Origin of the sequence: Gordonia caeni (assembly GCF_039537105.1) — a bacterium.
Classification (GTDB): Bacteria; Actinomycetota; Actinomycetes; order Mycobacteriales; family Mycobacteriaceae; genus Gordonia; species Gordonia caeni.
The window spans coordinates 56,455-171,075 of record NZ_BAAAZW010000006.1; the positions used below are offsets into that span (position 1 = coordinate 56,455).

Sequence of the window (114,621 nt, forward strand, 5' to 3'; positions counted from 1 at the left end):
GGATCGGTCGTCCCAGCAGTGGGAAGGCGCGCTGCGGGCACGCCGGGCGGGGGCACACCTTGCAGCCGGCCCCGATCGGCACCACGGTCCGCGAATCCCGCAGGTCCACCCCGGTCGCATAGACCAGTTCCTCGGCGTGCGACAGGTCGCACCCGAGGCCCACCGCGAAGTTCGACGGCGTCGCCAGGTGTCCCTGGTGCGCCGCATCGGTGGTGCGGGCGAGCCAGAAGTAAGTGCGGCCGTCGGGCATCTGCGACACCTGCGTGTGGACGCGCCCCGGCATGGCGAAGGCATCGTGCACCACCCACAGCGGGCAGCTGCCGCCCACCCGCGAGAAGTGGAATGCCGTGGCGGACTGTCGTTTCGAGATGTTCCCGGCCTTGTCGACGCGCACGAAGATGAACGGGATGCCGCGATCGCCCGGGCGCTGCAGCGTCGACAGCCGATGGCAGACGGTCTCGAAGCCCACCTCGAAGTCCCGGCTGAGCAGGTCGATGTCGTACCGGACGCGCCGGGCTGCGGCGGCGAATTGGGTGTAGGGCAGCACCAGCGCGCCGGCGAAGTAGTTGGCGAGCCCGGTCCGGGCGACGGGGATCGAACCCGCGTCGAGCCCGCCGGTCCCGAGTGACGGGTCGACGGCCTCCTCGATCAGCCGGTCGATCAGCTCACGCTGGCTCAGCAGTGCCAGCTGGGTGGCGAGCTGGAAGGCACGTTGCCCGGGGGTGAGCCGCCGCGCCAGCTCCAGCGTCGCGGTGTCGGGGCGGTACCGGCGTTTGGGCACCGCGGAGGCCGGCTCGCCCGGTGCGGTGGAGGTGATCTGCACGCGGATGCCGTAGTCGCTCTCCAGGACTCGCGCCAACTGCAGGTCCAGGCCGCCGATGCGCAGGCCGGCGCGGTCGAAGAGCTCCTCGGCCGCCGCGTCGAGTTCGGCGATGTGATTGCGGCGGTCGTAGAAGTAGTCGCGGACCTGCTCGAACGGGGTGCCCGGCGCGGTGTCCTCGCCGTTGGCCGCGCCGGTGAGTGTGCCCCGGTAGCTCTCGAGTTCGCTGGTGGCCGCCGCCAGCCGCCGGTGCAGGCTCACCAGGGTGTGGCCGACCCCGGGCAGCCGGGCGACCAGCTCGGTCACCTCGGTCTGCGACAGCGGAGCCTCGCCCTGCTCCAGGAGCACGTCGGCGAGGTCGGCGGTGAGCCGTGCGTCGCCGTCGGCGGCGAAGAAGTCGGGGGCGAGTTCGAACTCGCGGGTCAGGCGCAGCAGCACCGGGACGGTCACCGGACGCTGGTCGTTCTCCAACTGGTTGACGTAGCTGGTCGACAGTTCCAGCCGGCGGGCGAGGGCGGCCTGCGAGATGCCGCGATCCTCGCGGAGCCGGCGCAGTCGTGCGCCCACGTAGGTCTTCGCCATGGGGACAGCCTAACGTCCCCGGCGTCCGCAACATTCGCAGAATGCGCGCAGAAGATCCGCAAAGATACGCATTAGCCAGGTCTTTCGCCGCGAACCACCATCTGCGTACGGTGCGAACATGATCAATCACGAGGTCCACACTCGCCGTAGCTCCGAGCCCTTCCCGACCACCGAGCATCTCGCGTACAAGATCGCTCAGGTGGCCGTCGACCCGGTCGAGGTCCCCGCCGACACGACCGAGATGATCATCAACCGGATCATCGACAACGCGGCCGTCAGCGCCGCCTCGGTCGGCCGCCGCCCGGTCACCGTCGCCCGGCGCCAGGCACAGGCCCGCCCGCTGGACGGCGGCGCAGGCGTCTTCGGCGTCGACGGCACCTTCGCCCCCGAGTGGGCCGCCTGGGCCAACGGCGTCGCCGTGCGCGAGCTCGACTTCCACGACACCTTCCTGGCCGCCGAGTACTCCCATCCCGGCGACAACATCCCGGCGTTGGTCTCGGTGGCGCAGCGGGTGGGCGCCAGCGGCGACGATCTGATCCGCGGACTGGCCACCGCCTACGAGGTCCAGATCGACCTGGTCCGCGGAATCTGCCTGCACGAGCACAAGATCGACCACGTCGCCCACCTGGGCCCGTCGGTCGCGGCCGGGCTGGGCACCATGCTCGGACTGGAGATCGACGTGATCTACCAGGCGATCGGGCAGGCCCTGCACCTGACCACCGCCACCCGTCAGTCCCGCAAGGGCGCCATCTCCAGCTGGAAGGCCTACGCCCCCGCACACGCCGGCAAGATCGCCGTGGAGGCGGTCGACCGCGCCATGCGCGGCGAGGGCGCGCCGTCGCCCATCTGGGAGGGCGAGGACGGCGTCATCGCCTGGCTGCTCGGCGGCCCCGACGCCCGCTACACGGTGCCGCTGCCCGGACCCGGCGAGCCCAAGCGCGCCATCTGCGACAGCTACACCAAGGAGCACTCGGCCGAGTACCAGAGCCAGGCGCCGATCGACCTCGCCCGCCGGATGCGCGAGAAGATCGCCGACCTGACCGAGGTGGAGTCGATCGTGCTGCACACCAGCCACCACACCCACTACGTGATCGGGACCGGCTCGGGCGACCCGCAGAAGTTCGACCCGGACGCCAGCCGCGAGACCCTCGACCATTCGGTGATGTACATCTTCGCGGTGGCTCTGGAGGACGGCGACTGGGATCACGAACGGTCGTACGCGCCCGAGCGGGCCCACCGCCCCGAGACCATCGAACTGTGGAAGAAGATCTCCACCGTCGAAGACCCGGAGTGGACCCGCCGCTACCACTCGTCCGACCCGAACGAGAAGGCCTTCGGCGCCCGGGCGGTGATCACCCTCCGCAACGGGGAGGTGATCACCGACGAACTCGCCGTCGCCGACGCCCACCCGCTGGGTGCCCGTCCGTTCGCCCGCGAACAGTATCTGGGCAAGTTCGCCCGGATGGCCGACGGCGTCGTCGACCCGGCCGAGCAGGAACGGTTCACCGCGGCCGCGGTGAACCTGCGCCAGGCGGGTGCCGGCGAGCTCGCCGGCCTGAACGTCCGCGTGCTCGACGAGGTGCTGGCACAGGCGCCGGCGACCGGGGAGGGCATTCTCTGATGACGCTGTTCTCTGCGGGCGTCAGCGACGCCGACAAGCGCATCGCGCTGCGCGCCGGGCTCGACTCGGGGACGCTCCAGCGGTGGCCCGGAGCGTTCTCTCCGCTGGTGGCCAAGCTCGTCGCCGACATCGGCTTCGAGGGCGTGTACGTCTCCGGTGCGGCCCTGTCGGCCGACCTGGGGCTGCCCGACATCGGGCTGACGACGCTGACCGAGGTCGCCGCCCGCGGCGGGGCCATCGCTCGCGCCACCGACCTGCCGACGCTGATCGACGCCGACACCGGTTTCGGCGAGCCGATGAGCGCCGCCCGCACCATCGCCACCCTGGAGGACGCCGGCCTGGCCGGCTGCCACCTGGAGGATCAGGTGAACCCGAAGCGCTGCGGCCACCTCGACGGCAAGGAGGTGGTGCCGGCCGAGGAGATGATCAAGCGCCTGGCCGCCGCCGTCGGCGCCCGCCGGGACCCGAACTTCGTGATCTGCGCCCGCACCGACGCCCGCGGGGTGGAGGGCCTCGACTCCGCCATCGAACGGGCCAAAGCCTACGTCGACGCGGGGGCGGACCTGATCTTCACCGAGGCGCTCGCCGATCTCGGCGAGTTCGAGCGCTTCCGCGCCGAGGTCGACGCTCCGCTGCTGGCCAACATGACCGAGTTCGGCAAGTCCGAACTGCTCACCGCCGACCAGCTGGGCGCCCTCGGCTACAACGCGGTGATCTATCCGGTCACCACGCTTCGGCTGGCGATGGGGGCCGTCGAGAGGGGGCTGCGGCAGATCGACGGGCAGGGCACCCAGGCCGGGATCCTCGACGACATGCAGCACCGCGCCCGGCTCTACGAACTGCTGCGCTACGCCGACTACAACGACTTCGACGATTCGATCTTCACCTACAGCCGACCGAGGGAGCAGTCATGAGCCAGACGCAGACGATCTACAAGGGCCTGGCCGGGGGGGTGGTGGACACCACCGCCGTCTCCAAGGTGGTGCCCGAGACCAACAGCCTCACCTACCGCGGCTACGCGGTGCAGGATCTGGCGGCCGGAAAGTCGTTCGAGGAGGTGGCCTACCTGCTGTGGCACGGTGAGCTCCCGACCGATGCGCAGTTGGCGCTGTTCACCCAGCGCGAGCGCGCCAACCGGCGGCTGAACCGGTCGGCGCAGGCGGTGCTGGCCCGGATCCCGGAGACCTGCCATCCGATGGACGTGATGCGGACGATGGTCAGCTACCTGGGCAGTGAGGACCCCGAGGAGGACGTGCCGACCGTCGAGGCCGACCTCGACAAGTCGCTGCGTCTGCTTGCGGTGCTGCCGACCATCGTCGCCGCGGACTTCCGCCGGCGCCGTGGGCTGGAACCGATCGGCCCGCACCACGGGCTGGGCTACGCGGAGAACTTCCTGAACATGTGCTTCGGGGAGGTGCCCGACCGCGTCATCGTCGACGCCTTCTCGCAGTCGATGGTCCTCTACGCCGAACACAGCTTCAACGCCTCGACCTTCGCCGCGCGCGTGGTGACCTCCACGCAGTCCGATCTCTACAGTGCGGTCACCGCGGCGATCGGCGCGCTGAAGGGGTCGCTGCACGGCGGCGCCAACGAGGCCGTCATGCACGACATGATCGAGATCGGCGACGCCGCCCGGGCCCGGGACTGGCTGACGGCCAAGCTCGACGCCAAGGACAAGGTGATGGGCTTCGGCCACCGCGTCTACAAGAACGGAGACTCGCGGGTGCCGGCCATGTACGACGCGCTGGTCGCGGTCTCCGAGCACGTCGGCGAGACGCGCTGGCTCGACATCTACACCGAGCTCGCGGCCGCGATGGACGAGCGCACCGGGATCAAGCCGAATCTGGACTTCCCGACCGGACCGGCCTATCACCTGATGGGCTTCGACATCGCGATGTTCACGCCGCTGTTCGTGATGAGCCGGGTGAGCGGCTGGACGGCGCACATCGTCGAACAGGCCCGGTCCAACGCACTGATCCGTCCGCTCTCGGCCTACGACGGTCCCATTCAGCGCCCCGTACCGGCCTGACAGAATAGATTGGCAGTCACGAGAGCCGTCGTCGGCCCGGTGTGGACGATCCCGCCCGCGGCCGACGACGGATTCGTACGTCAGCACGGTGTCACGGTGACCCGCCGCGGCAACCATCCATGCAACGAACCGACGAGGCAGTGATGTTCAGCAAAGTCCTGGTGGCCAACCGCGGCGAGATCGCCGTCCGCGCATTCCGCGCCGCATACGAGCTCGGTGCGGGCACGGTGGCGGTGTACCCGGTGGAGGACCGCAACTGTATCCACCGCGGCAAGGCCGACGAGTCCTACCGCATCGGCGAACCCGGCCGTCCGGTGCAGGCGTACCTGTCGGTGGAGGAGCTGATCGGGGCCGCCGAGCTGAGCGGCGCCGACGCGATCTATCCCGGCTACGGCTTCGCCTCGGAGAACCCCGAGCTGGCGGCCGCCTGCGTCGCGGCGGGGATCACGTTCGTCGGGCCGAGCGCCCGCGTGCTGGAGCTGACCGGCGACAAGAAGCAGTCGGTGCAGGCCGCCCGCGAGGCGGGCCTGCCGGTCCTCGCTGGCAGCGAGCCGTCGTCGGACGTCGACGAACTGCTGCGGGCGGCCGAATCGATGACCTTCCCGGTGTTCGTCAAGGCGATCGCCGGCGGCGGCGGCCGCGGCATGCGGCGGGTGGCGGCCCCGGAGGAACTGGCCGAGGCGATCGCCGCGGCCTCGCGGGAGGCCGACTCGGCCTTCGGCAATCCGACGGTGTTCCTGGAGCAGGCCGTGGTGAACCCGCGGCACATCGAGGTGCAGATCCTGGCCGACGCCGACGGCAACGTCATCCACCTGTACGAGCGGGACTGCTCGCTGCAGCGCCGCCACCAGAAGGTGGTGGAGCTGGCGCCGGCCCCGAACCTGGATCCGGTTCTGCGCCAACAGATCTGCGACGATGCGGTGAAGTTCGCCCGGCACATCGGCTACACCTGCGCGGGCACCGTGGAGTTCCTGGTGGACGAGCGCGGCCACCACTACTTCATCGAGATGAATCCGCGGATCCAGGTGGAGCACACGGTCACCGAGGAGATCACCGACGTCGACCTGGTGTCGGCGCAGCTGCGGATCGCGGCGGGGGAGACGCTGCCCGATCTGAAGCTCACGCAGGAGTCGATCCAGGTGCACGGTGCGGCCCTGCAGTGCCGGATCACCACCGAGAACCCGGCCGACGAGTTCCGCCCGGACACCGGCCGGATCAACGTCTACCGCGCGCCCGGCGGCACCGGGGTGCGCCTGGACGGCGCGGCCGCGCTGGGCAGTGAGATCACCGGTCACTTCGACTCGATGCTGGTGAAGCTGACCTGCCGCGGACGTGACTTCCACACCGCGGTGATCCGTGCGCAGCGCGCGCTCGCCGAGTTCAAGATCCGCGGCGTGCACACCAACATCGACTACCTGAAGGCGGTGCTGGCCGACCCGGACTTCCAGGCCGGCGCCATCACCACGTCGTTCATCGACTCCCGTCCCGAGCTGCTCACCGCTGAGCGCTCCTCAGAACGAGGCTCGCGGCTGCTGAACTACCTGGCCGATGTGACGGTGCATCGCCCGCACGGGGAGGTGCCCACCACCGTCCACCCGCACACCAAGCTTCCCGAGCTGAGCCCAGTAGAGCTCACCGATCCGCCGGCAGGCTCCAAGCAGCGCCTCGATCAGCTGGGCCCCGAGGGCTTCGCGCGGGCCCTGCGCGAGCAGAAGGCGCTCGCGGTGACCGACACGACCTTCCGCGACGCACACCAGTCGCTGCTGGCCACGCGCGTGCGCACCAGCGGTCTGGTCTCGGTGGCGCCGTACGTCGCGGCGCTGACGCCGGAACTGCTGTCGGTGGAATGCTGGGGCGGAGCCACCTACGACGTCGCCCTGCGGTTCCTCAAAGAGGACCCCTGGGAGCGGCTGGCCCGGCTCCGCAAGGCGCTGCCCAACGTCTGCCTGCAGATGCTGCTGCGCGGGAAGAACACCGTCGGCTACACGCCGTACCCGACCCGGGTGACCACCGCCTTCGTCGACGAGGCCGCCCGCACCGGCGTGGACATCTTCCGCATCTTCGACGCCCTCAACAGCGTCGACGCCATGCGACCGGCGATCGACGCCGTGCGCGAGACCGGCACCACCGTCGCCGAGGTCGCCATGAGCTACACCGGCGACCTCGCCGACCCCGCCGAGGACCTGTACACGCTCGACTACTACCTGCGCCTGGCCGAGGAGATCGTCGAGGCCGGGGCGCACGTGCTGGCCATCAAGGACATGGCGGGGCTGCTGCGCCCGGCGGCCGCACGCACCCTGGTCGGTGCGCTCCGCGAGCGCTTCGACCTGCCGATCCACGTGCACACCCACGACACCCCCGGCGGTCAGCTGGCCACCTACATGGCGGCGTGGGAGGCCGGCGCCGACGCCGTCGACGGGGCCAGCGCACCGCTGTCGGGCACCACCAGCCAGCCGTCGCTGTCGGCGATCGTCGCCGCCGCCGCGCACACCGAGTACGACACCGGTCTGGACCTGGAGAAGGTGACCTCGCTCGAGCCGTACTGGGAGACGCTGCGCCGCATGTACGGCACCTTCGAGTCCGGCATCCCGGCGCCGACCGGCCGCGTCTACGACCACGAGATCCCCGGCGGCCAGCTGTCGAACCTGCGGCAGCAGGCCATCTCGATCGGCGTCGGCAACCGCTTCGAGGCGGTGGAGGAGGCCTACGCCGGTGCCAACCGTCTCCTCGGCCGCCCGGTCAAGGTGACCCCGTCGTCGAAGGTGGTCGGCGACCTGGCGCTGGCCTTCGTCGCGCAGGGCATCACCGCCGAGGAGTTCGCGGCCGATCCGACGGCCTACGACATCCCCGACTCGGTGGTCGGCTTCCTCAGCGGCGAACTGGGGGTGCCCGCCGGCGGCTGGCCCGAACCGCTGCGCGAGCAGATCCTGGCCGGCCGGTCGGAGCTGCAGGAGGAGGAACAGCTGAGCGACGAGGACGTCGCGGCACTGTCGGTGCCCGGCGAGGAACGTCGCGCGACGCTCAACCGCCTGCTGTTCCCTGGGCCGACCGCCGAATACCTGGCTCACCGCGAAGAGTTCGGCGACACCTCGCGCCTGCCCGCCTACCAGTTCTTCTACGGCCTGCAGCAGGGTCCGGAGCACCGGGCCCGGTTGCGCGACGGCGTCGACCTGCTGATCACCCTGGAGGCGGTCTCCGAACCCGACACCGCCGGCATCCGCACCGTCATCTGCACGCTGAACGGCGAGCTGCGGCCGGTGCCGGTGCGCGACCGCAGTGCCGACGTCTCGGTCCAGGTGCGTGAACGCGCCGACAAGGACAACCCGAACCACGTCGGTGCGCCCTTCGCGGGCGTGGTGACCGTGTCGGTGGCGGTCGGCGACGAGGTGGCCCCGGGCAGCGCGATCGGCACCATCGAGGCGATGAAGATGGAAGCCTCGATCACCGCGTCGGCCGGCGGCACCGTGCGCCGCGTCGTGGTGGGTCCGGCGACCGAGGTCGGTGCCGGGGATCTGCTGGTGGAACTGGAGTGACTGTCGGGTAGCGCCGCCGTGGGGTACAACCCGAGTATGGAACTGACCCGGGAGTTGGCGACACGGCGGCTGGCGGACTGGGACCGGCGGGTGATTTCGCCGGCTCCCGGCGCCGCGGCGCTGCGCCCGTCGGCTGTCGCGATCACCGTCGCCCCCGGTGACGCCGGGCGCGGCATCTGGGTGGCGCGGCGACCGGCCACCATGCGCAACCACGCCAGTCAGTTCGCGCTGCCCGGCGGCCGGCTGGATCCGGGGGAGACCGTCGTCGAGGCGGCGTTGCGAGAACTCGACGAGGAGCTCGGCGTCGCTCTGGGGCCCGACAGCGTGATCGGGGTGCTCGACGACTACGCCACCCGCTCGGGGTACCTGATGACCCCGGTGGTGTGCTGGGTGGACGAACCCGTCGTGCCCACGCCGAGCCCCGACGAGGTGGACGAACTCTTCTTCGTCACCCTGGACGAGCTGACGGCGCCGGCCGTCTTCGACTCCATCCCCGAATCGTCCCGGCCGGTGATCCGCATCCCGATCGCCGGCCGCTGGGTGCACGCCCCCACCGCCGCGGTGATCTACCAGTTCGCACAGGTGGTGGTGATGGGCGTGGACACCCGCGTGGACCACTTGGAGCAGCCCGTCTTCGCCTGGCGCTGACGGTAGCGCCAGACCCAGCAGTCGTGCGCAAACCCAGCAGTCGTGCGCAAACCCAGCAGTCGCGAGCGCTGGGTCTGTGGCCGGGCGCTGGGTTTGCGGACGGGAGCTGGGATCAGGCGAGGTCGGAGCAGTCGACGGTGACGACGTCGCCGGCGTGATCGCCGAGAAAGCGAATGGCACCGCCGGACTGGGCGATCAGGCCTGCGGCATCGCTGAGCAGGACGGAGCCGACGTACACCGGCTGGGCCCAGTGCCCGTGCGCCGTCGCGCGCACCATCACATCGGTGGCGCGGCGAGCGGTGTGCAGCAATCGGGCGATCCCGACGTCGCTGACGTCCTGGCTGTCGACCGTCTGGAGCATCACCCCGGCCAGGTCGTCGCGCCCGGCGGCGAAACCGAGCGCGGCGTTCACCGTCGCATCGAGGGAGTCGTACCACTCGGGAAGGTAAAAGGTGGTGGAGGTGTCCTCGGGCGCGGCCACCACCCGGCTCCCGAGCGCGACGTAGAGCTCGTCGCAGCCGCCGGCGCCGAAACTGGCCAGCAGCACGCGCAGCCGCTCGATCTGGGGGACCTCGTCGTCGCCGGGCTCGATCCGCTCGTCGCCGCGAGCGACCAGGACGATTCCGGCGACCGGACGGGACCGATCCCCGGAATTAGAATCACTCCGCGGAGCCATGATGACACCCAGTCTACTCGCGGCCTAGACTCGGAGTCGCAATCGGTTCGTCCGTAGCGCCGTCGCCCAGGAGCCCCTGTGACCGCGCGGACGTCGAGCGAATTACTGCGTCGCGCAGTGTATTTCGCGAGAGGGAATCCGGTGAGACTCCGGAGCTGACCCGCAGCGGTGTATCGGAACGACCGCCGTCACCACGCACTGGACGCACGAGAGTGCGCCTGGGAAGCGACGGCCATTAGGAGCGCCACGGCGCACGCCGATCAGCCCGAAGACCTGCCCGTTGTACCGGATGCGCCGCATCCGGTGACGTGCCGCCTCGTGGACTCGGGCGAAGTCGAAGTGCGTTCTTTCACGGGCTCTTCGTCTCTTCCGGGTAGGGCGCACGCCGTCACCCTTATGCAGGAGAAAAGAAGAACGATGGGTTTGCACACCACAGTCCCGGGCATCGCCCGGATCGGCGCCGACCGCGAGCTGAAGCGCGCCGTCGAAGGCTACTGGGCGGGCCGGATCAGCCAGGCCGAGCTGGAACAGGTCGCCGCGACGCTGCGCCGCACCGGCTGGCAGGAACTGACCGAGGCCGGACTGGATTCGATTCCGGTCGGTACCTTCTCGTACTACGACCAGATGCTCGACACCGCGGTCCTGCTGGGCGCGCTCCCGCCCCGGGTCGCCGGCATCGCCGATCCGCTCGACCGCTACTTCGCCGCGGCCCGCGGTGACGACGGCGTCACCCCGCTGGAGATGACCAAGTGGTTCGACACCAACTACCACTACCTGGTCCCGGAGATCGGCGCGGACACCGTCTTCGTGCTCGACGCGAGCAAGGTGCTCGACGAGCTCGCCGAGGCCACCGCGCAGGGCGTCCCGGCGCGCCCGGTCGTGATCGGCCCGATCACCTTCCTGGCGCTCTCGAAGGCCGCCGACGTGGACGGCCCCGCGCCGCTGACCCGGCTCGACGACCTGCTCCCGCTGTACGAGCAGCTGCTGTCGCAGCTGGCCGCCGCCGGCGCCGAGTGGGTGCAGATCGACGAGCCGGTCCTGGTGACCGACTCCCACGAGGGGCTCGCCGAGGCGGCAGAACGCGTCTACACCCGCCTGGGGGCGCTCACCGACCGGCCGAAGCTGCTGGTGCAGACCTACTTCGGCGACGCCGGGGCCTCCCTGGCCGCGCTGGGCCGCACCGGTGTCGAGGCCGTCGGCGTCGACCTGGTCTACGGCTCAGCCGACACGGTCGCCGCCGCCGGCCTGGGCGACAAGCTGGTGGTCGCCGGGGTGGTGGACGGCCGCAACATCTGGCGCACCGACCTGGACGCCGCCCTGGCCACGCTGACCGGTCTGCGTGAGCACGTCGGCGAGTTGGCCGTGTCCACCTCGTGTTCGACGCTGCACGTGCCGTACACCCTCGCCGGTGAGGACGAGCTGGACCCGGCGCTGCGCGGCTGGCTGGCCTTCGCCGCCGAGAAGTTCGACGAGGTGGCCGCGCTGTCGCGGGCACTGGTGAACGGGCGCGACGATCAGGCGGCCGCCTTCGACGCCGCCCGCGAGGCGCTGGCCTCGCGCGCCGGCGACCCGCGCACCCACGTCGCCGCCGTCCGGGAGCGCCTGCAGGCGCTCACCGAGGCGGACCGCACGCGCACCGACGCCGCCGCCCGCCGCGAGGCGCAGCGAACGGCGCTGAACCTGCCGGAACTGCCGACCACCACGATCGGCTCGTTCCCGCAGACCGGCGACATCCGCCGGGCACGACAGCAGCTGCGCACCGGGGAGATCGACCAGGAGGCCTACCGCACGCAGATGGAGGCCGAGATCGCCGCGGTGATCGCGCTGCAGGAGCAGATCGGCCTGGACGTGCTGGTGCACGGCGAGCCCGAACGCAACGACATGGTGCAGTACTTCGCCGAGCAGCTGACCGGCTTCTTCGCCACCGCGAACGGCTGGGTGCAGTCGTACGGGTCGCGCTGCGTGCGGCCGCCGATCCTGTACGGCGACGTCAGCCGTCCCACCCCGATGACCGTCGGGTGGATCACGCACGCCCAGTCGCTGACCGACAAGCAGGTCAAGGGCATGCTGACCGGGCCGGTCACCATCCTGGCGTGGTCGTTCGTGCGCGACGACCAGCCGCTCGGCGAGACCGCCGACCAGGTGGCCCTGGCGATCCGGGACGAGACCGTCGACCTGGAGCGCGCCGGCGTCGGCATCATCCAGGTGGACGAGCCCGCGCTGCGCGAGCTGCTGCCGCTGCAGTCGGCCGACCGCACCGACTACCTGACGTGGGCGGTGGGCGCGTTCCGCCTGTCCACATCGGGGATCGCCGACCAGACGCAGATCCACACGCACCTGTGCTACTCGGAGTTCGGTGACGTGATCGGCGCGATCGCCGACCTGGACGCCGACGTCACCTCCATCGAGGCGGCCCGTTCGCACATGGAGGTGCTCGACGATCTGAATGCGATCGGCTTCGCCAACGAGGTGGGCCCGGGCGTCTACGACATCCACTCGCCGCGCATCCCGGATGCGGCCGAGATGACCTCGCTGCTGCGCGAGGCGCTCGCGGCCGTCCCGGCCGAGCGAGTGTGGGTGAACCCGGACTGCGGTCTCAAGACCCGCACCACCGAGCAGGTCACCGAAGCCCTGACCGCGATGGTGGACGCGGCCAAAGCCGTGCGCGCCTGACCCGAGGCGGTCTCGACTCCGCTCGACCGGCAGCCGCCGGCCGAGCGGAGTCGAACTCGCAGATCAGCGCGGGGCGGTGATGGCCTCGATGATGCGCGGACGCAGTTCGGCGGCGCGGATGATCGCATCGGCCGAGCCGACGCGAACGGCCCGCTCGATGCTGTGCACCGCGTCGAACTCGGCGGCCACCTCGGCGAGCTTCTCGGCCCGCACCGAGGCGCGCACCTCTTCGAGCTGGGCGGCCACGTTGGCGTGATCGGTGTCCGAGGCGTTCTCCACGAGCGTCTGCAGTTCTTGCATGCGCGGGTCGTTCTCGGTGCGGGTGCGCACCTCACCGGCGAAGACGACGGCCGCCGCCGGCGCGCCGCCGAGCACCGACGCGAACGAGCCCTCGATGGCCAGCACCGTCATGTTCGGATTGAGCGCCTTGGAGAACACGACGAAGGCACCGCCGTGGTACCGGGAGATCACGCAGAAGACGATCGGGCCGTCGAAGTTGATGATCGCGCGGCCGATCTCGGCGCCGTACTCCAGCTGCAGCTTGCGCAGCGACTCCGGTGAACCGTCGAAGCCGGACAGGTTGGCCAGGACCACCACCGGCCGGTTGCCGCTGGCCGCGTTTATCGCGCGGGCCGCCTTCTTCGACGACTGCGGGAACAGGGTTCCGGCGCTGAAGGTGTCCGGGCCGTCGGTGGGCAGGAAGCCGCGGCGGGCCACCGGCGTCGACTCGATACCGATCAGCGTGACCGGGTTGCCGCCCAGGTGGGTGTCCTGCACGACGACGGTGTCGGCGTCGGCCATCCCGGCCCAGCGCTCGAGCGCCGGATGATCCTGGTCCACCACCGCGCGCATAACCGAGCGGATGTCGAACGGCTTCTTGCGGTCCGGGTTGGCGGTCGCCGAGAAGATCTCGCCCACCGTCGCGAACTCGCTGTCGGGCAGATCGTGCGGGAAATCGGAGATGTCGCGGTCGACGGGGTCGGAGGTCTGCGCCGCGCGCGGGCCGTCCTCACCGGGCTCGATGTAGGCGTGCGCGTAATGCGACATCAGGATCGCCCGGGCGGCGGTGAGGTTCGGCGCCCAGTACTGCGCCTCGCCGTTGGGGCCCATCACCCGGTCGTAGCCGCCGATGCCGTAGTTGTCTTCGGCGGAGACGCCGCCGGAGAAGTCCAGGGCCTGCTTGCCGGTCAGCACCATCGACGAGTCCGGGGTCATCACCAGGATGCCCTTGGTGTGCATCAGCATGGTGGCCTCGGCGTTCCAGTATGCCTGGCCGCCGACGTTGATGCCGCTGACGACGATGTTGATCTCGCCGCCGTCCTGGGTGAACTCGACGATGCGCTTGAGCGCGGCCGCGACCCAGTCCAGGTTCTCGGTGCCCGAGTCCATCTTCACCGCGGCACCCGAGGAGAGGGCGTACCACTCGACCGGCAGTTGCTCGCGTTCGGCGAGGTCGAGCGCGGCGATGTAGCGACGGCACTCCGGTTCGGTGAGGGCGCCGAGGGACTTGGTCGGGTCGCCCAGCATCACCACCCGGCGGATGCCCTCGGGGTACTTGTCGGTGGGCGTGGAGACCACGCCGACCACCACGGCCGCGGTGTTGCGGCCCTTGGGCCGGTCGACGGGCGCCAGCTCACCGGCGTCGTTCAGGTCGTACTCGGTGAAGTCGCCGAGCAGATCGGTCAGCTCGTACGGGTAGACGGTGTTCCGGCTGGCGGCGCGCAGCACCTTCTGGCGGTACTCGTCCACCGGCTCGATCGGGGCGTCGTCGGGTTCGCCGACGGTGATCTTGGTCTCCCCGGCCGCGTCGACGCTGACCCGGACCGAGACCTTGGTGAGGTCGCCGGTCTCCTGATCGCGATGGCGGGCGATCAGCTCGATCTCCTCCAGGCCGGCGCCGTCGGTGGAGGCCGCGGTGCCCAAGGTGTGCCGGACCACGCGGGCCACCTGCTCCTCGGAGACGTCCAGCGGCGGCCAGATGTACATCACGATCCGGTTGGTGTTGAACCGCTTCGACGACGGCCGCTTGGCCTGGGCCCGGCGGATGGAGTCCACGCAGGCCTCGAAGGCGCGCTCGGCGGTCGGCAGCGTCAGGATGTTGCCGTCCTGCTCGTACACGGCGGTCAGGTCGCGGACCTGCGCGAAGGCGATCAGCCGGTCGTCGCCGGGGTTGGCCTTGGCCACCGCGCGGTACAGGTACACCTCTTCGTCGTCCGACGACCGCAGGCGGGTGACGTCGAACTTGCGCAGACGTTCCATCTGCATGCGCTGGGCGATGTACGGGTGCAGTCCGCGGATCAGGCGGTCCTCGGCCATGCCGGTCGCCGACGGGCGGAAGGTGACGTGATGGTGCATCGCCTCGTCCCCGTGGCCGGCCACGGTGGCGGTGACCCGGTGCACCTGGTTGGGCAGCGCGCGGGCGCTGACCACCTCGTGCAGCTGGGCCGCCATCTCGTCGAGGTCCTCGGGCTGGTCGTCCCAGCGCACGTAGACGTCGGCGTCGATGGAGGCGGCGCCGTCGGACAGTTCGGCGAGCCCGCACATCGCGGTGTCGAGGTCGTCGAAGCTGGTGGCCGCGGACACCAGGACCGAGCCGCCGCGCTGGGCCATCACGAAGGTGCAGCCGCCGGCGCGGTGAGCGGTCACCCCGGACAGGCCCTTGTTGCCGTAGTAGCGGCGGGTGAGGACCTCGAGCATCACCGAGTTGTCCAACGAGTCGTCGGCCAGTCGGCGGCTCAGCACGCGCACCAGCGGTTCGGTGCTCTTGACCATCTCGGCGATCCGCTCGGCGCGGTCGGAGGCGTCCGGGTCGGCGTCCAGGTAGTTCAGGTCGCTGTCGATGGCGGCGTAGACGCGCTCGCGGGTGCGGCGCAGACGCGGCTGGCCGTACCAGGCGTACAGCACGCCTCGGGCCAGGTCGGCGATCGCCGGGAACCGGATCTGGGTGGCCGCGACCAGGCATTCGAGCACGTGCCCGACGTGCTCGCGCAGCTCGGGCGCGGGCGGCGGCTCCTTCATCCAGCGGCGCAGCAGCGCGGCCATGCCGGGCACCACGTCGTCCAGGCGCTGCAGTGCCAGGAAGATCCGGAAAACGGCGGCTTCGAGGTCGTCGGTGCGTTCCAGCTCGTCGACACCGTAGTGCGCCAGGGCCGCGGCCAGCTTGGTGCGGAACTGCTCGGGCACGCCCGCCAGTTCCACGTCCAGGCTCTGCAGGTAGGTGTGCAGGTGCTCGCGGGCGCTGTGCACGCGCTCGTGGAGGTCGTCGTCGGACGGGCGGCGGCGGGCCAGCTCGGCCAGGTCGGCGAAGACGCCGATCAGTCCGGTCTCGGCTTCCAGCGGACGGTTGCCGTCGGCGATCTCGGCCTCGCGGACGGCCAGGTAGTCGTCGAGGAGTCGGCTGCCGTCCTCGGGGTCCACGTCGAAGCCGAGCATCAGGCTGCGCAGATCCTCGCGCTCCTGCGCGGCGCGGTCGGCCGGGTCGACGTCGGTCGAGGCGAGCGGCAGATCGAGCACGGCCTCGTCGGCCGCACCCTGCTCGGCCTCGTCGTCGTCGCCGATCGGCTCCAGGCGCAGCAGCGGTGCGCCGGTCTCCACCTGGGCGCCGACGGTCACCACGCACTCCTTCAGGCGCGCGCTGAACGGCGCGCGGAGCACCGTCTCCATCTTCATCGACTCCAGCACCAGGACCGGGTCGCCGGGCTGCACCTCGGCGCCGACCTCCAGCGGGGTCGCGATCACCAGTGCGGGCGCGGGGGAGCGGACCACGCCGCCCTCGTCGCGGCTGACTCGGTGGGTGACGCCGTCGACGTCGACCAGGTGGATGGGGCCGTGGGTGTCGTTGAGGACGCGGAAGCGCTCGCCGTTGACGGTGATGCGGCCGGTGTGCTCGTCGAAGCGCTCGATCTGCACGTCGGCGGTCTGGGCGCTGCCGCCGGCCTCGATCACCACGCGGAAGCGGTTGGCTCCGATGCGGGCGACCCGGACGCGGTAGCCGACGCCGCGGAGCTTGAAGTCCAGCGGGCGGCCGCTCTCGTGCATCACCTGCGGGCGTCCGCCGCGCGCGGTGGCGAACAGGCGGTTGCGCTCGACCTGCTCCTCTTCCTCGTAGGCGTCGATCGCGGCGGCGGCCAGGGCGATGGAGGAGTGGCGGGTGGAGACCAGACGGCCCTGTTCGCGGACCCGGTCGATCCAGCCGGTGTCGGCGCTGCCGTCGATCACCTCGGGCTGGGCGAGCAGGTCGATGATGAAGCTGCTGTTGGTGGCGCCGCCCTCGATCACCACGCGGGTGCGGGACATGGCGCGGCGCAGGCGGGCCAGCGCCTGATCGCGGTCGCTGCCGTAGGCGATGATCTTGGCGATCATCGAATCGAAGTCGGCGGGGATGGTGTCGCCCTCGCTGACCCCGGTGTCCACGCGGACACCCGGGCCGCTGGGCAGTTCCAGGCGGGCGATGTAGCCGGGCGACGGCGCGAAGTCGCGGTCGGGGTCCTCGGCGTTGAGGCGGGCCTCGACGGCGTGGCCGCGTTCGGCGGGACGCTCGCCGGTCAGGGTGCCGCCGGAGGCGACGTGCAGCTGGGCGCGCACCAGATCGAAGTCGGTGGTGACCTCGGTGATCGGATGCTCCACCTGCAGCCGGGTGTTCACTTCCAGGAACGCGAAGAGCTTCTCGCCCGGGTGGTACAGGAACTCGACGGTGGCGGCGCCGCGGTAGCCGACGCGGACGGCCAGGCGCTCGGCGGAGGCCTTGACCTCCTCGATCTGCTCCGGGTTCAGCACCGGCGAGGCCGACTCCTCGATCACCTTCTGGTTGCGGCGCTGCACCGAGCAGTCGCGCACACCGAGGGCCCACGCGGTGCCCTGACCGTCCGAGATCACCTGCACCTCGACGTGGCGGGCACCGGTCACCAGGCGCTCCAGGAAGACCACGCCGCTGCCGAAGGCGCGCTGCGCCTCGTCGCGGGTGCGCTGGTAGGCGTCGACCAGTTCGGACTCGTCGGTCACCATGCGGATGCCGCGACCGCCGCCGCCGGCGGTGGCCTTGAGCATCAGCGGGTAGCCGATCCGTTCGGCGGCCGCGACGGCCTCCTCCTGGGTGGAGACCGGCCCGCGGCTCCACGGCGCCACCGGCACGCCGACCTCTTCGGCGATCAGCTTGGCGCCGATCTTGTCGCCGAGCTGACGCATGGCCTCGGCCGACGGGCCGATGAAGGTGACGCCCAGCTTCTCGCAGAGCTCGGCGAAGGCCGGGTCCTCGGCGACGAAGCCCCAGCCGACCCAGGCGGCGTCCGCCCCGGTCTCGATCAGGGCGCGCTCGAGGGCCTCGAGGTCGATGTAGGGGCGGGCCGAGGCCGGCCCGAGGTCGTAGGCGAGGTCGGCTTCGCGGACGAAGGTGGCGCCGGCGTCCACATCGGTGTGCAAGGCGACGGTCTGCACGGCCTGCCGGTCCGGGTCGGCGGAATGCGCGGTCTCGGCATTCAGGTCGCGGACGGCGTTGATCAGCCGCATGGCGGCTTCTCCCCGGTTGACAATCGCGATACGACGGAACATGCGCCCTTCTCTGCTTCGGTGCCATGGGCATGGCGGGTGACTACGGTTTCGGCGGTCTCCGCGGCCGGGTGGCGCGGGCTGCGCGGCGCACGGGGTAGTGGCCGGATCGGGAGGAGCCGGTTCGTCCACGGTAAGGCCAGGACTGCGCCATCGGTAGTACCTACTGTCACGTAACCCGTCGGGAAGCGACGAAGGACACACCTACCGGCCGGTCAACCGGCGCGTACGGGTTCTCAGGGCGGCGCGGAGATCAATTCTCCGGGAGCCAGCCCGAGTGCCTGCTGGGCGAAACGGCACACCGACGGTGCCGCTTCGGTGAGCGCGTGGGCGTACCCGGAGCGGGCCAGACCGCGCAACTGCGCGGGCCGGTCCTCGCCGTCACCGGCGGTGCCGGCGACGCCGATGAGGGCGACAAGTTCTCCCGTGGTGGGGATGCAGATCGCCCAGACGCACCGGATCCCGTCCCCGTCCCCCGCAGTCCCGTCTCCTGCAGTCCCGTCTCCCGCAGTCCCGTCGGCGCCGGCGACGTAGCCGGTCGGATCGGGCAGACCGAGATCGGTCAGCGCCGGGACGTCGGACAGCCGGTCGTCGGCGCGCAGCGCGCGGAGGTACCACGTGCCGGCATTGATTTCGACTGCGCTCAACCCAGGGATTTCGAGTGCGGCCGGGACGGCTACTTGATCTCCAGCAGGACGGTGCCCTGGGTGACGGCGGCGCCGGATTCCACGGCGAGGCCGGTCACGGTGCCGTCCTTGTGCGCGGCCACCGGGTTCTCCATCTTCATGGCCTCCAGGACCACCACCAGGTCGCCGGCGGCGACGGTGTCGCCCTCGGCGACGGCCACCTTGACCACGGTGCCCTGCATCGGGGCGGCCACGGCGTCACCGGAGGCGGCCTTGGCGCCGCCCTTGGTGCGGGTGCGCGGCTTGGGCTTGCGGCGCAGCGCACCGTTGCTCGGGCCGTTGCCGTTCAGGTTCAGATCGCCGGGCAGGGACACCTCGACGCGACGGCCGCCGACCTCCACCACCACGTTCTGGCGGGGCAACTGCTCGTCGTCGTCGGCCTGGGCGCCGGTGCCGCTGTAGGGCTCGATGGGGTTGTCCCAGTCGGTCTCGATCCACTTGGTGTAGACCTCGAACGAGCCGGTGCCGTCCTCGTCGACGGTGCCCACGAAGGCGGGGTTCTCGACGATGTGGCGGTGGAACGGGATGACTGTGGCCAGGCCGTCGACCTCGAACTCGGCGAGGGCGCGGGCACTGCGCTGCAGGGCCTGTTCGCGGGTCTCACCGGTGACGATCAGCTTGGCGAGCATGGAGTCGAACTGGCCGCCGATGGTGTCGCCCTGGCGGACGCCGGAGTCCACGCGCACGCCGGGGCCTGCGGGCTCGCGGTAGACGACGATCGGGCCCGGAGCCGGGAGGAAGCCGCGGCCGGCGTCCTCGCCGTTGATCCGGAACTCGAAGGAGTGCCCGCGCGGGATGGGATCGGAGGTGATCTCCAGTTCCTTGCCCTCGGCGATGCGGAACTGCTGGCGCACCAGGTCGATGCCGGCGGTCTCCTCGGTGACCGGGTGCTCCACCTGGAGGCGGGTGTTCACCTCGAGGAACGAGACGGTGTCGCCCTGCACCAGGTATTCGACGGTGCCGGCGCCGTAGTAGCCCGCCTCGCGGCAGATGGCCTTGGCGGAGCTGTGGATCATGTCGCGCTGCTCGTCGGTGAGGAACGGCGCGGGGGCCTCCTCGACCAGCTTCTGGAAGCGGCGCTGCAGCGAGCAGTCGCGGGTGCCGGCGACCACCACGTTGCCGTGCTGGTCGGCGATCACCTGGGCCTCGACGTGGCGGGCCTTGTCCAGGTACTGCTCCACGAAGCACTCGCCGCGGCCGAAGGCGGCGACGGCCTCGCGGGTGGCCGAGTCGAAGAGTTCGGGGATCTCGGCGATGGTGTGCGCCACCTTCATGCCGCGTCCGCCGCCGCCGAAGGCGGCCTTGATGGCGACCGGGACGCCGTACTGCTCGGCGAAGGCGACCACCTCGGCGGAGTCGGCCACCGGATCCTTGGTGCCGGCGGCCATCGGGGCGTCGGCGCGCTCGGCGATGTGGCGGGCGGTCACCTTGTCGCCCAGGGAGCGGATCGAGTCCGGCGACGGGCCGATCCAGGTGAGCCCGGCGTCGAGGACGGCCTGGGCGAAGTCGGCGTTCTCGGAGAGGAAGCCGTAGCCGGGGTGGATGGCGTCGGCGCCGGACTTGGCGGCCGCGTCGAGGATCTTGTCGAAGACGAGGTACGACTCGGCCGAAGTCTGACCGCCGAGGGCGAAGGCCTCATCGGCCAGCTCGACGAACATCGCGTTCGCATCGGGCTCGGCGTAGACGGCCACGCTGGTGATACCGGCATCTCGTGCCGCCCGGATCACGCGGACCGCGATCTCACCGCGGTTCGCGATGAGCACCTTCTCGATGGTCTTCTGGGGGATCTCGGTGTTGGGCACTGGCTCTCCTGGCTGGGGCCCGCGGGTGCGGGCCGTTGTCGGGGACAACGGAACATCTTCTCGGCATGGTCGCACTGCGCCGTGGCGGCGCGCCGACCGGCACGACATGCCGGAGGACCGGAGTCGTGACCTTGCACTCACACTAACCCACCGAGCATCTGCTCGGTTCAAGGCCTGCGGTGCGTGCGATTCGATGTCTACTCTTCGCCGGCGATACGCGCGAGTAGCATGCCCAGATCGTCGAGAAACCGCTGAATGATCGTCGAGGCGTGGCGGTCCGGGCGGTCGGCGGGGAACCGCGAATGCATGCGCAGACCGTTCGGAGTGCGGTTGATCCAGACGTACACCTCGTCGTCGGCGTAGGCGTGGCTGCGCAGTGCGCGGGCGGCCCCGGCGTCGGCGGTGTCGGCGCCGGGAACCGCCCGGGTGTCCATGAAGGAGACGACGAACTTGGGCTCCGGATCGAAGTCCAGGATCTGGGCCAGACGCAGCAGGGGGAGCGCGGCGCCCTCGCGGGCCCGGTCCAGGGAGACCATCACGCGCTCGAGCGCGGTGGGGAAGTCCGGATCGTCGGAGACGTCGACGGTGACCGGTGCCAGCCCCACGAACCAGCCGAGCGCGCCGTGGAATTCCACGTGGTTGCGGGTGTGCCGGGGCATCAGGGTCGCGAACCGGTCCGCGCCGCTGTCGCGGCGGTAGACGAGAGCGGCCGCGGCCAGGATGCCGCCGATCAGCGAGCCGCCGAGGTCGGTGCAGCGCCGGTTGAGGGCGCGGGTCGCCTCGGCGTCGAGCAGCACGGTGGTGTGCGACGGCTGCGCAGGTGCGTGATCGCGTGCGGGGGCGTCCTCGTCCGGGGCGGGGAGCAGGTCGAAGGCGGGCAACTGGCCGCCGGCGAGGAACTCGGTCCACACGGCGACCGCGGTGTGCCGCTGGTCGGCGGCGTCGGCGGCTTCGCGCTCGACGCTGGAGAAGTCGATGTAGCTGCCGGTCGGGGGCAGCTCGGGCGGGCGGCGCTCCACGGCGGCCCGGTACAGCTCGCGCAATTCCGCCTGGGCGTTGAGCAGCGAATAGCCGTCGACCAGCGAATGATCGGCGGCGAACAGCAGGGTGAAGCTGTGCGCCCGGGCCACGGTGGCGAAGCGGTACGCCGGCCAGTGCGTGGGCGCGGTGGCCCGGTCGAACGAGCCGGCGACCTGCTCGATCAGCAGGGTGGGGTCGTTGTACCAGCCGATGCGGCTCATCCGCAGATGCACCGTGCCCGGGTCGGTGGTGTACCGGTCGGTGCGGTCACCGGTGAGGGTCACGTGCGTCCGCAGCACCTCGTGCCGGTTGATCCAGGCCAGGATCGCGCCGCGCACCGCCGGCACCGAGATCTGCTCGTCGAACTCCACGGCGACGCCCAGCCAGGCCTCCCGGCCGCCCTCGCGCTGAGTGCGGACCCGGTAGTCGTGCGCCACCCGCAGGTGGTGCTCGTGGTTGTGCGACGTGCCGCGCGGATCCCGATGCCAGGCGCCGAGCCCGCCGGGGACCGCCGGAACCCACTCGACGAGGCCGCCCGGCCGGATCCTGGAGTCGAGGATCTGGATGAATTCCATTGTGCTGGAAAGGTTTCCGGACGGAAGACTAGGTCCGGCCGGCGGTCTGCTCGGCCACCTGGCGCTTGATGCGGGTGAGCATGCCGGTCATCCCGCGCAGCCGCAGCGGCGAGATGACCGAGGCCAGCTGCAGGTCGGAGACGAAGTCGACCGGGACCGCGGCGATCGCGTCCGCGGTCGCGCCGTCGAGTCCCTGGTGCAGGATCGACGCGAAACCGCGGGTGGTCGGCGCCTCCCGGGGAGCGCTGAAGTACAGGCGCACGGCCGACGGGTCGGCGGCGTCCACCGACAGGAAGATCGGCGACTGGCATTCGGGCACCGGCTCCATGGCGTCGGCGTGCAGTTCCTCCGGCAGATCCGGCAGTTCGTCGGCGAACTCCAGCAGCAGGGTGGCCCGGTCCGGATCGCCGAGCGCCGCGAAGTCGTCGACGATCTCGGTGAGGGCGGGGGTCAGAGTCATCGCGGCCAGACTAGCCCTCGACGGTGCCGGGGTCGTCACCGACGGCGATCGGGGCGCGGACCGCGTTGCCCCACTCGGTCCAGGACCCGTCGTAGTTGCGGACGGCCTCGAAGCCGAGCAGGTGCGTCAGGACGAACCACGTGTGGCTCGAGCGCTCACCGATGCGGCAGTAGGCGATGGTGGGGGTCGCCGGATCCAGGTCGCCGTAGATCTCGTCCAGTTCGGCGCGCGTGCGGAACCGGGCGTCCGGAGCGGCGGCGCGCGCCCACGGGATGGACACGGCGGTGGGGATGTGGCCGCCGCGCAGCGCGCCCTCCTCCGGGTAGTCCGGCATGTGCGTCCGGGCGCCGGTGTACTCCTCGGGGGACCGCACGTCGATCAGCGGCTCGGTGCCCAGCGCGGTGCGGACCTGGTCGGCGAAGGCCCGGATCGACTCGTCGTCGCGCTCGACCACCGGGTAGTCGCTGCGCGGGTACTCGGGCACCTCGAACGAGGTCTCGCGCTGTTCGTCCATCCAGGCGGTGCGCCCGCCGTCGAGCAGCCGCACATCGGCGTGACCGAAGAGGGTGAAGACCCACATCGCGTAAGCGGCCCACCAGTTGTTCTTGTCGCCGTAGACGACGATGGTGTCGTCGCGCTCGATGCCCTTGCTGCGCATCAGCTCGGCGAAGGCCTCACCGTCGATGTAGTCGCGGGTGACCGGGTCGTTGAGGTGCAGGTGCCAGTCCACCTTCTGCGCGGTCGGGATGTGCCCGATGTCGTACAGCAGGACGTCCTCGTCGGACTCGACGATCTTGAGCCCGGGGGCTCCCAGGTGAGCCGACAGCCATTCGGTGCTCACCAGTCGTTCGGGATGAGCGAACGAGGCGAACGCCGGATTGGGGTCGAATTCCACTGCCACGGAGTACTCCTGCTCATCTGCGCCCGCCGGATGCGGCCGCCTGCGATGCCAGCATATTACTGCCGGGGCGACGCTGCCGGACGGCCTGCCGTGCCCCGTCGGATCAGGGCTGGATCAGGGCCGGATCAGGGCCGGATCACTGACGACCAGAGCGATGTCACGTCCACGCCCACCGCCGCGAGCAGGTCCCGGGTGAGCGGGAGGCTGATGCCGATCACCGACGACGGATCGCCGTCGATGCCGTCGAGGAGCCATCCGCCGAGCCCGTCCAGCGTGAACGCGCCGGCCACCGCCAGCGGCTCCCCGGTGGCCACGTAGCGGTCGATCACCTCGTCGGAGACGTCGGAGAACGCGATGGTGGTCGACCGCGCGCCGGAGGCCGTCTGCACCACTGCGCCGCCGGACATCCGGGTGACGCAGTGCCCGGTGAGCAGGTCCCCGGTCCGGCCGCGCATCCGCCGCCAGCGCTGCACGGCCACCTCGGGGGTGCGCGGCTTGCCGGACAGCTCGCCGTCGAGCAGCAACATGGAGTCGCACGTCAGCACCACCCCGTCGGCGGCCACCGCGGCGATCTCGCGGTCGCGGGAGGCGGTGACGGCGCCGATGATCGCGTCGGCCTTGGCCTCGGCGAGTGCGGTGACGATCCGCTCGGGCGACTCGCCGGCCAGCTGTTCGGCCAGCGCGTCCTCGTCGATGTCGGAGATCAGCACCAGCGGCGCCAGGCCGGCCGCGGTGAGGACTCGCCGCCGGGCCGGCGAGGCCGAGCCGAGCAGGACGCGGGTCACGTCAGCCGCGGTGCAGGTAACTGGTGGGCATGCCCCACGACTGCCGGTGCAGATCGGTGGGCCGGCCCCACAGGTCGGCCGGTCCGCGCTCCGGTGCGCTGCCGCCGCCCGAGGCCGCCGCGGAGAGCACCACCGTCAGGGCGGCCACCTCCTCGTCGGTGGGGGCGCCGGTGACGACGGTGAGGAACGGCGGTGCGGCCGCAGCGTCCGTGGTGCCTGCGCCTTCGGGGGTCGTGTCGCCGGCGGTCACAGCGGAATGTTCCCGTGCTTCTTGGGCGGCAGCTGGACGTACTTGCGTTCCAGCAGACGCAGCGCGTTGGCGATCTGGCCGCGGGTGTGACTCGGCGGGATCACCGCGTCGACGTAGCCCCGCTCGGCGGCGACGTACGGATTCACCAGCGTGTCCTCGTACTCCTGCTGCAGTTCCAGGCGCAGCGCGTCGACGTCCTCACCGTTGGCCTCGGCCTCCTTGAGGCGGCTGCGGTACACGAAGCCCACCGCGCCGGAGGCGCCCATCACGGCGATCTGCGCGGTCGGCCAGGCCAGGTTCACGTCGGCGCCCATGTGCTTGGAGCCCATCACGTCGTACGCGCCGCCGTAGGCCTTGCGGGTGATGACGGTGATCTTGCCGACCGTCGCCTCGCCGTAGGCGTACAGCAGCTTGGCGCCGCGGCGGATGATGCCGTTGTACTCCTGTTCCGTGCCGGGCAGGAAGCCTGGCACGTCCACCAGCGTGATGATCGGGACGTTGAAGGCGTCGCAGGTCCGCACGAAGCGGGCGGCCTTCTCCGAGGCGTCGATGTCCAGGCAGCCGGCGAACTGGGTCGGCTGATTGGCGACGATGCCGACGCTGCGGCCGTCGACCCGGCCGAAGCCGACGACGATGTTCATCGCGCGCTCGGCCTGCACCTCGAGGAACTCGTCGTCGTCGAGGAGGCGGCGGATCACCTCGTGCATGTCGTACGGCTGGTTCGGCGAATCCGGGATCAGCGCATCCAGTTCGAGGTCTTCCTCGGTGAGGTTGTCCTCGATGGACCCGGCCGGCTGCGGCGCGGGCAGACGCGGCGGCTCGGCGCGGTTGTTGCTCGGGAGGTAGCCGAGTAGCTCCTTGACGTACTCGAGCGCGTCCATCTCGTCTTCGGCGACGTAGTGCGCGACGCCGGAGCGGGTCATGTGCGTGGTGGCACCGCCCAGATCCTCCATCGTCACGTCCTCGCCGGTGACCGTCTTGATCACGTCGGGGCCGGTGACGAACATCTGGCTGGTCTGGTCCACCATCACCACGAAGTCGGTGAGGGCGGGGGAGTAGACGTGCCCGCCCGCGGCGGCACCCATGATCAGCGAGATCTGCGGGATCACGCCGGAGGCCTGCACGTTGCGGTGGAAGATCTCGCCGTACAGGCCGAGCGAGACCACGCCCTCCTGGATGCGGGCGCCGGCGCCCTCGTTGATGCCGATCAGGGGCCGGCCGGTCTTGATCGCCAGGTCCATCACCTTCACGATCTTCTCGCCGTAGACCTCGCCGAGGCTGCCGCCGAAGACGGTGACGTCCTGGCTAAAGACGCAGACCTCGCGGCCGTCGACGGTGCCGTAGCCGACCACCACGCCGTCGCCGACCGGGCGGCGGTCGGCGAGGCCGAAGTTGGTGCTGCGGTGGCGGGCCAGCGCATCCAGTTCGACGAAGGAGCCTTCGTCGAGCAGGTTGGTGATGCGCTCGCGTGCGGTCAGCTTGCCCTTGTCGTGCAGCTTCTCGACCACGGCCTCACCGGCGGGGTACTCGGCATCGGCCAGCCGGAGGCGCAGGTCGGCAAGCTTGCCGGCCGTCGTGTGGATATCGGGGGCGGCGTCATCGTCGCGGCGAGCAGTCGTCATGAGACCTCATGCTAACGAGCCCGGGTCACCTCGGGTCAACCGCCACGAGTACTGGCGAGTAGGTGTCGGGTACCCGGCTGGGACCGGATCGGGGCATTAGGCTGCACAGCGTGACTGTCACACCGCTGCCCGACCTCGCCGCCCTGGTCCGGGACCTGGCCGAAACCCGTTGGCGAGAGATCGAGGTGGTCGACGCCACCGGATCGACCAACGCCGACCTGGTGGCCCGTGCGAGCGCCGGTGAAGCGGTGAACGGCACGGTGCTGATCGCCGGCCATCAGCGCAGCGGCCGGGGACGGCACACCCGCGTCTGGCAGACCCCGCCCGGACAGCTGGCGGTGTCGGCGGCGGTCGCGGTGGAGGCCGGCCAGACCGCGGCGGTCGGCTGGCTGTCGCTGCTGACCGGTCTGGCCGTGCGTACGGCCGTCAGCGAGGTGACCGGCGTCGCCGTCGATCTGAAATGGCCCAATGACGTGCTCGCCCCCGAGGACGGGAGCGGCGGCGGACGGAAGGTGTCCGGGATCCTCTGCGAGTTCGTGCCCACTCCGGGCGGCGGCGGGGTGGCGGTGATCGGCACGGGCCTGAACCTCGACCTCACCGCGGCCCAGCCGCCGATCGAGACCGCGACCTGCCTGCGCAGCCTCACCGGTGCGCCGGTGGATCCGACGGCGCTGGCCGCCGCCTACCTGCGGTCGTTGTCGGCGCTGCTGCGGCGCTGGCCGGACGCGCTGGACGGATTGGCCGCCGACTACCGGGCGGCCTCGGCCACCCTGGGCCGCCGGGTGCGGCTGGTGCTGCCCGGCGACCGGGAGGTGATCGGCCGCGCCGTGGACGTCGACGACCAGGGCCGGATCGTGGTGGACGGCCCGGACGGGCCGGTGACCGCCGCCGCCGGCGACGTCACCCACCTGCGCCCGGTGTGAATCCGGCGCGCACCGGACACCGCGGCGTACCGATCGCCGGAACCAGGGAGGACGACATGGCCGAGATCTACAGCGCTGTCGCGCTGCCCGACGACTCAGTGGCGTTGCTGCGGGACGCGGGCGCCGACTACCGCCTCTTCGAGGGGGCGGGCGACATCACCGAAGACCAGTTGGCTGCCGCGATCGGCGACGCCGAGGTCCTGATCAGCGCCGTGAACATCGGTGTGACGGAGACGGTGATCGGCGCCGCGCCGAAGCTCGCACTGATCGCCAACGTCGGTGACGGCTACAGCAACATCGACCTGGACGCGGCCCGTGCCCGCGGTATCGCCGTCACCAATGCGCCGACCATCGATTCGGTGGCCTCCACCGCCGAACAGGCGGTCGCGCTGCTGCTCGCGGTGTCCCGGCGCGTGCTGGGCGGCGATCGCCTGATGCGCTCGGGCGACTTCACGGGCTGGGAGGTGACCGGCTACGTGGGTGGTCACCAGGTGTACGGCAAGGCGCTGCTGATCATCGGGCTGGGCCGGATCGGCCGGCTGGTGGCACAGATGCTCAGCGGCTTCTCCATGACGATGTACTACGTCGACCCGGTGGCGGCCGACGCGGACTTCGTCGCCGAATACGGCCTCACCCGCGTCGAACTGGACGAGGGGCTGGGCCTGGCCGACTACGTCACCCTGCACTGCGATCTGACCGACGACAACGCCGGGATGATCGACGCGCGACGGCTGGCGCAGATGAAGACGTCCGCCTACCTGGTGAACGCCGCGCGCGGCCCGCTGGTGGTGGAGGCCGATCTGGTGGCGGCACTGCAGGCCGGCACCATCGCCGGTGCCGCACTGGACACCTACCAGCACGAGCCGTCGATCAGCGCGGCACTGGCCTCCCTGGACAACGTGGTCCTGACCCCGCACGCGGGCAACGCGACCGTGGAGGCGCGCCATGAGATGGCGCGCGATGCCGTCGGCAATGCCCTCGCCCACCTGCGCGGGGATCAGCTCGAGTACGTGGTGACCTGACCCGCGCTCGCCGTCAGCTGTTGCTGCGGTGGCTGCGGTTGCCCATCGTCGGGATCAGCGACAGCACGGGCAGACCGATGCAGACGTGCAGCACGCCGGTGGCCAGACCGCGCCAGATGTCGCCGTCGGCGGCCAGCGGCACCACGAACGCGGCGATGATCAGCAGGCCGACGATCCAGCGGTAGAAGCTGTCCGGCGTCGGCGTGACCAGTTGCAGGATGTACCAGAGCGCGCCGCCGACCAGCGCGGTGATGAACCCGGCCACCGCGAACCAGTACTCGCCGCCCGGGTCGAGCGGATTCCACACGCCGAACTGGCCGGTGGCGGTCACCGCGCGGGCGATGAGGCCGATGATCCAGGCGACCAGCCACGCTGCCAGACCGGTCACCACGCCGGTCATAAAGACGCCGCCGGAGAACAGCAGCGGATCCACGTTCGGCCCGCGACGCGGGGGACGGGCGGCGGGCTGGGCCTGACCGTACGAGGTGCCCCCGGTCGGCTCGTAGCCGTACTGCGTGTGGGGGTAGTCCGCGGCGCCGGGATCCTGGCTGTACGCGCGCGTCTGCGGCGGCTGCCGGCGTGGATCCTGCGGATCGGAGTAGGTCATCTCGCCCCTGCCTGTGTCGCACGTGTCGTCTGGCACGCTCGGAGTTGCTTCTCAGCAGTCCAGTGTACTGGCGCCGCTCCCTGCCGGGCGATACCGCGGACTACGCTGGCGACATGGCATATCCGCGGGAGAACCTGGCGCCGGGCGAAGTGGTGGTGGTCCACCGGCACCCGCACTGGAAGAGCCTGGCCGGTCCGGTCCTGCTGTTCTGGCTCGCCACGGCCGTGGCCGGACTGCTGCTGGGGTTGCTGTGGGGCGCCGACAGCCTCTTTCAGATGCGTCCCTGGGGCACCGTGGTGATCGCCGTGCTGTGGGCGGCGGCGGTGATCTGGTGGCTGGCGAGGCCGGTGACGACGTGGATCTCCACCCATTTCGTGGTGACCGATCGCCGGGTGATCTACCGCCGGGGGCTGCTGACCCGCTCGGGGATCGACATCCCGATCAGCCGGATCAACACCGTCGAGTTCGAGCACGGCCTGACCGACCGGATCCTGCGGACCGGATCGCTGCAGATCCAATCGGCGTCCGAGGAGCCGCTGACCTTCGTCGACATCCCGCGGGTGGAAGCGGTGCACGCCCTTCTCTACGAGCAACTGCTCGATGAGGCCGAGGACGACGTTCGGAGCCGGTGGTGAGCGGCGGCCGCGCCATCCTGCTGGCCGAGGACGATCCGGCGATCGCCCAGCCGCTGGCGCGCGCACTGATCCGCGAGGGCAACGACTGCACGGTCGCCGAGACCGGGCCGCAAGCGCTGGCCGAGGCGCTGTCGGGGACGTACGCGGTGGTGATTCTGGATCTGGGGCTGCCCGGCATGGACGGGCTGGAGGTGTGCCGACGGATCCGGCGGGAGCGTCCGCAGTTGGCGGTGCTGATGCTGACCGCGCGCACCGAGGAGGTGGACTTCGTGGTCGGTCTGGACGCCGGTGCCGACGACTACGTCGGCAAACCGTTCCGGCTGGCCGAGCTGCTCGCCCGCGTTCGCGCCCTCCTGCGGCGCAGTTCGGGCGCCGACGACGTGGTCCTCGACAGCGGCGACATCCAGCTGGACGCCCGGGCCCGGCGCGTCGTCGTCGACGGTGCCGAGCTGACGCTGGCCAACCGCGAGTTCGACCTGCTGCGCTACCTGATGGAGAGCCCGGGACAGGTGCTCACCCGCGACGAGATCATGACCGAGGTCTGGGGGTCGACGGATCTGCGCTCGTCCAAGACCCTGGACATGCACATCTCGTGGGTGCGCCGGAAGATCGGTGACGATCAGCCCGGCCGCCGCAAGCACATCGCCACCGTGCGCGGCGTCGGCTTCAGGTTCGATCCGTAAGCCATGCGCCAGCGCATCCTCCGCACCATGATCGCCGTGCTGCTGGCGATGGCGATCCTGCTCGGCGTCCCACTGGGCGTGGTCACCTGGTCGTGGATCTCCCGCAACGCCCACGAGGACCTCTCCGGCCGGCTCAAGTCGATGTCGGAGTTCGTCCTGGCCGAGGAGGCCGCCGGGCGGTTGGCCGGCCCCGAGTCGCTGGACCTGGACGAGTTCCGGCTGCTGCTGCCGCCGAACGGTTCGCTGGCACTGACCGGCCCGGCCGGCGATCAGGAGCTGGGGCCGGAGCCCATGGGGGCGCAGCTCACCGACTCGGTGACCCTCGGTCAGGGCTACACCCTCACGCTCTCGGTGCCGCGCAGCGAGGTGCGATCGAGTCAGTTGCTGGCGTTGCTGGTGCTCGGCCTGGTGATCGGCGGCTCGGTGGCCGGCGGCGGCCTGGTCGCCCTCATCACGGCGCGCCGGCTCACCGAGCCGCTGACGCAGGTGGCGGGCCGGGCCGCGGCGATGGCGCGCGGCGACTTGCGGTCGGCGTGGCCGTACTACGGGATCGACGAGCTCGATCGCGTCACCACGGCGCTGTCGGAGGCCAACGCCGAGATCGCGCGCCGGCTGGAGCGGGAGAGCCAGATCATCGGCAACGTCTCCCACCAGCTGCGCAGTCGGCTCACCGCGATTCAGCTTCGGCTCGACGAGCTCACGCTGCACTCCGATCCCGAGGTGGTGGCCGAGGCCCAGGAGGGAGTCGCGCAGGTGGAACGGCTGGCCGCCGAGCTCGACGAACTGGTCTCGGCCTCGCGCGCGGAGGGTGGAGCGCGGGCCGCGGTGGACGTGGTGGAGGTGGTACAGACGCTCGCCGAGGACTTCCGCGGCCCCTTCGAGGCGGCCGGGCGCCGCATCCGCGTCGAACTGCCCGACCGGCCGCGGCCGGTCTACGGGCGGCCGGGCCGGTTGCGGGAGGCGCTCAGCGCGCTGCTCGACAACGCGCTGAGCCACGGCGGCGGCTCGGTGACGGTGCGGGTGGACGATCTGGTCTCGGCCGACATCGTGCGCGTCACGGTCAGCGACACCGGCGGCGGGGTGCCCGATCACCTGGCACCGGACATCTTCCGGCGGGGCTTCTCCGGCGGTGCCAGCACAGGGGTGGGGCTGTCGCTCGCGCGGGCTCTGGTGGAGGCCGACGGCGGACGCCTGGATCTGGTGTCCCGCAGGCCGGCGGTCTTCGCGGTGGTGATCCCGGTGCGCTCGGGTGGCGACGACGGATCAGATCCGCCGCTGGTCAGGCGTGACCCAGTTCCTCATCGGTGAGCTCTTCGGGCGTCGGATCCAGGTCGGTGGACCCGCCGTGCCCGCCCGGTCGCTGCTCCTCGGGGAACGCGAACCGCCGCAGGGCCCAGAAGCGGAAGGCCATCTGCAGCAGGTTGCCCAGGACGAACGCCAGAATGAAGTCGACGACGGCCAGTTCCAGGTTGCCCAGGTTCTCACGCATGTTGAAGACGTTGTTGCCCAGCCACAGCGGGGCGGCGGCCAGCAGCACACCGACACCGCTGATGGCGAAGAACAGCAGGGCCTCGTGGTGGCGCTCGCGGCCGCCGCGGTTCTTGAACGCCCACTCCCGGTTGAGGATGTAGCTCAAGATGGTGGCGATCACGCCGGAGATGATGCGCGCGATCACCGGCTTCTCGTGCAGCACCGAGAACACGAGTCCGTAGTAGACGGCGGTGTCGACCAGGAAGGTGGTGCCGCCGACGATGGCGAACTTGATGAACTCGCTGTGCTTCAGAGCCAGCCGATGCAGAGGCTCGGGCAGCAGCGAGAGAAGCCCGTCGATGGATGGCACAAGGTGTGAGTGTACGTAAGGGGACGCTGCGACCAGAACTCCCCGGCGCGGTGTGTGGCGAATCGGCCTGCGCGGCCGATGAACCTCGCGGCACGAGGGGCGAGTCGCGCGTGTCAAGATTGATCGCGTGAGCCAGCCATCTCCTTCACTCCGCACCGGCATGCCGACCGTCACCATGATCGGCGGTGGTCAGCTCGCCCGGATGACCCATCAGGCCGCGATCGCCCTGGGACAGTGCCTGCGCGTGCTGGCCGGCTCGGCGGATGAGCCGGCCGCGTCGGTGAGCGCCGACGTGGTTCTGGGCTCCCACGACGACCTGGACGATCTGCTGCGCGCGGCCGACGGCGCCGTCGCGGTGACCTTCGATCACGAGGGGGTGCCGCTGGAGCTGCTGCGGGGCCTGCAGGACCGCGGGGTCACGGTGCGCCCGCCCGCAGAGGCGCTGCAGTACGCCCAGGACAAGCTGCTGATGCGGACCCGGCTGACCGAGCTGGGGCTGCCGGTGCCCGCCTTCGCGGACCTGTCCGGCGAGGTCTCCGCCGCCCGGGCGGCGCTGATCGCCTTCGGTGAGGTGCACGACTGGCAGATCGTCCTCAAAGCCGTGCGCGGAGGCTACGACGGCCGCGGTGTGTGGCTGATCGACGGCGACGCCGACGCCGCGCTGGCCGTCTTCGACGACCGCAGCGGCGGCGACACCGTGCTGATGGCCGAGCAGAAGGTGGCCATGGCGCGCGAACTGTCGGCAATGGTCGCGCGGTCCCCGCAGGGCCAGGGGGCGGCCTGGCCGGTGGTGGAGACGGTCCAGCGGCACGGCCAGTGCGCGGTGGTGCTGGCACCGGCGCCCGGGCTCGACGAAGAACTGGCTCAGCGCGCACAGCAGATGGCGCTGGGGCTGGCCGCCGAGCTCGGCGTCGTCGGGAACATGGCGATGGAGCTGTTCGAGACCATCGACGGCGACCTGGTGGTCAACGAGCTGGCGATGCGGCCCCACAACAGCGGGCACTGGACCATGGACGGCTGCGTCACCTCGCAGTTCGAGCAGCATCTGCGCGCGGTGCTGGACTATCCGCTCGGTGACACCGCCGCCCGAGCCGGCACCGTGGTGATGGCCAACGTCCTCGGGGCCGAGCACGAGCCCGCGATGTCCATGGACGAGCGTTTGCACCACCTGATGGCCCGCCTGCCGGAGGCCAAAGTCCACCTGTACGGCAAGTCCGAACGCCCGGACCGCAAGGTCGGGCACATCAACATCGTCGGCGCACCGGGGCAGGACGTCGAAGACGTCCGGGAACGCGCCGAACGCGCGGCACACTGGATGAGCCACGGCATCTGGACCGACGGCTGGGATCCGCACGCCGCCACCGAAGAGGAGAACTGACATGACCGATTCATCTGCTGCTGGGGCGCCCGCGCCGCGCGTCGGCCTGATCATGGGCAGCGACTCCGACTGGCCGGTGATGAAGCCGGCCGCCGAGGCGCTCGCCGAGTTCGGCGTCCCGTTCGAGGTCGGTGTGGTGTCGGCCCACCGCACCCCGCAGCGCATGCTCGACTACGCGCGCGGCGCCGCCGAACGCGGCGTGCAGACGATCATCGCCGGCGCCGGCGGGGCAGCGCACCTGCCCGGCATGGTGGCCGCGGCGACCCCGCTCCCGGTGATCGGCGTGCCGGTGCCGCTGAAATACCTCGACGGCATGGATTCGCTGCTGTCGATCGTCCAGATGCCGTCCGGGGTTCCGGTCGCGACGGTCTCCATCGGCGGGGGGCGCAACGCTGGCCTGCTGGCGATCCGGATCCTCGGTGCCTCCGATCCGCATCTGCGCGGGGAGATGTCCGAGTTCCAGGCAGACCTGGAGGCCATCGTCCTGGAGAAGGACGAGAAGCTGCGCAAGTCGATCTTCGAGGACTGACGACGGTGCCGGGCGGAGCCGATCGCGATCGGGCGCTGCAGGCCGCGTACGCGGTGGTCTCCGGCGAGATCTTCGACGCCGTCTCGTCGGTGCTGGGCCGGTGCGACGATCAGACCGTCAACGCCGTCCCCGGCGCGCCCGGCATCAACTCGGTGTTCGCCCTGGTGACGCACATGGACGGGGTGATCGCCGACTGGGGTGGCAATCTGGTTGCGGGCGAGGCGATTCCGCGAGATCGGACGGCGGAGTTCAGCGCCCTCGGCTCCGTCGCGCAGGCGCGCGCACTGCTGGAACGTATGCGGGAACGGCTGCCGCGCTACGTGCATCTGGCGCTGACCGAGGGCATCGCGAACCGCTCCGGGATCTCTTCGACCCGCGCCGACGCCGCCGCGGCGACCTCGGAGTTCGTCGTGCTGCACCTGCTCCGCGAACTCGCGCAGCACACCGGGCATCTCGAAGTCTGCGGTGACCTCGTGGCCCGGCGCACCGATCACCACATGTAGGTGCCGGTGGCTCGATCCGGGTCCACGCACACGATCACGTGATCGCCCGCCTCCCAGGTCGCCTCGTCCGGAAAGGCGTGGTTCAGCGTCTTCTGCGGGTTCGCGATTCCCTGGAGCTTGGTGCATTCGTCGACGGCGACGAAGTACATGCTCGGGAATCCCATGTAAGGGATGTCCGCGTCAGTCGCACCGTCGCCCCGGCGGATGTTGGACTTGAACGGACCGGCCACCACCACCGGCGCGCTGTCGGGAGTGTCGCAATCGACCACTGTGAGCGTCGAGACGCCGTACAACTTCCCGGCGCCGAGGTCGGCGTTGAGGACGCAGTCGCCGACCTGCACCGCGCCGAGCGGCGTCGGCTTCGGTGCGGTCGTCGTGGCCGTCGACGACGGTGCGGCCGCGGGCTTCTCCGATGGCCCGCAGCCGGTGACGGCGAGCGCGACGGCGCCGAGCAGCACGACCGCGGCACGTGAGTGCGTTTTCATGGCACGAAACTAGCAGTGCGGCAATCGGATCGGGCAGGTCAGGTGCCCGGGGTGAGCTGCGCGACCACCTCGGCGGCCGAGACCTCCCGGGCTCCGCGCCAGCCGGTGCCCGCCCAGAGATTGATCATCTGCGGATCCTCGGCCGCGGCGCGCCGCAGGGGGCCGGTCAGTGTGTTGACCTGCGGATAGACCGGGGGAGCGGTCGCGCTGAAGTCGCGAATGAAGTCGTTGACCAGCCCCCGGGCCAATCGCCCGGAGTACGCACGGGTGGTGGCGGTCTCGGTGAATCGCGGATCGGACAGGGCGTCGCGATGGGCGGGTTTGGTGCCGGCCTCGCCGGTGCGCAGGAACAGGGTGCCGACCTGGGCGGCGACCGCCCCGGCGTCGAGAATCGCGCGGACGTCGTCGACGTCACCGACACCTCCGGAACCGATCACCGGTACGCCGAGCGCGCTGACGTCGGCGACGAGTTCCCGCACGCCGATCTCGGTGTCGCTATCGAGGATTCCGAAGGTGGACCGGTGCCCGCCCGCCTCGATGCCCTGCGCGCACAGGGCGGCGGTGCCGGCGGCGACCGCGCGCTCGGCGTCGGCGCGGCTGGTCACCGTGGTGACGGTGCCGATGCCGTGGTCGGCGAAGGCGGTGTAGATCTCCGGAGCTGGAGCGCCGAAGGTGAACGACACCGCGGCGACTCCTGATTCGAGCAGCACGGCCACCTTCGCGTCGAAGGCGTCGTCGGAATACTCGACGTGCTCCGGGAGTGTGGCGCCGAACCGTTCGGCCAGGCGCAGCAGTCGTGTGCGGTAGCCGGCGAAGGCCTCGGCGTCGAACGGGATCTCTTCGGGGACGAACAGATTCACCCCGAACGGGGCGTCGGTGAGGGCGCGCACGGCGGCGATCTCCGCGCGCAACCCGTCGGCGGTGAGGTAGGCGCCGGCCAACATGCCGAAGCCGCCCGCGGCGCTGATCGCCGCCGTCAGCTCCGGGGTGGACGGGCCACCGGCCATCGGGGCGCCGACGATCGGGGCGGCGAGGGTGGACGGGTCGAACACGTCAGTGCGTCCTTTCCGGAACCCGCACGATCTCCAGAGGCACGGTGCTGCGGTGGATGAAGCCCATGTCCTCGTAGAGAGCGCACGCGGGATTGTCGGCGGTGGTGTGCAGGAACGGCAGGTCGCCGCGGCCGACGATGCCGGCGGCCACGGCGGCGATCAGGCGGCGCGCCAGGCCCCGCCCGCGGGCCGCGGGCCGGGTGCAGACGGCGCTGATCTCCGTCCAGCCGTCGGGTTTCGCCCGCTCACCGGCCATGGCCAGCAGCGTTCCGGTGGCCGGGTCGCGAAAGCCGAGGTAGTCGCCCAGCTCGATGGTGCGGGGCAGGAAGGGGCCGGGTTTGGTCTCCTCGATCAGCGCGGCCATCTCCGGCACGTCGTCCTCTCCCAGGCGGGTCAGCGCGGGGTCGGCCACCGCGGCGACGTGCTCGCCGGTGAACTGCACCAGATCGAAGACCTCCAGCACGCTCCAGCCGGCGGGCAACTCGCCGCGGCGATCGCGCAGACCCACCAGGCCGTCGGGCCCGGCGAGCGTTGCCAGATCGGTGAAGTCGGCGGCGGTCAGTTCGCGCGGATGGGCGTAGAACACCGAGACGTCGGGCTGGTAGGCCAGTGCGCTGCCGTGGGTCCGCGCGAACGCGCGATGCCGTCCGCGCAGGGCCGACCCGAACGGATCGTCGAGGGGAGACAGATCGGCGACCGTCATCCGGTGACCCCCAGCTTGCTGCGGAAGAAGTCGATCACCTGATCCAGGGTGTCGCGGGTGGGTTCGCCGGGCTCGTCGATCAGGTGCTCGGTGAGCACCGAATGCGGCGGGATCAGCGCCTCCGGGTTGGCCGCGGAGTCGGGCAGTTCGACGCCGATGAACGCATCGCCGAGTTGTTCGCGCAGAAAGTCGAAGCGGGTGCCGGGCACCAGGCGGTCGCCCTCGAAGCGGGCGCCGAGGACCTGAAGTCCGTTGGCGCAGCGCACCTTCACCGTGGCCAGGTCGTCGGGTGCGATGTCGATGTTGCGCCGCCGACCGGGGGTGAAACCGAAAGGCAGCGAGGGTTGGGAGAGGACCGGGGCCAGCATGCGGTCGTCGACGGCCATCGCCAGCGCGAACCCGCCGGTGACGCACATGCCGACCGCCCCCACGCCGGGACCGCCGCACTCCTCGTGGGCCCGGGCGGCCAGGGCCCGCAGCCAGACCACCACCGGAGAGCTCTTGCCGGTCGCGAAGATGGTGAACTCGCGGGATACACAGACCTTGGTGAGCGCTTTGGCCATGGTCGCGCCCACGCGCGGCAGATCCGTTGCGCCACTGGGCTCGGGGGAGACGCCGTCGGTGCCGAACAGCGACGGCACGTACACGGTGAGACCGGCAGCGGAGACGCGGCGGGCGAAGTCGATCACCTTCGGGGTGATTCCGGGGATCTCGGCGATCACGATCACCGCGGGCCCGGTGCCGCGGCGGTAGTAGCGGTGGGTCACGCCGTCGTGGGTGAACTCCTCGGCGGCGAAGTCCGCCAGCGGCGCCGTCATTCCGGCGTCCCGGTGATCCGCCCGAACAGGACGCCCTCGAACGGACGGCCTGCGAAGCGGGCCAGTCCGACGATGTCCGGCGAGTCCGGCGGCAGAATCCGCGCCCCGGCCACGTGCAGACGCTTGCCCTTGCGGACCAGGGTGAACTCGCCGGCAGCCAGGACATTGCGCACCCAGTCGCTGTCGGTGCCGTACACCAGCGGAATCGACACGCGGCCGTGCTCGGTCCAGCCCAGCACGGGCGTGGAGTACGCGGAGCCGGAGACGCGGCCGACGTGCTCGACGACGGCCCACGGGGCGACCTTCGCCGCCCACATCCCTTGGATCGGGTTGGTGACGTACTTGTTGAAGCGGGCGACGCTGCGGGGAACTCTCACACCTACATAGTGGCCCATCGGTGGTCGGTGCGGGAGAGTCCGTGACCGGGCCGGGGTCGGCGTGACAGCATCGAAGGGTGCTCATCAGCAAGCCGATCGCCGAACAGATCCGGGCCGGGACCGTCACCGCGCAGTACCGGCGATGGGATGCGCCGCGGGTGAAGGTCGGCGGGACACAGCTGACTCCGGCCGGGCTGGTGCGATTCACCCGCGTCGCGCGGGTGAACGACCTGTCGCGGTTGACCGACCGCGCCGCCCGCGCCGCCGGCATGAAGAACGCCGATGCTCTGCGGAAAGCGCTGACGCCCAAGCCGAACCGCAAACCCGGCGCCCGCGGCTCGGCGGGCGGCGCCCATGTCTATCGGATCAACCTGGAGTGGGCGGGAGAGGATCCGCGGCTCGCATTGCGGGAGGAGCTGCCCGACGAGGCGGCGTGCCGGCAGATCGCCGAGCGGACCGCGGTGCTCGACCGCCGGCTCGGCGGCGGGTGGACCCGCGACACGCTGGAATGGATCGGCGAGAACCCGCAGGTGGTGTCGAAGGTGCTCGCGCGCCGGCGCGGTGTGGACTTGCAGCCGATGAAGACCGACATCCGCAGGCTCAAGGCCCTCGGGCTCACCATCAGCCACGACGTCGGCTACGAGCTGTCCCCGCGCGGGGCCGTATTCCTGGACTGGCTCCGCCGCGCAGCGACGTAGTTCGCGTATCCGGCCGGCTGCCGGATCCGAGTGGATCGGGGCTCGACCAGCGTGAACGTGCCTGGATCTGCCCATAGTGGTGCGACCGACTGAATCCTCGTGCTGGGCGCGGCGTCTGGTGCGGTGCGTTGTTTGAGAATTTCGTAGTGGGCCCCGGCTCGTGTCCCGTCGGAACGGGTAGAAGCTCGCCGCCGGGACCGGTCTCCCGAGCTTTGGCGCTCGAAGCGACCTCCACGGTCGGTTGAAGCGCCGAAGTTCGCCGGGGGTGGGTGCGTAATACTGGGAACATGGCCACGACCGAGCAGACGCACGTCGATCCGGCGGAGTTCCGGCTGCACGTGGTGGCCGAATCGATCAGGTTGTTCGCCGAGCAGGGGTACGAGGCCACCACGGTCGACGACATCGCCGCCGCCGCCGGCACCTCCCGCCGCACCCTCTTCCGTCAGTTCGGATCCAAGGAGGGGCTGATCTTCGCCGACCACGAGTCGCTGCTGGATCAGGTCGCCGGGCTGCTCGAGAACGCGGCAGACGCCGACGACCCGTGGTGGGTGGTCTGCGAGGGCGCCGAACTGGTCTTCGCGCACTTCGCCGCCAACCGCGAACTGGCCGCCCGCCGATACGCCGTGGTCTCACAGGTGGCCACCCTGCGTGACCGCGAACTGGTGATGGTGCTGCGCTACCAGCGCCTCTTCGAGGACTATCTGCGCCGGGTGCAGCCGGCGGCGCCACGCACCCGCATCGTCGCCTACGCCGCAGCGGTCACGGCCGTGCACAACTATCTGCTGCGCCGGATGAGCCGCGGCGACCGCGAGGCCACCGAGGCCGCCCTCGATGCGGAACTGCGGCGCCTGCGCGCGACCCTCGCCGTCGACACCGGTTGACCCGATCCCGGCGGCCCGTGTTCAATGGGCCCCAGACCCGATGGTGGCACGCAGTGCCAAGAGGAGTAGACAATGGCTTTCGGAAACCCTGATTTCGACCTGTTCCAGCTGCCCGAGGAGCATCAGGCGCTGCGCGACGCGATCCGGGCGCTCGCCGACAAGGAGATCGCGCCGTACGCCAAGGAGGTCGACGAGAACGCCCGCTTCCCCGAGGAGGCCCGCAAGGCCCTGGTGGCCAGTGGCTTCAACGCCATCCACGTCCCCGAGCAGTTCGACGGCCAGGGTGCCGACTCCGTCGCCGCCTGCATCGTGATCGAAGAGGTCGCCCGCGTCGACGTCTCCGCCTCCCTGATCCCGGCCGTGAACAAGCTCGGCACCATGGGCCTGATCCTGTCCGGCTCCGACGAGCTCAAGGCTCAGGTCCTGCCGTCGATCGCCTCCGGCGAGGCCATGGCCTCGTACGCGCTCTCCGAGCGCGAGGCCGGCTCGGACGCGGCCGCGATGAAGACGCGCGCCCGCCGCGACGGTGACAACTGGGTGATCAACGGCTCCAAGTGCTGGATCACCAACGGCGGGCAGTCCGCCTGGTACACGGTCATGGCCGTCACCGATCCGGAGAAGGGCGCCAACGGCATCTCGGCGTTCATGGTCCACAAGGACGATCCGGGCTTCGTCGTGGGCCCGCTGGAGCACAAGCTGGGCATCAAGGGATCGCCGACCGCCGAGCTCTACTTCGAGAACTGCACCATCCCCGCCGACCGGATCATCGGCGACGAGGGCACCGGCTTCAAGACGGCGCTGGCCACCCTCGACCACACCCGCCCGACCATCGGCGCGCAGGCCGTCGGTGTGGCGCAGGGCGCCCTCGATCAGGCCATCGCCTACGTCAAGGAGCGCAAGCAGTTCGGCAAGACCATCAGCCAGTTCCAGGGCGTCGAGTTCATGATCGCCGACATGGCGATGAAGGTCGAGGCCGCCCGCCTGATGGTCTACACCGCCGCTGCCCGCGCCGAGCGCGGCGAGTCGAACCTGGGCTTCATCAGCTCGGCGTCCAAGTGCATGGCCTCCGACGTCGCGATGGAGGTGACCACCGACGCCGTCCAGCTGTTCGGCGGCGCCGGCTACACCACCGACTTCCCGGTGGAGCGCATGATGCGCGACGCCAAGATCACCCAGATCTACGAGGGCACCAACCAGATCCAGCGCATGGTGATGGCGCGCGCCCTGCTGCGCTGAGCCGACGCCGACGCCGACGCCGGCCGCCCACTCAGTCGAGTGTGCGGTCGGCGTTCTCTGTCGCGGCGATGCCGGAAAGGTCTTGGTCCGCAGCCGGATCCACCCAGATCAGGGCGGCACCGGCAGTCAACGGGCCGAGAAGGTTCGCGACCATCTCGTCGGCGGTGCGCCACGGCCGGCACGACAGCACGCGGGCACCCGGCGCCAGGTGGTCGCGGTCGGCCGCCTCCCGGGCGGCCGACAGCACCTGCGCCACGCTGCGCTCGCCCAGCGCCTGCGGACCGGCGCCGGCGGGGGAGAAGTGGTCGCCGTGCGGGCGGACGGTGTCCCCGAAGTCGGTGGCGAACGGCGGCAGATCCGGGACGCGACCGCCGAACGGATCCAGCGGCACCACCACCAGCTCGTCGGCGTCGGGTTGGCGCTCGATCCCCGATCGATCGGCGAAGACCACACGCGCCTGGGTGGCATCGTCGCCGGGCAGCTCCACGCGCAATCCCGCCCACCAGACGCCGAGCAGCACGGCCGCCGTCTGCCAGTGTTCGGGCAGATCCACCAGCACCGAGTCGCCGGGCACCAGCCCGGCCTCGTCGCGCAGGTAGTTGGCGATCTTGGCCGCCCAGTTCTCCAGCGTGGTGCCCGACAGCCCGACGCGCTGGTCGGGGCCGTAGTAGGTCAGGAGCGGTCGTGCGCGATCGCCGGTGGCGGCGAGTACGGCGTCGGTGACGGTGCGATGTGTCATGTCAGCTCACGGGATCCGGATCAGTTCACGCAGACGGGGCCGTCGGTGTCGGCCTTGATGGGCGCCCCGGCCTTACCGGCGTCGCGCTTCACGGCCGCCGGCGAGGTGCCGTCGTTGGTGTTGTCGCCCTGCGGTCCGGTGTTCCAGATGGCGCCGAGGCCGGTGTAGGTGTTGGTCAGGACCGCGCGCAGCTTGTCCTCGGGCAGGTCGGAGTCCTCACGGATCTCGATGCCGCCGCCGAGGTCTTTCACCAGCTGCTTGGCGGCCTCGTTGTCGGTGGAGTGCGCGAAGACCAGCGAGTTGAACTCGTTCATCGGCTTGCTGGTGGTCTCGCCCTCGCGGTAGCCCTTGGCCGTCAGGAGGCCGGCGACGTTGGCGGCCAGGCCGTCGACGGTGCCGGCGTTGACCACGTCCACGGAGTAATCCGAGCGTCCGCCGGACTCGCTGGTCGCGGCCTCGCCGAGCTGACGGTCGACGAAGGTCTTCACCTGCTGCGGATCCACTTCGACCACGCTCTGGGTGCCGTCGTCGCTCCAGCCGTGCTCGGTGATCACCGGGATGGTGGTGAACTTGACGTTGCCGCCGCTGAGGTCCTTGAGGTTCGACGCCAGGTTCACCACGTCCCAGCCGTCGTCCATCACCACCGAGCGCGAGACCGCGTTCTCCAGTTCCTGCAGTTTGGACGGGTTGGTCAGGGTCTGGGTGGACAGGATCTTCTGGGCGAGCGAGGCCATGTAGACCTGCTGGCGGGTGATCCGGTCCAGGTCGCCGCGCGGGAGGTCGTGCCGCTGCCGGACGAAGCTCAGCGCCTTGGGGCCGGTGAGGGTCTGCTGGCCGGCCCGGAAGTTGGCGCCGGAGAGCGGCTCGCGCACGCGGCTCTTGAGGCACACGTCCACCCCGCCGACGGCGTCGGTGAGGAGCGCGAAGCCCAGCAGCCCCACTTCGGCGTAGTGGTCGACGGTGACGCCGGTCAGGTTCGAGACCGATTCGATGAGCGCCTTGCGGCCGGCCTTGATGCCGTCCGCTTCGGCGGTCGCCTCGTCGGTGCCGGCCTCCACCGCCTGGCGCCGAACGCCTTCGCGGGTGGTGCCGTAGGCGGCGTTGATCTTGCTCTTGCCCAGGCCCGGCACCTCGACGTAGGTGTCGCGCGGGATGGAGACGGCGGTGGCCGCCGAGCCGTCGTTCGGGATACGGATCAGCAGGATGGTGTCGGTGGAGGTGGTCACCTCGTCGCCCACGCGCAACCACTTCAGTTCGTCATCGGTGAGCGGATCGCCCTTGGCGTCCAGTCGCGAGTCGGTGCCCACCAGCAGGATGTCCATCGCGCCGTCGGCACCGCCGCCCAGGCCGAGGCCGCCGAGCAGGGTGACGCTGGAGTTCAGGCTGGAGACCTTGTTCCAGCCGTATCCGGTGGCCAGCACCACCACGACCGCCAGCAGTGCGACCAGGCCGCGACCCACGGGAAGCAGGTCTTTGGGGCTGCCGCCGCCGGTTCGGGCCGCCTTGGGGCGCGGGCCCTTGGGAGGTCCGCCGGGACCGGCGGTGCGCCGGGGGCGGGTGTGGATCTCGGCCGAGGTCTGCCGCTGACGCGGCGTGTTGGAGACGGGAGTGCTCCGGCGGGTACCCCTCGTGGACCGGCCGGACTGCGCAGCAGCCCGCGATCCGGTCGGCCGGCCACGGCCTTCGCGACGAGGTTCCACCGTCGTGCGTCCCCTTTGATGTTGCAGATGTGACGAATGTGGCTCCCAGCGTACTGGTTGCCGACGCGGAATCCGGCGTGCGCAACGCCGGTCGTGTCCCTCGCCACGCCGGCGCCGTGCGGTGCTCGGCGTGCGGCACCATGGGAGTCATGCCGCTTCGTACCGTCCACCTCGTCGGCGCCGGGGGACAGCTCGGTACCGCGCTGATCGCCCGAGCCCCCGCCGGGACCGAGCTGATCGCCTACTCCTCGAGCCTGCTGGACGTCACCGACGCCGGGTCGGTGCGCACGGCGCTTGCCGGACTGGTCCCGGGGGACGTGGTGCTCAACGCCGCCGCGTACACCGACGTGGACGGGGCGCAGACCGATCGTGAGGTGGCGTTCGCGGTCAACGCCGACGGGCCGGGGCACCTGGCCGCGGCCACCGCGGCAGCCGGGGCGCGCCTGATCCACGTCTCCACCGACTACGTCTTCGCACCCGAGCCCGGACGCACCGCGGCCCTGGAACCCGGCGACCTGGACCCCGATGCCGCTCCGGCGACCGTCTACGGGGCGAGCAAGCTCGCCGGGGAGCGTTCGGCGCTGGCCGCCGACCCCTCCAGCACCGTGGTCCGGACGGCCTGGGTGTACACCGGGGGCCCGGAGTCCGCCGATTTCGTCGGCACCATGCGGCGGCTGGAGGCGTCCCGCCCGGAGATCTCGGTGGTCGACGATCAGCGCGGCTGTCCGACCTACGTCGCCGACCTGGCCGACGGGCTGTGGGAGCTCACTGCCCAGACCGCCACCGAACCGGAGCGCACCGCGGGGGCGGTACTGCACGCCGCCGGCGGTGGTGAGGCCACCTGGTACCGGCTCGCCCGCGCCGTCTTCGCCGGTGTCGGCGCCGATCCCGACCGGGTCCGCCCGTGCACCACCGCGGACTTCCCCCGCCCCGCCCCGCGCCCCACCTTCTCCGTGCTCTCCGGGCGCTCGTGGGCCGAGGCAGGCCTCACGCCGCTGCGCGACTGGCCCGCCGCCCTGCGTGACGCACTCGACCCACCTGCCTGAACGGCCCCGGCGGGCCGATGGCCTACTCTATGGCGGTGACTTCAGAGCCTGAGTCCCGCGCGACCGCGGACGATGCGGCGGCTTCGGTGGCCGTGGTGACCGTGACGTACTCGTCCGGGGACTACCTGCGCCGCTTCCTTCAGACCCTGAAGACCGCCACCGATCGGCCGGTCCAGGTGGTGATCGCCGACAACGGCTCCACCGACGGCGCCCCCGAGCGGGCCGCGGCCGAGCACGACTCGGTGACGCTGGTGCACACCGGCGGCAACCTCGGCTACGGCGGCGGGATGAACCGGGGCATCGCCGAAGTGGATCCCGATGTGGAATTCGTGGTGCTGTCCAACCCCGACATCGAGTGGTCGCCGGGGGCGCTGGACGAACTCCTCGCCGCCGCCCGCCGCTGGCCGCGTGCCGGAGCGCTCGGCCCGCTCATCACCGAGCCGGACGGCACCGTCTATCCGTCGGCCCGCCGCGTCCCCGATCTGGTCTCGGGAACCGGGCACGCACTCCTGGGCGCGGTCTGGAAGTCCAATCCGTGGACCGCCGCCTACCGCGATCACGACGCCGAACTCACCGAGCGCCCGGTGGGCTGGCTGTCCGGGTCGTGCCTGCTGGTGCGCCGGGCCGCCTTCGATGCCGTCGACGGCTTCGACGCGCGTTACTTCATGTTCATGGAGGACGTCGACCTCGGAGACCGGCTGGCCAAGGCCGGCTGGCTGAACGTCTTCGTCCCCGCGGCCTCGGCGATGCACGCCAAGAGTCACTCGGTCTCCCGGCATCCGGAACGGATGATCGCCGCCCACCACGACAGCGCCTACCGCTTTCAGGCCGACCGCCATCCGGGCGCCCGCTGGGCGCCGGTGCGCTGGGGCCTGAAGTCCGGTCTGGCGGTGCGGAAGAAGCTCGCCGTCTCCGCGGCACTGCGCCGGCAGCGCGCCGACGCGTCGCACACCGAACAAGAAGGGTGACCAATCGTGGCTCCTGATCAGCAGCACGACCCCGGCAGCGTACAGGCGCTGATCCTGGTGGGCGGCAAGGGAACTCGTCTGCGACCGCTGACGCTGTCGGCGCCCAAGCCGATGCTGCCCACCGCGGGCGTGCCGTTCCTGACGCACCTGATCTCGCGGATCCGCGAGGCCGGCATCACCGACATCGTGCTGGGTACCTCATACCGGGCGGAGGTCTTCGCCGAGTACTACGGCGACGGCGCCGACCTCGGCGTCAACCTGACCTACGTGACCGAGGAAGAGGCGCTGGGCACCGGCGGCGGCATCCGCAACGTCTACGACGCTCTCACCGCCGACACCGTGCTGGTGTTCAACGGCGACGTCCTCGGCGGCACCGACATCCGCGAGGTCCTCGACACGCACCGGACCTCCGGGGCCGAGGTGACCCTGCACCTGGTCCGCGTGGGCGATCCCCGGGCCTTCGGCTGCGTGCCCACCGACGCCGACGGGCGCGTCAGCGCCTTCCTGGAGAAGACCCAGGACCCGCCGACCAACCAGATCAACGCCGGCACCTATGTCTTCAACCGCGACGTGATCGGCGAGATCCCGGCCGGCCGGCCGGTCTCGGTGGAGCGCGAGGTGTTCCCGAAGCTGCTCGCCGAGGGGCGGCACATCCAGGGCCACGTCGACGCGGCCTACTGGCGGGACATGGGCACCCCGGAGGACTTCGTGCGCGGCTCGGCCGACCTGGTGCGCGGCATCGCCCCGTCGCCCTCGCTGAACGGGACCTGCGGCGAGTCGCTGGTGAAGGCCGGCGCACACGTCGCCTCCGACGCCGTACTGGTGGGCGGCACCGTGGTGGGTTCCGAGGCGCAGATCGGGCCGCGCGCGCGGCTCGACGGCGCGGTGATCTTCGACGGCGCCATCATCGAGGCCGGTGCGGTGGTCGAACGCAGCATCGTGGGCTTCGGGGCGCGGGTCGGCAGGGGGGCGCTGATCCGGGACACCGTGATCGGCGACCAGGCGCACATCGGCGCCCGCTGCGAACTGCTGCGCGGCGCCCGGGTGTGGCCCGGGGTGCAGATTCCGGAGAACGGGATCCGCTTCTCCACCGACGTCTGAGCGCCGGTCAGCGCGCCTTGGCGGCGGCGAGCAGGCCGGAACCGACCGGAACCACGGCCGGGATCAGCCGGTCGTCGTCGGCGATCAGGGTGGCGGCCTCGCGGGTGGCCAGCGTGCGCGGATCGGTCGCCTGCGGGTCGGCGATGGTGCCGCCGGCCGAGGCGTTGTTGAGCACCACCACGCCGCCGGGCCGCAGCATGCGGACGGCCTCGGCGACGAACGTCGGGTAGCTCAGCAGCGGACCGTCGATGAAGACCACGTCGTAGGACTCGTCGGCCAGCCGGGTCAGCACGTCGGTCGGCGCACCGGTGATCAGACGGGTGCGGCCCGGCGCGACACCGGCGTCGGCGAAGGCCTGCCGGGCGGCCCGGTGATGTTCGGGTTCGGGGTCGATGGTGGTCAGCACGCCGCCGGGGGGCATGCCCGCCAGCAGCCACAGGCCGCTCACCCCGACCCCGGTGCCGATCTCCACCACGTGCTGGGCGTCGGCGATCCGGGTCAGCAGCGACAGCAGGGCGCCGGCGGCGGGGGAGACGGTGGTGGCCCCGAGTTCCTCGGCGCGCGCCCGGGCCGAGCGGAGCGCGTCGTCCTCGACGATGGCCGCATCCGCGTAGGCGGCCAGCTGGTCGGCGCGCGACGGCGCGGGTTCGGTGGTGGACGTGTCACTCATGCCTACGAGCGTGCCACGCCCGTACTGACCTGCGGCGGTGGCACGCCGGGAGGTGGCCCAGATAGCCCGCGGCCGGGCCGGATCCGCATCCTCAGTAAACACACAGGTCGATAACAGGACCAGCACACGGGCGTAGGAGAGGCTCGATGTCAGATACCGGGGGAATAGCAGCGCCAGTGGCGATGTTGCACCCCACAGGCCACCGAAGGGACAGAGTAAACCGGTGCAGGCAGCTCAGAGGGACGACGCTCATTCGCCGTTCGCGGGGACCGCGGGTTTCGACGCGACCGGTGATCGGACGCTGCTCCCGTCATGGGAACAGCTCGTGTCCGAGCACGCCGACCGCGTCTACCGCCTGGCCTACCGGCTCAGCGGCAACCAGCACGACGCCGAAGACCTGACGCAGGACACGTTCATCCGCGTCTTCCGCTCGCTGAACAACTACCAGCCGGGCACCTTCGAGGGCTGGCTCCACCGCATCACCACCAACCTGTTCCTGGACATGGTGCGCCGCCGCAACAAGATCCGCATGGAAGCCCTGGAGACCGGGTACGAGCGCATCAGCTCCGACACCCCCGACCCGCAGCAGGCCTTCGCCGACGCCAGCCTGGATCCGGACCTGCAGCAGGCGCTCGACTCGCTGTCGCCGGAGTTCCGTGCCGCCGTGGTCCTGTGCGACATCGAGGGCCTCTCTTACGAGGAGGTCGCGACCACCCTGGGCGTCAAGATGGGCACGGTGCGCAGCCGGATTCACCGTGGCCGCCAGGGGATCCGCGAGTTCCTGGCCGCGCGCGGGCACACCGACAGCCGCTCGGTGGCCGTCGGCAGTGGTGGCTGAACCCGCATCCAGCCCCGTTCAGATAAGCTGGGGCCATCTCCGTCGCGAGCGCGGCGGAAGCTTTTCTGTTGGGAAAGGGGTGACACGCGTGGCTGACGACCGAACCTCCCGGATGCGGCGCTGGGCGCCTGCGGGTGCGACTTTCGCACCGAATCCGGACTATCGGACCGGCCGCGCCTTCGCCTCGACCGATCACCTGGCCGCCGATGCGGTGGTCGCCTACGTCGACGGCGTCCTGCGGGGAGCCGCCCGCGGGCGCGCCGAACAGCACCTGCAGCTGTGTCCCCAGTGCGCCGCCGACGTGGCCGCGCAGGCCGACGCCCGCTCGCTGCTGCGCGGCTGCCACGACGTGAGTGCACCGTCGAGCCTGATCGGTGAGCTCAGCCAGATCCCGACCCGCGAGTTCGACGTGCGCGGACTGCACCGGCGGAGCCGCTGACACGTGAGTGACACCCCCGACTGGGCGGCCCGCGACGGCGCCGACCCCACCCGCGACCCGTCCACCGGCGATCGGTCCGGCGAACCGCGGGAGCCGCATCGCGGCGCCCCGGTGTCCCCGCAGACCGCTGCTGTCTTCGGCCGCCCCGACGGCGTGCAGGGATCGTTCTCGCAGACCCCGTCAGCGCAGCCGCAGCCGCAGATCGCCGCGCCAGACCCGGTACTGGCCGAGGCCTTCGGCCGTCCGGCGGGCACCGCCGACACCTTGCAGCGCGACCCGTACGCCACGTTCGGGCGCGACGACGACGAGGCCGAACCGGCCGATCCGTGGCGCGATCCGGGCAGCCCCGCGCAGCTCGACGCTCCCGCGCTGAGCGAACCCGAAGCGGACGGCCCGCGCGCCACCGGACCGCGCATGGGCATCCGGGAACTGCTCTTCGGCGATCGCGTGCACTGGTGGGCGCTGGCCACCCTGGCGATCGTGGCGGTGCTGGTCGGCGTGGCCGGCGGCCTGATCGGCCGCTGGACCGCAGAGGTGATCCCACCGCTCAACTCCAACACCGTCGAACTCGATGTGGACGACTCGGACGCGGCCTCCGGCGACGTGGCGAAGGTGGCCACCGCCGTCGCCCCGTCGGTGGTGATGATCGAGGTCCGCACCGCGAGCGAGGGCAGCAGCGGCTCCGGCTTCGTGGTGGACAAGATGGGCTACATCGTCACCAACAACCACGTGATCTCGGCCGCGGCCAACGACAAGGAAGCCAAACTCGAAGTGGTCTTCTCCGACCACAACCGGGTGCCGGCCCGCATCGCCGGGCGCGACGTGAGGACCGACGTGGCGGTGCTGAAGGTCGACGACGTGGAGAACCTGACCGTCGCCAAGCTCGGTGACTCGAGCAAGCTCGAGATCGGGCAGCCGGTGATCGCCTTCGGCGCGCCTCTGGGCCTGGACCGGACCGTCACCACCGGCATCGTCAGCGCCGTGGACCGTCCGGTGCCGCTGCGCCCGGACGCCTCCTCCGACACCGACGCGGTGATCAACGCCATCCAGACCGACGCGGCCATCAACCCGGGCAACTCCGGTGGTCCGCTGGTCGATGCGCAAGGCCGGGTGATCGGTGTGAACACCGCCATCGCGGCCGCCGGCGGAGGCTCCATCGGCCTGGGCTTCGCGATCCCGATCAACGAGGCGGTGCCGATCAGCGAGAAGCTGATCGCCGACGGCTCGGTGACCCACCCGCAGATCGGCGTGACCGCCGCGACCGTCCGCAACGACCAGGTCTTCGGCGCCCGCGTCAAGGACGTCGCCGCCGGGAGCCCGGCCGCGCGCGCCGGACTCAAGGAGAACGACGTGATCACCGAGTTCGACGGCCGTCCCATCGAGGGTGCCGACGAGTTGACGGTGGCCGTGCGGATGGCGAAGATCGGGCAAGAGGTGAAGTACACCTACTGGCGCGACGGCCGCACGTTCAGCGGTACGGTCACGCCCGGCGACGACTAGAAGGCGACGCGATGTTCAGCAGTGTCGGGTGGGGCGAGATCCTCATCCTCCTCGCCGCCGCCCTGATCATCCTGGGACCCGAACGGCTGCCCGGCGCCATCACCTGGACGATGCAGTCGCTGCGCAAGGTGCGCGACTACGCCACCGGCGCCTCGCAGGATCTGCAGGAGCAGATGGGCACCGACTTCGACTCCATCCGCGAGCCGCTCGCACAGCTCAACGAGCTCCGCCAGATGACGCCGAAGGCGCTGGTCACCAAGCATCTGTTCGACGGCGACTCGTCGTCGCTGGACTCGATGGAGTCCTCGGTCCGGGACTCGCTGAGCATCTCCGGTCCGGCCCCGGCCAACCCGCATCCGGTGGCACCGGCCGCGGAGACGCCTGCCGCGCCGACCGCGGGCACCACGCAGGTGGACCCGGCCCGGCTGAACGGCGACACCGCGCCGCCGCCGGAGACGCCGCCGCGCCGGCACGACGTCGCGGACTGGGACGCCACCTGAGGGCTGGTCGGCCCAGGCCCGCTGAGCCGGTGCCCGCGCGGCACGCGGGGTCAGTGCCGGACGGTGTCGATCCCCAGGCTCATGCCGGCCAGACCGCGGCGGCGGACCGCCAGCTTGTCGGCCACCGAGCGCAGCGCCGCACCGGACGCCGACTCGGGCGCCGACAGCACCACCGGCGTGCCGGCGTCGCCGCCTTCGCGCAGCTGCTGCTCCAGCGGCACCTGGCCGAGGAGTTCGACGGGTGCCCCGACCGCCCGGGTGAGGCGCTCGGCCACCTGCGCGCCGCCGCCGGAGCCGAACGGCTCCATGCGCGTGCCGTCGGGCAGTTCCATCCACGACATGTTCTCCACCACGCCCAGGATCTTCTGCCGGGTCTGCAGTGCGATCGCACCGGCGCGCTCGGCCACCTCGGCGGCCGCCTGCTGCGGGGTGGTGACCACCAGGATCTCCGCGCCCGGGATCAGCTGCGCGATGGAGATGGCCACGTCGCCGGTGCCCGGCGGCAGATCCAGCAGCAGCACGTCCAGGTCGCCCCAGTAGACGTCGGCCAGGAACTGCTGGAGGGCGCGGTGCAGCATCGGCCCGCGCCAGGTGACCGGGGTGTTGCCGTCGGTGAACTGGCCGATCGAGATGAACTTCACGTCGTGGCTCATCGGCGGCATGATCATCGACTCGACCTGGGTGGGCTTGGCGTCGCTGCCGAGCATGCGCGGCACGCTGTGGCCGTAGATGTCGGCGTCGAGCACACCCACCGACAGGCCGCGGGAGGCCAGGGCCGCCGCCAGATTGACGGTGACGCTCGACTTGCCGACGCCGCCCTTGCCCGAGGCGATCGCGTACACGCGGGTCAGGTTGCCGGGCTTGGAGAACGGGATCTCCGGCTCGCTCCGGTCGCCGCGCAACTGCTTGCGCAACGCCGTGCGCTGCTCGTCGTCCATCACGTCCAGTTCCACGCGGACCTCACCGACACCGGGCACGTCGGAGACGGCGGACTTCACGCTGCCGCTGATCTCACCCCGCATCGGACAACCCGCGGTGGTGAGGAAGATGGCGACGTCGACGCTGCCGTCCGGGGACACGGCCACCGACTTGACCATGTTCAAATCGGTGATCGGCTTACCGATCTCGGGATCGGCGACCTTGCTCAGCGCCGAACGGACGGCGGACTCGGTGGGGGTTGCTGCGGTGCTCACGCCCCCACCATAGTCCGCGCCGTCACGGGCGGCCGTGCGCGGGCTTACCGGCTGGCGGCGGGCTTCTTCGAGGTACTGGCTCCGGGCCTGGGCGCCGGTGACTTCGGGGTCGCCTTCGGGGCCGGCGCCTGCGGTCCGAGCCCCGGCGGCAGGCAGATGGCTCCCAGGCAGGTCGGCGGCGGGGCCGGACTGGACTTGGACGACGGCGGAGTGGACGTGGACGTGTCGTCGTCCTTCTCGCCGCGGGCGGCCCGATCCCTGGCGGCCTTCTCCTTCGCCGCCTTGTCCTTGGCGGCCTTGTCCTTGTCGTCGTCCGGGGCCGAGTGGCTCATCTCCGGGATACCGCCGGTGGGGACCACCCCGGTGGCGTAGGCCGCAGCCCAGCCCAGCACGTTGTTGGCGTAGGCCATCGACCGGTTGTAGCGCAGCACCGCCCCCACCTTGTTGGCGTCGGCCATGATGTCGGTGACACCGGCGCACAGGTAGCGGCCCGCCGAGTAGGTGGCGTCGAAGATGTTGTCCGGGTCGGACTTGCCGTCCCCGTTGGCGTCCGAGCCCCAGGTGGCCCAGGTGCTGGGAATGAACTGCATCGGGCCCATCGCGCGATCGTGCTTGGCGTCGCCGTCCAGGCGGCCGCCGTCGGTGTCGGTGATCACCGCGTTGCCGGCCAGCGACCCGTCGAGCACCGGGCCGCGGATCTTGGTGCGGGTGTTGCCGTAGGCGTCGACGTTGCCGCTGCCCGCGTGACCGGACTCGATGCGGCCGATGCCGGCGAGCAGATACCAGGGCAGCTTGCACTGGGGGCTCTCGGCGGCCACCCGCGTCGAGGCCAGCTTGTAGGCCTGCAGCACTACACCGGGAATACCGAGGGGGCCGCTGGGCAGGTTGGCCGCGATCCGGAACTGCGGATCAGCGCCGGCTTCGGCCGACTCGGGAGGCGGGGCGAAGCCGTACAGGGCCGCCGGATCGGAGGGCACCGACTGCGCGACGGCGACGGCCTGCTGGTGCTCCTCGGCGGTCAGCGTGACGCTGGCGACGGCGGGGGCCTGCGCCCCGGCGGAGGTGCTGGCGGTGGCGCCGCCCAGGACGACGGCGCCGACAGCGGCGATACCGGTGGTGACTGCTACTCCGCGCCACGGCATACCCGTGGTCCGGCCCTTCGGGCCCCAGAAACTCATCCCCATCAGTTCTGATAACTCCAGTCGATGCCGTCGTCGTTGTCGGTGCGCACCGGGTGATCAGGCGTTCCCCCGGTGGTGACTGTGAGCCAGCATACCCTGCGGTAGCCGGGGCGGTTCACACTACCGGGGATCCGGCATCCGGGGCCCGGAGGCGGCATCGGACGGCCCGTCGCCGGTGCGTTCGGCGGTGAGCCGCTCCATCAGATCGTCGAGCAGACCGTCCAGTTCGCGGCGCAGATAGTCGCGGCTCACCGTCTCGCCGACGGCCAGCCGGACGGCGGCGAGCTCGCGGGCCAGGAATTCGGTGTCGGCCTTGGTCTGGGCGGCGCGGCGCCGGTCCTCGTCCAGCGAGACCTTGTCCCGGTTCTCCTGACGGTTCTGCGCGAGCAGGATCAGCGGGGCGGCGTAGGCGGCCTGGGTGGAGAAGGCCAGGTTCAGCAGAATGAACGGATACGGGTCCCAGCCGAAGGTGAAGACGCCGATGTTCAGCAGAATCCAGACGATCACCACGACCGTCTGGATGGCCAGGTAGGCGCCGGTGCCGAGGAAGCGGGCGACGCGCTCGGCGTAGACGCCCACCACGTCCGCATCGATGTCGGCGGAGAAGCGGCGCCGGCCGGCGCTGGGGGTGTCCAGGCGACGTGGGCTCATCACAGTTCGCCCTCCGGTTCCTGTTCGCGCCAGTCGCGGGGCAGCACCGCATCCAGGAGATCGTCCACCGCCACCGCGCCGAGCAGATGTGCGTCGTCGTCGACCACGGGCGCGAGGACCAGGTTATAGGTGGCGAAGAAGCGTGTCATCACCTCCAGGGAGTCGTCCGGGCCCAGCCGGGGCACGTCGGCGTCCAGGATCCCGGCCACCAGATTGGCGGGCGGCTCGCGCAGCAGCGCCTGCATGTGCACGGCGCCGAGGAACTTGCCGGTCGGGGTGCTGGTGGGCGGGCGCACCACGAAGACCATGGTGGCGGTGGCCGACGGGATGTCCGGGTTGGCCACCCGGGCCAGCGCCTCGGAGACCGTCGCCCCGGCCGAGACGATGATCGGCTCGGGCGTCATCACGCCACCGGCGGTGTCGGGGGAGTGCAGCAGCAGCCGGCGGACCGGTTCGGACTCCTCGGGGTCCATCCGGGCCAGCAGGGCCTCGGCTTCGGCCGCCGGCAGCTCGCCGAGCAGGTCGGCGACGTCGTCGGGGTCCATGGCCTCCAGGACGTCGGCGGCGCGTGAGGGTTTCAGCGCGGCCAGCGCGGCCGTCTGCTCGTCGGTGGACATCTCCTGCAGGACGTCGGCCAGCCGCTCGTTGTCGAGCGCGGCGGCCAGTTCGTCCCGGCGGTGGTCGGGTAGCTCGCGCAGGACACCGGCCACATCGGCCGGGCGCATGCCCTCGAACTGGGTCAGGGCCAGTTCGACGCCGTGACCCGGGCGGTTGAGGTTCAGTCTGGTCAGCCCGCGCACGTGATGCCACGGCACCACCACGGTCTCCCCGCGCCGGCGCAGCGGCCCCTTGCGGGTGGTGCGCAGTGCGACGCGGCTGATCACCCAGTCCAGGCGCTGGGACCGTTCGATCTCCATGTCGACCACCACCAGCGCGCTGTCGTGCAGCCCGGGATGGTCCGGGTCGTCGGTGTGCACCTGGCTCTCCAGGATCTGGCCGACCGCGAGCGCCTCATTGGGCCGCAGGTGCAGCCTCCGCAGATTCACCCGGCCGGTGGTCAGGGTCACGGCGTCGGCGTCGATGTTGGTCACCCGGCTCATCGGTACGAAGATCCGGCGGCGGGTGGTCAACTCCACGGCCAGGCCGAGAGCGCGCGGCCGCTGCCCGGGCAGGTACATGGAGACGACGACGTCGCGGACGCGGCCCATCGACTCGCCGTCGGGACCCAGCACCACCAGACCGACTAATCTGGCCACGAAGACCTTGAGCGTTGACGTCATGTTGTCAAGACTAGAAGTACCGTCCGCACGGACGTGGCGCCGACCGGTACAGCCGCTGTTTCACCCAGAGGGGGACACCATGACCCAGCCGATCCGCCCGACCCCGGGCCTGCCGACCAAACCGACGGGCTGGCCCGTCGGCTCCTACGACACCTACGAGCAGGCGCAGCGCGCCGTGGACCATTTGTCCGACAATCACTTCCAGGTGGAGAAGCTGACCATCGTGGGGGTGGACCTGATGCAGGTCGAGCGGGTCCTCGGCCGTCTCACCTGGGGTCGGGTACTCGGCGGCGGCCTGGCCTCGGGCGCCTGGTTCGGCCTGTTCGTGGGTCTGATCATCAGCATCTTCATCGCCGGCCAGGACTTCTGGGTCCCGATCGTCTTCTGCGTCGTGGCCGGCATGGTCTTCGGCCTGATCAGCACCTCGATCCCGTACGCCGCGACCAAGGGGCAGCGGGACTTCTCGTCGACCATGCAGCTGGTGGCCGGGCGCTACGACGTCCTGTGCGATCCGGGCGCCGCAGAGCAGGCCCGCGACATGCTCGCCAAACTGGCGATCTGACCGCAGGGCCGCAGGACACTCCGGAGACGTCCGGTTTGTGCGATGAGTCACTAGGGTTGCGTTAACCTAAGCCGCACAGCTGGATTCACAGGCGTTCCTCAGGCTCGCCGTGTTCCCGAGAGAATGTCGAGGAGGCGGTCCGAGAGATGGTCCCAGAGGAGTTCTCCGGCAGGCGCCGACGTGGTCGCCGTCTCCGGACCCGCGTCGCGGCGGCGGCCGTCGCCGCGACCGCGCTGGCCCCCGCATTGGTGGCCTGCGGTGCCGGTTACACGTCCGGCGTGATCAACATCTACGCCCCGGTAGACGGCGCGGGGGAGATCACCACCCGCGCGGAGATCTGCACCAAGGAGTCCGGCGGCGCCTACGAGGCCAAGGTCACCGTCCTGCCCAAGGATGCCGACGGACAGCGCCTGCAGTTGGCGCGGCGGCTGGCCGGCAACGACAAGGGCCTGGACGTGATGGCCATGGACGTGGTCTGGACCGCCGAGTTCGCCAATGCGGGCTGGCTGGTGCCGGTCCCGGACGATCGTGCCGCGCAAGTGGAGGCCGCCAACCTCACCGGTCCGGTGGAGACGGCGATGTGGAAGCGGCCCGACGACGACGACCGCCGCCTGTACGCGCTGCCGATCTGGACCAATACCCAGCTGCTGTGGTTCCGGCCGGATGTGCTCCGCCAGTACCTGGGCAGCCGGGCGACGGCGCCGACGACGTGGGATCAGATGATCTCCGATGCGACCGCGATCCACGCCGAGAACCCGAACGGCCCCACCCAGATCCTGGTGCAGGGCAGCCAGTACGAGGGTCTGCTGGTGTGGTTCAACTCGGTGCTGCAGAGCGCCGGCGGCAACATCCTGGATCCCGACGATCCCAGCAAGCAGACGCTGAACGACACCCCCGAGCATCGCGCCGCCACCCTGAAGGCCCTGCAGATCCTGAAGGCGGTCGCCACCTATCCGGGCGCCGACCGCTCCATCACCAACTCCGACGAGGGCACCGCCCGCGACGGCATGGAGAAGGGTCAGGGCGCCTTCGAGATCAACTGGCCGTTCGTCTTCCAGTCGGCGCGCGAGAACGGCGCCTCCGGGACGATCGACTTCCTCGCCGAGCCGCTGGCGCCGTTCGCGAGCAAGATCCTCGACGAGAACAATCCGCCCACCGCCGAGGAACTGGTCCCGATCAACCGGGTCCTGCGCCGCAGCTTCGACTTCGCCCCGTACCCGGGCGTCTCGGAGGATCTGCCCGCCAAGTCGACGCTCGGCGGCCTGAACATCGCGGTGGCCTCCACCTCGCAGCAGCCGGAGCTGGCCTCCGATGTGGCCGCCTGCCTCACCAGTAAGGACGCTCAACGGGTGTACGCGCTCGAGGGTGCCCTCCCGCCGACGGTCGCCGCGCTGTACGACGAGGAGGACTTCAAGGTGGCCTACCCGATGGGTGACGACATCCGGATGCAGCTGGAGGAGGAGAACGTGGCCCCGCGGCCGGCGACTCCCCAGTACCAGGCGATGTCCACGCTGGTCACCGCCACGTTGAGCCCGGTCGGCAGCTGGGATCCCGAGCCCATGGTCGACAAGCTCGCCGAGCAGGTCCAGAAGGCGATCGACGGGGAGGGGATCATCCCATGACCACCGGTGACGACGATCTGAACCCCGAACGCCCGGACGAGGGCTCCGGCCGGCACGCACTGCCCGGCGAGGACTCCGGCCCGGCGGGCACACCGCCGTCGGCGCCGCCATCGGATACCCCGGTGCCGCCCGTGCACTCCGACGTCTGGGTGCCTCCGGAAGCGGTCGGCCGCAGCGGGCCACCGCCCGGGCCGCCCACCGAAGCCCCGGCGCCCCGGCCGTCTGCTCCGCCGGCAGCGCCCCGGCCCTCGGCCGCACCCGTGGCCGCGGCGTCCACCGGCTCCATCACGGACCTGCTCGACGATCCGGCGCCGGCGACGGCGTCCCGCGGCCGCGCGCCGAAGGCCCGCATCACCGCGCGCAAGTCCAGCGAACGCAAACTGGCCTACGGGCTGGTGGCGCCGGCGGCGATCGTCATGCTGCTGGTGACCGGCTATCCGATCCTCTACGCCTTCTGGCTGTCGCTGAACAAGGCGACGCTGACCGCGCCCGACGAGAACGAGTTCATCTGGTTCTCCAACTACGCGACGGTGCTGTCGGACAGCTACTGGTGGAACTCGCTGTGGGTGACCGTCTTCATCACGGTGATCTCGGTGATCATCGAACTGGTGCTGGGCATGGCGATCGCGATGGTCATGCACCGCACCATCTTCGGCCGTGGCACCATCCGCACCGTCGTGCTGATCCCGTACGGGATCGTCACGGTCGCGGCGGCCTTCTCCTGGTACTACGCCTGGACGCCCGGGACGGGCTATCTGGCGAATCTGCTGCCCGACGGCAGCGCGCCGCTCACCGATCACTGGCAGTCGCTGTTCATCATCATCCTGGCCGAGGTCTGGAAGACCACGCCGTTCATGGCGCTGCTGCTGCTGGCCGGTCTGGCGCTGGTGCCCGACGACCTGCTCAAGGCCGCGCAGGTGGACGGCGCGGGCGCGTGGACGCGGCTGTGGAAGATCACCATTCCACTGATGAAGCCGGCGATCCTGGTCGCGCTGCTGTTCCGCACGCTCGACGCCTTCCGGATCTTCGACAACATCTACATCCTGACCAAGGGAAACCATGACACCGGGTCGGTCTCGATGCTCGGCTACAACAACCTGTTCAAAGCCTTCAACCTGGGCGTCGGCTCGGCGATCAGCATTCTGATCTTCCTGTGCGTGGCGATCATCGCCTTCGTCTTCATCAAGATCTTCGGCGCCTCCGCGCCCGGTTCCGACAACGAGGGGCGGTAGCCGGACATGCATCAGACCAATCGACGCATCGGCTGGACCATCGTCAATGTGCTGGTGGTGCTCTACGCGGTGATTCCGCTGTGGTGGATCATCAGCCTGTCGTTCAAGCCCGCGGGCAGCGTCCTGGACGGGAACTTCATTCCGCGCGAGTGGACGCTGGAGAACTACAAGGGCATCTTCTCCACCAACGCGTTCACTTCGGCGCTGATCAACTCGATCGGCGTCGGCCTGCTCACCACGCTGGTGGCGGTGGTGCTGGGCACCATGGCCGCCTATGCGGTGGCGCGCCTGGAGTTCCGCGGCAAGAAGGTCCTCATCGGGGTGGCGCTGCTGATCGCGATGTTCCCGCAGATCTCGCTGGTGACGCCGCTGTTCAACATCGAGCGCCGGCTGGGCCTGTTCGACACCTGGTTGGGCCTGATCATCCCGTACACCGCCTTCGCGCTGCCGCTGGCGATCTACACCCTGTCGGCCTTCTTCCGGGAGATCCCGTGGGACCTGGAGAAGGCGGCCATGATGGACGGCGCCACCCAGGCGCAGGCCTTCCGGCGGGTGATCGTGCCGCTGGCCGCGCCGGGCGTGGTGACGGCGGCGATCCTGGTGTTCATCTTCGCCTGGAACGACCTGCTGCTCGCGCTGTCGCTGACCTCGACCGAACGCGCGATCACGGCGCCGGTGGCCATCTCGCAGTTCACCGGCAGCAGTCAGTTCGAGGAGCCCACGGGCTCGATCGCCGCGGCCGCCGTGGTGATCACCATTCCGATCATCATCTTCGTCCTCTTCTTCCAACGTCGTATCGTGGCCGGTCTGACCTCCGGCGCGGTGAAGGGATAACCCATGGCCGACATCGTTCTGGAGAACGTCTCCAAGCAGTACCCTGACGGCTCGACGGCGGTGCAGGACGTGAACCTGCAGATCGCCGACGGCGAGTTCGTCATCTTGGTCGGCCCGTCGGGCTGCGGCAAGTCGACCACGCTCAACATGATCGCGGGCCTGGAGGACATCTCCTCGGGCGACCTGTCGATCGCCGGCCGGCGCATGAACGACGTGGCGCCCAAGGACCGCGACATCGCCATGGTCTTCCAGAGCTACGCGCTCTACCCGCACATGACGGTGCGCGAGAACATCGCTTTCCCGCTCACCCTGCAGAAGCTGCCCAAGGCCGAGGTGGCCGAGAAGGTGGCCGAGGCCGCCCGCATCCTGGACCTGGAGGAGTTCCTGGACCGCAAGCCGGCCAACCTGTCGGGCGGTCAGCGACAGCGCGTGGCGATGGGACGAGCGATCGTGCGCCATCCCAAGGCCTTCCTGATGGACGAGCCGCTGTCGAACCTCGACGCCAAGCTGCGCGTGCAGATGCGGACCGAGATCGCCGAGCTGCAGGCCCGGCTCGGCGTCACCACCGTCTACGTGACCCACGATCAGACCGAGGCCATGACCCTGGGCGACCGCGTCGTGGTGATGCGCGGCGGAGTGGTGCAGCAGGTGGGTGCCCCGCAGGACCTGTACGACAATCCGGTGAATCTGTTCGTCGCCGGGTTCATCGGCTCCCCGGCGATGAACTTCATCCCGGGGCACCTGACCCAGACCGGCATCGACACGGTGATCGGGCCGATCGAACTGCCCGACTACCAGCAGGTGGTGGCCAATGCCCAGCGCCTGGGCAGTGCGGGCGAGGTCCTGGTGGGCGTGCGGCCCGAGCACCTGGCCGACGCCGAGCAGATGGAACCGGGCGAGCTGGCGCAGATGAAGACCTTCGAGGCGACCGTCGACATCGTCGAATCCATGGGGTCGGACAAGTACTACTACTTCACCCTCGACCACGCCGGGCAGAGCGCCGACCTGCTCAACCAGCTGGCCGAGGACCTGGGCGCCACCACCTCCGGCGGCCAGAAGGTGGCGCGGCTGCTGCCCGCCACCACGGTGCCGCGTCGCGGGACGCTGCACCTGGCGATGGCGCCGCGGCTGCTGCACGTCTTCGACACCGAATCGGGGCTGTCGCTGCGCTGAACCGCGACGGGGCATACTCGACGGCGTGAGTTCCGTGCCCGAGTCGATCACCCGCCACCTCACCGCCGCGATCGGCGCCGAACCCGAGCGCGCCTCGGTGACCTTCCTCGGCGTGGAACCGATCGACGTCCTGCGTTTCGCCGACGTGTCGCGCCGGCAGGTGGTCTTCGCGACGGTGGGCTGCGCGCGCCACCCGATGCACGATCCGGCGGACCTGGCGCCCGATCCCGAGCGCGGGCCCCGCGCCGAACTGCTGGTCCGGATGCGCCCGGAGGCCCCGCTGCCCGGCCTGCACCGCGCCCTCGCGACGGTGGCCGCGGCCCCGGCGGTGGAGGGACTGATCCTCGGCGACGACTCGCTGATCGACCTGCAGGAGCCGCTGTGGGGCGGGGCGGTGTGTTCGGCCTTCCTGCTCTCACCCGACTCCGGGGTGGCCGATCTGCCGCTGGCCGACCCCGCCGATCCGGTGCGGTTCCTGGCCGCGGTCCCGATCACCGCGAACGAGGCGGCGTGGGTGCGGCTCAAGGGGGCGCAAGCCCTGCGGGAGGCGTGGGACGAGGCCGGGGTGGACGTCACCGACCCCGCCCGCGGCGGTGTGAGCCCGGCTTAGCGCCGCGGCGTCCCGATCGCGGTACTCACAGCCAGCGGTTCTTGTGCAGCAGGCGCCACAGGTTGAGGCAGGCGGCCGCCAGCAGGATCAGCAGCACCGGATACGACCAGCGCCATTCCAGTTCGGGGATGAACTCGAAGTTCATGCCGTAGAGCCCGGCGACCATCGTCGGCACCGCGGCGATCGCGGCCCACGACGAGATCTTCCGCATGTCGGTGTTCTGCTGAATGCCCACCTTGGTGGCGGCGGCGTGCAGCAGTGACGTCAGCCGCTCGTCGTACTCGACCACCATGTCGTTGACGGTGCTCAGATGGTCGGCGACGTCGCGGAAGTGCCGGCGGATCTCCTTCTCCTGGAAGGAGACGCTGCGCTCGCCGCGCGGATTGGCACCGGGCTGGCCGTCGTGCCCGGACAGCCACGCCAGGGGACCGGCGAGCGGGGCGACCGCCCGCCGCAGTTCCAGGACCTCGCGCTTGAACAGATAGACCACGTCGATGTCCAGGTCGCGGGTGGCGGCGGTGAAGACCCGTTCCTCCACCTCGTCCACATCGGACTGCATGTCGGTGACCACCGTCAGGTAGCTGTCGACCACGAAGTCGGCGATGGCGTGGACCACGGCGCCCGGCCCCAGCGCCATGCTGTCCGGCCGCGCCTCCAGACGGGCGCGCACCCCGGCGAGCTGGGTGTGGTCCCCGTGCCGCACGGTGATGACGAAGTCGCGGCCGGCCAGAATCATGATCTCGCCGCCGTCGACCACGTCGTTGGCCCGGTCCTGCCGGTCGTGCTCGATGTACTGCATCGACCGCAGCACCAGGAAGACGGTGCCGTCGTACAGTTCCAGTTTGGGCCGCTGATGGGCGTGCACCACGTCTTCCACCGCCAGCGGATGCAGCCCGAAAACCTCGGCGACGGAGGCCATCTGGGCGTCGGTGGGCGCGTGCAGACCGAGCCACACGAAACCTTCACCGGCCTCGCGGACGTGTTCGTAGGCCTGATGGAAATCGCTGAATCCGCGCTGCCGGCGGCCGTGGAGGTAGGCGGCGCAGTCGACGACGGCACGGGCGGCCGGGACCGGGGGCAGCGGGGGACCGGCGGGACCGTCGCCGTCCCCGGCAGGCGATCCCCGGTGCAGCGAGGACATGGCTGCGATGGTACCGAGCGGCAGCGCGATTCCCGGCCGGTCGGTCGACTACCGTGGTCGGCGATGACGAAAACCATGCGCGCCCTGGCCGCGCTCCTGGCCCTGCTGGTCGCGGCGACCGCGGTGACGGCCTGCGGCACCGACGACGAGCCGCCGCTGCTGATCGGTTCGGGCGCCTCGCCCGCCATGCGCGCGGCGGCCGCCGTGTACGCGGCCTCGCTCACCCGGTCGGGTACCCCGGCGACCACGGACGGGGCGCCGGTGGGCGACGACGCCGCACTGATGGAGGCGATCAGCACCGGCGGGCTCGACCTGTTCCCGGCGTTCACCGGTGACCTGCTCACACAACTGTCCACCGCGCCGGCGGCGCTCGGCGGCGAAGAACTGCTCGCCGAGGTGGCCCGGGCGCTGCCGCAGGGCGTGTCGGTCGGTGATCCCACCGGGGTGAGCGACCGCCCGCAGCTGCTGCTGGCCGCGGACCTGCGGGACCGCTACGGCGTCGACACCCTGGCCGACTGCGGGGCCCTGCCTCCCGGGCTGCCGCTGGTGGTGGTCGAAGGCCAGATCGCCCCGGCGACGCTGGCCGCCTTCGCGGTCTGCCGGCCCGGTCCGGTGCGCAGCGTCGACGATCCGCGCGCGGTGATCGACGCGGTGATCGGCGGCCAGGCGCTCGGCGTGCTGCCGGCCCTGCAGACCGCCGCGGCCGGCGACCTCGAGCAGGTGCGGGCACTCCCGTCGCCCGAGGCGCCGCGCGCCCAGGACCTGGTGCCGGTGTATCGCAGTGCGGCACTGGGGAAGTCGGGGCTGCGGCAGCTGAGCCGTATCGCCGGCGAGCTGAACACCGCCGACCTCGCCGAGCTCGCGGCTCGGGTGGACGCCGGCGAGGATCCCCGGACCGTGGCCACCGAATGGCTCGGTGAGCACAGCGCCTGACCTGGCGGTGTGACTGCAGCACGGTGCGACGAAAGCGCCGGAACCCCGAAATCACCGGTGCGGACGTGCCAACATCTTTCACATGTCTGCGCCTGCTGCGGCGCCGCCGGCGGGGGGCGGCCTGACGATGACCAGTATCCCGGCCCGTCTCGACAGGCTGCCGTGGAGCCGATTCCACTGGATGGTGGTGGTCGGACTCGGCTTCGTCTGGATCCTCGACGGCCTGTCGGTCCAGATCGTCGCCTCGGCCGGCTATCAGAAGGAACTGGGCCTGTCGTCGGCTCAGGTGGGTGCGCTGGGCACCGCGTATCTGGTGGGTCAGGTGATCGGCGCATTGGTCTTCGGCTGGATGTCGGACCGGTACGGCCGCAAGAAGCTGTTCGTGCTGACCCTGGCCGTCTACCTGATCGGCACCGCGGTCTCCGGCCTGTCCATGGACTTCTGGTTCTTCGTCGTCTGGCGCGTGGTGGCCGGCATGGGTATCGGCGGCGAGTACGCGGCCATCAACTCGGCCATCGACGAGTTCATTCCCGCGCGCTACCGCGGCCGGGTCGACATCTCGATCAACGGAACCTATTGGGGCGGTGCCGCGCTCGGCGCGGTGGCCAACATGTTCCTGCTGAACACCGCGTACTTCCCGGAGGACTGGGGCTGGCGGATCGGCTTCTTCCTGGGCCCGGTGATCGGTATCGCGATCATCTTCGTGCGGCGCAACATCCCGGAGAGCCCGCGATGGCAGATGACGCACGGCAAACTCGGCGAGGCCGAGGCTCAGGTGACCGAGATCGAGAACGCGGTGATCGGGCACACGCGGGAACAGAGACTCGATCACACCTACGAACTCCCGCCGGTGGACGCGTCCACGGAGATAGAAGTCGGGAGGATCCCGCAGGCGAGCGCCCGCCAGATCGCGCACGTGCTGTTCCGCGTCTATCCGCGGCGCACGCTGGTCGGCGCGACCATGATGATCACGCAGTCGTTCCTGTACAACGCGATCTTCTTCACCTACGCGCTGGTGCTGCAGAACTTCTACTCCACCACCCCGGCGTCGACGCAGTACTACTTCTTCCCGTTCGCGCTGGGCAATCTGTGCGGACCGCTGATTCTGGGCAGGCTCTTCGACACGTGGGGCCGCCGGCAGATGATCCTGCTGACCTACGCGGTGTCCGGCGGCACGCTGGCGCTCTCGGCGGCGCTGTTCCACGCGGGGGTGCTGAGTGCGCTCACCCAGACCATCCTGTGGTGTGTGGCCTTCTTCTTCGCCTCGGCGGGCGCGTCGAGCGCCTATCTGACGGTCTCGGAGGTCTTCCCGCTGGAGATCCGGTCGCAGGTGATCAGCTACTTCTTCGCGATCGCGCAGATCTTCGGCGCCATCGCCCCGCTGATCTTCGGCGTGTTGATCGGCACCGGCGAGTCCCGCGGTCCGCTGACCGTCGGGTACTACCTGGGGGCCGGGATCATGATCGCGGGCGGGGTGATCGCCTTCGTCTTCGGCGTCGACGCGGCCGGGAAGTCGTTGGAGGACATCACCAAACCGATGTCGGTCACCCCGGCCGGGCCGACGCCTGCGGGTCCGGTCCAGCGCGGCGCGTCCTCCAGTGCGACCCCGGTGGGATCGGGACCGGCGGCCCCGACCCCGGCGGGATCAGCCCCGGCGGAATCGGGGTCAGCCGATCCGCCCGGCGACTAGGTGCGCGACAGCGCCCACTTGGTGAGCCGCGCGGTGATGCCCTGGTAGTACGAACCGACCAGGCGCACCCCGACATCGATCAGCTTCGCATCGGCGCCCACCAGGACCCGTGCGCGTTCCTTCTCCACGGCGCCCAGGATGATGTCGGCGGCCTTCGACGCCGACGTGCGCGCCAGATACTTGTCGAAGAACTCGGCGGCGGACTTGGCGTCGTTGTCACCCGAGGCGGTCGCGTTGCGGGCGATGGCGGTCTTGATGCCGCCGGGGTGCACGCAGGTCACCGCGACGTTGTGGTCGGAGATCAGCATCTCCTGACGCAGGGCCTCGGTGAAGCCGCGCACGGCGAACTTGGCCGAGTTGTAGGCCGCCTGACCGGGCTCGGACAGCAACCCGAACAGTGAGGAGATGTTGACGATCGCGCCGTCGCCGGAGGCGATGATGTGCGGCAGGAAGGCCTTGGTGCCGTTCACCACGCCCCAGTAGTCCACATCCATGATGCGCTCGATGTCCTTGAACTCCATCGTCTCGATCTCGCCGTTGTGGGCGATCCCGGCGTTGTTGATGACGGCGTTCACCGAGCCGAAGTGGGTGGCGACGGTCTCGGCGTAGTCGAGGAAGGCTTCGCGCTCGGCCACGTTGAGCAGCTGGGCGTGGACGTCGCCGCCGGCCTCGAGGACCAGTCGCTCGGTGGTGCCGAGGCCTTCGGGGTCGACGTCGGAGATGGCGACCTTGGCGCCTCGCCGGGCGAGCTTGACGGCCAGTTCGCGGCCCATGCCGGAGCCGGCGCCGGTGATGACGACTACTTTGTCGCGGAAATCCTTCATGAGGGTCTTCTGTCCTTCGCTGTGCGGGTGGGGGTTCGGGGAGATCGGGAGTCAGGCACCGGCCGGGACGGCCTCGGCCGCACCGGCGACCGTCGCCACTCCGGCGGCCGAGACGTCGTAGGCCTCGACGTCGAAGCGACGGGTCGCGTTGCGGAAGCTGAACGTGAATCCGGGCCACAGCACGGTGATGTTGCCGTTGCGGTCTTTGTACCAGGACGAGCAGCCGCCGTTGACCCAGACGCTGTTGCGCAGCTTGTGCTGCAGGCCCGCGGTGAAGCGTTCCTGCGCGGTCGCGGTCACCTCGGTGCGGGTGATCCCGGCCGACGCGGTGGTCTTCAGGTAGTCGACCAGGTAGTTCAGCTGCGACTCGATCATGTACACCATCGAGGTGTGGCCCAAGCCTGTGGACGGGCCGATCATCAGCGCCATGTTCGGGAAGCCGTGGACGAAGGTGCCCTTGTATCCCTGCATGCCGATCTCGTCCCAGACCTGGGCCAGGCTGGCGCCGCCGACACCGTGGATGGTGTCGAAGACGGGGGAGTCGGTGACGTGGAAGCCGGTGGCGATCACGATGGCGTCGACCGGGTGCTCGGTGCCGTCGGCGGTGACGACGGCATCGGCGGTCACGCGCTCGATCCCCGAGGTGATCAGGTCGACGTTCGGCTGGTTCAGAGTGGGGTACCAGTCGTTGGACTTGAGGATGCGCTTGCAGCCCACGGCGAAGGTGGGGGTGACCCGTGCGCGCAACTCGCGGTCCCGGATGCCCTTGAAGATGTTGGCGCGGCAGAGCGCCTCGACCGGCTTGAGGGCCTTGGGGGCGAAGGTCATGCCGGCCGCCACCGACTCGTTCGCGGTGTAGATGCCGCCGCGGATCAGGTTCTGCAGGCCGGGGACGTTCTTGAACGCCCAGTTCTCCACCGGCAGGTAGGGGCGCTCGCTGCGCGGAATGATCCACGGGGCGGTGCGCTGGTAGACGTCCAGATGGCCGACGACCTTGCCCAGCTGCGGGACGATCTGGATGGCGGAGGCGCCGGTGCCGATCACCGCGACCCGCTTGCCGGTGAAGTCGTAGTCGTCGTCCCAGCGGGCCGAGTGGAGCATCGTGCCGGCGAACGAGTCCAGGCCCTCGATGTCGGGGAGATTGGGCTCGCACAGCGGGCCCACGGCGCCGACCAGGTGGCGGGCGCGCACCTGGCTCTGCTCGCCCTCGCGTTCGATGTCGAGCACCCAGGTGTGCGTCTCCTCATCCCAGCTCGCCTGGTGCACCTGCGTGCCGAACCAGGTCTTCGCGCCGATGCCGTGTTCGGCGGCGACGTCGTTGATGTAGCGGTGGATCTCCGGCTGGTGGGAGTACGAGCGACTCCACCCCGGGTTCTGCGCGAACGAGAACGAGTACAGATGCGAGGGGACGTCGCAGGCGGCGCCGGGGTAGGTGTTGTCGCGCCAGGTACCGCCGAAGTCGGCGCCGCGGTCCATGACCAGGTAGTCGTCGAACCCGTTCTGGGCGAGCTTGATGGCTGCACCGAGTCCGGAGAAGCCGGCACCGACGATTGCGATCTCTACATCGTGTGTTGTCATGGTCACCACGATAAAGAGTTACTGACGAGCAGTCAACAACTTATTGAATCAGTGTCAATAGTGGCTTAGGGTGGATGTCATGACGGTGACCGACAGGAACGCCGACGCAGCCCCGCAGGCGCGCCGGAAGCGGATGAGTCCGCAGCAGCGGCGCCGTCAGCTGCTGGATCTGGGCGAGGAGCTGGCCACCGAGCAGCCGCTGGAGAGCGTGAGCATCGAGGCCGTCGCCGAACGCGCCGGCGTCTCACGGGCGCTGATCTTCCACTACTTCGAATCCAAACAGGACTTCCACCTGGCGCTGGTGCAGGAGTGGGCGCAGGAGATGCAGGCGCGCACGGAACCGCCCGAGGACGTCGACGATCCCCTGCAGAGGCTCACCGCCTCACTGACCGCCTACATCGACTACGTGGTCGGCAACAGCGACCAGTTCGTCGCGGTGCTGCGCGGCTCGCTGAGCATCGATCCGGCGATGCGCAACGTCGCCGAATCCACGCGCGCGGAGATGACCCGCCGCATCCTGCATCACGCCCCGGCGCTGGGGATCGAGGTGACGCCGGCCGTCGAGATGGCGGTGCGGGGGTGGACCGCCTTCGTGGAGGACGTGATGATCCGCTGGATCGGCGATCGGAAGCTGACCCGGGACGAACTGCTGGCGCTCCTGGTCGGTTCTCTCCCGGCGTTGGCCGGTGCGGCCGCCCTCGTCGGTTAGCGCGCACGCCCGACATCCGGAAACCGCCCCGACACAGACCACCGCCCGCCGACTGCGGCGCGACACCACGTGGGTGCCGGTCGCAGCGACGGGCGGTGGGCGTCGCTCGAGGCGGAGTCAGCTGCGGTCGAACGCCCCGTCGATGATCTCGGCCTGCTCGACGGCGTGCACCTTCGACGATCCCGACGACGGCGCGGCCATCGCGCGGCGCGAGATGCGGCGCAGTCCGGACAGCTTCTCGGGCAGCAGATCCGGCAGCCACAGGCCCAGGAACGGCCACGGGCCCTGGTTGGCCGGCTCCTCCTGCACCCAGATGAACTCGGTGGCGTTGGGGTACTGCTCCAGCGTCCGTGCCAGGCGGCGGTGCGGCACCGGGTACAGCTGCTCGATCCGGATCACCGCCACGTCGTCGCGGTCCTCCTTGGCCTGCTTGGCCGCCAGCTCGTAGTAGAGCTTGCCCGAGGTCAGCAGGACGCGGGTCACCTTGTTCCGGTCGGCCTCACCGCCGTTGCCGTTGATGTCGGGCGCGAACCGCGGGTCGTCGAGCACCGACAGGAACTTGCCCTTGGTGAACTCCTCGACCGGCGATACTGCGGCCTTGTTGCGCAGCATGGACTTCGGCGTGAAGACCACCAGCGGGCGGCTGATGCCGTCGTGCACGTGGCGGCGCAGCAGATGGAAGTAGCTGGCCGGGGTTGACGGCAGGGCGACGGTCATCGAGCCCTCGGCGCACAGCTGCAGGAACCGCTCGATGCGGCCCGAGGTGTGGTCGGGGCCCTGGCCCTCGTGGCCGTGCGGCAGCATCAGCACCACGTCCGAGCGCTGGCCCCACTTGGCCTCGCCGGAGCTGATGAACTCGTCGATGATCGACTGCGCGCCGTTGACGAAGTCGCCGAACTGCGCCTCCCACAGCACCAGGGCGTCGGGGTTGCCGATCGCGTAGCCGTACTCGAAGCCCAGCACCGCGAACTCGCTGAGCGGGGAGTCGTAGACCATGAACCGGCCCGGGCCCTGCGGGGCGAGGGTGTTCAGCGGGGTGTACTCCGAACCGTTCTCCCGGTCGATGAGGACCGAGTGGCGCTGGGTGAAGGTGCCGCGGCGCGAGTCCTGACCGGACAGGCGCACCGTCATGCCCTCTTCGACCAGGGTGCCGAAGGCCAGCAGCTCGGCGAAGGCCCAGTCGACGTCGCCGTGCTGGGTCATCTCGTGGCGGCGCTGCAGCACCGGGCGCACGCGCGGGTGCGGGGTGAAGCCCTCCGGGAGATTGACGAAGGCCTCGCCGATCTTGGTCAACGCGGCCTGCGGGACCGAGGTCACCAGCTTCACCGGCAGCTGCTGATCCTCCACGATCGACGGCGACGGCTCGGGCCGGAACCGGTCCAGTTCCTTGACCTCGACGAAGACGCGCTCGAGCTGTCCCTGGTAGTCGCGCAGGGCATCCTCGGCCTCCTTGGTGGAGATGTCACCACGGCCGATCAGCGATTCGGTGTAGCTCTTGCGGACGCTGCGGAGGCTGTCGATCACGTCGTACATGGCCGGCTGCGTCATCGAGGGATCGTCGCCCTCGTTGTGGCCGCGGCGGCGGTAGCAGACCAGATCGATCACCACGTCGCGGTGGAACCGCTCGCGGTAGTCCACCGCCAGCTCGGCGGCCCAGACGCAGGCCTCGGGGTCGTCGCCGTTGACGTGGAAGACCGGCGCGCCGATCATCTTGGCCACGTCGGTGCAGTACTGCGTCGACCGCGAGTGCTCCGGGGCGGTGGTGAAGCCGACCTGGTTGTTGACGACGATGTGCACGGTGCCGCCGGTGCGGTAGCCGGGCAGCATCGACAGGTTGAGGGTCTCGGGGACCACGCCCTGGCCGGCGAAGGCGGCATCGCCGTGCAGCATCAGCGGCATGATGTCGAACTGATGCTCCTCGTCGAGCATGTCCTGCTTGGCGCGGACGATGCCCTCCAGCACCGGGTCGACGGCTTCGAGGTGGCTGGGATTGGCGGTCAGCGAGACGTTGATCTCGTTGTCGCCGAACATCTGGTAGTACTTGCCCTCGGCGCCCAGGTGGTACTTCACGTCGCCCGAACCGTGCATCTGCGCGGTGCCCAGGTTGCCCTCGAACTCGGTGAAGATCTTCGAGTAGGGCTTGCCGACGATGTTCGCCAGGACGTTCAGGCGGCCGCGGTGCGGCATGCCGATGACGACCTCTTCGAGCGCGTGCTCGGCGCTGCGGTCGATCACCGAATCCATCATCGGGATCACCGACTCGGCGCCCTCCAGCGAGAAACGCTTCTGGCCGACGTACTTGGTCTGCAGGAAGGTCTCGAAGGCCTCGGCGGCGTTCAGCTTGGACAGGATGTACTTCTGCTCGGCCACCGGCGGCTTCACGTGGCGCACCTCGACCCGCTCCTGCAGCCAGCGCTGCTGTTCGGGATCGAGGATGTGGGTGTACTCCACGCCGACGTGGCGGCAGTAGGCGTCGCGCAGGATCGACAGCACGTCCCGCAGCTTCATCTTCTCCTGGCCGTGGAAGCCGCCGACGTTGAAGGTGCGGTCCAGATCCCACAGCGTCAGGCCGTAGGTGAGGACGTCCAGATCCGGATGCGCGACGCGTGCGTCGCTGTCCATCATCAGGGGATCGGTGTCGGCCATCAGGTGCCCGCGGCTGCGGTAGGCGGCGATCAGCTCCAGGACGCGGGTGTTCTTGTCGACCAGGCCCTCGGGGATGTCCCGGCGCCAGCGGACCGGCTCGTACGGGATGTGCAGGGCGATGAACAGCTCGTCCCAGAAGTCGTCGTCGAGCAGCAGGTTGTGGATCGCCCGCAGGAACTCGCCCGACTCGGCGCCCTGGATGATCCGGTGGTCGTAGGTGGAGGTGAGGGTCATCAGCTTGCCGACGCCCATCTCGGCCAGCTGCTCGTCGCTGGCACCCTGGAACTCGGCCGGGTACTCCATCGCGCCGGCGCCGATGATGGTGCCCTGTCCCGGCATCAGGCGCGGGACCGAGTGGACGGTGCCGATGGTGCCCGGGTTGGTCAGCGAGATGGTGACGCCGGAGAAGTCGTCGGCGCCCAGCTTGCCGTCGCGGGCGCGGCGCACGATGTCCTCGTAGGCGGCCCAGAACTCGCCGAAGCCCATCGTCTCGCATTCCTTGATGGCGGCGACGACCAGCGTGCGGGCCCCGCCCTTGCCCGGCAGGTCGATGGCCAGGCCCAGGTTGGAGTGCGCGGGGGTGATGATGTTGGGCTTGCCGTCGATCTCGGCGAAGTGCCGGTTCATGCCCGGGTACGCCTTGAGCGCCTGGACGATCGCGTAGCCGAGGATGTGCGTGAAGCTGACCTTGCCGCCGCGGGTGCGGGCGAGGTGGTTGTTGATGACGACGCGGTTGTCGATCATCAGTTTGACCGGGATGGCCCGGACGCTGGTGGCGGTGGGCACCGCGAGGGAGGCCGACATGTTGCGGGCGATCGCGGCGGCGGGACCGCGGATCACCTTCGCCTCGTCGGCGGCCGGCTCGCTGGACGGCTTGCTGGCCGCGGCGGTGCGGCTGACACCGGAGGCGGCCTTGGTGGCGGCCGACTCGCGGGCGGGCGCGGTGTTGCGCGACGGCGTCCGCTCGGGCTCGGCGTCCAGGGTCAGCACGGGCTTGGCCGAGGCCGGGGCGGTGGTCGGCGCGGGCTTGTCGGCCGGGGCCTTGGCGGCGGGCTTGACCGCAGCGGGCTCGGCGGCTGGGGGCTTGGCCGCAGCGGGCTTGTCGGCCGGGGCCGCCGGGGCCGTGCCGTTGGATGTGGCCGGCTTGTAGTTCTTGAGCATCTCGTGCCAACTCGGGTCGACCGAGCCGGGGTCGGTCTGGAACCGCTGGTACATCTCCTCGACCAGCCACTCGTTCTGTCCGTAGTCGGTCTCGGATGTGGAACTGCTCACAGCGTCGTCTCGCCTCTTAATTTTCCGAAAGTGTGTTCTCGTCGCTGGACGGGCACGGCGCTGGGGAGCGGCGGCCCGGCCAAACATCGATGGTACGCCCCGCAGACCCCGGTCCGCCGAGTTCTGCCGGCCGGCCTCCCCCGACTCGCGGGTAAGTGGCTGAAATCACGTCCCGGTGGCGGCTGCGGCTTCCACGTCGTCGGGCTCCACGCCCGCCGACCAGAGCCGCGCATAGGTGCCGCCGGCGGCGAGCAACTCGGCGTGCGAGCCGAACTCGACGATCGCCCCGTCCACCACCACGGCGATGCGGTCGGCGCGGGCGGCCGTCGCCAGCCGGTGGGCGACGATGACGCTGGTGCGGCGCCGCTGCAGCGCGGACCCGGCGGCCAGCACCTGGGCCTCGGTGGCCTGATCGAGGGTGGCGGTGGCCTCGTCGAGCAGGATCAGTTCGGGTTCCACCAGCTCGGCGCGGGCCAGGGCGATCAGCTGGCGCTGCCCGGAGGAGAGACTGCGGCCCCGCTCGGAGATGGCGAAGTTCATGCCGCCGGGCAGCCCGGCGATCATCGCCGCGGCCCCCACCCGTTGCGCGGCGGCGGCGATGTCGGCGAGGGAGGCGCCGGGGCGACCGTAGGCGATGTTCTCGGCGACGGTGCCGGCGAACAGATGCGCCTCCTGCGGCACCACCCCCAGATGGCCCCGGTAGTCGTGCAGGTCCAGGTGGCGCAGGTCGGCGTCGTTGTAGCGGACGCTGCCGCGGACGGGATCGTAGAAGCGCGCCAGCAGTTTGACGATCGTGGACTTGCCGGCGCCCGTCGGACCGACCAGGGCCAGCGACGAGCCCGGCGGCAGCACCAGTTCGATGCGGCCGAGCGCGTCGGCCTCGGCGCCGGCGTAGCGGAAGCCCACCTCGTCGAGCACCACCTCGGCGGGACCGGCCGGCACGGGCACCCGTGCCTGCCCGGCCTCCACCAGGGAGCTCGGCGTCCGCAGCAGGTCGCCGATCCGGCGCAGACCGACCGCGGCCTGCTGGTAGGCGTCGAAGACGGTGGTGAGCTGCTGGACCGGACCGAAGAGCATGGCCAGGTACAGCAGGAAGGCCACCAGGGTGCCGGCCGAGAGCCGTCCGGCGGCGATCTCGTGCGCGCCGAAGCCGATCGCCGCCGCCGCGGCCACATCGGCGCAGAAGATGATGAACGGGAAGTAGGCGGCAACCGCGCGCTGCGAGGTCATCCGGGCGTGCACCCAGGCGTCGCAGAGCCGGCCGAACCGGGCCCGGGCCACCGCGGTGTGCCGGTAGGCGCGGGTGGTGGCCAGCCCGGCGATGTTCTCCTGGAAGTCGGCGTTCACGGCCGAGACCAGTTCGCGGGTGCGCGTGTACGAGCGGCCGGCGATGCGCCGGAACCACACGGTGGCCACCGCCAGGATCGGGAAGACCGGCAGCACCGTCAGCCCCAGCTGCCAGTCGGTCACCAGCAGGGCGCCGAAGACGCCGAAGACGGTCAGCACCGCCACCGCCGCCGAGGTGAGACCGTTCTGGATGAACCCGGACAGGGCGTCCACGTCGGTGGTCATCCGCGTCATGATCCGTCCCGACAGCTCCCGCTCGTAGTAGTCCAGGCCCAGCCGCTGCAGGTGCGCGTAGCTGCGGACGCGAAGGCCGTAGAGCACTCGCTCGCCGGCGCGCGCGGAGATCAGGGTGTTGATCGCGCCGACCACCCAGCCGGCCAGCACCAGGCCGACGCCGACCGCGGCGACCGTCCACAGGATGTCGGCGCGGTGGTTGGTGCCGGCGTCGAGGACCTGCCGGGCCAGGGACGGGAAGGCCAGGCCGATCAGGGTATCGGCGGCCACGGCGATCAGCACCAGTGCCAGCAGCCCCCGGACCGGATGCAGGATCTGGCGGAGGGAGAAGGTGGCGCGTTCGCGGCGCACCTGCGCCACATCCACCTTCGGGTCCTCGTCGGCCGGCGGGAGCGCGGCCACGGCCGCCTCGATCTCCGGGCCGGCCGGCATCGCGCCGAGCGCACTGGACAGGTTGCCGCCACCGGCGCCTCGGGCGCCGCCCCCGGGACCCGGACGGACCGCCGGGGCCGCCGCGGCGCGGGCCGGTTCGGCGGCCAGCGGGGCGTCGTCGCGCCAGAGGTCGTCGACGCCGATGGCCTGCTGCCGCCGCACCCCGGCGGCCGCGGCGGTCTCCTGCGCGTCGGTGTCGTGCGAGGACATCAGCTCGGCGAAGCGGGGGCAGCGCGCGTCGAGTTCGGCCACCGTGCCGGTGTCGAGGATGCGGCCGCCGTCGAGCACGGCGACGCGGTCGGCGATCGCCAGGGTGGACCGGCGGTGGGCCAGAACCAGCAGCGTGGTGCCGCGCTCGCGCAGATGGCCCAGGATCTGCTGCTCGGTGACGGCGTCGACGGCCGAGGTGGCGTCGTCGAGCACCAGCACCCGCGGCTGCGCGTAGAAGGCCCGGGCCAGGGCCAGCCGCTGGCGCTGGCCGCCGGACAGGGTCAGGCCGCGTTCGCCGACCTCGGTGGCGAAGCCCTGCGGCAGCTCGTCGACGAAGCCGGTGGCGGCGGCCTCATCGGTGGCCGTGCGCAGCGCCGGCGACGACGGGCCCGGTGGCGGCTGCGGGCCGAGGGCGACGTTGGCCGCGACGGTGTCGGAGTACAGGAACGGCTCGTCGAAGGCGACGGTCAGGGCGCCGTGCAGGACGTCGGGGGCCAGGGTGTCCACCGGGTACTGTCGCCCGGCGCCGTCGGCCAGGGCAACGATGCCGCCGTCGGGCCGGTAGGTGCCCTCCAGCAGCGCGGCCAGTGTCGACTTGCCCGAGCCCGGACCGCCCACCACGGCGACGCATTCGCCGGGCCGCACGGTCAGGTCGACCCCGCGCAGCAGCGGTCGCCCGTCGTGCGCCAGTTCCACCCCGCGCAGATCGATCCCCAGCGGGCCCGCCGGCAGCGCGCCGGTGTTGGTCAGCACGGGGTCGCGCGGATGGTCGATGACGTCGAAGACGCGGGTCGCCGACGCCCCGGCGAGCTGGGAGCTGATCACCAGGTTCGTCAGTGTGCGGGCCAGGCCGGTCATGGTGGCCAGGTAGGTGGAGAAGGCCAGGAACGTACCGGCGGTGATCGAGCCCTGGTAGGTGAGCCAGCCGCCGACCACGATCACCAGCACCATGCCCAGCTGCGGGATCGCCGCCATGGTCGGGGTGAAGCGCGAGGCCAGCCGGGCCGCGCGCAGCCGCAGGCGGTACAGGGTGCCGCCGAGTTCGGCGAGTTCGTCGGTGGCGCGTCGCTCCTGCCCGAAACCCTTGACCACCCGCACCCCGGTGACGGTCTCCTCGACGTGTCCGGCGAGTTCGGCCGCGGCCTGCTGGGAGGCCCAGGTGGCGGCGAACAGCCGTCGCCGTCCCCGGTAGGCGACCAGCGCGACCGCGGGGATGATCGCGAGGGTGACCACGGTCAGCAGCGGGGAGAGCCACGCCATGATGCCGAGCGCGAGCAGCACCTGCACACCGCCGCCGAGGGCCATCGGCGCCATGGCCAGCAGACTCTGCACCACCTGCAGGTCCGAGATCGACCGCGAGACCACCTGACCGGTGCGGATGGAGTCCTGCGAGCGGCCGTCGACGTGCAGCAGGGTGTCGAGCATGGCGCGGCGCAGGCCGTCCTGCACCACGATCGACAGCTTCCCGGCGGTCAGCCGCCGCCCGAACTGACAGCCGTACCGGATCACCGCGGCGATCAGTAGGGCGGCCACCAGCACCGGCAGGCCGTAGCCGCCGACCGCCGCGCCCGTCGCGTGGTCGATGGCGGCGCGGGCGAACAGCGGGGTCACCAGGTCCGCGCCCACCGCGCCGAGGGTCACCGCCGCGGTGATCAGGGTGAGACGGCGGTACTGCCAGCACCGCGCGCCGAGGCGGGACAGCCAGCCCGTCAATGAAGCTCGCTGTCGTGCGTGCGCACCGCGACGCCGTCGACGTCCCAGAATCGGGGCGGCGGACCGAAGGCCTCGTGTGCGTTGCGCAGCACCAGGGTGCCCAGGGCGCGGTTGCCGGCGCCGCCGACGGCGGCGCCGATCCCGCCCGGGATCAGCTTGCCGGCCAGGATCGGGGCGCGCCGGACCGCGAACTTCTTGACCAGACGGTTGGTGAGCATCTTGTTCATGCTCGCCAGGCGCCTGGTGGACAGCGCGGGTCCGGCCAGGCGGGTGAGGGCATCGGTGCCGCGGGTGCCGGCCACCTTGCCCAGGGCCGCGATGCCCTCTTCGCCCAGCGCCACCGACAGCACCAGGGCCCGGCGGCGCTCGGTCTCGTGCGGGGAGATGCCGTAGACCTCCGCGGTGGCCAGCGCCAGCAGGGCCGAGGCCTCGATGAAGACCGCGGTGTCGGCGGACAGCGCCGACAGGGCCGCGATGGTGCCGACGCCCGGGATCGAGGCGGTGGCGCCGACCGCTCCGCCGGAGACGGTGACCGCGTTGAGGTAGCGCCGCTCCAGGCGGCGGATGATCTGCTCGGGGCTGTCGTCGGGGTGGGCGGCGCGCAGCTTGGCCACGTACCGGGCGACCGCGGGCTCTTGTAGTCGGTGCGCCTTCTCCACGATGCGGGCCACCACGGCGGCGGAGCGCGAGTGCTTCTCGTCGGTCCCGGCGGCGGGCAGGGCCGTGTCGCGGCGGACGTCGAGCTGGGCGTGCGGGTCCGGGGAGGCCTCGGCGGCGTCCTTCTTGCTGCGGATCATGGCGTGCTCCGTTCTGTCGGACAACGTCGTTCCAACGCTCGGGCCGGGCGGCTGATTCCCGGGCGGCGGCGTGTCGTGGGCCACGTGCGGCCCGGCGCCGCCTTCCAGGCTATGCCGGTCCGGCGGGTGAGTGCGCCCGTCGGGCGGTGCTAGTGTCTGCTCGCTTCGCCGAGATGCGCGGTCGCCGGCCGCCGTCCGCGGACCCGCCGAGACGAGGGTGACCGTTATGACCGTTCCTGCTCCACCGCGATTCACACCGGTGACCGATCGGCCCTGGGCGGGGCTGCTGGCGCTGTGCGTGGGCTTCTTCATGATCCTGGTCGACATGTCGATCGTGGCCGTGGCGCAGCCGGAGATCATGGACGCGCTCGGCGCCGACGTGAACGGGATCGTCTGGGTGTCGAGCGCCTATCTGCTCACGTACGCGGTGCCGCTGCTGATCTCCGGGCGCCTCGGCGACAAGTTCGGGCCCAAGACGATCTATCAGATCGGCCTGGTGGTGTTCACCGCCGCCAGCGTGTGGTGCGGTCTGTCCGGGTCCATCGGCGAACTGATCGCCGCGCGCGCGGTGCAGGGCATCGGTGCGGCGCTGATCACGCCGCAGACCATGGCGCTGGTGACGCGGATGTTCCCGCCGGAGCGGCGCGGGGCCGCGATGGGCGTGTGGGGCACCGTCGCCGGGGTCGCGACGCTGATCGGGCCGCTGCTGGGCGGCATCCTGACCGACGCCCTCGGCTGGGAGTGGATCTTCTTCATCAACGTGCCGGTCGGGGCGGTCGGCCTGGTGCTGGCCGCGTTGCTGGTGCCGCGGGTGGAGCGGCACGACCACCGCTTCGACTGGGTGGGTGTCGCACTGTCCGCGGTCGGCCTCACCGCGCTGGTCTTCGGGATCCAGGAGGGACAGACCTACCGGTGGGCCGCGTGGATCTGGTGGTTGATCGCCGCCGGCGTCGCGGTGATGGGCGTCTTCGTGCTGTGGCAGGCGCGCACGCGCACCGAGCCGCTGGTGCCGCTCTCGCTGTTCCGCGACCGGAACTTCACCCTCTCCAACGCCGGTATCGCGTCGATGGGGTTCGCGGTCGCCGGGACCATGATTCCGCTGATGTTCTTCCTGCAGTTCGTCGGTGGCATGTCGCCGACCCGCTCGGCGCTGATGATGGTGCCGATGGCGGTGCTGACCGGAACGTGCGCGCCCATCGTCGGCCGGATCCTGGACCGGGTGCACCCGCGCAACGTGGTGTCGACGGGACTGTTCGGCTACGCGGTGGCCACCGCCGCCCTGGGGCTCCTGTTCGCGCCGGCCACCCCGGTGTGGCAGTTGCTGCTGCCGACGATCGTGATGGGCCTGTCCAGCGCCTGCATCTGGGCTCCGCTGGCGGCCACCGCCACCCGTCGACTGCCGTGGTTCGTCGCCGGCGCCGGCTCGGGCGTCTACAACACCACGCGGGTGATCGGTTCGGTGATCGGCACCGCAGGCATCGGCGCGCTGATGATGACGCGGCTGGCCGCCGAACTGCCCGGGATGACGCTGGAGCGGTCCGAGGGCTCCCGGGTGCAGCAACTTCCCGAGGCGGTGCGCGAGGGCTTCGCCTCGGCCATGGGCCAGTCGCTGTACCTCGGTGCGGCGGTCCTGCTGATCGGTGCGGCGGCCACCCTGTTCCTGGTCCGTCCCGACCACCAGACCCCCGTCGTCGTCCGACCGCCCGCGCCCGACACGGCGGCCTGAGCGGCGCGGCCTGAGCGGCTTTGTCGGTGGGCCCTCCTACCATCGAGACGACGGACCAGACAGGTCGCGACGTTTCGCCGGAGGGGGAGTGATGACCGCAGCACTGTTCGAGTTGCCCGAACCGGAACCCGCCGATGCCGGGCGCGCCGATCCCGGCGCCGACCGCGAGGTGACCTTCCTGCACACCGCCGACTGGCAGCTCGGCATGACGCGCCACTTCCTGGCCGGCGACGCCCAGCACACCTACGACGCCGCGCGCGCCGACGCGGTGGTCGCCGTCGGCCGGCTGGCCAGGTCCACCGGCGCCGAGTTCGTGGTGGTGTGCGGCGACGTCTTCGACGATGCCCGCGTCTCCTCGAGGATCATCCGCCGCACACTGGACGCCCTCGGCGACTACGGTGTCCCCGTCTATCTGCTGCCGGGCAACCACGACCCGCTCGACGCGACCAGCGTCTACCGCGGCGACACCTTCGTCCGGGCCCGCCCGGACAATGTGCACGTGCTCGACCGGGCCGGCGTGGTGCGGGTCCGCGACGGCGTCACCCTGGTGGCCGCCCCCTGGACCAGCAAGCGGCCCGAGCACGACCTGATCACCGAACAGCTCGGCCGGCTGGCCCCGGGGGACGACCTGCGCATCGTGGTCGGGCACGGCGGCGTCGACACCTTCAGCCCGGGAACCGATCCGGCGATCGTCGCCTCGGCGGATCTGCAGACCGCCGTCGACACCGCGCTGGTCGACTACGTCGCCCTCGGCGACCGCCACTCGGTCACCCCGATCGGCGACTCGCAGCGCATCTGGTACTCGGGAGCTCCCGAAGTGACCGACTTCGATCACGTCGAAGCCGATTCGGGTCAGGTCCTGGAGGTGACCCTGCGGCGCGGTGCGTCGTCCGCGGTCGAGGTGACCCCGCATCGCGTGGGGCAGTGGACGTTCACGACCATCCGGCAGGACGTCAACGGCGCCGCCGACCTCGACGTTCTGCGGGAGCGGCTGACGGCGCTGCCGGACAGATCTCGCACCGTGGTCAAGCTGGCCCTGGTCGGCACCGTGGGGCTGGGCGACGAGGCAGTCCTGTCCGAACTGCTCGACGAGTTCTCCGAACGACTTGCGGCCCTGCAGATCTGGGAACGTCACCACGACCTGACCGTCGTCGCCGATCCGTCGGACGTGGCCGGGTTGGGGCTGCAGGGGTATGCCGCGGAGGCGGCCGGGGAGCTCGCCGAACTCACCGCGTCCACCGACGACGCCGAGGCCGCGGCCGCGCGCAGTGCGCTGTCCCTGCTGTTCCGGCTGACCGGGGCGCACGGATGAGACTTCATCGGCTGGCGCTCAAAGACTTCCGCGGCATCCGCGAGCGCGAGATCGAGTTCGCCGATTCGGGAATCACCGTCGTGGAGGGTGCCAACGAGGCAGGCAAATCGTCGATGATCGAGGCGCTGGACCTGCTGCTGCGGACGCAGGCGAGCAGCAGGAGTGCCGCCGTCAAGGCGGTGCAGCCGGCCGGGCGGGACGTCGGATCCGAGGTGCGCGCCGAGATCAGTTGCGGGCCATGGCGATTCGAGTACTTCAAGCGTTTCAACTCCCGGCCCGAGACCACTCTGACCATTCTCGAGCCGCGTCGCGAGCAGCTGACCGGCCGTGAGGCGCACGAGCGGGTGCAGCAGATCCTGGACCAGTCGCTCGACAACGCGCTGTATCTGGCGCTGCGCCTGCTGCAGTCGCAGGCCCCGGATCTGGACCGGCTCGCCGACTCCTCGGCGCTGGCCCGCGCCCTGGACCGGGTCGCCGCACCGGCTGAGACCGACACCGGCGACGGCGACGCCGACGCCACGGCGCTGATCGAGGCGGCGGCCGCGGAATACCGGCGTTACTACACTCCCGCCGCCGGACGCCCGGCGAAGGAACTGGCCGAGGCGATCAGCGCCGCCAAGGCCGCCCGCGCGGTGGTCGACGAGCGCACCGCTCTGCTCCGGAGCGCCGAACAGGCCGCCGCGGAGCTGCCCGCCGTGGAGACCGAGTACGCCGAGACCGTCCGGGCGGAGGCGCACGCCGTCGAAGAGGCCGCCGACCTGGCCCGGCGCGCCGCCGAGGCCGAGACCGTCGACGCCACCGTGCGGCAGGCACGCGCGGAGGCCGAGCAGCGGGCGCTGGCCGTGCAGATCGCCGAGCGCGCCGGCGCCGAGCGGGCGCAGACACACGACCGCCTCGCCGACCTGGACCGCCGGGTCGAGGCCGACGGCACCGCCGTCCGCGAACTGCGGGAGGCGGCCGAGGCCGCCGACACCTCGGCCCGGGAGCTGGAGGAGGCGCTGGCACGGTCGCGCAGCGAACTAGGCCGGGTGCGCAGCGAGCTGGCCGCGTCGACGGCCGCCGAGAAGGCCCGGGCCGACCGGGCCCGCATCGCGTGGATCGACGCCGCCGTGTCCGAGGCGGCGGCCCTGACCGACGCGCGAACCGAGGCGGTGGCGGCGATCGCCGCGAACCCGGTGACCGACCGGGAGGTGGCGGCCGCGGCCACCCTCGATCGAGAGATCGCCGCCGCGCAGGCACGCGTGGACGCCGGTGCCGCCGCGGTGGAGGTCACGCGGCTGGGCGACGGTGCGGTGACGATCGACGGCGCCGAGATCGACGACTCGGAGTCCTTCGCCGCCGTGGGCGAGACGGTGGTGCAGTCGTCGGGCGTGCGCGTGGTGGTGCGGGGTGCCGCCGACACCGTGGCTTTGGCCGACCGGCTCTCCGACCTGCAGGCGCAAGCGAGCGCGTTGCTCGCCCGCTGCGAGACCGACCATCTGGGCGGGGTCGCCGGCCGGGCTGCAGCGCGCGCGGCCGCCGAACGGGCGCTTCAGGCCGCCGATGCCGCCCGGCAGCGGGCGCTCGCCGGTGCGACGGTGGAGGAGCTGCAGACCGAACGCGCAGCGCTCGTCGCCGGGCTGCCCGCGGCCAGCGACGATCCGGCGCCGCGCCCGGTCGCCGAACTGCGGCCGCGGGAAGCCGAACTGACCGATCTGATCACTCGCGCCGAACGCAAGGCCACCCAGCAGCGCACGGTGGCGACCACGCAGCGCGCCCGGGCCGAGGCGCAGGCCGAGGCCGCCGAGCGCGCCCGCGCCACCGCGAAGGCCGAGCGCGCCGCCCTGCTGGAACAGCGGGCGCAGCTCAGCGACGAGCGCCTGGCCGCCGATCTGACCGCGGCCCGCGACGCCCACGACCGCACGCGGGCCGTCCTCGCCGAGCGGGAGGCCGCCGCGGCGAAAGCCGATTCGGCGGGACTGCGCGCCGCCTGCGCCGAAGCCGAACAGAAGCTGGAACGCGTGCGGCACCGGCTCACCGGCCTGCGGGATCAACGTACGCAGCTGCGCACCCTGCTGGAGCAGTGCCGCACCGAGAACCGCCTCGACGATCTCGCCGACGCGCAGACGACCGCCGCCGTGACCGAGGCCGAGCACGCCCGGGTCGCCGAGCGCGCGGCCGGTGCCCGCCTGCTTTACGAGACGCTGGTGCGCAAGCGCACCGAGAGCCGCTCGCGTTACGTCGCGCCGTTCACCCGGCGCCTGGAGGAACTCGCCGCCCCGGTGTTCGGCGAGACCGTCCGTTTCGAGGTGGACGACGACTTCGCGATCGCCCGCCGCACCCTCGACGGCGTCACGGTTGACGTCGAGGCGCTGTCCGGGGGAGCGCGCGAGCAGCTGGGGCTCATCGCCCGGCTGGCGTGCGCCATGATCGTCGACGAGAACGACGGCGTCCCGGTGATCCTCGACGATGCGCTCGGCTACTCCGACCCGGACCGCCTGGCCTCTATGGCGCAGGTGCTCGGCAGCGCCGCCGACGACGCGCAGATCATCGTCCTCACCTGCAGCCCCGACCGGTACGCCGCGGTCCCCGATGCGACCGTCGTCGCCGTGTGACCGTCGCCGTGCGGGTGGGCCGGACCAGGGCGCATGGCGCGCCGCCGCCCCGGTGTTGGGGGAGGAGCCGCGCGTGCGCTAATGTTGCTCTCGCCCAATGAGCCCCCCTAGCTCAGGGGATAGAGCGTCTGCCTCCGGAGCAGAAGGTCGCAGGTTCGAATCCTGCGGGGGGCACAGAGAAATCACTGGTCAGGACCATTTCGGTCCTGGCCGGTGGTGTTTGTGTCGGACACGTGCTCATTGGCGCGAGCGCACTGACCTCGGATATCCACACACTGCCGAGTGCGCGTATCCGAGGTCGCGACGCCAGGTGCGGCAACCAGTCCCAGACGCGGCCTCGAATGTCCGGTTTGCGGATATGGTGAGGCCACTATGGTGCCCGAGGAAGCGATCATGTCGCGCGCGACGACGCAGGACCCGCTGACACGGGCGCACTCCCTGCTCGCCTGGAGCCGGTCCCGGCCGATGCCCGAGTACGCGGCCGCCCGGGTGGGTGCGGCGCGGGAGATCCTGACGGTCGCCGAGCAGTGCGGGGTGGACGAGCTCACGGCGCCGGCGCAGGTGCTGCTGTTGGGGGGACTGCTGGAACTCGGCGAGATCCGGTCCCTGGACCGCGAACTGCTCGGCCGCAGTGCCGCACACCAGAGCGACCGCGGACCGGATCCGGCGGCGTGGTTCGGCTGCCTGCGGTCCATCCTCGACGGTGATGCGGCTGCCGCCGAGCGGCAGGCGGATCGGATCTACGCGCGGTCCCAGCAGGCCGGGGACGACGGTGCGCTGGCCCTGTATACGGCGCATCTCGGCATGATCCGGTGGATGCAGGGCCGGATCGACGGTGCCGAAGACCGGTTTCTGGCGGCCCGGCGCGCCTATCCCGAGCAACTGCTGTGGCCCGCCTCCCTCGCCTGGCTCTGGCTGGGACAGGGCCGGTCGGCGGCCGCCGAGTCGCTGTTGCGGTCCTTGCCGCCGCTCGAGGCGCTGCCGCGGGACCGGTTCTGGCTGTCGACGGTGACGGTGCTCGCCGAGATCGCCGTCGTGCACGGCTCGACGGCGAACGCCGCACGGCTGCAACAGATTCTGGAACCTTATGCCGCGCACGTGGTTCCGGTGGGGGTGGGCGTGGCCTTCTGGGGCACCGCCGCCCGGACGCTCGGGCTCCTCGAGGAGCGTCTGGGCATGCTCGATGCGGCGCGCACCCATCTGGAGTCGGCGGTGGAGATCAGCGGCCGCCTGGGGGCGCTCGCGTGGCAGACGGAGGCGCAGATCGACGTCGCCGAGTTCGCCATCCGCCACGACCTGGTCGACGTCCGGGCCTACGAGCTCCTGGCCGAAGCCCGGGCGACCTGCGCGGCGCGCGGCTTCGCCGGGCTGGCCCGCCGGGCGATGTCCCGGCCGCGCATCCGGGTGCTCGGCGGTTTCGAGGTGATCGCACTGACCGGGGTGCGCGCCGAATGGAGTTCACGCAAGGCGCGCGAGTTGCTCAAGATGCTGGTCGCCGCCCGGGGAGTGGCCACCTCGCGGGAGGTCTTCATGGACACGCTGTGGCCGGGGGAGGCGCCGCGGGTGCTCGGCAACCGGTTCTCGGTGGCGGTGAACGTGATCCGGCGGGCCCTCGACCCCGATCGGCTGCTGCCCACGCAGCACCACCTGGTGACCGAGGGCGACGCGCTCCGGCTCGATCTCGACCACCTCGACATCGACGTCGAACGGTTCCTGCGGCTGGCGGCCGGTCGTGACCCGGCGGTCCGGCGCGCCGCGCGCGAGCTGTACACCGGCGACGCCTTCTCCGACGAGCCGTACGCCGACTGGGCGGTCACCCTCCGCGATCACGCCAGGCTCCTGCACGCGGGGCTCGCCGACGGCTGAGCCCACAGCGAGGTCAGTGGTCGGCGAGCTCGGTTTCGCAGTCGAACCGGCGGTCGGGATAGACCACCGCGGTGCGGTCGCCGTCGACCACGAGATGCTCGAGCACCCGGCATTCGGTGATGCCCGCGGTAGGCAGCGAGGAATCTCCGTCAACGGTGAGCACCAGGGTGTCGCCGTCCCAGTGGGCCTTCCCGTCCTTCGAGGCGAAGGCCTTCTCCACGGCGGTCGCCAGATTCTTCCGGCTGCTGTCGAAGGCATAACCGGTGGGGTCGGCCGAGCCGGCTTCGGCCGCGGCTGGCGATCCGTCCGTGCCACCGGATCCGGCGTCGTCCGAGGAACAGGCGGTCGCGCCCACGGCGAAGGTGACGGCTGCCGCGGCGAGCACGGTGCGGCGCAGCAGGCGGGAGTCGAGGAATGCGGTCATGCGGTGGGCTCCTTGGCGCAAGTCGGCGGCCGGTGTGGTCGCCTGCTCACCGTACGAAGGCCTCTGTCAGTTTCCTTAGGGCCCGCGCCGCGTCAAGACGACTGCAAGGAGGACGACTGTAAGAAAACCGACATCGCCGCACTTAACGTCGTCGGCACAAGGAAGGTGGGCGACACGTGATGTCATCGAACACGACCCCCGGGGGCGCGACGCCGAGGGGTACGGCGGTTCATGCGGGCACGGTGAACCACTGGTCGCGGCACGCCGGGGTCTCGCTGCGTCCGTGGTCGGGGCGGGCGCCGCTGGGCCTGCTGGTGCGCGGGCTGCTGCAGGTGGCGATCTCCGCGGCCGTCGCGTGGTTCGCGGTGGCGATGGCGCGCGCGGACGAGATCACGACGACGGCGGGCGAGCTGAAGGCACTGCGCAACCTCGCGATCGTCATCGTCGTCGCCGCGGTGATCTCCGGGCTCCTCGGTGCGGTCAAAGCGGTGGTGGGGGTGATCGACCTGGTGCCACGCAAGACGGTGACCGGACGGGTGGTGAGCGTCCGGCGACGGCGGCTCGGAGATGTGCTGCCGGGGCCGGCGCAGCGCGCGATCTTCGACCGACGCGACATCGGGACGGATCGGCGGCGGTCACGCCACGAGGTGGTGCTGAACACGCCGGAGGGACTGCGCCAGTGGACTGTGCGCAGCGCTCGCCTGCGGCGGGGTCTGCGCGTCGACGAGCACGTGCGCCTGACCGTGAGCCCGGTCGTCGGCTATGTGGCGCAGGTGGAGTCGCTGCAGCCCTGATTCCGCCGGAGACCGGGGGCGGATCTGTTCGTCGAGGGTTGAATCGGCCTGCTTCCGGGTAACACTGGATCGACAGAACGCCCGGTTGAAGGAGGAAGCCATGCCATACGACTCGACCACGGACCTTCCCGACTCGGTTCGCCACGTATTGCCCGGACACGCCCAGGACATCTACAAGGAGGCGTTCAACAACGCCTACGACGAGTACGACAGCCCCAAGGACCGGCGCGGGGACTCCGGTCGCGAGGAGACTGCCCACCGGGTGGCGTGGTCGGCGGTGAAGAAGGCCGGCTACCACAAGGGCGACGACGACAAGTGGCACAAGAAGAGCTGATGTCCCGCTGCGGGCACCCGGCACCGCCGCCTCGTTGTTCGGTCGGCCGCCCCGTTGTTTGGCCGGCCGCCGTGCCGGGCACTCCCACACATGAACGATGAAGCGACACACTCCGAAGAGACGATCGACTATCCGGGCGCGACCGGCGACATGGCCGAGCGTCCGCGAGACGAGATGCGCGACTACCGCGGCCGCGATCTGCTGGCGGGCCGCCGCGCCCTGATCACCGGCGGCGACTCCGGGATCGGGCGCGCCGTTGCGGTGGCCTTCGCGAAAGAGGGCGCCGACGTCGCCATCGCCTATCTGTCGACCGGCGAGGACGACGACGCGCAGCACACCCTCGACCTGATCCGGGCCGAGGGACGCGACGCGGTGGCGATCCGCGGCGACCTCGCGGAACCCGATCGCTGCCGGTCGGCCGTCGACCGCACGGTCGCGAAGTTCGGCGGTCTGGATCTGCTGGTCAACAATGTGGCCTTCCAGAGCCCGGTCGACGACTTCGCCGACCTGAAACCGGCCCAATGGGCCCGGACGTTCGCAGTGAACGTCGACAGCTACTTCCACACCACGAGTGCGGCCCTGCCTTACCTGACCCCGGGCGGCACGGTGATCAACACCGGCTCGATCAACGGACTGCGCGGCAACCAGCAGCTGATCGACTACGCCGCCACGAAGGGCGCCGTCCACGTGCTCACCTACTCGCTGGCGCAAGCGCTGATGGACAGACGCATCCGCGTCAACTGCGTCGCCCCCGGACCCGTGTGGACGCCGCTGATCCCGGCGACGCTGCCGGCTGAGCAGGTGGCCGACTTCGGCGGTCAGGCACCGTACGGCCGCGCGGCCCAACCCGACGAGATCGCTCCCTCGTATGTGTTCCTGGCCGCCGACAGTCTGTCGTCCTACTACACCGGGCAGGTCCTCGCTCCCATCGGTGGTGAGACGCTGCCTGGGTGACGGGTTCGGCCGAAACGGTTGTCCTGTGCGACGATCCGCCGTAGGTTTGGAGTCACCCGGTTCAGCCTGCAGCCGGGATTCCCGGCGAAAGAGACCCTCCCCGGCGCCGTCGGCGCCACCGTCTCGTCTTCGGCCATCCCAGTTCCCGCGAGCATTTCGCCACCGGGACTGATCCGTGGCACTTCCGGTCCGGTTCACTCGGCCACTCTCCCTGAGACAAGGGGCCGTCCGCGATGCGCGACGTGCCATGGGAGAGGAGTTCTGCAGCGATGACCACTGACCGATACACCGAAGCCACCGAGCTGCTGCGTGCCCGGGCCGAGCACCGGCCCGGTGAGCCCGAATACGACCGGCTGCGCGGCGAGATCATCGTCCTGTGCCTGCCGCTCACCGAGCACATCGCGCGCCGATTCAGCGGACGCGGCGAACCGTACGACGATCTGCTGCAGGTGGCCAGGGTGGGACTGATCCAGGCCATCGACCGGTTCGATCCCCACGCGGGCAGCGAACTGCTGTCGTTCGCGGTACCGACCGTGATGGGCGAGGTCCGCCGCCACTTCCGCGATCGCGCAGCGTCGATCCGGGTGCCACGCCGGTCCCGCGAGCTGCACAGCCAGATCCTGGACGCCCGCGAGGAATTGAGTCAGGAGCAGGGCCGCACTCCGGGCGCCGCCGCAATCGCCGCCCGGCTGGACGTGCCCGTCGAGCAGGTGCGCAAGGCGATCGACGACTGCGCCGCGGGCGCGGCGATCTCGCTGGACGAGGGCCGCCCCGACGACGAGGGAATGACGCGCGCCGATCGGCTCGGCTCGCCGGACCCCGGTTACGGGCACGTCGACGACACTCTCGCACTGGCGCCGGCGCTGGAGACGTTGCCGGACCGCGAACGCCGCATTCTCGGGCTCCGGTTCTTCGGACAGAAGTCGCAGAGCGAGATCGCCGAGGAGATCGGGATGTCGCAGATGCACGTGTCCCGCCTGCTGCGCCGATCCCTCGGTGACCTGCGCAAGCAGTTGACTCCGATGCGCGCGGCCTGAGGTTTCGGTCTGCACGGGTGAGGGAACCCTCCCGATACCCGACAGTCGGGTGAATCAGGGACCCTCGACGAAAGAGGTGACAGTGATGACCACCGCAGAACACGGCCGAGTGACCGGAACGCGGGACAAGGCCTACAACCTCGTCTGGTACGTGGAGCAGTGTCTGGCCAATGCCCTGCGCATGGAGACCTACATCGCCGACGCGGAGCGAGACGGGGACGCCGAAGTCGCCGACCTGTTCCGGCGTGCCCAGGCCGACAGCCGCAAGGGAGCGGAGATGGGCAAGGAACTGCTGGCGTCGCGGATCGCCACGTCCGCGGCCTGAAAGCACTGACGGCGACGGTGACGGCGTCGGCGCGGCAGCCCCGGTGGCTCCGCACCGGCGTCGCTGTGGTGTGCGGGCCAGGTGAATCACCTCTGCCCGACCGTTGCCCGAAGCACGTCTGCGACACCCTGAATTCCGGTGCGGCCCGGGTACGATGAGCCGACGTGGAGGCATTCGACCCCGCAGAGGCTGTGCGGCAGCCCCGGGGCGGAGCGTCACTCCAGCGCTTCGATCGAAGGGGGCGGTAGGTGTCCGAGACGGTGCACGAGAATCCCGGGGCCGGGGACCGCACCGCGGAAGCCGCAGATCCCCCAGGGGGATCTGCCGAGCACGTCGGCAGCTTCCGTTACTGGTTCGACAGCGGTCGCTGGGAATGGTCGGACGAGGTCGCCGCCATGCACGGCTATCGCGCCGGTGAGATCGAGCCGACCACCGAACTCCTGCGCAGCCACAAGCATCCCGACGACCGGGCCGGATTCGATGAGCTGGTGGAGAAGATGCTGTCGGCCCGAGTCCACTTCTCCAGCCGGCACCGCATCGTCGACACCCGCGGCCGCATCCACTCGGTCGTGGTGATCAGCAGGAACTTCCAGGGACTCGACGGCCGCGCCGCCGGGTCCGAAGGCTTCTACCTGGACCTCGGCGTGATCTGCGAGGACGTCGACGCCCCGTCCGACGACGAGGTACAGGAACGGGTCTCCGAACAGGTCCAGGAGTTCCGCGAGAACAACGCGACGATCGAACAGGCGAAGGGGATGCTGATGCTGATGTACGGCATCGAAGCCGATCGCGCCTTCGACGTCCTGCGCTGGCGCTCCCAACAGGAGAACCGGAAGTTGCGCGACATCTGCGCCGGGCTCGTTCGTTCGGTGGCGGCGCGCACCCAGATGCCCGAAGAGGTGCGCCGCGAGTTCGATCTGGTCCTTCTCCACCCGTTCGACGAATAGCCGCCCTGCTCGGCGGTGTTTCAGAACGTCGCCTGCCGGGTACGCACGGGTATGAGTGATCTCGTGCAATCCGTGCCGCACGCCGGGACCGCCGCCGGCGGTCCTCTCCTGCCGTCCCCGCGCGGGCCCCTGTCCGCGGCGATCGTGCGTGCCCTGCGCGAGGACCGCCCCCTCGACGGCGTCGACGTCGCCGGCGTCGATCCCTGGGGCGACGACCTCCAAGTAGCTCTGACGGTGTGCCAGGAACTGCACTACCGGGGCTGGCGGGACGTCGACGCCGCTCGGGAGTGGGATCCCGGCATGGTCGCGGCGCGCGTCGCGCTGGAGGACCGCTTCCTCGCCGCCGTCGACGAGGCCTGTTTCGAGCCCGGCGCTTCGGTGGCCGAGGAACTGACGATGCTGCTGCGGGCCGGAGGCGGGGACGGGGTGGCCGGCCACCTGGAGTCGGCGGGATCGCATCGCGAGTTCGCCGACTACTTCGCGGCGCGCTCGATCTATCACCTGAAAGAGGGCGACCCGCACGCGTGGGTGATCCCACGACTGCCGGCGGCGGCGAAGGCGCCGTTCGTGGCGGTCGAGTTCGACGAGTTCGGCGGTGGCCACCCGGCACGGGTCCATCAGGAGCTGTACGCGCGGCTGCTGACCGACTTCGGCTTGGCTCCCGGGTATCTGGCCTACCTCGATGCCGCTCCCGCCGTGGTCCTGGCGCCGGTGACCCTGATGACGGCGCTGGGGCTGCGGCGTGCCCGGCGCGGCGCGGTGGTGGGGCATTTCGCCGCCACCGAGATCACCTCGTCGCCGGGGTCGGCCCGAATGCTGGCGGGCTTGCGGCGGCTGGGCGCACCGGAATCGGTGTGCTTCTTCTATCGCGAACACGTCGAGGCCGACGCCGTTCACGAGATCGTCGTCCGGGACGACGTGATCGGCGGGCTGCTGGCCGCCGAACCGGGACTGGAAGTCGACGTGGTCGCCGGAATCCGGGCGTTCCTCCTGGTGGAGGATCGGCTCGAGGCCGCGTTCCTCGCCGCGTGGAAGGCGGGGGAGACGCTGATGGGGCCGTCAGTTCCGCCGGCGTGACCGGCGATGGCTGGTGTCGCAGAATGGCAGGATCTTGCTGCGCCCGCACTGGCAGAGCGCTACTTGAAAACGATCGCAGACGATCACCTCGCCGTCGTGCACCACCTCCACCGGCCCCTCGACCAGCACCGGCCCGCCGCGGATCACGCGGATCCTGCGACGGGCCGGGCCCTCGAGGCCGGTCATCGGTGCTCTTTGCGCGCGAGGAGGACCACGAGTGTCTCGCTGTCCTCGTGCGGGGCGAGCAGCTCCCGGTCGACGAGCCACTCGCGACGGGACCGCAGGACCGGCCCGAAGCCGATTCGGCGTCGCCGTACTTCGGTGACGTGAAAGCCGCTGTCGGACAGCATTTCCGTAGTTCGTACGGGATCGGCGAGCGCCGACTGCACGAGGAGCAGGGCGCCGGGTCCCCGGAGCAGATCAGCGGCCCGTGTGCACAGCACGTCGAGCACCTCGCGTCCGTCCGGCCCGGCGTTCCAGGCGTGTGCGGGCCCGGGGACGCGCGGGAGGTGATCGTCGGCCGGTGCCGGCACATACGGCGGGTTGCAGGTGATCAGATCGAAGCCGTCCGGATCGGTGAACGAGGCGACCGTGGACTGGACGGCGGACCATCGCGATGACGGCGGCCGCAAGGTCCCCGCGGCGGCCGTCGCGTGCGGGCAGGTATCGACGGCCACCAGCCGGTGCGCGCCGCGGGCGGCCGCGGCCGCGGCGACGGCCCCGCTCCCGGTGCACAGGTCCAGGACGCGTCGCCCGGCGAGTTCCACCTCGTCGAGCGCATCGATCAGCAGTGCGGTGTCGTCCTGGGGCCGGTACACGATCTGGGGCGGGAGTGCGGTGCCTGCGGCGTTCGCGGCCGCCACGACGGGAACGGCTGTCACCGGTCGCGCCGGGGGTGGGGGTGCGGATGGGCCCGCTGGTATTCGCGGGCCTCTTCCTGCGTGGTCTCGGGAATCAGCGGGTCGTGCTGGGGGCGGTCGTGGGCCGGTTGAGAGGTCAGGGCCAGCCGGCTGCCGACCAGGCAGGCGACGGCCAGAACGGTGGCGACCACGGCGGCGGCGATCCAGCCGGTCAGTGGCCAGTCGAGGGCCAAGGCCGCCAGCACGACCGCGATCAGGGCGATCGCGACCAGCAGCAGCACATAGCCGAGCAGACCGATCGCCTTGAGTGGCCGCGCCACCTCTCCGGGCAGGAGGGCATCGGGAGCGTCCGGGTGCTCGTGCCGGTGCGCGGGCGCCGGGCGTGGCGGCCCGGTCCCGGGGGTGGGCTCGTTCGGTGCGGTCATGGCTGTTCTCCTCCCGGTCGTGTCGGGGACGCGGAGGATCTCCGCTCCAGGGGGGTACCCGCCGGCGGGGACCTCAAACACGACCGTGCGAGGAGGGGGAGGACCCGGGATCAGATGGTGCGCCGGACCTTCCACACACCGATCCCGAGGCCGACAGCGCACGTGACGACGGCCGCGATCAGACCGTTCAGTACCGCCTGATCCCAGAACACACCGCGGAACAGCGCACGTTCGGCGTCGACGATGTAGGTGAGCGGGTTGGCTTTGGACACGATCTGCATCCACCGCGGGCCGGTGTCGAGCGGCAGCATCATCCCGCCGAGCAGCAGCAGCGGGAAGATCACCGACTGCTGCACGCCCCAGAACACCCACTCCCGGTTCTTCGACAGCAGACCGAGCGCGTACGACAGCGACCCGAGGCCGATACCGAAGATCCCCAGGATCAGCAGGCCCGCCAGCACCTGGGCGGGGTAGAAGGCCAGGCCGAACGGGATGGCGACGATGGTGATCAGGAACGCCTGGACCACCAGCGGCGCGAACTCCTTCACCGCGCGCCCAACCAGAATCGAGGCGCGGCTGATCGGTGCGGCCAGCACCCGCTCGTAGGCGCCGGTCATCAACTCGTACAGCAGGTTTCCCCCGACCATGCCGGTGCCGAAGATGGCGATCATCACCAGCACCCCCGGCAGGAACCACTGCAGGACCGACTCGCCGCCGATGTCGGCGCCGCCGATCATCCCCTCGAGCAGCGGACCGAACAGCGCCAGGAAGACCAGCGGCTGAAGCAGCGAGAAGATCAGTGAGAACGGGTCGCGCAGGACCAGCATCATCTCGCGGATGAACACCGCGTAGGTGTCGTGGACGAACTTGCCGACCCGGGAGCGCTTGGGCAGCCCGGTGGTGATCGGTGCGGCGGTCATGCTGCTTCCTCCCGAAGGCTGCGGCCGGTGAGATTGAGGAAGACGTCGTCGAGGCTGGCCTGCCGGACGTCGGTGGACTGGACGGTGAGTCCCGAGCCGGCCAGCGCGCCCAACAGCGGCGGGACCAGTTCGGGCCCGTTCGCGGTGCGCAGGACCAGTTCGACGGCCCCGGCCGGGGTGACCGACTCGGTGACGTCGGTGACGCTGTCGGGCAGGAGAGCGCGGGCGCGCCCGGCGACCTCGCCGGCCCCGGTCGGGGAAGTCGCCAGGCTCAGGGTGACGGCGTCGTCGGCGTACTGGCGTTTGAGGGCCTCGGGGGTGGCGTCGGCGATCACCTCGCCGTGGTCGATGAGGACGATGCGTTCGGCCATCGAGTCGGCCTCGTCCAGGTAGTGGGTGGTCAGGAGCATGGTCATGCCCGTCTGTTCGCGCAGTGCCAGGATGTGCTGCCACAGATTGGCCCGGGCGTGCGGGTCGAGGCCGGTGGTCGGCTCGTCCAGGAACAACAGTGCCGGCTGGTTCATCAGACCCATCGCGACGTCGAGTCGGCGACGTTGCCCACCGGAGAGCGAGGCGACGGTGCGCTTCTCGAGGCCGCTGAGCTCGAACGCCTCGATCACCTCGGCGGCGCGCTGTTGCGCCGTCGGTTTCGGCACCGAGTAGAAACGACCCTGGTTGAGGAGTTCGTCGAGCACCCGGTACGAGTGGCCGGCGGCGTTGCCCTGACCGATGTACCCGATCCGGGCGCGCACCTCGTCGGGCTGGGTGAGGACGTCGAACCCGGCGACCGTCGCCGTGCCCGCGGTGGGGCGCAGGAGCGAGGTCAGCATGCGCAGGGTGGTGGACTTGCCGGCGCCGTTGGGGCCGAGGAAGGCGACGAGTTCGCCGGCGTCGACGTGCAGATCGATCCCCCGGACGGCTTCGACGAGCTCCTTCTTGCGGGTGAAGGTCTTGGTCAGACCCCGGGCCTCCACCATCTTTGTAGTCGTACGGTGTACCGAATCAGCCATGAAAGCGACAGTACGCCGTACGATAATGGCGTGCAAGTGATGATCCCGGCGGCGGTGAGGGAAGAAATGTGCCCTGTACGGTCACGGGTGGGTTCGGTCGAGCAGGAGGTGGGGGATGAGTGATCGAACGGATGCGCTCGATGCGGCCAAGCGTCGCATCGATGCCCTGTGGGATCCGGCGGGCCCGGGTACCAGGGGCCGCCCGGCGAAGGTCACCCGCGCCGAGGTGGTCGACGCGGCGATTGCACTGGCCCGGTCCGGGGGGTTGACGGCGGTGTCCATGAGGTCGGTGGCCCGCGCTCTCGGCGTCGGCGCGATGACTCTGTACACGCATGTCGGGAGTCAGGCCGAGCTGGTCGACGCGATGGTCGATCGCGCCTACGCCGACTTCGAGCCCGCTCCCGCAGGCACCGGGTGGCGGGAAGCCCTCGAGCAGCATGCGCGCGGATTGTGGCGGCTCTACCGCCGGCACGCCTGGCTCGCCGACGTGAACGCATGGCGGCTGCCGTTGGGGCCGCACGTCTTCGACGTCGAGGAGGCGGGCTATCGCTCCCTGGTCGATTCGGGCCTCGCCGCGAGCGAAGTGGTGGAAGTGCTCAGCGTCGTCCAGAACTTCGTCGTCGGCTATGCGCGGTCGGTGGCCGCCGAAGAAGCCGAAGCCCGCGACCAGGGGGTCGACTACGACGCGCACTGGCGATCCACGTCGTACTTCTGGGAGAACCACTTCGATCCGGCGCGCTATCCCACGATGACCCGATTGTGGTCGGTGGGCGCCTTCGAGACGGCCCCCGGTCCGCTGGACGTTCCCCTCGGCACACTCCTCGACACCGTGGGGTTGCTGATCGACCGGGCGCGCACGGCGGCGCCGCCGCCGATCCCGGCGTTCACCGAATGCATGGACCGCTACGACGAGAATCTGGCCCAGCAGAAGGAAGATCTGGCCGACCCGAACCCGTGAGGACCGCGTCAGGCGGCGAACGGCATCATCAGCGCGAACAGCATCAGCACCAGCAGGAACCAGGCGGCCCCCTGCCATGCCACCCACTGGCGGCCGCGCGAATAGGCGACGACCCCGGCCACCAGGGCGATCAGGCCCCCGAGCAGGAAGACGCCGGGGACGGCCGCGCCGACCCAGACGTCGTCCCCGCCAAGGCCGGCGAACACGCCCAGGAGCGCCAACGCGATCACGATGACGACGCCGCAGTACATCGCGGGGTTGCGGAAGGCGGCGGGGTCTGACCACCGCTTCTCCACGTCTCGCTGCCCGGGACTTCGCCGGTCCTCGGGGCGCACGGGCTCGTCTTGCTTCATGACTCGGGTATACCCCAGAACCGCGCCGAGCGAACCGAGTGCGACAACTCGGGATCATCCGCGCTGGTAACAGGTGTAGACAGTTGTCTAGACGAATGTCTAGCGGGCGGGTAACGTCACGAGCATGAGCCGATACGGACTGCCGGGGCAGGTCGCCGTGATCGCGGGTGCCACCCGGGGGATCGGGCTGGCGGTGGCCCACGCGCTCGCCGGGGCCGGTGTCTCGGTGGTCGTCAACGGCCGGGACCCCGGCGCAGTCGACGACCTGGTCGCGGAGATCTCCGGCGGCGGTGGGAACGCGGTCGGGGTGTGCGGTGCCGCCGGAACACCGGGGGTGGCCGCCGAGATGGTCGCCACGGCACTGCGGACGTACGGGGCCCTCGACATCGCCGTCAACTGTGCGGGTATCGCCGAGCCGGCGGGGTCGACGATCCTGACCATCGGCCACGCCGAGTTCGCCGGCCAGATCGAGGCGCACCTGATGAGCGCGTTCGCACTCACTCAGGCCGCGGCCCGGGTGATGGTGGACCAGGGGGCCGGGTCGATCGTGCTGACCGGATCGGCGGCCTCGCACGGGATGTTCGGCGGAAGCGGGTACCCCGCAGCCAAAGGCGGGGTGAACTCGCTGACCATGGCGGCCGCCGCCGACCTGTGGTCCACCGGGGTGCGGGTGAACGCGGTCCTGCCGGGTGCGCGGTCCCGTCTCTCGACCGGCGACGACTACATCCGGCACATCGAAGGGCTGTACGAGCGGGGGATCCTGGACGAAGGTCTGCGCGATGCGGCGCTCGATCCGGCGCCGCCGGAGTACGTCGCACCGCTGTACGTCTTTCTCGCCAGTGCGGGGTCGCGCGGAATCACCGGCCAGATCTTCAGTGCTGCAGGCGGTTTCATCGGACGCTATGACGAGGCACAGCCGGCCTTCGTCGCCTATCGCGATCACCACGAGGCGGCGCCGTACAGTCTCGACGAACTCGCCGAACTGCTCGGCTGACGCTGTCAGTCGGCCAGAATCTCGGCCACCTCGGCCGAGGCGTAGAACGGGGCGAGCCGAGAGCGCACCGCCCGTTCCAGTTCGCCGCAGGCGGCCGCCGCCGCGAGGACGCGCGGTGCCACCGCCAATGCGCGGTCCACCAGGTCGTCGCGGCCCAGATCGAGGTCGTCCAGCAGCAGCGCGGCGGGATGGTCGGCGTAGGTGCGGAAGAAGCCGTCGATCAGGGCTTCGGCCAGGGCCAGGACGGGTTCGCTCGCGGCGGCGGCGATGCCGATGTCCTGGGCCAGGCCGGCGATCCGCAGCGCGTCGTCGGACGACAGCACGGTCTCGGGCCGGCCCGCCGGCCGGTCGGCGTAGATGTCGAAGACCTCGAGCACCGCCGTGCGCGTCTGCGGATCGTTCAGGGTGGCGATGATGATCTTGTTCAACCGGGTCATCGCGAACTCGGCGCCCTTGGCGGCGGTGTCGCCGAAGAGCTGCTCGAACTGCTCCCCGGTCCGTCCGATCGCCTTGCCGGCCACACTGGTGCCGATCGACATCAGCGAGCCGACGCCGGGGATCTTCTCGGCGACGGCGCGGTTGCCGGCCAGTACGTCGTTGACCAGGCGTGCGACGAACCGGGAGGCGAGCGAAGCCACCAGCGGGCTGCGCGTCAGGTCGTCCAGGATGCGTTCCAGCGACGGGGTCAGCGCCAGTGCCTCATCGGTGAGACGTGCCACGTGCTCGCGGTCGATGAGCTCGCCGAGCGTGTAGTCGTCGGCCGGTCCGGCCCGCAGTACGTCCGCGGCGGTCTCGGCGAACGTGGTCGCGGCGGTACTCGGCGGCACCCGCGTGAGCAGCAGCCGGGCCCCGGACTTCAGTTCTTCGGGATCGATGAGCTCGGCGACGGTGCAGGCGCGGCCGGTGGCGAGCACATCGTCGACCAGGGCGGTGACCAGCTCGCTCTGCTCGTCGCCGGTGAGACGGCCGACCGTCCAACGGACCTGCGCGTCGAGTAGACGGCCGGCAGCCGAATCGGGGGCCGGGGAATCAGGATCAGGCTGCATGGGCTGTCAGTTCAACCCGTCGCGCTTCTTCTGCTCCTCGTACTGTTCGGCCGGATCGACCGAGTACGGGTCCAGGGTGACGATGGGCTGCCCGCCGAACTCGCGGTAGAGGGCGAACGCGGACAGCACGACACCCAGGACGCCGCACGCATAGGTGCTGCCCGGGACCTCGCTCCAGCCGAGATCGACGATGTCGACCATCATCCACACGATCCCGGCGAACCCGAGGGCCACCAGCACGACCAGAAACCCGCTCACACGCATGCGGTGATCATGCCACGGCCCTCGACGCCGCCGTAGGCTCAGATCATGACCGCGCTGCCGGACCCGCCACACGCCCGCGCCCTCGACCGCGACACGGTGCTGTGCGTCTCGCTCGCGGCGCGGCCCTCGAACATCGGCACCCGGTTCCACAACTACCTGTACAACGCGCTTGGGCTGAACTACGTCTACAAGGCCTTCGCGCCCGCGGACATCGCGGCCGCCGTCGCCGGGATCCGCGGCCTGCCGATCCGCGGGGCCGCGGTGTCGATGCCGTACAAGGAGACCGTGATCGACCTGGTCGACGTGCTGGAGCCGTCCGCGGCGGCCATCGATTCGGTCAACACCATCGTCAACGACGACGGCGTCCTGCACGCCTACAACACCGACTACCAGGCGGTCGCCGATCTGCTGGCCGGCTCCGGGTTCGACAGAGCCGGGCCCGTCGCCGTCGCCGGCAGCGGCGGCATGGCCAAGGCCGTGGTCGCCGCCCTGCGCGACACCGGCTTCACCGACGTCACCGTCGTCGCCCGGAATCTGCCGGCCGGGCGGGCGCTGGCGGACCGGTACGGCTTCGCGCACGTCGCGGAACTGCCCGGCGGGGCCCGCCCGCACCTGCTGGTGAACGCCACCCCGATCGGCATGGCCGGCGCCGACGCCGACCGCCTGCCGTTCCCCGAGGCGGTCGTGGCGGCGGCGTCCGCCGGATTCGACGTGGTGGCCCAGCCCGCGCAGACGCCCCTGATCAGCCTCCTGGAGGCCGCCGGCAAGCCGGTGATCAGCGGCGACGCCGTGATCGCCGGGCAGGCTGCCGCCCAGTTCGCGCTATACACCGGTGTGACGCCGTCGCCGGAGCTGGTGCGCCGGGCCGCGGAGTACTCGCGCCGCTGACGGTGGCGCCCCGCCGGGGCAGGCGGCCCGATTGTCCTCCCGGCGGCCGGAAACAATAGGATGGGGAGCCGTGACTCCCACCGATCTCGCCGCCTTGATTCGTGCCACGACGCTGGCCGTATTCGACGCGCACCAGCTGGACGGTTCGCTGGTGCCCGAGACCGTGGTGGTGGAGCGTCCGCGCAACCCCGAGCACGGCGATTACGCCACGAACATCGCCCTGCAGCTGGGCAAACGGGCCGGGATCAACCCCCGCGAGCTGGCCGGCTGGCTGGTGGCCGAACTCCGCGCCGCCGACGGCATCGCCGATGCGGACCTGGCCGGCCCCGGGTTCGTGAATCTGCGGCTGGCCGCCGCCGCTCAGAACGCCACCGTCGGGGTGATCCTCGACGCCGCCGGCGACTACGGCCGCGGCGACGAACTCGACGGCTCGGTGGTGAACCTGGAGTTCGTCTCGGCCAACCCGACCGGCCCCATCCACCTGGGCGGCACCCGATGGGCCGCCGTCGGCGACGCCCTCGGCCGGGTGCTGGCCGCCCGCGGGGCCGCAGTGACCCGCGAGTACTACTTCAACGACCACGGCGAGCAGATCAACCGGTTCGCCCGCTCCCTGGACGCGGCCGCCCGGCACCTGCCCACCCCCGAGAACGGCTACGCGGGGGAGTACATCGACGAGATCGCCGCCGCCGTGGTGGCGGCCGTCCCGGGCGTGCTGGAACTGCCGGACGGCGAGTGCCTGGAGACCTTCCGGTCCCGCGGCGTGGCGTTGATGTTCGACCACATCAAGACCACGCTGCACCAGTTCGGCACCGACTTCGACGTCTACACGCACGAGAACGCGATGTTCGAGCCGGTCGACGGGGGCGGCAGCCTGGTCGACCACGTGATCGGCGAGCTCAAGGCCAGCGACAACCTGTACCAGGCCGAGGGTGCGTGGTGGCTGCGGTCGACAGCCTACGGCGACGACAAAGACCGCGTGGTGATCAAGAGTGACGGCGAGGCGGCCTACATCGCCGGGGACATCGCCTACCTCAAGGACAAGCACGACCGCGGGCACAACCACCTCATCTACATGCTGGGCGCCGACCACCACGGCTATGTGATCCGGCTGAAGGCGGCCGCGGCCGCTCTCGGCTACGACGCCGACAGCGTCGAGGTGCTGATCGGCCAGATGGTGAACTTGGTGCGCGACGGTAAGCCGGTCCGGATGAGCAAGCGCGCCGGCACCGTCATCACCCTGGACGACCTGGTCGAGGCGGTGGGCGTGGATGCGGCCCGCTACGCCCTGATCCGCTCGTCGATCGACGTCAACATCGACATCGACATCGATCTGCTGCGCAAGCAGTCTTCGGACAACCCGGTCTACTACGTGCAGTATGCGCACGCGCGGCTGTGCGCGCTGGCCCGCAACGCCGCCGAGCTGGGCCTGGAGCCGAGCCGCGATCATCTGGACCTGCTGACCGACCCGGCCGAAGGGGAGCTGATCCGCACCCTGGGCGATTTCGGCGACGTGGTCGCCACCGCCGCGGAACTGCGTGAGCCCCATCGGATCCCGCGCTACCTGGAGTCGCTGGCCGGCTCGTACCACCGCTTCTACGCGCACTGCCGGGTGCTCCCGCAGGGCGACGAGGAGGCCGCCGACGTGCACGCCGCGCGGCTGGCCCTGTGCGCCGCCACCCGGCAGGTGCTCGCCAACGGACTGGACCTGGTGGGCGTGAGCGCCCCCGAACGGATGTAGGGAGCAGATCGATGGCACACCCCGCAGGCCCCCGGCACGCCGAGCTCCTGGCCGCACCGCACCTGGCGGAACGGCCGAGCTCACCGGAGGCGATGGCCGAGATTCCGGCGAACGTCTTCCCGTACAACGCTTCCCGCAACGCCGACGGTGTGCTGGAGATCGCCGGCGTCTCGGTCGCCGATCTCGCCGAGCAGTACGACACGCCGCTGTTCGTGTACGACGAAGCCGACTTCCGTTCCCGGTGCGCGCAGATCCGGGAGGCCTTCGCGCCGTACGGCCGCGTGCACTACGCCTCGAAGGCCTTCCTCTCGATGCAGGTGGCCCGCTGGGTGGAGTCCGAGGGACTGTCCCTGGACGTCTGCACGGGCGGCGAACTGGCCATCGCGCTGCGCGCCGGGTTCCCGGCCGAGCGGATCGCACTGCACGGCAACAACAAGAGCGAAGCCGAACTCGATGCGGCGCTGGCCGCCGGGGTGGGGCACGTGGTGCTGGACTCGATGATCGAGATCGAGCGCCTCAACCGCCTCGCCGGCGAGCGCGGGGTGGTCACCGATGTCCTGGTACGGGTGACCCCGGGAGTAGAGGCCCACACCCACGAGTTCATCGCCACCGCGCACGAGGACCAGAAGTTCGGTTTCGCTCTCGCCGGCGCCGCGATGGACGCGGTCCGCGCGGTCTTCGGAGCCGCGAACCTGCGCCTGGTGGGTCTGCACAGCCACATCGGCTCGCAGATCTTCGAGATCGACGGCTTCGAACTGGCCGCGCACCGCGTGCTCACGCTGCTGGCCGACGTGGTCGCCGAGTTCGGCGTGGAGAAGACCAAGCAGATCCAGATCCTGGATCTCGGTGGGGGACTGGGCATCTCGTATCTGCCCAGCGACGACCCGCCGCCGGTGAAAACGCTGGCCGATGCGCTGGGAGCTGTGGTCGAGCGTGAATCGGCGCAACTGGGTCTGCCGATGCCGATGATCGCCGTGGAGCCCGGCCGGGCCATCGCCGGACCGGCCGGCATCACGCTCTACCGGGTCGGCACCGTCAAGGACGTGACCCTGGACGGCAAGGCCACACGCCGCTACGTCTCGGTGGACGGTGGGATGAGCGACAACATCCGTACCGTCCTCTACGACGCCGAGTACGACGTCCGGCTGGTCTCGCGGGAGTCTTCGGCCCGGGCCGTGGTCTGCCGGGTGGTCGGCAAGCACTGCGAGAGCGGCGACATCGTGGTCCGCGACTGCTGGCTGCCCGAGGATCTGGCCCCCGGCGATCTGCTGGCGGTGGGCGCCACCGGCGCGTACTGCTATTCCATGTCGAGCCGTTACAACATGGCGCCGCGGCCCGCCGTGGTGGCCGTGGCCGACGGCCGGGCACGACCGATTCTGCGGCGCGAGACCGTGGAAGACTTTCTGAGCCTGGAGGTAGGCAATGAGTGACACCGTCGCACGCCCCATCGGCGTCGCGGTCCTGGGAATGGGCAACGTGGGCGCCGAAGTGGTGCGCATCCTCACCGACAGCGACGGAGACATTCGCGAGCGCGTGGGTGCCCCGGTGGTGCTGCGCGGCGTCGCGGTGCGCGATGCCTCCGTGCCCCGCGAGGGCGTGGACCCGGCGCTGCTCACCTCAGATCCGTCGGCGCTGGTCGCCCGCGAGGACGTGGACATCGTCGTCGAGCTGATCGGCGGCGTGGAGCTCCCGCGCACCCTGATCCTGGCCGCACTGGAGGCCGGCAAGTCGGTGATCACCGCCAACAAGGCGTTGATGGCGGTGCACGCCGGAGAACTGTCGGAGGCCGCCGCCCGCAACCGGGTAGACCTGTACTTCGAAGCCGCCGTGGCAGGCGCCATCCCGGTGATCCGCCCGCTGACGCAGTCCCTGGCCGGCGACTCGGTGAACCGGGTGGCCGGAATCGTCAACGGCACCACCAACTACATCCTCTCGGAGATGGCCGAGACCGGCGCGGTGTACTCGGAGGTGCTGGCCGAGGCCGGCCGTCTGGGCTACGCCGAGGCCGATCCGACCGCCGACGTCGAGGGCTATGACGCCGCGGCCAAAGCGGCGATCCTGGCCTCGATCGCCTTCCATTCGCGAGTGACCGCCGACGACGTCTACCGGGAGGGGATCACCTCGATCACCCCGGCCGACCTGGAGGCCGCCGCCAAGTTCGACTGCACCATCAAGCTGCTCGCCATCTGCGAGCGCCTCACCGAGGACGACGGCCGGGAGCGGATCTCCGCTCGCGTGTACCCGGCGTTGATCCCGCTGGAGCATCCGCTGGCCACCGTGAACGGTGCGTTCAACGCCGTGGTCGTGGAGTCCGAGAACGCCGGCCGCCTGATGTTCTACGGCCAGGGCGCCGGGGGAGCGCCGACCGCGGCCGCGGTGATGGGTGACCTGGTGATGGCCGCCCGCAACCGCGTGTACGGCGGGCGCGGACCGCTCGAATCCACCTACGCCTCGCTGCCGGTCGCCCCGATCGACGACGTCCAGACCCGCTACTACGTGTCGATGCGGGTCGCCGACCGCCCGGGCGTGCTCGAGCAGGTCGCCGGCGAGTTCGCCAGTCAAGGGGTCAGTATCGCCGCCGTGCGCCAGGAAGGCGCCGGCGAGGATGCCCGGCTGATCGTCGTCACCCACCGCGCCTCCGACCGCGCACAGTCGGAAACCGTTGCCGCACTGGAAGAAATGGACTCCGTCATCAAGGTGTCCAGCGTGCTCCGCCTGGAGGGAACCAATGAGTAAAGCCCGCAGTGATGTCTCCTCCCACGAGCCGGTCCACCGCGGCTGGCCCGGCCTGATCGAGGCCTACCGGGACCGGCTGCCGGTCGGCGACGACTGGAAGGTGGTCACCCTGCTGGAGGGCGGCACCCCGCTGATCGCGGCGCCGTACCTGTCCGAGGTGACCGGTTGCGACGTCTACTTGAAGGTGGAGGGCCTGAATCCGACGGGCTCGTTCAAGGACCGCGGCATGACCATGGCCGTCACCACCGCCGTGAACAACGGCAAGCGTGCGGTGCTGTGCGCCTCGACCGGCAACACCTCCGCCTCGGCTGCCGCCTACGCCACGCGCGCCGGCATCACCAGCGCCGTGCTGATTCCCGAGGGCAAGATCGCCATGGGCAAGCTGGCCCAGGCCGTGGTGCACGGCGCCAAGGTGATCCAGGTCCAGGGCAACTTCGACGACTGCCTGGAGCTGGCCCGCAAGGTGACCTCGGAGTTCAGTGAGATCGAGCTGGTCAACTCGGTGAACCCGGCCCGCATCGAGGGGCAGAAGACCGCCTCCTTCGAGATCGTGGACGTCCTCGGCCGCGCCCCCGACGTGCACGCGCTGCCGGTCGGCAACGCGGGCAACATCACCGCCTACTGGAAGGGCTACCGCGAGTACCACGCCGACGGCGTGATCGACGCGCTGCCGCGCATGCTGGGCGTCCAGGCCGCCGGCGCCGCGCCGCTGGTGCTCGGTGAGCCGGTCACCAACCCGGAGACCATCGCCACCGCCATCCGCATCGGCGCCCCGGCCAGCTGGAACCAGGCCGTGGCCGCCAAGGAGGAGTCCGAGGGACAGTTCCGCGCCGCCACCGACGAGAAGCTGCTGGAGGCCTACCGCCTGCTCGCGGGCAAGGTCGGCGTCTTCGTGGAGCCGGCGTCGGCGGCGAGCGTCGCCGGTCTGCTCGCCGCCCGCGAGGACGGCTGGGTGAAGCCCGGATCGCTGGTGGTGTGCACGGTGACCGGCAACGGACTGAAGGATCCGGACACCGCACTGAAGGACATGCCCCGCGTGGAGGCGATCCCGGTGGACCCGGTGGCCGTCGCCGGCGCCCTCGGCGTGGGATAGTCGGTCTTCATGAGTGCTATCCCCGTCGGCGCGCCCGAAGCGGACCTGCAGCTGGCACCCGGCCTGCGGGCCACGGTGCGGGTGCCCGCCTCGACGGCCAATCTGGGCCCCGGGTTCGACTGTCTCGGCCTCGCGCTGGGTATCTACGACGAGGTCGCCGTCGCGGTGACCGACGGCGGCGTCTGCGTGGATGTGGCCGGTGAGGCCGCGGGCGCCGTCCCGCGCGACGACAGCCACCTGGTGGCGCGCGCGGTGATCCGCGGTCTGGAGTACGCCGGCATCTCGGCGGCGGGGCTGCACCTGGAGTGCACCAACGTGATCCCTCATTCGCGCGGTCTGGGTTCGTCGGCCGCGGCCGTGGTGGGCGGGCTGGCGGCCGCGTCGGCGCTGATGGCGGCCGACGGGCGGCGCCCCGCGCTGACCGAGGCCGAACTGGTGCAGCTTTCCGGCGAGTTCGAGGGACACCCCGACAACGCCGCCGCCAGCGTCCTCGGCGGCGCGGTGGTGACCTGGATGAATCCGGCCGGCGGCTACTACGCGCGCCGGCTGCGTCTGCACCCGTCGATCGTGGCGACCGCTTTCGTGCCGCAGCGCGAGTCGTCCACGGCGGTGACCCGCGGACTGCTGCCGCACGAGGTACCGCGCGCCGACGCCGTCTTCAACGTCAGTCGCGCCGCGCTGGCTGTGGTCGCCATGACCACCGATCCGGAATGCCTGTTCGACGCCACCGAGGACCGGCTGCACCAGGACTACCGGGCCCCGGCCATGCCGGAGACGCATGCGCTGGTGGCCGATCTGCGCCGACGCGGACACGCGGCCACCGTCTCCGGTGCGGGTCCGTCGGTCGTGGTGCTGGGGACGGTGGAGCTGGACGACACCGCCGCCGCGCTGGGGGCCGAGTACGGCTTCGTGATGACGCCGCTGCCGGTCGGCGAGGGTGTCTCCGCGCAGAGTTGACACCGGCGGTGTTACACTGGCACCGTTCCGCCGCGAAGAATTCTGCTCTCGCTTCTTCTCGAGTCTCCGACGCGGCCGTCATTTCATTCAAGAACGGCAGCAGCCCGGGGACCGGTCGCGATCCTCTCGCCGCGGCAGAGCACTGAGAACCTCCACACCACTGCATCCAGTGGGCCCGGCGGCATCTGCCGCGGGAACGAAAGGACATCCGTGACCGATACGGACCTGAGCACTCCTGACACCGCAAAGCGTGGCCTGTCGGCCATGCTGCTGCCGCAGTTGCGCGGCCTCGCCGGTGAGATGGGCATCAAGGGCATCTCGGGTATGCGCAAGGGGGAGCTGATCGACGCCATCCGTGCGCGCCAGCAGAATGCCCCGGACGCCCCGACGGCTCGCACCCGGCCCGCCGAGAAGCCGGCAGCCGAGAAGCCCGCAGCCGAGAAGCCGGCAGCCGAGAAGCCGGCAGCTGAGAAGCCGGCAGCCGAGAAGTCGGCAGCCGAGCAGCAGCGCCCCGACACGCAGGACTCTGCCAAGCAGGACTCCGGCAAGCAGGAGTCGGCCAAGCTGCAGGACTCCGGCAAGCAGGACTCGGGTTCGCAGAGCGGGGACCAGCGGTCGGACGACGACCGCGGCGACCAGTCCGACGGCGGCCGCAACCGGCGCAATCGCGAGAACCGCGGCGGCGAGAACCGGGGCGGCGAGAACCGTGGCGGCGACAACCGTGGCAACGACAACCGCAACGCCGACAAGCAGGGCGGCAACAAGCGCAACCAGAACCAGGGTGGCCAGAACCAGGGTGGCCAGAACCAGAACCAGGGCGGACAGAACCGCCAGGATGACGACGGCGAAGGCGGCGGCCGCCGCCGCGGGCGCCGCGTCCGCGAGCGCAACCGCCGGGGCCGCGACCGCGGCGACGGCGGCCCCGAGCCGCAGCTGAACGAGGGCGATGTCGTCGCCCCGGTCGCCGGCATCCTCGACGTGCTCGACAACTACGCTTTCGTCCGCACCTCCGGCTACCTGCCCGGCCCCAACGACGTGTACGTGTCGATGAACATGGTCCGCCGCTACGGTCTGCGCCGCGGTGATGCGATCACCGGTGCGGTGAAAGTGCCCCGCGAGAGCGGCAACGAGCAGCAGCAGCAGAACCAGGGCAACCAGCGCCAGAAGTTCAATCCGATGGTCCGTCTGGACACCGTCAACGGCGGCGAGCCGGACACCGCGCGCAACCGCCCGGACTTCAACAAGCTGACCCCGCTGTACCCGAATCAGCGGCTTCGCCTGGAGACCACGCCCGACCGCCTGTCCACCCGCGTGATCGATCTGATCATGCCGATCGGCAAGGGCCAGCGCGCCCTGATCGTCTCCCCGCCCAAGGCGGGTAAGACCACGATCCTGCAGGACATCGCCAACGCGATCACCACCAACAACCCGGAATGCCATCTGATGGTGGTGCTGGTGGACGAGCGGCCCGAAGAGGTCACCGACATGCAGCGCAGCGTGAAGGGCGAGGTGATCGCCTCCACCTTCGACCGTCCGCCGTCAGATCACACCACCGTCGCCGAACTGGCCATCGAGCGCGCCAAGCGCCTCGTGGAGCAGGGCAAGGACGTGGTGGTACTGCTCGATTCGATCACCCGCCTGGGCCGCGCCTACAACAACGCCTCCCCGGCGTCCGGCCGGATCCTGTCCGGCGGCGTGGACTCCACCGCCCTCTACCCGCCCAAGCGTTTCCTGGGCGCCGCCCGCAACATCGAGAACGGCGGCTCGCTGACCATCATCGCCACTGCGATGGTGGAGACCGGCTCCACCGGTGACACGGTGATCTTCGAGGAGTTCAAGGGCACCGGCAACGCCGAGCTCAAGCTCGACCGCAAGATCTCCGAACGCCGTGTCTTCCCGGCCGTCGACGTGAACCCGTCGGGTACCCGCAAGGACGAGCTGCTGCTCTCGCCGGACGAGTTCGCGATCATGCACAAGCTGCGCCGGCTGCTGAGCGGCCTGGACAGCCAGCAGGCCATCGACCTGCTGATGTCGCAGCTGAAGAAGTCGCGCAACAACATCGAGTTCCTGATGCAGGTCCAGAAGACCGCGCCGGGTTCGCTCGACAAGGACTGACCCGGCGGGTGAGTCAGTAGACGTCGCGCAGGTAGCGGCCGGCCGAGCGGAGCTCGTCGAGCCGCGCCCGGGCGGCCTCGGCGTCGAGGTCCTCGTAATCGGCGATGATCTGGGCGAGGGCCTCGTCGACGCTCTGTGCCATCGCCTCGGCGTCGCCGCAGACGTAGAGGACGGCGCCGTCGCGCAGCCAGTGATAGATGTCCTCGCGGTGCCCGTCCATCAGGTGCTGGACGTAGACCTTCTCCTCCTGCTCGCGGGAGAACGCCACGTCCAGGCGGTTGAGGACGCCGTCGGCGTGCAGGTCGCTGATCTCCTCGCGGTACAGGAAGTCCTGGTCGCGATGGCGGGCGCCGTGGAAGAGCCAGTTGCGGCCGCTGCCGCCGTCGAGCGCGCGCTGATGCAGGAAGCCGCGGAACGGCGCGATGCCGGTGCCCGGGCCGATCATGATGATGTCGGTGTCCGGTTCCGGCAGCCGGAACGACTTGTTGGGCGTCAGGTAGATGCCCACCGCATCGCCGGGTGCTACCCGGTCGGCCAGAAAGGTCGATGCCGCGCCGCCGCGGTCCCGGCCCTCGCCCCACTCCGCCGTGGCGCGGTGACGGACCGTCGCCGGCGTCAGGTGCAGCGTGTCGCCGTGCACGGCGGGCGCCGAGGAGATCGAGTAGGTGCGCGCCACCAGCGGCCGCAGTTCGCCGAGCAGAGCCTCCGGGGTCGGTGCCCAATCCGGTTCCAGATTCAGCAGGTCCAGGACGTCGCGGCCGCGCGCCCAGGCGTCGAGCACCGGGCGTTCGGCGGCCAGCAGGTCTGCGGCGGTCCGGTTGCCCAGAGCGGTCGCCAGATGGTCGAGCAGATACTGCGAGACCGAGGTGATCTCGAAACCGTGCGTCAGCGCGTTCTCGAGAGTCTGCGATCCCTTCCGATCGGTGATCTCGGTCTCGGGCGGTACGCCGAGGCGCTCGATGATGGCCCCCACCAGTGACGGATCGTTGGCGGGCAGCACCGAGACCGCATCGCCGGGCTGGTAGTCGAATCCGGCGCCGCTGATGTCGAGAATCAGGTGCCGCACCTCCTTCTCGCTCTCCGGTGCGGTCAGCAGGTTGTTCTCGATCACCTGCGCCGGGAACGGATTGCGCCGCGACCACCGCGGCTTGCGGGCGGGGCGGGACGGGGCGGCGTTCTCGGAGGTCATGGGTGACAGGCTCCCTGGGGTCGACGGCGGTGCTGCACTGCACAGGTTAGTCCGCCGCCGGCCGGACAGGATTTAGCGGCCACCGGTGGACTGTGGAATAATCGATCGGTCAGTCCGGTTCCGGTTCACATCGGGGTTCTTCGAGCACGATGACCCGGCGGCCACACGATATTAAGGACACACCATGAAGCAAGGCATCCATCCCGAGTACCGGGAGACCACCGTCGTCTGCGGTTGCGGCAACACCTTCGAGACCCGCAGCACCGCCGAGGAAGGCCGGATCACGGTCGAGGTCTGCTCGCAGTGCCACCCGTTCTACACGGGCAAGCAGAAGATCCTCGACACCGGCGGTCGCGTCGCCCGCTTCGAGAAGCGGTACGGCAAGCGCACCAAGTAGCTCTCTGGCGGCGCCCGGCTCGGCGATCATCCGATCGCAGGCCGGGCGTCGTCTTTTTCCCGTACTGAGCACAGTCCAGAACGAGCAGCCACTTCAGGAGTGAACCACAGGTGAGCAGGCAGGCAACCGCGATCGACGACGTCCTCGCCGAGCACGCGGGGCTGGAGCAGCAGCTGTCCGACCCGGCGCTGCACGACGATCCCGCCAATGCGCGCCGCGTGGGCAAACGCTTCGCCGAGCTGGCGCCGGTGATGTCGACCTATGCCAAACTGGTCGCCGCCCGCGACGACCTGGAGGCCGCCCGCGAACTCGGCGAAGCCGACGCCGCCTTCGCCGAGGAGGTGCCCGCCCTCGAGGCCGCCGTCGCCGAGCTGGACGCGACCCTCACCGATCTGCTGGCACCGCGCGATCCGCACGACGGCGACGACGTGGTGCTGGAGGTCAAGTCCGGCGCCGGGGGCGAGGAATCGGCGCTGTTCGCCGCCGACCTGGTCCGCATGTACCTCAAGTACTGCGAGCGGCACGGCTGGAAGGCCACTGTGCTGGGGACCACCGAATCCGATCTCGGCGGCTTCAAAGAGGCGACGCTGTCGATCAAGGCGCGCGAGGCCTCCCGCGACGGCGTCTGGTCGCGTCTGAAGTTCGAGGGCGGTGTGCACCGCGTGCAGCGCGTGCCGGTCACCGAGTCGCAGGGCCGCATCCACACCTCGGCCGCCGGAGTGCTGATCTACCCCGAGCCGGACGAGACCGACGAGGTCGCCATCGACGAATCCGATCTGCGGGTGGACGTCTACCGCAGCTCCGGCAAGGGCGGACAGGGCGTGAACACCACCGACTCGGCGGTCCGGCTGACGCACCTGCCCACCGGCATCGTGGTGACCTGCCAGAACGAGCGGTCCCAGCTGCAGAACAAGGCGCGGGCCATGCAGGTGCTCGCCGCCCGGCTGCAGGCCGCGGCGGAGGAGGAGAAGGCCGCCGAGGCGGCCGCCGGCCGCGCCGCGCAGATCCGCACCGTCGACCGGTCCGAGCGCATCCGCACCTACAACTTCCCGGAGAACCGGATCACCGATCACCGGATCGGCTACAAGGCCAACAACCTGGACTCGGTGCTCGCCGGCGACCTGCAGGCCCTCCTCGACGCGCTGGTGGAGGCCGACCGGCAGGCGCGCCTGGCGGTCGAGTGACGCCGGCCGAACGCACCGGCGCCACCGGCCTGCGCACCGCGGCGGCCCGGCGGCTGGCGGCGGCCGGCATCGATTCGGCCGCCGGTGAGGCCGCCGCGCTGCTGGCGCACGTGCTCGGCATCGCCCCGGGCCGGCTGGTGCTGGTCGATCAGGTGGACCTGGGCGACGCCGAGGCCTTCGAGGCGCTGATCGCCCGGCGCGCCCAGCGGATCCCGCTGCAGCATCTGACCGGACAGGCGTACTTCGCGGGACTGGAACTGGCCGTGGGGCCCGGGGTCTTCGTGCCGCGGCCGGAGACCGAACTGCTGGCCGATTGGGCGGTGCGGACCGCCGCGACGATGCCCGACGGCCCGCTGCGGGTAGCCGATCTGTGCGCGGGCAGCGGCGCCCTGGCGCTGGCGGTGGCCGCCGCGGTGCCGCGCGCGCAGGTGGTGGCCGTCGAACGCGCACCCGCGGCACTGGAGTATCTGCGCCGCAACGTCGCCGCACAGCCCGCGGCGGTGGCCGGGCGGGTGCACGTGGTGGCAGGCGATGCGCTCGACCGCAGCGGCTGGCCGCAGCCGTGCGACCTGATCGTCAGCAATCCGCCGTACGTTCCGGCCGCGGCGCCCGTCTCCGACGAGGTGGCGCACGACCCGGCCGAGGCGGTCTTCTCCGGTGACCACGGCATGGATCTGATCACGGCGATGGTGCCGGTGATCGCGGCGGCACTGATCCCGGGAGGCGCGGTGGCGGTGGAACACGACGACACCGCCGCGGTCCGGACCGCAGCCGTCTTCGCCGCCGACGGCCGGTTCACCGACGTGGTGAGTCACGACGATCTCGCGGGACGCCCGCGTTATGTCACCGCGCGACGGAACGGTGCCGGCGCCGTGCAAGGATGGAACGCGTGAGCGCCGTCTTCGACTGCAGTGACCCGCAGGAACGAGCGGCCGGACTGCACGCGGCGGTAGGCGCCGCGCGCGGCGGCCGCCTGGTGGTCCTGCCCACCGACACCCTCTACGGCCTGGGCTGCGATGCCTTCGATGCCGAGGCCGTCGCCGCCCTGCTGGCCGCCAAACATCGCGGCCGCGACATGCCGGTGCCGGTCCTGGTGGGTTCCTGGCACACCTTCGACGGACTGGTGCAGCGGGTCAGCCCGCAGGCGCGCGAACTGGTGCAGTCGTTCTGGCCGGGCGGACTGAGCCTGGTGGTGGAGCAGGCCCCGTCCCTGGCCTGGGATCTGGGGGACACCGACGGCACCGTGATGCTGCGCATGCCCTTGCACCCGGTGGCCGTGGAGGTGCTGCGCGAGGTGGGGCCGATGGCCGTCTCCTCCGCGAACGTCTCCGGCGGCCTGCCCGCGGCCACCGTCGCGCAGGCGCGTGAGCAGCTCGGCGATTCGGTCGCGGTCTACCTGGACGGGGGACCGGCCGATCACGCCGTAGCCTCCACCATCGTCGATCTGACCGGGGAGCACCCGGTGGTGCTGCGCGAGGGCGCGGTCTCGGTCGACGAGATCGCCGAGGTCCTCGACCTCGACCCCGACGACCTGAGGGGGACGCGGTGACCGACGCCGACGAAGCGCTGGCCGCCGCCGACCCGACCTTGTCCGGCCTGATCGGGCGCGAGAGCGCGCGCCGCCGCGCCGGCCTGCAACTGCTGGCCGCCGAATCCTGCGCCACCCCGGCCGTCCGGGCGGCGATGGGGTCGGTGCTGTCGGACAAGTACGCCGAGGGCTACCCCGGGCGCCGTTTCCACGGCGGCTGCGAGGTGGTCGACGAGGTGGAGGAGCTGGCCCTCGGGCGGGCTCGGGAACTGTTCGGCGCCGAGTACGCCAACGTGCAGCCCCTGTCGTGGGTGCTGGCCAACCTGGCGGTGCTGGCCGCCTTCGCCAAGCCGGGCGATCCGCTGCTGTCGCTGAGTCTGCAGCACGGCGGACATCAGAGCCACGGCTCGCGCGCCAACTCCTCCGGCCGCTGGTTCACCGTGACCAACTACGGCGTGCGCCGCGACACCGAGCAGGTGGACTACGACAAGCTCGCCGAGCTCGCGATGATCCATCGGCCGCGCATCATCGTCGCCGGCGGCACCGCCTACACCCGCACCTGGGACCTCGCGCGGCTGCGCGTCATCGCCGACGAGGCGGGCTGCATCCTGTGGGTCGACGCCGCGCACCTGGCCGGACTGTCCGCCGGGGGAGTGCTCACCTCACCGGTCCCGTACGCCGATGTGGTCACCGTGGCCACCAACAAGGTGATCCGCGGTCCGCGCGGCGGCCTGCTGCTGGCGCGCGCCGAGCACGGCGCCGCCCTCGATCGCGCGGTCTACCCGTTCCTCCAGGGGGCACCCGCGATGCACGCGATCGGCGCCAAGGCCGTCGCCTTCGCCGAGACCGCGACCCCGGCCTACCGCGACTACGCGAGTCAGGTCGCGGCCACCGCCTCCGGTCTGGTGGGTGCGCTGGCCGAGCGCGGCCTGCGGCCGGTGAGCGGCGGCACCGACACCCACCTGGGCATCGTGGAAGTCGGTTCGCTGGGGGTCAGCGGACGCGAGGCCACCGACCGCCTGGCGGCCAGCGGCATCATCGTCGACAAAGCGGTGACCCCGTTCGACACCGCGCCGGTCGCGGCGGGCTCGGCCATCCGTTTCGGGACCGCGGCCGCGGTGTCCGGCGGATTGCGCGCCGAGCAGACGACGGCGGTCGCCGACCTGATGATCGCGGCGATGACCACGCCGCGCAGCGACCAGGCCCGACACGACGCCCTCGCGCGCGACGTCGCAGCGCTGGGTGCGCAGTAACTTGGGTGGTGTGAACGGATCCGGGAACGGCGCGGCGCTGCTGGCGCTGGAGTCCGTCGGCGGCACCGGTGTGCCGCTGCGCGAGCTGGCCCTGGTGGGTCTGACGGCGGCCGGCATCACCTACCTGATCACCTCGCTCGTGCGAGTCTTCGCCGTGCGGGCCGGCGCCGTCGCAGTCCCGCGCGAACGCGACGTCCACCTGATCCCGACGCCCCGCCTCGGCGGGGTCGGCATGTACGCGGGCGTGGTGTGCGCCATCGCGCTGGCCGCGCAGCTGCCCGCCCTCAATCGGGGGTTCGCCTACACCGACGAGATGATCGCGGTGGTCACCGCGGGCCTGGTGATCGTCCTGGTCGGCGTGATCGACGACCGCTGGGGCTTGGACGCGCTCACCAAGTTCGCCGGTCAGGTGACCGCCGCCGGGGTCCTGGTGGTGATGGGTGTCAGCTGGTATCTGCTGTACGTGCCGTTCGCCGACATCGGCACGGTGGTTCTCGATCCGCTCCAGTCGGGGTTGCTGACCGTCCTCATCACCGTCACCACCATCAACGCGATCAACTTCGTCGACGGCCTGGACGGACTGGCCGCCGGCCTGGGCCTGATCGCCTCGATCGCGATCCTGATCTTCTCCCTCGGGCTGCTGCACGACCAGGGCGGCGACGTCAACTACTATCCGCCGGCCCTCATCACCACGGCGCTGGCCGGCGCCTGCCTGGGGTTCCTGCCGCACAACTTCTCCCCGGCGCGCATCTTCATGGGCGACTCCGGCGCCATGCTGATCGGGCTGATGCTGGCGGCGGCGTCCACCAGCGCCTCGGGGCGGCCGGCGCGCAGCGCCTACGGCACCGCCGACCTTTTCACGCTGCTGTCCCCGCTGATCCTGGTCGCGGCGGTGGTCTTCATCCCGATCCTGGACATGGTCCTGGCGGTGATCCGCCGGACCCGGGCCGGTGTCGGCTTCGCCACCCCGGACAAGATGCACCTGCACCATCGGCTGCTCGAGCTGGGGCACTCGCAGCGCCGCGTCGCGCTGCTCATCTACCTGTGGGTGGGGGTCCTGGCGCTGTCGGTGGCCGCCTGCACGCTGTTCTCGCCGCTGACCGTCGCCCCGTTCTTCGCCGGCGGTCTGCTGATCGCCCTCGCCGCCACGTTCGCGCCCCGGCTGAGCCGGCGGCGGAACCGGGCCGAACGTGACCGCAGCCTCGCCACTCGATAGCCTTGCCACGTGTCCACCAACGGCGATACCTCAGACCAGGCTCCCGACGCCGACGCCGGAGCGGAGACGGCGGAGACCGTCTACGACTCCCTCGCACCCCTGAAGAACGGCCTGCGGTACGGCCTGCTGGGGCTCCTGGTGCTGACGCTGATCGGGCTGCTGGTCTGGTGGCCCCTCTCCGGCCTGCCCGGAGTGTGGGGCGTCCTCATCGGCGCCGGCGTCGGCGGCACCTTCATCCTGCTGACCGTGGTCACCATCATGGCCACCGGCAACCTCTCGCCATCGGTCACCATGGCCGCGGTGATGGGCTCGTGGTTCCTCAAGATGGTGGTGGTCCTGGTGGTCATGGCCGTCCTGTCGAACATGGACTTCTATTCCAAGGGTGCACTGGTCAGCATGCTGATCGGCGCCATCATCGCAGTCCTGGGTTCGGAGGTGTGGGGCGTGCTGACCACCCGCACGCCGTACGTGGACCCCGAATCGTCCTCGGCCGCCACCGATCGCGACACGGCGACCGGTGAGAAGTGATCAGCGCCATACCGATCCCGCTGACCTGCTACTACAGCCGATAGTAGTGCCGCTCGGAAGGGTTCGTCCCGGGTCTGACCGGGACCTGATTCGTTGCCGAGGGTAACCACTTGATAAAGTTCACCTCGCACGACGATCCTGGAAAGCAACGCTCAACGGCGCTGCCGAGGGTTCGTGCCCGCACAGATTGCCGATCGAACCGAGAGTCCGAACGACTCCCTGGTCCCGAACACGGGAGAGAACGCTGAGCGTCATCCTTGCCGCCGACGAGTTCCATGCGCCGACTCTGGCCGATTTCTTCCCGGAGGCCGTGGCCTTCGCAGGAACGCCTTTCGCGCTCGACCGCCTGATGATCATGCGGCTGGTGATCGCCGCGCTGGTCGCCCTTGTGTTCGCCCTCGCGATGCGCAGCCCCAAGCTGATCCCGCGCGGTCTGCAGAACGTCGGTGAGAACGCCCTGGACTTCGTCCGGATCAACATCGCCGAAGAGATCCTCGGCAAGGAGAACGGCCGCAAGTTCTTCGCCATCATCGCCTCGATCTTCTTCGCCACCTTCTTCCTGAACCTCTCGTCGATCATCCCGTTCCTGAACATCTCCTCGAACGCGCGAATCGGCATGCCACTGGTGATGGCTGCGGTCGCCTACATCACGTACCTCTGGGTGGGCATCGCCAAGTACGGCTTCTTCGGCTTCGTCAAGTCGTCGATCGTGTTGCCCGGCGTCCCGATGGCCATCCAGCCGCTGCTGATTCCGATCGAGTTCATCTCGACCTTCATCCTGCGCCCGTTCACGCTGACGGTCCGACTCATGGCCAACATGCTGGCCGGCCACATCATGCTGGTGCTGTTCTTCGCAGCCACCCAGTTCTTCCTGTTCAGCGGTACCTGGCACGTGATCTTCGCGCCGTTCTCGCTGATCGCAGGTATCGGCTTCACGCTGTTCGAGCTGATGATCATCGTCCTGCAGGCTTACATCTTCGCCCTGCTGACGGCGGTCTACATCGACCTGTCGCTGCACGCCGACCAGCACTAGACCACCACCGACACCACACAGACTGACTCACTCGTCCGCCCGGGCGGGGAGCCACCAAGAAAGAAAAGGGAATCGAAAGATGAGCTACATCGCCCAGACTCTCGCCGACACCACCACCACCTTCGAGGGTTCCGGCTTCGGTGCCATCGGTTACGGCTTGGCCGCCATCGGCCCGGGCATCGGCGTGGGCATCGTGGCCGGCAAGGCCATCGAAGGTATCGCGCGTCAGCCCGAGCTGGCCGGCCAGATCCGCACCACCATGTTCCTCGGTATCGCACTGTCCGAGGCGCTGGCGCTGATCGGTATCGTCGTCGGCTTCATCTTCTGATCTGAGCCATCGACATGATCAACACCACTGAACTGTTCCTCGCCGCCGAAGGCGAGTCGCAGAACCCGCTGCTCCCGCAGTGGTACGACATCATCTGGTCGTTGGTCGCCTTCGCCGTCGTCCTCTTCGTCTTCTGGAAGTACGTGGTCCCGCGTTACCAGAAGGTGCTGGACGAGCGTCGAGAGACCATCGAAGGCGGCATCGAGCGCGCCGAGGCCGCACAGGCCGAGGCCAACGCTTCGCTGCAGGCCTACCG

104 protein-coding genes, 1 tRNA gene and 1 riboswitch (2 of these 106 cut by a window edge) are annotated in these 114,621 nt (G+C 70.6%); of the genes, 64 read left to right on the plus strand and 41 right to left on the minus strand.

The genetic code is table 11. The annotated features are described in order from the left end of the window. On the minus strand, window positions 1-1,402 hold the 5' portion of the coding sequence (locus tag ABD732_RS11110; RefSeq protein ID WP_344783623.1) for a short-chain fatty acyl-CoA regulator family protein. The gene continues 56 nt to the left of window position 1, outside the view; only the first 1,402 of its 1,458 coding nucleotides appear in the window; it begins with the start codon at window positions 1,400-1,402; its stop codon lies off the left edge, out of view. 118 nt (window positions 1,403-1,520) lie between these two features. Here ABD732_RS11110 and prpD point away from each other — a divergent pair, with 118 nt between their 5' ends. The 5 genes from prpD to ABD732_RS11135 all read left to right on the plus strand — a co-directional run bounded on the left by prpD (window position 1,521) and on the right by ABD732_RS11135 (window position 9,233). Next, window positions 1,521-3,023, plus strand: coding sequence for a 2-methylcitrate dehydratase PrpD (gene prpD / locus ABD732_RS11115; RefSeq protein ID WP_344783625.1), 1,503 nt, complete (start codon window positions 1,521-1,523; stop codon window positions 3,021-3,023). After that, window positions 3,023-3,937, plus strand: a complete 915-nt coding sequence (gene prpB / locus ABD732_RS11120; RefSeq protein WP_344783627.1) for a methylisocitrate lyase — start codon at window positions 3,023-3,025, stop codon at window positions 3,935-3,937. Before prpD ends, prpB begins: the two co-directional genes overlap by 1 nt. Continuing rightward, on the plus strand, window positions 3,934-5,052 hold the full coding sequence (locus tag ABD732_RS11125) for a bifunctional 2-methylcitrate synthase/citrate synthase (protein ID WP_344783629.1): 1,119 nt from the start codon (window positions 3,934-3,936) through the stop codon (window positions 5,050-5,052). The genes prpB and ABD732_RS11125 overlap by 4 nt, the downstream gene beginning before the upstream one ends. A 143-nt stretch (window positions 5,053-5,195) precedes the next feature. After that, window positions 5,196-8,585, plus strand: coding sequence for a pyruvate carboxylase (locus ABD732_RS11130; RefSeq protein ID WP_344783632.1), 3,390 nt, complete (start codon window positions 5,196-5,198; stop codon window positions 8,583-8,585). Between the two features lie 36 nt (window positions 8,586-8,621). Next, window positions 8,622-9,233 (plus strand): NUDIX hydrolase, encoded by a 612-nt coding sequence (locus ABD732_RS11135; RefSeq protein ID WP_344783634.1) that lies wholly within the window; start codon window positions 8,622-8,624, stop codon window positions 9,231-9,233. Between the two features lie 112 nt (window positions 9,234-9,345). Here ABD732_RS11135 and ABD732_RS11140 read toward each other — a convergent pair whose 3' ends face one another. Continuing rightward, complete coding sequence (locus ABD732_RS11140; protein WP_344783636.1) at window positions 9,346-9,909, minus strand: hypothetical protein; 564 nt, start codon at window positions 9,907-9,909, stop codon at window positions 9,346-9,348. A gap of 90 nt (window positions 9,910-9,999) precedes the next feature. Beyond that, window positions 10,000-10,204: riboswitch (cobalamin riboswitch) on the plus strand. Window positions 10,205-10,326: 122 nt separating this feature from the next. Between ABD732_RS11140 and metE the strand changes: the two genes are divergently transcribed. Then, the gene (gene metE, locus ABD732_RS11145) at window positions 10,327-12,582 is read left to right on the plus strand and encodes a 5-methyltetrahydropteroyltriglutamate--homocysteine S-methyltransferase (RefSeq protein ID WP_344783638.1); all 2,256 of its coding nucleotides are present in this window, start codon (window positions 10,327-10,329) and stop codon (window positions 12,580-12,582) included. A gap of 63 nt (window positions 12,583-12,645) precedes the next feature. On the opposite strand, the gene ABD732_RS11150 is transcribed toward metE, so the two are convergent. The 9 genes from ABD732_RS11150 to ABD732_RS11190 all read right to left on the minus strand — a co-directional run bounded on the left by ABD732_RS11150 (window position 12,646) and on the right by ABD732_RS11190 (window position 26,227). Then, a complete protein-coding gene (locus ABD732_RS11150; protein WP_344783641.1) occupies window positions 12,646-18,129 on the minus strand; it encodes an ATP-binding protein in 5,484 nt (1,827 codons plus the stop codon). 233 nt (window positions 18,130-18,362) lie between these two features. Then, entirely contained in the window at window positions 18,363-18,773 is a 411-nt protein-coding gene (locus ABD732_RS11155; RefSeq protein WP_344783643.1) for a hypothetical protein, read from the minus strand. 29 nt (window positions 18,774-18,802) lie between these two features. Beyond that, window positions 18,803-20,614: an acetyl/propionyl/methylcrotonyl-CoA carboxylase subunit alpha gene (locus ABD732_RS11160; protein WP_344783645.1), complete on the minus strand. Its 1,812-nt coding sequence runs from the start codon at window positions 20,612-20,614 to the stop codon at window positions 18,803-18,805. Between the two features lie 197 nt (window positions 20,615-20,811). Continuing rightward, on the minus strand, window positions 20,812-22,209 hold the full coding sequence (locus tag ABD732_RS11165) for a condensation domain-containing protein (protein WP_344783647.1): 1,398 nt from the start codon (window positions 22,207-22,209) through the stop codon (window positions 20,812-20,814). A 28-nt stretch (window positions 22,210-22,237) separates the two neighbouring features. Beyond that, the gene (locus ABD732_RS11170; RefSeq protein WP_344783649.1) at window positions 22,238-22,669 is read right to left on the minus strand and encodes a SufE family protein; all 432 of its coding nucleotides are present in this window, start codon (window positions 22,667-22,669) and stop codon (window positions 22,238-22,240) included. Between the two features lie 10 nt (window positions 22,670-22,679). After that, window positions 22,680-23,570, minus strand: a complete 891-nt coding sequence (locus ABD732_RS11175; RefSeq protein WP_344783651.1) for a sulfurtransferase — start codon at window positions 23,568-23,570, stop codon at window positions 22,680-22,682. A gap of 125 nt (window positions 23,571-23,695) precedes the next feature. Beyond that, window positions 23,696-24,355: a Maf family protein gene (locus ABD732_RS11180; RefSeq protein WP_344783653.1), complete on the minus strand. Its 660-nt coding sequence runs from the start codon at window positions 24,353-24,355 to the stop codon at window positions 23,696-23,698. Window position 24,356: 1 nt separating this feature from the next. Beyond that, window positions 24,357-24,605 carry an acyl-CoA carboxylase subunit epsilon gene (locus tag ABD732_RS11185; protein ID WP_344783655.1) on the minus strand — a complete coding sequence of 83 codons (249 nt, stop codon included), beginning with the start codon at window positions 24,603-24,605 and terminating at the stop codon, window positions 24,357-24,359. Beyond that, window positions 24,602-26,227: an acyl-CoA carboxylase subunit beta gene (locus ABD732_RS11190; RefSeq protein ID WP_344783657.1), complete on the minus strand. Its 1,626-nt coding sequence runs from the start codon at window positions 26,225-26,227 to the stop codon at window positions 24,602-24,604. Before ABD732_RS11190 ends, ABD732_RS11185 begins: the two co-directional genes overlap by 4 nt. 110 nt (window positions 26,228-26,337) lie before the next feature. Between ABD732_RS11190 and ABD732_RS11195 the strand changes: the two genes are divergently transcribed. Both ABD732_RS11195 and ABD732_RS11200 read left to right on the plus strand, forming a co-directional pair. After that, window positions 26,338-27,150: a biotin--[acetyl-CoA-carboxylase] ligase gene (locus ABD732_RS11195; protein WP_344783659.1), complete on the plus strand. Its 813-nt coding sequence runs from the start codon at window positions 26,338-26,340 to the stop codon at window positions 27,148-27,150. A gap of 56 nt (window positions 27,151-27,206) precedes the next feature. Continuing rightward, window positions 27,207-28,172, plus strand: coding sequence for an NAD(P)-dependent oxidoreductase (locus ABD732_RS11200; RefSeq protein ID WP_344783661.1), 966 nt, complete (start codon window positions 27,207-27,209; stop codon window positions 28,170-28,172). Between the two features lie 13 nt (window positions 28,173-28,185). On the opposite strand, the gene ABD732_RS11205 is transcribed toward ABD732_RS11200, so the two are convergent. Next, a complete protein-coding gene (locus tag ABD732_RS11205) occupies window positions 28,186-28,779 on the minus strand; it encodes a DUF6069 family protein (protein WP_344783663.1) in 594 nt (197 codons plus the stop codon). Between the two features lie 113 nt (window positions 28,780-28,892). On the opposite strand from ABD732_RS11205, the gene ABD732_RS11210 reads away from it, so the two are divergent. From ABD732_RS11210 to ABD732_RS11220, 3 genes are read left to right on the plus strand one after another with little or no spacing between them, the layout of a single operon-like run. Next, complete coding sequence (locus ABD732_RS11210) at window positions 28,893-29,414, plus strand: PH domain-containing protein (protein ID WP_344783665.1); 522 nt, start codon at window positions 28,893-28,895, stop codon at window positions 29,412-29,414. Beyond that, complete coding sequence (locus ABD732_RS11215; RefSeq protein WP_344783667.1) at window positions 29,411-30,097, plus strand: response regulator transcription factor; 687 nt, start codon at window positions 29,411-29,413, stop codon at window positions 30,095-30,097. Before ABD732_RS11210 ends, ABD732_RS11215 begins: the two co-directional genes overlap by 4 nt. A gap of 3 nt (window positions 30,098-30,100) precedes the next feature. After that, window positions 30,101-31,405, plus strand: coding sequence for an ATP-binding protein (locus ABD732_RS11220; RefSeq protein WP_344783669.1), 1,305 nt, complete (start codon window positions 30,101-30,103; stop codon window positions 31,403-31,405). On the opposite strand, the gene ABD732_RS11225 is transcribed toward ABD732_RS11220, so the two are convergent. After that, window positions 31,377-31,937 (minus strand): GtrA family protein, encoded by a 561-nt coding sequence (locus ABD732_RS11225; protein WP_344783671.1) that lies wholly within the window; start codon window positions 31,935-31,937, stop codon window positions 31,377-31,379. The two genes, ABD732_RS11220 and ABD732_RS11225, sit on opposite strands and share 29 nt — an antisense overlap. Before the next feature lie 160 nt (window positions 31,938-32,097). Between ABD732_RS11225 and ABD732_RS11230 the strand changes: the two genes are divergently transcribed. Genes ABD732_RS11230 through ABD732_RS11240 form a run of 3 tightly spaced genes read left to right on the plus strand, consistent with a single transcriptional unit; the run spans window position 32,098 to window position 34,347 of the window. Further along, a complete protein-coding gene (locus tag ABD732_RS11230; protein ID WP_344784101.1) occupies window positions 32,098-33,315 on the plus strand; it encodes a 5-(carboxyamino)imidazole ribonucleotide synthase in 1,218 nt (405 codons plus the stop codon). A gap of 1 nt (window position 33,316) precedes the next feature. Continuing rightward, window positions 33,317-33,844 carry a 5-(carboxyamino)imidazole ribonucleotide mutase gene (gene purE, locus ABD732_RS11235; protein WP_344783673.1) on the plus strand — a complete coding sequence of 176 codons (528 nt, stop codon included), beginning with the start codon at window positions 33,317-33,319 and terminating at the stop codon, window positions 33,842-33,844. Between the two features lie 5 nt (window positions 33,845-33,849). Further along, the gene (locus ABD732_RS11240; protein WP_344783675.1) at window positions 33,850-34,347 is read left to right on the plus strand and encodes a mycothiol transferase; all 498 of its coding nucleotides are present in this window, start codon (window positions 33,850-33,852) and stop codon (window positions 34,345-34,347) included. Here the strand turns inward: ABD732_RS11240 and ABD732_RS11245 are convergent. The 5 genes from ABD732_RS11245 to ABD732_RS11265 are packed head-to-tail and all read right to left on the minus strand — an operon-like array spanning window position 34,335 to window position 37,782. Beyond that, window positions 34,335-34,832: a hypothetical protein gene (locus ABD732_RS11245; RefSeq protein WP_344783677.1), complete on the minus strand. Its 498-nt coding sequence runs from the start codon at window positions 34,830-34,832 to the stop codon at window positions 34,335-34,337. The genes ABD732_RS11240 and ABD732_RS11245 overlap by 13 nt on opposite strands. A 38-nt stretch (window positions 34,833-34,870) precedes the next feature. Next, complete coding sequence (locus ABD732_RS11250; protein ID WP_344783679.1) at window positions 34,871-35,884, minus strand: NAD(P)H-dependent flavin oxidoreductase; 1,014 nt, start codon at window positions 35,882-35,884, stop codon at window positions 34,871-34,873. A gap of 1 nt (window position 35,885) precedes the next feature. After that, the gene (locus tag ABD732_RS11255) at window positions 35,886-36,587 is read right to left on the minus strand and encodes a GNAT family N-acetyltransferase (protein WP_344783681.1); all 702 of its coding nucleotides are present in this window, start codon (window positions 36,585-36,587) and stop codon (window positions 35,886-35,888) included. Beyond that, window positions 36,584-37,405 (minus strand): dienelactone hydrolase family protein, encoded by an 822-nt coding sequence (locus tag ABD732_RS11260; RefSeq protein ID WP_344783683.1) that lies wholly within the window; start codon window positions 37,403-37,405, stop codon window positions 36,584-36,586. Before ABD732_RS11260 ends, ABD732_RS11255 begins: the two co-directional genes overlap by 4 nt. Then, window positions 37,402-37,782 carry a nitroreductase family deazaflavin-dependent oxidoreductase gene (locus tag ABD732_RS11265; protein ID WP_344783685.1) on the minus strand — a complete coding sequence of 127 codons (381 nt, stop codon included), beginning with the start codon at window positions 37,780-37,782 and terminating at the stop codon, window positions 37,402-37,404. The genes ABD732_RS11260 and ABD732_RS11265 overlap by 4 nt, the downstream gene beginning before the upstream one ends. Before the next feature lie 77 nt (window positions 37,783-37,859). Here ABD732_RS11265 and ABD732_RS11270 point away from each other — a divergent pair, with 77 nt between their 5' ends. From ABD732_RS11270 to ABD732_RS11280, 3 genes are all read left to right on the plus strand, one after another. Continuing rightward, window positions 37,860-38,480, plus strand: coding sequence for an ASCH domain-containing protein (locus ABD732_RS11270; RefSeq protein WP_344783687.1), 621 nt, complete (start codon window positions 37,860-37,862; stop codon window positions 38,478-38,480). A gap of 287 nt (window positions 38,481-38,767) precedes the next feature. Next, window positions 38,768-39,361 carry a TetR/AcrR family transcriptional regulator gene (locus tag ABD732_RS11275; RefSeq protein WP_344783689.1) on the plus strand — a complete coding sequence of 198 codons (594 nt, stop codon included), beginning with the start codon at window positions 38,768-38,770 and terminating at the stop codon, window positions 39,359-39,361. A 72-nt stretch (window positions 39,362-39,433) separates the two neighbouring features. Continuing rightward, window positions 39,434-40,597: an acyl-CoA dehydrogenase gene (locus ABD732_RS11280; protein WP_344783691.1), complete on the plus strand. Its 1,164-nt coding sequence runs from the start codon at window positions 39,434-39,436 to the stop codon at window positions 40,595-40,597. Between the two features lie 31 nt (window positions 40,598-40,628). Here the strand turns inward: ABD732_RS11280 and ABD732_RS11285 are convergent, their stop codons facing one another. Then, window positions 40,629-41,336, minus strand: coding sequence for a TIGR03089 family protein (locus ABD732_RS11285; protein ID WP_344783693.1), 708 nt, complete (start codon window positions 41,334-41,336; stop codon window positions 40,629-40,631). A 20-nt stretch (window positions 41,337-41,356) separates the two neighbouring features. Beyond that, entirely contained in the window at window positions 41,357-43,036 is a 1,680-nt protein-coding gene (locus tag ABD732_RS11290; RefSeq protein ID WP_344783695.1) for an LCP family protein, read from the minus strand. A 149-nt stretch (window positions 43,037-43,185) separates the two neighbouring features. Here ABD732_RS11290 and rfbD point away from each other — a divergent pair, with 149 nt between their 5' ends. The 3 genes from rfbD to manB are packed head-to-tail and all read left to right on the plus strand — an operon-like array spanning window position 43,186 to window position 46,151. Then, entirely contained in the window at window positions 43,186-44,082 is an 897-nt protein-coding gene (rfbD, locus tag ABD732_RS11295; RefSeq protein WP_344783697.1) for a dTDP-4-dehydrorhamnose reductase, read from the plus strand. A gap of 29 nt (window positions 44,083-44,111) precedes the next feature. Next, window positions 44,112-45,050: a glycosyltransferase family 2 protein gene (locus ABD732_RS11300; RefSeq protein ID WP_344783699.1), complete on the plus strand. Its 939-nt coding sequence runs from the start codon at window positions 44,112-44,114 to the stop codon at window positions 45,048-45,050. Between the two features lie 6 nt (window positions 45,051-45,056). After that, a complete protein-coding gene (manB, locus tag ABD732_RS11305) occupies window positions 45,057-46,151 on the plus strand; it encodes a mannose-1-phosphate guanylyltransferase (protein ID WP_344783701.1) in 1,095 nt (364 codons plus the stop codon). A gap of 7 nt (window positions 46,152-46,158) precedes the next feature. On the opposite strand, the gene ABD732_RS11310 is transcribed toward manB, so the two are convergent. After that, window positions 46,159-46,821 (minus strand): O-methyltransferase, encoded by a 663-nt coding sequence (locus ABD732_RS11310; RefSeq protein ID WP_344783703.1) that lies wholly within the window; start codon window positions 46,819-46,821, stop codon window positions 46,159-46,161. A 223-nt stretch (window positions 46,822-47,044) separates the two neighbouring features. Here ABD732_RS11310 and sigE point away from each other — a divergent pair, with 223 nt between their 5' ends. From sigE to tatB, 4 genes are all read left to right on the plus strand, one after another. Next, window positions 47,045-47,659, plus strand: coding sequence for an RNA polymerase sigma factor SigE (gene sigE / locus ABD732_RS11315; protein WP_344783705.1), 615 nt, complete (start codon window positions 47,045-47,047; stop codon window positions 47,657-47,659). An 88-nt stretch (window positions 47,660-47,747) separates the two neighbouring features. Beyond that, entirely contained in the window at window positions 47,748-48,098 is a 351-nt protein-coding gene (locus ABD732_RS11320; protein ID WP_344783707.1) for a zf-HC2 domain-containing protein, read from the plus strand. Window positions 48,099-48,101: 3 nt separating this feature from the next. Then, window positions 48,102-49,598, plus strand: a complete 1,497-nt coding sequence (locus tag ABD732_RS11325; protein ID WP_425553031.1) for a S1C family serine protease — start codon at window positions 48,102-48,104, stop codon at window positions 49,596-49,598. Window positions 49,599-49,609: 11 nt separating this feature from the next. Beyond that, complete coding sequence (tatB, locus tag ABD732_RS11330; RefSeq protein ID WP_344783709.1) at window positions 49,610-50,098, plus strand: Sec-independent protein translocase protein TatB; 489 nt, start codon at window positions 49,610-49,612, stop codon at window positions 50,096-50,098. A gap of 50 nt (window positions 50,099-50,148) precedes the next feature. On the opposite strand, the gene ABD732_RS11335 is transcribed toward tatB, so the two are convergent. The 4 genes from ABD732_RS11335 to ABD732_RS11350 all read right to left on the minus strand — a co-directional run bounded on the left by ABD732_RS11335 (window position 50,149) and on the right by ABD732_RS11350 (window position 54,403). Next, window positions 50,149-51,291 (minus strand): Mrp/NBP35 family ATP-binding protein, encoded by a 1,143-nt coding sequence (locus ABD732_RS11335; protein ID WP_344783711.1) that lies wholly within the window; start codon window positions 51,289-51,291, stop codon window positions 50,149-50,151. 44 nt (window positions 51,292-51,335) lie between these two features. Beyond that, window positions 51,336-52,475 carry a lytic transglycosylase domain-containing protein gene (locus ABD732_RS11340; RefSeq protein ID WP_344783713.1) on the minus strand — a complete coding sequence of 380 codons (1,140 nt, stop codon included), beginning with the start codon at window positions 52,473-52,475 and terminating at the stop codon, window positions 51,336-51,338. A gap of 117 nt (window positions 52,476-52,592) precedes the next feature. After that, a complete protein-coding gene (locus ABD732_RS11345) occupies window positions 52,593-53,123 on the minus strand; it encodes a DUF1003 domain-containing protein (RefSeq protein WP_344783715.1) in 531 nt (176 codons plus the stop codon). Then, the gene (locus ABD732_RS11350; RefSeq protein WP_344783717.1) at window positions 53,123-54,403 is read right to left on the minus strand and encodes a magnesium transporter MgtE N-terminal domain-containing protein; all 1,281 of its coding nucleotides are present in this window, start codon (window positions 54,401-54,403) and stop codon (window positions 53,123-53,125) included. The genes ABD732_RS11345 and ABD732_RS11350 overlap by 1 nt, the downstream gene beginning before the upstream one ends. A gap of 79 nt (window positions 54,404-54,482) precedes the next feature. On the opposite strand from ABD732_RS11350, the gene ABD732_RS11355 reads away from it, so the two are divergent. From ABD732_RS11355 to ABD732_RS11380, 6 genes are all read left to right on the plus strand, one after another. Continuing rightward, window positions 54,483-54,965 (plus strand): YflT domain-containing protein, encoded by a 483-nt coding sequence (locus ABD732_RS11355; RefSeq protein WP_344783719.1) that lies wholly within the window; start codon window positions 54,483-54,485, stop codon window positions 54,963-54,965. A gap of 146 nt (window positions 54,966-55,111) precedes the next feature. After that, on the plus strand, window positions 55,112-56,587 hold the full coding sequence (locus ABD732_RS11360; RefSeq protein WP_344783721.1) for an extracellular solute-binding protein: 1,476 nt from the start codon (window positions 55,112-55,114) through the stop codon (window positions 56,585-56,587). Then, window positions 56,584-57,819: a carbohydrate ABC transporter permease gene (locus tag ABD732_RS11365; RefSeq protein WP_344783723.1), complete on the plus strand. Its 1,236-nt coding sequence runs from the start codon at window positions 56,584-56,586 to the stop codon at window positions 57,817-57,819. The genes ABD732_RS11360 and ABD732_RS11365 overlap by 4 nt, the downstream gene beginning before the upstream one ends. Window positions 57,820-57,825: 6 nt before the next feature. Next, window positions 57,826-58,653 (plus strand): carbohydrate ABC transporter permease, encoded by an 828-nt coding sequence (locus ABD732_RS11370; RefSeq protein ID WP_344783725.1) that lies wholly within the window; start codon window positions 57,826-57,828, stop codon window positions 58,651-58,653. A gap of 3 nt (window positions 58,654-58,656) precedes the next feature. After that, entirely contained in the window at window positions 58,657-59,826 is a 1,170-nt protein-coding gene (locus ABD732_RS11375; protein ID WP_344783727.1) for an ABC transporter ATP-binding protein, read from the plus strand. 25 nt (window positions 59,827-59,851) lie between these two features. Then, window positions 59,852-60,436, plus strand: a complete 585-nt coding sequence (locus ABD732_RS11380; RefSeq protein ID WP_344783729.1) for a suppressor of fused domain protein — start codon at window positions 59,852-59,854, stop codon at window positions 60,434-60,436. Between the two features lie 25 nt (window positions 60,437-60,461). Here the strand turns inward: ABD732_RS11380 and ABD732_RS11385 are convergent, their stop codons facing one another. After that, the gene (locus ABD732_RS11385) at window positions 60,462-61,577 is read right to left on the minus strand and encodes a magnesium and cobalt transport protein CorA (protein ID WP_344783731.1); all 1,116 of its coding nucleotides are present in this window, start codon (window positions 61,575-61,577) and stop codon (window positions 60,462-60,464) included. 63 nt (window positions 61,578-61,640) lie between these two features. Between ABD732_RS11385 and ABD732_RS11390 the strand changes: the two genes are divergently transcribed. Both ABD732_RS11390 and ABD732_RS11395 read left to right on the plus strand, forming a co-directional pair. Continuing rightward, a complete protein-coding gene (locus ABD732_RS11390; protein WP_344783733.1) occupies window positions 61,641-62,510 on the plus strand; it encodes a glycine betaine ABC transporter substrate-binding protein in 870 nt (289 codons plus the stop codon). Window positions 62,511-62,592: 82 nt separating this feature from the next. Further along, complete coding sequence (locus ABD732_RS11395; RefSeq protein WP_344783735.1) at window positions 62,593-64,200, plus strand: MFS transporter; 1,608 nt, start codon at window positions 62,593-62,595, stop codon at window positions 64,198-64,200. On the opposite strand, the gene ABD732_RS11400 is transcribed toward ABD732_RS11395, so the two are convergent. Then, on the minus strand, window positions 64,197-65,024 hold the full coding sequence (locus tag ABD732_RS11400; protein ID WP_344783737.1) for an SDR family NAD(P)-dependent oxidoreductase: 828 nt from the start codon (window positions 65,022-65,024) through the stop codon (window positions 64,197-64,199). The two genes, ABD732_RS11395 and ABD732_RS11400, sit on opposite strands and share 4 nt — an antisense overlap. Before the next feature lie 51 nt (window positions 65,025-65,075). After that, window positions 65,076-66,602, minus strand: a complete 1,527-nt coding sequence (locus ABD732_RS11405; RefSeq protein WP_344783739.1) for a flavin-containing monooxygenase — start codon at window positions 66,600-66,602, stop codon at window positions 65,076-65,078. 79 nt (window positions 66,603-66,681) lie between these two features. Between ABD732_RS11405 and ABD732_RS11410 the strand changes: the two genes are divergently transcribed. Beyond that, the gene (locus ABD732_RS11410; protein WP_344783741.1) at window positions 66,682-67,311 is read left to right on the plus strand and encodes a TetR/AcrR family transcriptional regulator; all 630 of its coding nucleotides are present in this window, start codon (window positions 66,682-66,684) and stop codon (window positions 67,309-67,311) included. 117 nt (window positions 67,312-67,428) lie between these two features. Here ABD732_RS11410 and ABD732_RS11415 read toward each other — a convergent pair whose 3' ends face one another. From ABD732_RS11415 to ABD732_RS11425, 3 genes are all read right to left on the minus strand, one after another. Next, the gene (locus ABD732_RS11415) at window positions 67,429-71,229 is read right to left on the minus strand and encodes a multifunctional oxoglutarate decarboxylase/oxoglutarate dehydrogenase thiamine pyrophosphate-binding subunit/dihydrolipoyllysine-residue succinyltransferase subunit (protein ID WP_344783743.1); all 3,801 of its coding nucleotides are present in this window, start codon (window positions 71,227-71,229) and stop codon (window positions 67,429-67,431) included. Between the two features lie 165 nt (window positions 71,230-71,394). Then, window positions 71,395-75,165: an ABC transporter ATP-binding protein gene (locus tag ABD732_RS11420; protein ID WP_344783745.1), complete on the minus strand. Its 3,771-nt coding sequence runs from the start codon at window positions 75,163-75,165 to the stop codon at window positions 71,395-71,397. Continuing rightward, window positions 75,162-75,962, minus strand: coding sequence for a hypothetical protein (locus ABD732_RS11425; RefSeq protein ID WP_344783747.1), 801 nt, complete (start codon window positions 75,960-75,962; stop codon window positions 75,162-75,164). The genes ABD732_RS11420 and ABD732_RS11425 overlap by 4 nt, the downstream gene beginning before the upstream one ends. 226 nt (window positions 75,963-76,188) lie before the next feature. On the opposite strand from ABD732_RS11425, the gene ABD732_RS11430 reads away from it, so the two are divergent. The 5 genes from ABD732_RS11430 (at window position 76,189) to ABD732_RS11450 (ending at window position 83,460) form a co-directional block, all read left to right on the plus strand. Next, the gene (locus tag ABD732_RS11430) at window positions 76,189-77,688 is read left to right on the plus strand and encodes a DHA2 family efflux MFS transporter permease subunit (RefSeq protein WP_344783749.1); all 1,500 of its coding nucleotides are present in this window, start codon (window positions 76,189-76,191) and stop codon (window positions 77,686-77,688) included. Window positions 77,689-77,857: 169 nt separating this feature from the next. Then, window positions 77,858-79,000 carry a metallophosphoesterase family protein gene (locus ABD732_RS11435; RefSeq protein ID WP_344784105.1) on the plus strand — a complete coding sequence of 381 codons (1,143 nt, stop codon included), beginning with the start codon at window positions 77,858-77,860 and terminating at the stop codon, window positions 78,998-79,000. Then, on the plus strand, window positions 78,997-81,594 hold the full coding sequence (locus ABD732_RS11440; protein ID WP_344783751.1) for an AAA family ATPase: 2,598 nt from the start codon (window positions 78,997-78,999) through the stop codon (window positions 81,592-81,594). Before ABD732_RS11435 ends, ABD732_RS11440 begins: the two co-directional genes overlap by 4 nt. A gap of 101 nt (window positions 81,595-81,695) precedes the next feature. Next, window positions 81,696-81,768 (plus strand) — tRNA-Arg (locus ABD732_RS11445). A gap of 219 nt (window positions 81,769-81,987) precedes the next feature. Further along, window positions 81,988-83,460 (plus strand): AfsR/SARP family transcriptional regulator, encoded by a 1,473-nt coding sequence (locus tag ABD732_RS11450; RefSeq protein WP_344783753.1) that lies wholly within the window; start codon window positions 81,988-81,990, stop codon window positions 83,458-83,460. A gap of 13 nt (window positions 83,461-83,473) precedes the next feature. On the opposite strand, the gene ABD732_RS11455 is transcribed toward ABD732_RS11450, so the two are convergent. Then, the gene (locus tag ABD732_RS11455; RefSeq protein ID WP_344783755.1) at window positions 83,474-83,884 is read right to left on the minus strand and encodes a hypothetical protein; all 411 of its coding nucleotides are present in this window, start codon (window positions 83,882-83,884) and stop codon (window positions 83,474-83,476) included. Between the two features lie 242 nt (window positions 83,885-84,126). Between ABD732_RS11455 and ABD732_RS11460 the strand changes: the two genes are divergently transcribed. The 7 genes from ABD732_RS11460 to ABD732_RS11490 all read left to right on the plus strand — a co-directional run bounded on the left by ABD732_RS11460 (window position 84,127) and on the right by ABD732_RS11490 (window position 89,352). Beyond that, on the plus strand, window positions 84,127-84,678 hold the full coding sequence (locus ABD732_RS11460) for a hypothetical protein (RefSeq protein ID WP_344783757.1): 552 nt from the start codon (window positions 84,127-84,129) through the stop codon (window positions 84,676-84,678). 100 nt (window positions 84,679-84,778) lie between these two features. Further along, the gene (gene chaB, locus ABD732_RS11465; RefSeq protein WP_344783759.1) at window positions 84,779-85,012 is read left to right on the plus strand and encodes a putative cation transport regulator ChaB; all 234 of its coding nucleotides are present in this window, start codon (window positions 84,779-84,781) and stop codon (window positions 85,010-85,012) included. Between the two features lie 90 nt (window positions 85,013-85,102). Beyond that, a complete protein-coding gene (locus tag ABD732_RS11470) occupies window positions 85,103-85,966 on the plus strand; it encodes an SDR family oxidoreductase (RefSeq protein WP_344783761.1) in 864 nt (287 codons plus the stop codon). 269 nt (window positions 85,967-86,235) lie between these two features. Continuing rightward, a complete protein-coding gene (locus tag ABD732_RS11475) occupies window positions 86,236-87,003 on the plus strand; it encodes a SigB/SigF/SigG family RNA polymerase sigma factor (RefSeq protein WP_344783763.1) in 768 nt (255 codons plus the stop codon). An 85-nt stretch (window positions 87,004-87,088) separates the two neighbouring features. After that, entirely contained in the window at window positions 87,089-87,328 is a 240-nt protein-coding gene (locus ABD732_RS11480; protein ID WP_344783765.1) for a hypothetical protein, read from the plus strand. Window positions 87,329-87,576: 248 nt separating this feature from the next. Beyond that, on the plus strand, window positions 87,577-88,275 hold the full coding sequence (locus ABD732_RS11485) for a PAS and ANTAR domain-containing protein (RefSeq protein WP_344783767.1): 699 nt from the start codon (window positions 87,577-87,579) through the stop codon (window positions 88,273-88,275). Between the two features lie 51 nt (window positions 88,276-88,326). Further along, the gene (locus tag ABD732_RS11490; RefSeq protein ID WP_425553032.1) at window positions 88,327-89,352 is read left to right on the plus strand and encodes an iron-containing redox enzyme family protein; all 1,026 of its coding nucleotides are present in this window, start codon (window positions 88,327-88,329) and stop codon (window positions 89,350-89,352) included. Here the strand turns inward: ABD732_RS11490 and ABD732_RS11495 are convergent. From ABD732_RS11495 to ABD732_RS11515, 5 genes are all read right to left on the minus strand, one after another. Beyond that, window positions 89,335-89,538 carry a CDGSH iron-sulfur domain-containing protein gene (locus ABD732_RS11495; protein ID WP_344783771.1) on the minus strand — a complete coding sequence of 68 codons (204 nt, stop codon included), beginning with the start codon at window positions 89,536-89,538 and terminating at the stop codon, window positions 89,335-89,337. The genes ABD732_RS11490 and ABD732_RS11495 overlap by 18 nt on opposite strands. Beyond that, window positions 89,535-90,233, minus strand: a complete 699-nt coding sequence (locus ABD732_RS11500; protein ID WP_344783773.1) for a methyltransferase — start codon at window positions 90,231-90,233, stop codon at window positions 89,535-89,537. Before ABD732_RS11500 ends, ABD732_RS11495 begins: the two co-directional genes overlap by 4 nt. Then, window positions 90,230-90,637 (minus strand): phage holin family protein, encoded by a 408-nt coding sequence (locus ABD732_RS11505; protein ID WP_344783775.1) that lies wholly within the window; start codon window positions 90,635-90,637, stop codon window positions 90,230-90,232. The genes ABD732_RS11500 and ABD732_RS11505 overlap by 4 nt, the downstream gene beginning before the upstream one ends. A 110-nt stretch (window positions 90,638-90,747) precedes the next feature. Beyond that, window positions 90,748-91,557, minus strand: a complete 810-nt coding sequence (locus tag ABD732_RS11510) for an ABC transporter permease (protein ID WP_344783777.1) — start codon at window positions 91,555-91,557, stop codon at window positions 90,748-90,750. Further along, on the minus strand, window positions 91,554-92,567 hold the full coding sequence (locus ABD732_RS11515) for an ABC transporter ATP-binding protein (protein ID WP_344783779.1): 1,014 nt from the start codon (window positions 92,565-92,567) through the stop codon (window positions 91,554-91,556). The genes ABD732_RS11510 and ABD732_RS11515 overlap by 4 nt, the downstream gene beginning before the upstream one ends. Window positions 92,568-92,682: 115 nt before the next feature. Between ABD732_RS11515 and ABD732_RS11520 the strand changes: the two genes are divergently transcribed. Beyond that, on the plus strand, window positions 92,683-93,525 hold the full coding sequence (locus ABD732_RS11520; RefSeq protein WP_344783781.1) for a TetR/AcrR family transcriptional regulator: 843 nt from the start codon (window positions 92,683-92,685) through the stop codon (window positions 93,523-93,525). An 8-nt stretch (window positions 93,526-93,533) separates the two neighbouring features. Here ABD732_RS11520 and ABD732_RS11525 read toward each other — a convergent pair whose 3' ends face one another. Next, the gene (locus tag ABD732_RS11525) at window positions 93,534-93,878 is read right to left on the minus strand and encodes a hypothetical protein (protein ID WP_344783783.1); all 345 of its coding nucleotides are present in this window, start codon (window positions 93,876-93,878) and stop codon (window positions 93,534-93,536) included. 124 nt (window positions 93,879-94,002) lie between these two features. Between ABD732_RS11525 and ABD732_RS11530 the strand changes: the two genes are divergently transcribed. Further along, window positions 94,003-94,872 carry an SDR family NAD(P)-dependent oxidoreductase gene (locus ABD732_RS11530; RefSeq protein ID WP_344783785.1) on the plus strand — a complete coding sequence of 290 codons (870 nt, stop codon included), beginning with the start codon at window positions 94,003-94,005 and terminating at the stop codon, window positions 94,870-94,872. Window positions 94,873-94,877: 5 nt separating this feature from the next. On the opposite strand, the gene ABD732_RS11535 is transcribed toward ABD732_RS11530, so the two are convergent. Together ABD732_RS11535 and ABD732_RS11540 are read right to left on the minus strand one after the other, a co-directional pair. Further along, window positions 94,878-95,918, minus strand: a complete 1,041-nt coding sequence (locus tag ABD732_RS11535) for a hypothetical protein (protein ID WP_344783787.1) — start codon at window positions 95,916-95,918, stop codon at window positions 94,878-94,880. A gap of 6 nt (window positions 95,919-95,924) precedes the next feature. After that, on the minus strand, window positions 95,925-96,182 hold the full coding sequence (locus ABD732_RS11540) for a hypothetical protein (protein WP_344783789.1): 258 nt from the start codon (window positions 96,180-96,182) through the stop codon (window positions 95,925-95,927). Between the two features lie 45 nt (window positions 96,183-96,227). Here ABD732_RS11540 and ABD732_RS11545 point away from each other — a divergent pair, with 45 nt between their 5' ends. The 7 genes from ABD732_RS11545 (at window position 96,228) to rho (ending at window position 105,709) form a co-directional block, all read left to right on the plus strand. Continuing rightward, on the plus strand, window positions 96,228-97,070 hold the full coding sequence (locus ABD732_RS11545) for a shikimate 5-dehydrogenase (RefSeq protein WP_344783791.1): 843 nt from the start codon (window positions 96,228-96,230) through the stop codon (window positions 97,068-97,070). 70 nt (window positions 97,071-97,140) lie between these two features. Then, window positions 97,141-98,808, plus strand: coding sequence for an arginine--tRNA ligase (argS, locus tag ABD732_RS11550; RefSeq protein WP_344783793.1), 1,668 nt, complete (start codon window positions 97,141-97,143; stop codon window positions 98,806-98,808). Between the two features lie 11 nt (window positions 98,809-98,819). After that, window positions 98,820-100,238 (plus strand): diaminopimelate decarboxylase, encoded by a 1,419-nt coding sequence (lysA, locus tag ABD732_RS11555; protein ID WP_344783795.1) that lies wholly within the window; start codon window positions 98,820-98,822, stop codon window positions 100,236-100,238. Next, window positions 100,231-101,544, plus strand: a complete 1,314-nt coding sequence (locus ABD732_RS11560) for a homoserine dehydrogenase (RefSeq protein WP_344783796.1) — start codon at window positions 100,231-100,233, stop codon at window positions 101,542-101,544. Before lysA ends, ABD732_RS11560 begins: the two co-directional genes overlap by 8 nt. Then, window positions 101,537-102,637 (plus strand): threonine synthase, encoded by a 1,101-nt coding sequence (gene thrC, locus ABD732_RS11565; protein WP_344783798.1) that lies wholly within the window; start codon window positions 101,537-101,539, stop codon window positions 102,635-102,637. Before ABD732_RS11560 ends, thrC begins: the two co-directional genes overlap by 8 nt. A gap of 9 nt (window positions 102,638-102,646) precedes the next feature. Beyond that, entirely contained in the window at window positions 102,647-103,594 is a 948-nt protein-coding gene (gene thrB, locus ABD732_RS11570; protein WP_344783800.1) for a homoserine kinase, read from the plus strand. Between the two features lie 264 nt (window positions 103,595-103,858). Beyond that, window positions 103,859-105,709, plus strand: a complete 1,851-nt coding sequence (gene rho / locus ABD732_RS11575) for a transcription termination factor Rho (protein ID WP_344784107.1) — start codon at window positions 103,859-103,861, stop codon at window positions 105,707-105,709. Between the two features lie 13 nt (window positions 105,710-105,722). Here rho and ABD732_RS11580 read toward each other — a convergent pair whose 3' ends face one another. Further along, a complete protein-coding gene (locus ABD732_RS11580) occupies window positions 105,723-106,898 on the minus strand; it encodes a diflavin oxidoreductase (RefSeq protein WP_344783802.1) in 1,176 nt (391 codons plus the stop codon). A gap of 184 nt (window positions 106,899-107,082) precedes the next feature. Between ABD732_RS11580 and rpmE the strand changes: the two genes are divergently transcribed. The 10 genes from rpmE to ABD732_RS11630 form a co-directional block, all read left to right on the plus strand. Further along, entirely contained in the window at window positions 107,083-107,295 is a 213-nt protein-coding gene (gene rpmE / locus ABD732_RS11585) for a 50S ribosomal protein L31 (protein ID WP_344783805.1), read from the plus strand. A gap of 110 nt (window positions 107,296-107,405) precedes the next feature. Then, the gene (prfA, locus tag ABD732_RS11590) at window positions 107,406-108,479 is read left to right on the plus strand and encodes a peptide chain release factor 1 (RefSeq protein ID WP_344783807.1); all 1,074 of its coding nucleotides are present in this window, start codon (window positions 107,406-107,408) and stop codon (window positions 108,477-108,479) included. Continuing rightward, window positions 108,476-109,372, plus strand: a complete 897-nt coding sequence (prmC, locus tag ABD732_RS11595; RefSeq protein ID WP_344783809.1) for a peptide chain release factor N(5)-glutamine methyltransferase — start codon at window positions 108,476-108,478, stop codon at window positions 109,370-109,372. The genes prfA and prmC overlap by 4 nt, the downstream gene beginning before the upstream one ends. Continuing rightward, complete coding sequence (locus tag ABD732_RS11600; protein WP_344783811.1) at window positions 109,369-110,028, plus strand: L-threonylcarbamoyladenylate synthase; 660 nt, start codon at window positions 109,369-109,371, stop codon at window positions 110,026-110,028. The genes prmC and ABD732_RS11600 overlap by 4 nt, the downstream gene beginning before the upstream one ends. Next, window positions 110,025-111,260, plus strand: a complete 1,236-nt coding sequence (locus ABD732_RS11605) for a serine hydroxymethyltransferase (protein ID WP_344783813.1) — start codon at window positions 110,025-110,027, stop codon at window positions 111,258-111,260. Before ABD732_RS11600 ends, ABD732_RS11605 begins: the two co-directional genes overlap by 4 nt. A 10-nt stretch (window positions 111,261-111,270) precedes the next feature. After that, on the plus strand, window positions 111,271-112,476 hold the full coding sequence (locus tag ABD732_RS11610) for a glycosyltransferase family 4 protein (RefSeq protein ID WP_344783815.1): 1,206 nt from the start codon (window positions 111,271-111,273) through the stop codon (window positions 112,474-112,476). Between the two features lie 9 nt (window positions 112,477-112,485). Then, window positions 112,486-113,004: a Cg1360 family ATP-synthase-associated protein gene (locus ABD732_RS11615; protein WP_344783817.1), complete on the plus strand. Its 519-nt coding sequence runs from the start codon at window positions 112,486-112,488 to the stop codon at window positions 113,002-113,004. A gap of 253 nt (window positions 113,005-113,257) precedes the next feature. Then, window positions 113,258-114,037: a F0F1 ATP synthase subunit A gene (gene atpB, locus ABD732_RS11620; protein ID WP_344784109.1), complete on the plus strand. Its 780-nt coding sequence runs from the start codon at window positions 113,258-113,260 to the stop codon at window positions 114,035-114,037. A gap of 79 nt (window positions 114,038-114,116) precedes the next feature. Beyond that, window positions 114,117-114,365: an ATP synthase F0 subunit C gene (locus tag ABD732_RS11625; RefSeq protein ID WP_005937765.1), complete on the plus strand. Its 249-nt coding sequence runs from the start codon at window positions 114,117-114,119 to the stop codon at window positions 114,363-114,365. 14 nt (window positions 114,366-114,379) lie between these two features. Continuing rightward, window positions 114,380-114,621, plus strand: partial view of a F0F1 ATP synthase subunit B gene (locus ABD732_RS11630; protein ID WP_344783821.1) — the 5' end (the start) only. The gene runs 316 nt beyond the window's last position; the window shows 242 of its 558 coding nt (coding positions 1-242); its start codon is at window positions 114,380-114,382; its stop codon lies off the right edge, out of view.

Coding starts and splice junctions, on each gene's coding strand:
- prpD (WP_344783625.1), top strand. CDS start 1,521: ATGATCAATCACGAGGTCCACACTCGCCGTAGCTCCGAGCCCTTCCCG.
- prpB (WP_344783627.1), top strand. CDS start 3,023: ATGACGCTGTTCTCTGCGGGCGTCAGCGACGCCGACAAGCGCATCGCG.
- ABD732_RS11125 (WP_344783629.1), top strand. CDS start 3,934: ATGAGCCAGACGCAGACGATCTACAAGGGCCTGGCCGGGGGGGTGGTG.
- ABD732_RS11130 (WP_344783632.1), top strand. CDS start 5,196: ATGTTCAGCAAAGTCCTGGTGGCCAACCGCGGCGAGATCGCCGTCCGC.
- ABD732_RS11135 (WP_344783634.1), top strand. CDS start 8,622: ATGGAACTGACCCGGGAGTTGGCGACACGGCGGCTGGCGGACTGGGAC.
- ABD732_RS11140 (WP_344783636.1), bottom strand. CDS start 9,909: ATGGCTCCGCGGAGTGATTCTAATTCCGGGGATCGGTCCCGTCCGGTC.
- metE (WP_344783638.1), top strand. CDS start 10,327: ATGGGTTTGCACACCACAGTCCCGGGCATCGCCCGGATCGGCGCCGAC.
- ABD732_RS11150 (WP_344783641.1), bottom strand. CDS start 18,129: ATGTTCCGTCGTATCGCGATTGTCAACCGGGGAGAAGCCGCCATGCGG.
- ABD732_RS11165 (WP_344783647.1), bottom strand. CDS start 22,209: ATGGAATTCATCCAGATCCTCGACTCCAGGATCCGGCCGGGCGGCCTC.
- ABD732_RS11170 (WP_344783649.1), bottom strand. CDS start 22,669: ATGACTCTGACCCCCGCCCTCACCGAGATCGTCGACGACTTCGCGGCG.
- ABD732_RS11190 (WP_344783657.1), bottom strand. CDS start 26,227: ATGACGACTGCTCGCCGCGACGATGACGCCGCCCCCGATATCCACACG.
- ABD732_RS11200 (WP_344783661.1), top strand. CDS start 27,207: ATGGCCGAGATCTACAGCGCTGTCGCGCTGCCCGACGACTCAGTGGCG.
- ABD732_RS11205 (WP_344783663.1), bottom strand. CDS start 28,779: ATGACCTACTCCGATCCGCAGGATCCACGCCGGCAGCCGCCGCAGACG.
- ABD732_RS11210 (WP_344783665.1), top strand. CDS start 28,893: ATGGCATATCCGCGGGAGAACCTGGCGCCGGGCGAAGTGGTGGTGGTC.
- ABD732_RS11220 (WP_344783669.1), top strand. CDS start 30,101: ATGCGCCAGCGCATCCTCCGCACCATGATCGCCGTGCTGCTGGCGATG.
- ABD732_RS11230 (WP_344784101.1), top strand. CDS start 32,098: ATGCCGACCGTCACCATGATCGGCGGTGGTCAGCTCGCCCGGATGACC.
- purE (WP_344783673.1), top strand. CDS start 33,317: ATGACCGATTCATCTGCTGCTGGGGCGCCCGCGCCGCGCGTCGGCCTG.
- ABD732_RS11245 (WP_344783677.1), bottom strand. CDS start 34,832: ATGAAAACGCACTCACGTGCCGCGGTCGTGCTGCTCGGCGCCGTCGCG.
- ABD732_RS11255 (WP_344783681.1), bottom strand. CDS start 36,587: ATGACGGTCGCCGATCTGTCTCCCCTCGACGATCCGTTCGGGTCGGCC.
- ABD732_RS11260 (WP_344783683.1), bottom strand. CDS start 37,405: ATGACGGCGCCGCTGGCGGACTTCGCCGCCGAGGAGTTCACCCACGAC.
- ABD732_RS11275 (WP_344783689.1), top strand. CDS start 38,768: ATGGCCACGACCGAGCAGACGCACGTCGATCCGGCGGAGTTCCGGCTG.
- ABD732_RS11280 (WP_344783691.1), top strand. CDS start 39,434: ATGGCTTTCGGAAACCCTGATTTCGACCTGTTCCAGCTGCCCGAGGAG.
- ABD732_RS11285 (WP_344783693.1), bottom strand. CDS start 41,336: ATGACACATCGCACCGTCACCGACGCCGTACTCGCCGCCACCGGCGAT.
- rfbD (WP_344783697.1), top strand. CDS start 43,186: ATGCCGCTTCGTACCGTCCACCTCGTCGGCGCCGGGGGACAGCTCGGT.
- ABD732_RS11300 (WP_344783699.1), top strand. CDS start 44,112: ATGGCGGTGACTTCAGAGCCTGAGTCCCGCGCGACCGCGGACGATGCG.
- ABD732_RS11310 (WP_344783703.1), bottom strand. CDS start 46,821: ATGAGTGACACGTCCACCACCGAACCCGCGCCGTCGCGCGCCGACCAG.
- tatB (WP_344783709.1), top strand. CDS start 49,610: ATGTTCAGCAGTGTCGGGTGGGGCGAGATCCTCATCCTCCTCGCCGCC.
- ABD732_RS11340 (WP_344783713.1), bottom strand. CDS start 52,475: ATGGGGATGAGTTTCTGGGGCCCGAAGGGCCGGACCACGGGTATGCCG.
- ABD732_RS11345 (WP_344783715.1), bottom strand. CDS start 53,123: ATGAGCCCACGTCGCCTGGACACCCCCAGCGCCGGCCGGCGCCGCTTC.
- ABD732_RS11350 (WP_344783717.1), bottom strand. CDS start 54,403: ATGACGTCAACGCTCAAGGTCTTCGTGGCCAGATTAGTCGGTCTGGTG.
- ABD732_RS11355 (WP_344783719.1), top strand. CDS start 54,483: ATGACCCAGCCGATCCGCCCGACCCCGGGCCTGCCGACCAAACCGACG.
- ABD732_RS11360 (WP_344783721.1), top strand. CDS start 55,112: ATGGTCCCAGAGGAGTTCTCCGGCAGGCGCCGACGTGGTCGCCGTCTC.
- ABD732_RS11365 (WP_344783723.1), top strand. CDS start 56,584: ATGACCACCGGTGACGACGATCTGAACCCCGAACGCCCGGACGAGGGC.
- ABD732_RS11370 (WP_344783725.1), top strand. CDS start 57,826: ATGCATCAGACCAATCGACGCATCGGCTGGACCATCGTCAATGTGCTG.
- ABD732_RS11375 (WP_344783727.1), top strand. CDS start 58,657: ATGGCCGACATCGTTCTGGAGAACGTCTCCAAGCAGTACCCTGACGGC.
- ABD732_RS11385 (WP_344783731.1), bottom strand. CDS start 61,577: ATGTCCTCGCTGCACCGGGGATCGCCTGCCGGGGACGGCGACGGTCCC.
- ABD732_RS11390 (WP_344783733.1), top strand. CDS start 61,641: ATGACGAAAACCATGCGCGCCCTGGCCGCGCTCCTGGCCCTGCTGGTC.
- ABD732_RS11395 (WP_344783735.1), top strand. CDS start 62,593: ATGTCTGCGCCTGCTGCGGCGCCGCCGGCGGGGGGCGGCCTGACGATG.
- ABD732_RS11400 (WP_344783737.1), bottom strand. CDS start 65,024: ATGAAGGATTTCCGCGACAAAGTAGTCGTCATCACCGGCGCCGGCTCC.
- ABD732_RS11405 (WP_344783739.1), bottom strand. CDS start 66,602: ATGACAACACACGATGTAGAGATCGCAATCGTCGGTGCCGGCTTCTCC.
- ABD732_RS11410 (WP_344783741.1), top strand. CDS start 66,682: ATGACGGTGACCGACAGGAACGCCGACGCAGCCCCGCAGGCGCGCCGG.
- ABD732_RS11425 (WP_344783747.1), bottom strand. CDS start 75,962: ATGATCCGCAGCAAGAAGGACGCCGCCGAGGCCTCCCCGGACCCGCAC.
- ABD732_RS11430 (WP_344783749.1), top strand. CDS start 76,189: ATGACCGTTCCTGCTCCACCGCGATTCACACCGGTGACCGATCGGCCC.
- ABD732_RS11440 (WP_344783751.1), top strand. CDS start 78,997: ATGAGACTTCATCGGCTGGCGCTCAAAGACTTCCGCGGCATCCGCGAG.
- ABD732_RS11450 (WP_344783753.1), top strand. CDS start 81,988: ATGTCGCGCGCGACGACGCAGGACCCGCTGACACGGGCGCACTCCCTG.
- ABD732_RS11455 (WP_344783755.1), bottom strand. CDS start 83,884: ATGACCGCATTCCTCGACTCCCGCCTGCTGCGCCGCACCGTGCTCGCC.
- chaB (WP_344783759.1), top strand. CDS start 84,779: ATGCCATACGACTCGACCACGGACCTTCCCGACTCGGTTCGCCACGTA.
- ABD732_RS11470 (WP_344783761.1), top strand. CDS start 85,103: ATGAACGATGAAGCGACACACTCCGAAGAGACGATCGACTATCCGGGC.
- ABD732_RS11475 (WP_344783763.1), top strand. CDS start 86,236: ATGACCACTGACCGATACACCGAAGCCACCGAGCTGCTGCGTGCCCGG.
- ABD732_RS11480 (WP_344783765.1), top strand. CDS start 87,089: ATGACCACCGCAGAACACGGCCGAGTGACCGGAACGCGGGACAAGGCC.
- ABD732_RS11490 (WP_425553032.1), top strand. CDS start 88,327: ATGAGTGATCTCGTGCAATCCGTGCCGCACGCCGGGACCGCCGCCGGC.
- ABD732_RS11495 (WP_344783771.1), bottom strand. CDS start 89,538: ATGACCGGCCTCGAGGGCCCGGCCCGTCGCAGGATCCGCGTGATCCGC.
- ABD732_RS11505 (WP_344783775.1), bottom strand. CDS start 90,637: ATGACCGCACCGAACGAGCCCACCCCCGGGACCGGGCCGCCACGCCCG.
- ABD732_RS11510 (WP_344783777.1), bottom strand. CDS start 91,557: ATGACCGCCGCACCGATCACCACCGGGCTGCCCAAGCGCTCCCGGGTC.
- ABD732_RS11515 (WP_344783779.1), bottom strand. CDS start 92,567: ATGGCTGATTCGGTACACCGTACGACTACAAAGATGGTGGAGGCCCGG.
- ABD732_RS11520 (WP_344783781.1), top strand. CDS start 92,683: ATGAGTGATCGAACGGATGCGCTCGATGCGGCCAAGCGTCGCATCGAT.
- ABD732_RS11525 (WP_344783783.1), bottom strand. CDS start 93,878: ATGAAGCAAGACGAGCCCGTGCGCCCCGAGGACCGGCGAAGTCCCGGG.
- ABD732_RS11530 (WP_344783785.1), top strand. CDS start 94,003: ATGAGCCGATACGGACTGCCGGGGCAGGTCGCCGTGATCGCGGGTGCC.
- ABD732_RS11535 (WP_344783787.1), bottom strand. CDS start 95,918: ATGCAGCCTGATCCTGATTCCCCGGCCCCCGATTCGGCTGCCGGCCGT.
- ABD732_RS11540 (WP_344783789.1), bottom strand. CDS start 96,182: ATGCGTGTGAGCGGGTTTCTGGTCGTGCTGGTGGCCCTCGGGTTCGCC.
- ABD732_RS11545 (WP_344783791.1), top strand. CDS start 96,228: ATGACCGCGCTGCCGGACCCGCCACACGCCCGCGCCCTCGACCGCGAC.
- lysA (WP_344783795.1), top strand. CDS start 98,820: ATGGCACACCCCGCAGGCCCCCGGCACGCCGAGCTCCTGGCCGCACCG.
- ABD732_RS11560 (WP_344783796.1), top strand. CDS start 100,231: ATGAGTGACACCGTCGCACGCCCCATCGGCGTCGCGGTCCTGGGAATG.
- thrC (WP_344783798.1), top strand. CDS start 101,537: ATGAGTAAAGCCCGCAGTGATGTCTCCTCCCACGAGCCGGTCCACCGC.
- thrB (WP_344783800.1), top strand. CDS start 102,647: ATGAGTGCTATCCCCGTCGGCGCGCCCGAAGCGGACCTGCAGCTGGCA.
- rho (WP_344784107.1), top strand. CDS start 103,859: ATGCTGCTGCCGCAGTTGCGCGGCCTCGCCGGTGAGATGGGCATCAAG.
- ABD732_RS11580 (WP_344783802.1), bottom strand. CDS start 106,898: ATGACCTCCGAGAACGCCGCCCCGTCCCGCCCCGCCCGCAAGCCGCGG.
- rpmE (WP_344783805.1), top strand. CDS start 107,083: ATGAAGCAAGGCATCCATCCCGAGTACCGGGAGACCACCGTCGTCTGC.
- ABD732_RS11625 (WP_005937765.1), top strand. CDS start 114,117: ATGAGCTACATCGCCCAGACTCTCGCCGACACCACCACCACCTTCGAG.